This is a genomic window from Borrelia recurrentis A1, from assembly GCF_000019705.1.
GTDB classification, from domain to species: domain Bacteria; phylum Spirochaetota; class Spirochaetia; order Borreliales; family Borreliaceae; genus Borrelia; species Borrelia duttonii.
The window spans coordinates 461,374-576,716 of the sequence record NC_011244.1 but is presented as its reverse complement, the minus strand read 5'-3'; the positions used below and the strand labels follow the sequence as shown (position 1 = coordinate 576,716).

Annotated in this window: 115 protein-coding genes, 9 tRNA genes, 1 rRNA gene, 1 other RNA gene and 1 pseudogene (2 of these 127 only partly in view); 36 read left to right on the top strand and 91 right to left on the bottom strand. The window is 28.2% G+C overall.

The annotated features are described in order from the left end of the window. The 5 genes from BRE_RS02765 to BRE_RS02745 form a co-directional block, all read right to left on the bottom strand. Positions 1-633, bottom strand: the 5' portion of a protein-coding gene (locus tag BRE_RS02765) for a ribose-phosphate pyrophosphokinase (protein ID WP_012538977.1). The gene continues 588 nt to the left of window position 1, outside the view; the window shows 633 of its 1,221 coding nt (coding positions 1-633); the start codon lies at positions 631-633; its stop codon lies off the left edge, out of view. 157 nt (positions 634-790) lie between these two features. Further along, positions 791-1,423 carry a hypothetical protein gene (locus BRE_RS02760; protein ID WP_025400801.1) on the bottom strand — a complete coding sequence of 211 codons (633 nt, stop codon included), beginning with the start codon at positions 1,421-1,423 and terminating at the stop codon, positions 791-793. Between the two features lie 90 nt (positions 1,424-1,513). Then, positions 1,514-2,047 carry a tetratricopeptide repeat protein gene (locus tag BRE_RS02755; RefSeq protein ID WP_041178132.1) on the bottom strand — a complete coding sequence of 178 codons (534 nt, stop codon included), beginning with the start codon at positions 2,045-2,047 and terminating at the stop codon, positions 1,514-1,516. Positions 2,048-2,168: 121 nt separating this feature from the next. Next, a complete protein-coding gene (locus BRE_RS02750; protein WP_012538974.1) occupies positions 2,169-3,254 on the bottom strand; it encodes a hypothetical protein in 1,086 nt (361 codons plus the stop codon). A gap of 202 nt (positions 3,255-3,456) precedes the next feature. Continuing rightward, entirely contained in the window at positions 3,457-3,684 is a 228-nt protein-coding gene (locus tag BRE_RS02745; protein ID WP_041178131.1) for a KTSC domain-containing protein, read from the bottom strand. A 551-nt stretch (positions 3,685-4,235) separates the two neighbouring features. On the opposite strand from BRE_RS02745, the gene fusA reads away from it, so the two are divergent. The 8 genes from fusA to BRE_RS02705 all read left to right on the top strand — a co-directional run bounded on the left by fusA (position 4,236) and on the right by BRE_RS02705 (position 9,969). Then, a complete protein-coding gene (gene fusA, locus BRE_RS02740) occupies positions 4,236-6,317 on the top strand; it encodes an elongation factor G (RefSeq protein WP_012538972.1) in 2,082 nt (693 codons plus the stop codon). A gap of 12 nt (positions 6,318-6,329) precedes the next feature. After that, a complete protein-coding gene (locus tag BRE_RS02735) occupies positions 6,330-7,025 on the top strand; it encodes a Bax inhibitor-1/YccA family protein (protein ID WP_012538287.1) in 696 nt (231 codons plus the stop codon). Between the two features lie 88 nt (positions 7,026-7,113). After that, positions 7,114-7,464: a bactofilin family protein gene (locus BRE_RS02730; protein WP_012538971.1), complete on the top strand. Its 351-nt coding sequence runs from the start codon at positions 7,114-7,116 to the stop codon at positions 7,462-7,464. Further along, positions 7,461-8,108, top strand: coding sequence for a tetratricopeptide repeat protein (locus BRE_RS02725; protein WP_012538970.1), 648 nt, complete (start codon positions 7,461-7,463; stop codon positions 8,106-8,108). Before BRE_RS02730 ends, BRE_RS02725 begins: the two co-directional genes overlap by 4 nt. 48 nt (positions 8,109-8,156) lie before the next feature. Beyond that, positions 8,157-8,230 (top strand) — tRNA-Lys (locus BRE_RS02720). Between the two features lie 91 nt (positions 8,231-8,321). After that, positions 8,322-8,394 (top strand) — tRNA-Lys (locus tag BRE_RS02715). 7 nt (positions 8,395-8,401) lie between these two features. After that, a tRNA-Glu gene (locus BRE_RS02710) sits at positions 8,402-8,474 on the top strand. Positions 8,475-8,532: 58 nt separating this feature from the next. Next, complete coding sequence (locus BRE_RS02705) at positions 8,533-9,969, top strand: hypothetical protein (RefSeq protein ID WP_012538969.1); 1,437 nt, start codon at positions 8,533-8,535, stop codon at positions 9,967-9,969. Between the two features lie 22 nt (positions 9,970-9,991). Here the strand turns inward: BRE_RS02705 and BRE_RS02700 are convergent, their stop codons facing one another. From BRE_RS02700 to BRE_RS02685, 4 genes are read right to left on the bottom strand one after another with little or no spacing between them, the layout of a single operon-like run. Further along, positions 9,992-12,817, bottom strand: a complete 2,826-nt coding sequence (locus BRE_RS02700; RefSeq protein WP_012538968.1) for a M16 family metallopeptidase — start codon at positions 12,815-12,817, stop codon at positions 9,992-9,994. Then, the gene (locus BRE_RS02695; protein WP_012538967.1) at positions 12,814-13,575 is read right to left on the bottom strand and encodes a hypothetical protein; all 762 of its coding nucleotides are present in this window, start codon (positions 13,573-13,575) and stop codon (positions 12,814-12,816) included. Before BRE_RS02695 ends, BRE_RS02700 begins: the two co-directional genes overlap by 4 nt. 23 nt (positions 13,576-13,598) lie before the next feature. Next, positions 13,599-14,360, bottom strand: a complete 762-nt coding sequence (gene xth / locus BRE_RS02690; RefSeq protein WP_041178130.1) for an exodeoxyribonuclease III — start codon at positions 14,358-14,360, stop codon at positions 13,599-13,601. Between the two features lie 14 nt (positions 14,361-14,374). Next, entirely contained in the window at positions 14,375-15,133 is a 759-nt protein-coding gene (locus BRE_RS02685; RefSeq protein WP_012538965.1) for an MBL fold metallo-hydrolase, read from the bottom strand. Between the two features lie 160 nt (positions 15,134-15,293). Here BRE_RS02685 and BRE_RS02680 point away from each other — a divergent pair, with 160 nt between their 5' ends. From BRE_RS02680 to BRE_RS02670, 3 genes are read left to right on the top strand one after another with little or no spacing between them, the layout of a single operon-like run. Further along, complete coding sequence (locus BRE_RS02680; protein ID WP_012538964.1) at positions 15,294-16,583, top strand: hypothetical protein; 1,290 nt, start codon at positions 15,294-15,296, stop codon at positions 16,581-16,583. Positions 16,584-16,585: 2 nt separating this feature from the next. Beyond that, entirely contained in the window at positions 16,586-17,197 is a 612-nt protein-coding gene (locus BRE_RS02675; RefSeq protein ID WP_012538963.1) for a glucosaminidase domain-containing protein, read from the top strand. Further along, positions 17,184-18,008, top strand: coding sequence for a TIGR02757 family protein (locus BRE_RS02670; RefSeq protein ID WP_041178129.1), 825 nt, complete (start codon positions 17,184-17,186; stop codon positions 18,006-18,008). Before BRE_RS02675 ends, BRE_RS02670 begins: the two co-directional genes overlap by 14 nt. On the opposite strand, the gene BRE_RS02665 is transcribed toward BRE_RS02670, so the two are convergent. Together BRE_RS02665 and BRE_RS02660 are read right to left on the bottom strand one after the other, a co-directional pair. Then, complete coding sequence (locus tag BRE_RS02665; protein ID WP_041178128.1) at positions 17,986-18,777, bottom strand: type III pantothenate kinase; 792 nt, start codon at positions 18,775-18,777, stop codon at positions 17,986-17,988. The two genes, BRE_RS02670 and BRE_RS02665, sit on opposite strands and share 23 nt — an antisense overlap. Further along, positions 18,770-20,569, bottom strand: a complete 1,800-nt coding sequence (locus BRE_RS02660) for a hypothetical protein (RefSeq protein ID WP_041178127.1) — start codon at positions 20,567-20,569, stop codon at positions 18,770-18,772. The genes BRE_RS02665 and BRE_RS02660 overlap by 8 nt, the downstream gene beginning before the upstream one ends. A 116-nt stretch (positions 20,570-20,685) precedes the next feature. Between BRE_RS02660 and BRE_RS02655 the strand changes: the two genes are divergently transcribed. Beyond that, on the top strand, positions 20,686-21,141 hold the full coding sequence (locus BRE_RS02655) for a hypothetical protein (protein ID WP_012538959.1): 456 nt from the start codon (positions 20,686-20,688) through the stop codon (positions 21,139-21,141). Between the two features lie 151 nt (positions 21,142-21,292). Here the strand turns inward: BRE_RS02655 and BRE_RS02650 are convergent, their stop codons facing one another. Both BRE_RS02650 and nadE read right to left on the bottom strand, forming a co-directional pair. Further along, positions 21,293-22,876, bottom strand: coding sequence for a PP2C family protein-serine/threonine phosphatase (locus BRE_RS02650; RefSeq protein WP_041178126.1), 1,584 nt, complete (start codon positions 22,874-22,876; stop codon positions 21,293-21,295). Beyond that, positions 22,869-24,419 carry an NAD(+) synthase gene (gene nadE, locus BRE_RS02645; protein ID WP_041178195.1) on the bottom strand — a complete coding sequence of 517 codons (1,551 nt, stop codon included), beginning with the start codon at positions 24,417-24,419 and terminating at the stop codon, positions 22,869-22,871. The genes BRE_RS02650 and nadE overlap by 8 nt, the downstream gene beginning before the upstream one ends. Positions 24,420-24,800: 381 nt before the next feature. Here nadE and grpE point away from each other — a divergent pair, with 381 nt between their 5' ends. The 4 genes from grpE to rlmB are packed head-to-tail and all read left to right on the top strand — an operon-like array spanning position 24,801 to position 29,127. Beyond that, positions 24,801-25,349: a nucleotide exchange factor GrpE gene (grpE, locus tag BRE_RS02640; protein WP_012538956.1), complete on the top strand. Its 549-nt coding sequence runs from the start codon at positions 24,801-24,803 to the stop codon at positions 25,347-25,349. Between the two features lie 43 nt (positions 25,350-25,392). Then, positions 25,393-27,291 (top strand): molecular chaperone DnaK, encoded by a 1,899-nt coding sequence (gene dnaK / locus BRE_RS02635; RefSeq protein ID WP_012538955.1) that lies wholly within the window; start codon positions 25,393-25,395, stop codon positions 27,289-27,291. Further along, a complete protein-coding gene (gene dnaJ / locus BRE_RS02630; protein ID WP_012538954.1) occupies positions 27,291-28,391 on the top strand; it encodes a molecular chaperone DnaJ in 1,101 nt (366 codons plus the stop codon). The genes dnaK and dnaJ overlap by 1 nt, the downstream gene beginning before the upstream one ends. A 1-nt stretch (position 28,392) precedes the next feature. Further along, the gene (rlmB, locus tag BRE_RS02625; RefSeq protein WP_012538953.1) at positions 28,393-29,127 is read left to right on the top strand and encodes a 23S rRNA (guanosine(2251)-2'-O)-methyltransferase RlmB; all 735 of its coding nucleotides are present in this window, start codon (positions 28,393-28,395) and stop codon (positions 29,125-29,127) included. A 28-nt stretch (positions 29,128-29,155) separates the two neighbouring features. Here the strand turns inward: rlmB and trxB are convergent, their stop codons facing one another. The 7 genes from trxB to der form a co-directional block, all read right to left on the bottom strand. Further along, complete coding sequence (trxB, locus tag BRE_RS02620) at positions 29,156-30,133, bottom strand: thioredoxin-disulfide reductase (protein WP_012538952.1); 978 nt, start codon at positions 30,131-30,133, stop codon at positions 29,156-29,158. An 88-nt stretch (positions 30,134-30,221) separates the two neighbouring features. Then, positions 30,222-31,916, bottom strand: coding sequence for a phenylalanine--tRNA ligase subunit beta (pheT, locus tag BRE_RS02615; protein WP_012538951.1), 1,695 nt, complete (start codon positions 31,914-31,916; stop codon positions 30,222-30,224). Further along, entirely contained in the window at positions 31,909-33,456 is a 1,548-nt protein-coding gene (gene pheS, locus BRE_RS02610; protein ID WP_012538950.1) for a phenylalanine--tRNA ligase subunit alpha, read from the bottom strand. The genes pheT and pheS overlap by 8 nt, the downstream gene beginning before the upstream one ends. A gap of 10 nt (positions 33,457-33,466) precedes the next feature. Beyond that, the gene (locus tag BRE_RS02605) at positions 33,467-40,453 is read right to left on the bottom strand and encodes a SpiroCoCo family coiled-coil protein (protein ID WP_012538949.1); all 6,987 of its coding nucleotides are present in this window, start codon (positions 40,451-40,453) and stop codon (positions 33,467-33,469) included. 18 nt (positions 40,454-40,471) lie between these two features. Next, positions 40,472-41,158 carry an HAD family hydrolase gene (locus BRE_RS02600; protein WP_012538948.1) on the bottom strand — a complete coding sequence of 229 codons (687 nt, stop codon included), beginning with the start codon at positions 41,156-41,158 and terminating at the stop codon, positions 40,472-40,474. 5 nt (positions 41,159-41,163) lie between these two features. Next, positions 41,164-42,417, bottom strand: a complete 1,254-nt coding sequence (locus tag BRE_RS02595; RefSeq protein WP_012538947.1) for a hypothetical protein — start codon at positions 42,415-42,417, stop codon at positions 41,164-41,166. Then, positions 42,414-43,715, bottom strand: coding sequence for a ribosome biogenesis GTPase Der (gene der / locus BRE_RS02590; RefSeq protein ID WP_041177783.1), 1,302 nt, complete (start codon positions 43,713-43,715; stop codon positions 42,414-42,416). The genes BRE_RS02595 and der overlap by 4 nt, the downstream gene beginning before the upstream one ends. A gap of 76 nt (positions 43,716-43,791) precedes the next feature. Here der and BRE_RS02585 point away from each other — a divergent pair, with 76 nt between their 5' ends. Continuing rightward, positions 43,792-44,571, top strand: coding sequence for a GerMN domain-containing protein (locus BRE_RS02585; RefSeq protein WP_012538946.1), 780 nt, complete (start codon positions 43,792-43,794; stop codon positions 44,569-44,571). On the opposite strand, the gene BRE_RS02580 is transcribed toward BRE_RS02585, so the two are convergent. The 31 genes from BRE_RS02580 to tuf all read right to left on the bottom strand — a co-directional run bounded on the left by BRE_RS02580 (position 44,568) and on the right by tuf (position 61,898). Next, positions 44,568-45,359, bottom strand: a complete 792-nt coding sequence (locus BRE_RS02580) for a TlyA family RNA methyltransferase (RefSeq protein WP_012538945.1) — start codon at positions 45,357-45,359, stop codon at positions 44,568-44,570. The genes BRE_RS02585 and BRE_RS02580 overlap by 4 nt on opposite strands. Beyond that, positions 45,340-46,131 carry a TIGR00282 family metallophosphoesterase gene (locus BRE_RS02575; protein ID WP_038366789.1) on the bottom strand — a complete coding sequence of 264 codons (792 nt, stop codon included), beginning with the start codon at positions 46,129-46,131 and terminating at the stop codon, positions 45,340-45,342. Before BRE_RS02575 ends, BRE_RS02580 begins: the two co-directional genes overlap by 20 nt. Beyond that, entirely contained in the window at positions 46,121-47,662 is a 1,542-nt protein-coding gene (gene rny / locus BRE_RS02570) for a ribonuclease Y (protein ID WP_012538944.1), read from the bottom strand. Before rny ends, BRE_RS02575 begins: the two co-directional genes overlap by 11 nt. Positions 47,663-47,736: 74 nt before the next feature. Continuing rightward, on the bottom strand, positions 47,737-48,108 hold the full coding sequence (rplQ, locus tag BRE_RS02565) for a 50S ribosomal protein L17 (RefSeq protein ID WP_012538256.1): 372 nt from the start codon (positions 48,106-48,108) through the stop codon (positions 47,737-47,739). An 18-nt stretch (positions 48,109-48,126) separates the two neighbouring features. Then, entirely contained in the window at positions 48,127-49,158 is a 1,032-nt protein-coding gene (locus BRE_RS02560) for a DNA-directed RNA polymerase subunit alpha (RefSeq protein WP_012538943.1), read from the bottom strand. Between the two features lie 15 nt (positions 49,159-49,173). Beyond that, complete coding sequence (gene rpsK, locus BRE_RS02555) at positions 49,174-49,563, bottom strand: 30S ribosomal protein S11 (RefSeq protein WP_012538254.1); 390 nt, start codon at positions 49,561-49,563, stop codon at positions 49,174-49,176. A gap of 30 nt (positions 49,564-49,593) precedes the next feature. Next, entirely contained in the window at positions 49,594-49,971 is a 378-nt protein-coding gene (gene rpsM / locus BRE_RS02550) for a 30S ribosomal protein S13 (RefSeq protein ID WP_012538253.1), read from the bottom strand. Positions 49,972-49,980: 9 nt separating this feature from the next. Beyond that, positions 49,981-50,094 (bottom strand): 50S ribosomal protein L36, encoded by a 114-nt coding sequence (rpmJ, locus tag BRE_RS02545; protein ID WP_002557090.1) that lies wholly within the window; start codon positions 50,092-50,094, stop codon positions 49,981-49,983. 9 nt (positions 50,095-50,103) lie between these two features. Continuing rightward, on the bottom strand, positions 50,104-51,408 hold the full coding sequence (gene secY, locus BRE_RS02540; RefSeq protein WP_012538942.1) for a preprotein translocase subunit SecY: 1,305 nt from the start codon (positions 51,406-51,408) through the stop codon (positions 50,104-50,106). Between the two features lie 12 nt (positions 51,409-51,420). Continuing rightward, complete coding sequence (rplO, locus tag BRE_RS02535) at positions 51,421-51,858, bottom strand: 50S ribosomal protein L15 (RefSeq protein WP_012538941.1); 438 nt, start codon at positions 51,856-51,858, stop codon at positions 51,421-51,423. Next, positions 51,851-52,162 (bottom strand): 50S ribosomal protein L30, encoded by a 312-nt coding sequence (rpmD, locus tag BRE_RS02530; RefSeq protein WP_012538250.1) that lies wholly within the window; start codon positions 52,160-52,162, stop codon positions 51,851-51,853. The genes rplO and rpmD overlap by 8 nt, the downstream gene beginning before the upstream one ends. A gap of 3 nt (positions 52,163-52,165) precedes the next feature. Next, complete coding sequence (gene rpsE, locus BRE_RS02525) at positions 52,166-52,660, bottom strand: 30S ribosomal protein S5 (protein WP_012538249.1); 495 nt, start codon at positions 52,658-52,660, stop codon at positions 52,166-52,168. Between the two features lie 11 nt (positions 52,661-52,671). Further along, on the bottom strand, positions 52,672-53,031 hold the full coding sequence (gene rplR, locus BRE_RS02520; protein ID WP_012538940.1) for a 50S ribosomal protein L18: 360 nt from the start codon (positions 53,029-53,031) through the stop codon (positions 52,672-52,674). A gap of 17 nt (positions 53,032-53,048) precedes the next feature. After that, positions 53,049-53,591 carry a 50S ribosomal protein L6 gene (gene rplF, locus BRE_RS02515; RefSeq protein WP_012538939.1) on the bottom strand — a complete coding sequence of 181 codons (543 nt, stop codon included), beginning with the start codon at positions 53,589-53,591 and terminating at the stop codon, positions 53,049-53,051. Positions 53,592-53,610: 19 nt separating this feature from the next. Continuing rightward, entirely contained in the window at positions 53,611-54,009 is a 399-nt protein-coding gene (gene rpsH, locus BRE_RS02510; protein ID WP_012538246.1) for a 30S ribosomal protein S8, read from the bottom strand. Between the two features lie 9 nt (positions 54,010-54,018). Beyond that, positions 54,019-54,204, bottom strand: coding sequence for a type Z 30S ribosomal protein S14 (locus BRE_RS02505; protein WP_012538245.1), 186 nt, complete (start codon positions 54,202-54,204; stop codon positions 54,019-54,021). Positions 54,205-54,218: 14 nt separating this feature from the next. After that, positions 54,219-54,767, bottom strand: a complete 549-nt coding sequence (gene rplE, locus BRE_RS02500; RefSeq protein ID WP_012538244.1) for a 50S ribosomal protein L5 — start codon at positions 54,765-54,767, stop codon at positions 54,219-54,221. Positions 54,768-54,770: 3 nt separating this feature from the next. Further along, a complete protein-coding gene (gene rplX, locus BRE_RS02495) occupies positions 54,771-55,076 on the bottom strand; it encodes a 50S ribosomal protein L24 (RefSeq protein WP_012538243.1) in 306 nt (101 codons plus the stop codon). Between the two features lie 10 nt (positions 55,077-55,086). Beyond that, positions 55,087-55,455 (bottom strand): 50S ribosomal protein L14, encoded by a 369-nt coding sequence (gene rplN, locus BRE_RS02490; protein WP_012538242.1) that lies wholly within the window; start codon positions 55,453-55,455, stop codon positions 55,087-55,089. 47 nt (positions 55,456-55,502) lie between these two features. Beyond that, complete coding sequence (gene rpsQ, locus BRE_RS02485) at positions 55,503-55,757, bottom strand: 30S ribosomal protein S17 (protein WP_012538938.1); 255 nt, start codon at positions 55,755-55,757, stop codon at positions 55,503-55,505. A gap of 5 nt (positions 55,758-55,762) precedes the next feature. Further along, positions 55,763-55,963, bottom strand: coding sequence for a 50S ribosomal protein L29 (gene rpmC, locus BRE_RS02480; RefSeq protein WP_012538937.1), 201 nt, complete (start codon positions 55,961-55,963; stop codon positions 55,763-55,765). Between the two features lie 3 nt (positions 55,964-55,966). Next, positions 55,967-56,383: a 50S ribosomal protein L16 gene (rplP, locus tag BRE_RS02475; protein WP_012538936.1), complete on the bottom strand. Its 417-nt coding sequence runs from the start codon at positions 56,381-56,383 to the stop codon at positions 55,967-55,969. A gap of 18 nt (positions 56,384-56,401) precedes the next feature. Continuing rightward, positions 56,402-57,232 (bottom strand): 30S ribosomal protein S3, encoded by an 831-nt coding sequence (gene rpsC / locus BRE_RS02470; protein ID WP_012538238.1) that lies wholly within the window; start codon positions 57,230-57,232, stop codon positions 56,402-56,404. Positions 57,233-57,235: 3 nt separating this feature from the next. Continuing rightward, on the bottom strand, positions 57,236-57,598 hold the full coding sequence (gene rplV / locus BRE_RS02465) for a 50S ribosomal protein L22 (RefSeq protein ID WP_012538935.1): 363 nt from the start codon (positions 57,596-57,598) through the stop codon (positions 57,236-57,238). A gap of 6 nt (positions 57,599-57,604) precedes the next feature. Next, positions 57,605-57,883, bottom strand: coding sequence for a 30S ribosomal protein S19 (gene rpsS, locus BRE_RS02460; RefSeq protein ID WP_012538934.1), 279 nt, complete (start codon positions 57,881-57,883; stop codon positions 57,605-57,607). Between the two features lie 9 nt (positions 57,884-57,892). Next, complete coding sequence (gene rplB, locus BRE_RS02455) at positions 57,893-58,726, bottom strand: 50S ribosomal protein L2 (protein WP_012538933.1); 834 nt, start codon at positions 58,724-58,726, stop codon at positions 57,893-57,895. An 18-nt stretch (positions 58,727-58,744) separates the two neighbouring features. Beyond that, a complete protein-coding gene (rplW, locus tag BRE_RS02450; RefSeq protein WP_012538932.1) occupies positions 58,745-59,041 on the bottom strand; it encodes a 50S ribosomal protein L23 in 297 nt (98 codons plus the stop codon). A 21-nt stretch (positions 59,042-59,062) separates the two neighbouring features. After that, complete coding sequence (rplD, locus tag BRE_RS02445; RefSeq protein ID WP_012538233.1) at positions 59,063-59,692, bottom strand: 50S ribosomal protein L4; 630 nt, start codon at positions 59,690-59,692, stop codon at positions 59,063-59,065. Between the two features lies 1 nt (position 59,693). Beyond that, on the bottom strand, positions 59,694-60,323 hold the full coding sequence (gene rplC / locus BRE_RS02440; protein WP_012538232.1) for a 50S ribosomal protein L3: 630 nt from the start codon (positions 60,321-60,323) through the stop codon (positions 59,694-59,696). Between the two features lie 33 nt (positions 60,324-60,356). Then, positions 60,357-60,668, bottom strand: coding sequence for a 30S ribosomal protein S10 (gene rpsJ, locus BRE_RS02435; protein ID WP_012538931.1), 312 nt, complete (start codon positions 60,666-60,668; stop codon positions 60,357-60,359). Between the two features lie 45 nt (positions 60,669-60,713). Next, on the bottom strand, positions 60,714-61,898 hold the full coding sequence (tuf, locus tag BRE_RS02430) for an elongation factor Tu (RefSeq protein ID WP_012538231.1): 1,185 nt from the start codon (positions 61,896-61,898) through the stop codon (positions 60,714-60,716). Between the two features lie 347 nt (positions 61,899-62,245). On the opposite strand from tuf, the gene BRE_RS02425 reads away from it, so the two are divergent. Beyond that, positions 62,246-62,569, top strand: a complete 324-nt coding sequence (locus BRE_RS02425; RefSeq protein WP_012538930.1) for a hypothetical protein — start codon at positions 62,246-62,248, stop codon at positions 62,567-62,569. Positions 62,570-62,715: 146 nt separating this feature from the next. Here BRE_RS02425 and BRE_RS02420 read toward each other — a convergent pair whose 3' ends face one another. The 17 genes from BRE_RS02420 to BRE_RS02340 all read right to left on the bottom strand — a co-directional run bounded on the left by BRE_RS02420 (position 62,716) and on the right by BRE_RS02340 (position 75,511). After that, positions 62,716-64,074, bottom strand: coding sequence for an MATE family efflux transporter (locus tag BRE_RS02420; RefSeq protein WP_012538929.1), 1,359 nt, complete (start codon positions 64,072-64,074; stop codon positions 62,716-62,718). Between the two features lie 236 nt (positions 64,075-64,310). After that, on the bottom strand, positions 64,311-65,591 hold the full coding sequence (gene murA / locus BRE_RS02415) for a UDP-N-acetylglucosamine 1-carboxyvinyltransferase (RefSeq protein WP_012538928.1): 1,281 nt from the start codon (positions 65,589-65,591) through the stop codon (positions 64,311-64,313). Positions 65,592-65,649: 58 nt separating this feature from the next. Beyond that, positions 65,650-66,468, bottom strand: a complete 819-nt coding sequence (locus BRE_RS02410; RefSeq protein ID WP_012538927.1) for a YmdB family metallophosphoesterase — start codon at positions 66,466-66,468, stop codon at positions 65,650-65,652. Between the two features lie 235 nt (positions 66,469-66,703). After that, entirely contained in the window at positions 66,704-67,216 is a 513-nt protein-coding gene (lspA, locus tag BRE_RS02400; RefSeq protein ID WP_012538225.1) for a signal peptidase II, read from the bottom strand. 9 nt (positions 67,217-67,225) lie between these two features. Then, positions 67,226-67,972, bottom strand: coding sequence for a Nif3-like dinuclear metal center hexameric protein (locus BRE_RS02395; protein WP_012538224.1), 747 nt, complete (start codon positions 67,970-67,972; stop codon positions 67,226-67,228). A 1-nt stretch (position 67,973) separates the two neighbouring features. After that, positions 67,974-68,663, bottom strand: a complete 690-nt coding sequence (gene pgeF, locus BRE_RS02390) for a peptidoglycan editing factor PgeF (protein WP_012538223.1) — start codon at positions 68,661-68,663, stop codon at positions 67,974-67,976. Next, on the bottom strand, positions 68,660-69,451 hold the full coding sequence (gene lptB / locus BRE_RS02385; protein WP_041178125.1) for an LPS export ABC transporter ATP-binding protein: 792 nt from the start codon (positions 69,449-69,451) through the stop codon (positions 68,660-68,662). Before lptB ends, pgeF begins: the two co-directional genes overlap by 4 nt. Then, positions 69,429-70,058, bottom strand: coding sequence for an LptA/OstA family protein (locus BRE_RS02380; protein ID WP_376984130.1), 630 nt, complete (start codon positions 70,056-70,058; stop codon positions 69,429-69,431). Before BRE_RS02380 ends, lptB begins: the two co-directional genes overlap by 23 nt. A 62-nt stretch (positions 70,059-70,120) precedes the next feature. Then, positions 70,121-70,657 carry a hypothetical protein gene (locus BRE_RS02375; protein WP_012538924.1) on the bottom strand — a complete coding sequence of 179 codons (537 nt, stop codon included), beginning with the start codon at positions 70,655-70,657 and terminating at the stop codon, positions 70,121-70,123. Between the two features lie 213 nt (positions 70,658-70,870). Next, positions 70,871-71,689: a DNA adenine methylase gene (locus BRE_RS02370; RefSeq protein ID WP_041178124.1), complete on the bottom strand. Its 819-nt coding sequence runs from the start codon at positions 71,687-71,689 to the stop codon at positions 70,871-70,873. A 9-nt stretch (positions 71,690-71,698) separates the two neighbouring features. Beyond that, positions 71,699-72,205 carry a nucleoside-diphosphate kinase gene (locus tag BRE_RS02365; RefSeq protein WP_041178123.1) on the bottom strand — a complete coding sequence of 169 codons (507 nt, stop codon included), beginning with the start codon at positions 72,203-72,205 and terminating at the stop codon, positions 71,699-71,701. A gap of 326 nt (positions 72,206-72,531) precedes the next feature. Beyond that, the gene (gene recR / locus BRE_RS02360; protein ID WP_012538921.1) at positions 72,532-73,116 is read right to left on the bottom strand and encodes a recombination mediator RecR; all 585 of its coding nucleotides are present in this window, start codon (positions 73,114-73,116) and stop codon (positions 72,532-72,534) included. 3 nt (positions 73,117-73,119) lie between these two features. Beyond that, a complete protein-coding gene (locus BRE_RS02355; RefSeq protein ID WP_012538216.1) occupies positions 73,120-73,419 on the bottom strand; it encodes a YbaB/EbfC family nucleoid-associated protein in 300 nt (99 codons plus the stop codon). A 2-nt stretch (positions 73,420-73,421) separates the two neighbouring features. Continuing rightward, a complete protein-coding gene (gene dnaX / locus BRE_RS02350) occupies positions 73,422-75,068 on the bottom strand; it encodes a DNA polymerase III subunit gamma/tau (RefSeq protein ID WP_041178122.1) in 1,647 nt (548 codons plus the stop codon). Between the two features lie 166 nt (positions 75,069-75,234). Next, positions 75,235-75,333: signal recognition particle sRNA small type (gene ffs / locus BRE_RS05985), an RNA gene on the bottom strand. Positions 75,334-75,335: 2 nt separating this feature from the next. Beyond that, positions 75,336-75,422: transfer RNA gene (locus tag BRE_RS02345), tRNA-Ser, on the bottom strand. A gap of 15 nt (positions 75,423-75,437) precedes the next feature. After that, positions 75,438-75,511 (bottom strand) — tRNA-Arg (locus BRE_RS02340). A gap of 122 nt (positions 75,512-75,633) precedes the next feature. On the opposite strand from BRE_RS02340, the gene BRE_RS02335 reads away from it, so the two are divergent. After that, positions 75,634-76,365: an RsiV family protein gene (locus BRE_RS02335; protein ID WP_012538919.1), complete on the top strand. Its 732-nt coding sequence runs from the start codon at positions 75,634-75,636 to the stop codon at positions 76,363-76,365. A 12-nt stretch (positions 76,366-76,377) separates the two neighbouring features. Here the strand turns inward: BRE_RS02335 and BRE_RS02330 are convergent. The 4 genes from BRE_RS02330 to BRE_RS02315 all read right to left on the bottom strand — a co-directional run bounded on the left by BRE_RS02330 (position 76,378) and on the right by BRE_RS02315 (position 79,505). After that, positions 76,378-76,463 (bottom strand) — tRNA-Ser (locus BRE_RS02330). A gap of 65 nt (positions 76,464-76,528) precedes the next feature. After that, positions 76,529-76,618: transfer RNA gene (locus BRE_RS02325), tRNA-Ser, on the bottom strand. Positions 76,619-76,687: 69 nt separating this feature from the next. Further along, positions 76,688-77,995, bottom strand: a complete 1,308-nt coding sequence (locus tag BRE_RS02320) for a tetratricopeptide repeat protein (protein ID WP_041178121.1) — start codon at positions 77,993-77,995, stop codon at positions 76,688-76,690. Further along, positions 77,988-79,505, bottom strand: a complete 1,518-nt coding sequence (locus BRE_RS02315) for a LamG-like jellyroll fold domain-containing protein (protein ID WP_012538212.1) — start codon at positions 79,503-79,505, stop codon at positions 77,988-77,990. The genes BRE_RS02320 and BRE_RS02315 overlap by 8 nt, the downstream gene beginning before the upstream one ends. Before the next feature lie 110 nt (positions 79,506-79,615). On the opposite strand from BRE_RS02315, the gene uvrC reads away from it, so the two are divergent. Next, positions 79,616-81,424, top strand: coding sequence for an excinuclease ABC subunit UvrC (gene uvrC / locus BRE_RS02310; protein WP_012538917.1), 1,809 nt, complete (start codon positions 79,616-79,618; stop codon positions 81,422-81,424). Between the two features lie 3 nt (positions 81,425-81,427). On the opposite strand, the gene holA is transcribed toward uvrC, so the two are convergent. Continuing rightward, positions 81,428-82,411, bottom strand: a complete 984-nt coding sequence (holA, locus tag BRE_RS02305; protein WP_012538916.1) for a DNA polymerase III subunit delta — start codon at positions 82,409-82,411, stop codon at positions 81,428-81,430. Between the two features lie 67 nt (positions 82,412-82,478). Here holA and BRE_RS02300 point away from each other — a divergent pair, with 67 nt between their 5' ends. Further along, positions 82,479-83,645 (top strand): glycosyltransferase, encoded by a 1,167-nt coding sequence (locus tag BRE_RS02300; protein WP_012538915.1) that lies wholly within the window; start codon positions 82,479-82,481, stop codon positions 83,643-83,645. Here BRE_RS02300 and BRE_RS02295 read toward each other — a convergent pair. Beyond that, positions 83,629-84,495 carry a mechanosensitive ion channel family protein gene (locus tag BRE_RS02295; RefSeq protein WP_041178193.1) on the bottom strand — a complete coding sequence of 289 codons (867 nt, stop codon included), beginning with the start codon at positions 84,493-84,495 and terminating at the stop codon, positions 83,629-83,631. The genes BRE_RS02300 and BRE_RS02295 overlap by 17 nt on opposite strands. Before the next feature lie 198 nt (positions 84,496-84,693). On the opposite strand from BRE_RS02295, the gene BRE_RS02290 reads away from it, so the two are divergent. The 7 genes from BRE_RS02290 to aspS are packed head-to-tail and all read left to right on the top strand — an operon-like array spanning position 84,694 to position 91,517. After that, positions 84,694-85,308, top strand: a complete 615-nt coding sequence (locus tag BRE_RS02290) for a chromate transporter (protein WP_012538913.1) — start codon at positions 84,694-84,696, stop codon at positions 85,306-85,308. Further along, positions 85,274-85,807: a chromate transporter gene (locus BRE_RS02285; RefSeq protein ID WP_012538206.1), complete on the top strand. Its 534-nt coding sequence runs from the start codon at positions 85,274-85,276 to the stop codon at positions 85,805-85,807. The genes BRE_RS02290 and BRE_RS02285 overlap by 35 nt, the downstream gene beginning before the upstream one ends. Positions 85,808-85,809: 2 nt before the next feature. After that, positions 85,810-87,066: an RNA polymerase factor sigma-54 gene (rpoN, locus tag BRE_RS02280; RefSeq protein ID WP_012538912.1), complete on the top strand. Its 1,257-nt coding sequence runs from the start codon at positions 85,810-85,812 to the stop codon at positions 87,064-87,066. After that, on the top strand, positions 87,056-87,352 hold the full coding sequence (locus BRE_RS02275; protein ID WP_041178120.1) for an HPF/RaiA family ribosome-associated protein: 297 nt from the start codon (positions 87,056-87,058) through the stop codon (positions 87,350-87,352). The genes rpoN and BRE_RS02275 overlap by 11 nt, the downstream gene beginning before the upstream one ends. Positions 87,353-87,366: 14 nt before the next feature. Further along, on the top strand, positions 87,367-87,645 hold the full coding sequence (locus BRE_RS02270; RefSeq protein WP_012538203.1) for an HPr family phosphocarrier protein: 279 nt from the start codon (positions 87,367-87,369) through the stop codon (positions 87,643-87,645). Positions 87,646-87,701: 56 nt separating this feature from the next. Beyond that, positions 87,702-89,762 carry a cation:proton antiporter domain-containing protein gene (locus tag BRE_RS02265; RefSeq protein WP_376984132.1) on the top strand — a complete coding sequence of 687 codons (2,061 nt, stop codon included), beginning with the start codon at positions 87,702-87,704 and terminating at the stop codon, positions 89,760-89,762. Between the two features lie 3 nt (positions 89,763-89,765). Further along, the gene (gene aspS, locus BRE_RS02260) at positions 89,766-91,517 is read left to right on the top strand and encodes an aspartate--tRNA ligase (RefSeq protein ID WP_012538910.1); all 1,752 of its coding nucleotides are present in this window, start codon (positions 89,766-89,768) and stop codon (positions 91,515-91,517) included. A 44-nt stretch (positions 91,518-91,561) separates the two neighbouring features. Here the strand turns inward: aspS and BRE_RS02255 are convergent, their stop codons facing one another. From BRE_RS02255 to dnaA, 11 genes are all read right to left on the bottom strand, one after another. Beyond that, on the bottom strand, positions 91,562-91,972 hold the full coding sequence (locus BRE_RS02255) for an Hsp20/alpha crystallin family protein (RefSeq protein WP_198004624.1): 411 nt from the start codon (positions 91,970-91,972) through the stop codon (positions 91,562-91,564). A gap of 252 nt (positions 91,973-92,224) precedes the next feature. Beyond that, the gene (gene fbaA / locus BRE_RS02250) at positions 92,225-93,304 is read right to left on the bottom strand and encodes a class II fructose-bisphosphate aldolase (protein WP_012538908.1); all 1,080 of its coding nucleotides are present in this window, start codon (positions 93,302-93,304) and stop codon (positions 92,225-92,227) included. Between the two features lie 138 nt (positions 93,305-93,442). Continuing rightward, positions 93,443-94,501, bottom strand: a complete 1,059-nt coding sequence (locus BRE_RS02245) for a GDP-mannose 4,6-dehydratase (protein WP_012538907.1) — start codon at positions 94,499-94,501, stop codon at positions 93,443-93,445. Positions 94,502-94,557: 56 nt separating this feature from the next. Continuing rightward, positions 94,558-95,280, bottom strand: coding sequence for an RNA-binding cell elongation regulator Jag/EloR (jag, locus tag BRE_RS02240; RefSeq protein ID WP_012538197.1), 723 nt, complete (start codon positions 95,278-95,280; stop codon positions 94,558-94,560). Then, positions 95,277-96,914 (bottom strand): membrane protein insertase YidC, encoded by a 1,638-nt coding sequence (yidC, locus tag BRE_RS02235; RefSeq protein ID WP_012538906.1) that lies wholly within the window; start codon positions 96,912-96,914, stop codon positions 95,277-95,279. Before yidC ends, jag begins: the two co-directional genes overlap by 4 nt. After that, complete coding sequence (gene rnpA / locus BRE_RS02230; RefSeq protein WP_012538195.1) at positions 96,911-97,255, bottom strand: ribonuclease P protein component; 345 nt, start codon at positions 97,253-97,255, stop codon at positions 96,911-96,913. Before rnpA ends, yidC begins: the two co-directional genes overlap by 4 nt. Then, complete coding sequence (gene rpmH, locus BRE_RS02225; RefSeq protein ID WP_012538194.1) at positions 97,236-97,391, bottom strand: 50S ribosomal protein L34; 156 nt, start codon at positions 97,389-97,391, stop codon at positions 97,236-97,238. Before rpmH ends, rnpA begins: the two co-directional genes overlap by 20 nt. Before the next feature lie 94 nt (positions 97,392-97,485). Continuing rightward, complete coding sequence (locus BRE_RS02220) at positions 97,486-97,785, bottom strand: DciA family protein (RefSeq protein WP_012538905.1); 300 nt, start codon at positions 97,783-97,785, stop codon at positions 97,486-97,488. After that, positions 97,766-98,833 carry a DNA replication/repair protein RecF gene (gene recF / locus BRE_RS02215; RefSeq protein WP_012538904.1) on the bottom strand — a complete coding sequence of 356 codons (1,068 nt, stop codon included), beginning with the start codon at positions 98,831-98,833 and terminating at the stop codon, positions 97,766-97,768. Before recF ends, BRE_RS02220 begins: the two co-directional genes overlap by 20 nt. A 20-nt stretch (positions 98,834-98,853) precedes the next feature. Next, a complete protein-coding gene (gene dnaN / locus BRE_RS02210) occupies positions 98,854-100,014 on the bottom strand; it encodes a DNA polymerase III subunit beta (protein ID WP_012538903.1) in 1,161 nt (386 codons plus the stop codon). 263 nt (positions 100,015-100,277) lie between these two features. Next, positions 100,278-101,732, bottom strand: coding sequence for a chromosomal replication initiator protein DnaA (gene dnaA / locus BRE_RS02205; protein WP_012538902.1), 1,455 nt, complete (start codon positions 101,730-101,732; stop codon positions 100,278-100,280). 248 nt (positions 101,733-101,980) lie between these two features. On the opposite strand from dnaA, the gene gyrB reads away from it, so the two are divergent. The 3 genes from gyrB to BRE_RS02190 all read left to right on the top strand — a co-directional run bounded on the left by gyrB (position 101,981) and on the right by BRE_RS02190 (position 107,248). Then, complete coding sequence (gene gyrB / locus BRE_RS02200; RefSeq protein ID WP_041178119.1) at positions 101,981-103,885, top strand: DNA topoisomerase (ATP-hydrolyzing) subunit B; 1,905 nt, start codon at positions 101,981-101,983, stop codon at positions 103,883-103,885. A gap of 11 nt (positions 103,886-103,896) precedes the next feature. Beyond that, positions 103,897-106,329, top strand: coding sequence for a DNA topoisomerase (ATP-hydrolyzing) subunit A (gene gyrA / locus BRE_RS02195; RefSeq protein WP_041178192.1), 2,433 nt, complete (start codon positions 103,897-103,899; stop codon positions 106,327-106,329). 136 nt (positions 106,330-106,465) lie between these two features. Continuing rightward, positions 106,466-107,248 (top strand): ParB/RepB/Spo0J family partition protein, encoded by a 783-nt coding sequence (locus tag BRE_RS02190; protein WP_012538187.1) that lies wholly within the window; start codon positions 106,466-106,468, stop codon positions 107,246-107,248. Here BRE_RS02190 and BRE_RS02185 read toward each other — a convergent pair. Both BRE_RS02185 and BRE_RS02180 read right to left on the bottom strand, forming a co-directional pair. Continuing rightward, positions 107,210-107,681 (bottom strand): annotated as a pseudogene (locus BRE_RS02185) (hypothetical protein); the annotation flags it as partial. The gene BRE_RS02190 and the pseudogene BRE_RS02185 overlap by 39 nt on opposite strands. Before the next feature lie 173 nt (positions 107,682-107,854). Continuing rightward, positions 107,855-108,433, bottom strand: a complete 579-nt coding sequence (locus BRE_RS02180; protein WP_012538899.1) for a YigZ family protein — start codon at positions 108,431-108,433, stop codon at positions 107,855-107,857. A 113-nt stretch (positions 108,434-108,546) separates the two neighbouring features. Between BRE_RS02180 and BRE_RS02175 the strand changes: the two genes are divergently transcribed. Then, positions 108,547-108,936, top strand: coding sequence for a DUF1893 domain-containing protein (locus BRE_RS02175; RefSeq protein WP_012538898.1), 390 nt, complete (start codon positions 108,547-108,549; stop codon positions 108,934-108,936). 6 nt (positions 108,937-108,942) lie between these two features. On the opposite strand, the gene BRE_RS02170 is transcribed toward BRE_RS02175, so the two are convergent. Then, complete coding sequence (locus tag BRE_RS02170; protein WP_012538182.1) at positions 108,943-109,260, bottom strand: hypothetical protein; 318 nt, start codon at positions 109,258-109,260, stop codon at positions 108,943-108,945. A 256-nt stretch (positions 109,261-109,516) separates the two neighbouring features. Here BRE_RS02170 and rsmI point away from each other — a divergent pair, with 256 nt between their 5' ends. From rsmI to BRE_RS02155, 3 genes are all read left to right on the top strand, one after another. After that, the gene (rsmI, locus tag BRE_RS02165) at positions 109,517-110,191 is read left to right on the top strand and encodes a 16S rRNA (cytidine(1402)-2'-O)-methyltransferase (RefSeq protein ID WP_012538897.1); all 675 of its coding nucleotides are present in this window, start codon (positions 109,517-109,519) and stop codon (positions 110,189-110,191) included. 495 nt (positions 110,192-110,686) lie between these two features. Next, a 16S ribosomal RNA gene (locus BRE_RS02160) occupies positions 110,687-112,223 on the top strand. Positions 112,224-112,309: 86 nt separating this feature from the next. After that, a tRNA-Ala gene (locus tag BRE_RS02155) sits at positions 112,310-112,383 on the top strand. Between the two features lie 323 nt (positions 112,384-112,706). On the opposite strand, the gene BRE_RS02150 is transcribed toward BRE_RS02155, so the two are convergent. After that, a tRNA-Ile gene (locus BRE_RS02150) sits at positions 112,707-112,780 on the bottom strand. 166 nt (positions 112,781-112,946) lie between these two features. Between BRE_RS02150 and BRE_RS02145 the strand changes: the two genes are divergently transcribed. Beyond that, entirely contained in the window at positions 112,947-113,501 is a 555-nt protein-coding gene (locus BRE_RS02145) for a DNA-3-methyladenine glycosylase (protein WP_041178118.1), read from the top strand. A gap of 5 nt (positions 113,502-113,506) precedes the next feature. On the opposite strand, the gene purB is transcribed toward BRE_RS02145, so the two are convergent. Both purB and BRE_RS02135 read right to left on the bottom strand, forming a co-directional pair. Next, the gene (gene purB, locus BRE_RS02140; RefSeq protein WP_012538895.1) at positions 113,507-114,901 is read right to left on the bottom strand and encodes an adenylosuccinate lyase; all 1,395 of its coding nucleotides are present in this window, start codon (positions 114,899-114,901) and stop codon (positions 113,507-113,509) included. Continuing rightward, on the bottom strand, positions 114,886-115,343 hold the end of the coding sequence (locus BRE_RS02135; protein ID WP_012538894.1) for an adenylosuccinate synthase. Its footprint extends 826 nt past the window's final position; the window shows 458 of its 1,284 coding nt (coding positions 827-1,284); its start codon lies off the right edge, out of view; it ends in the stop codon at positions 114,886-114,888. Before BRE_RS02135 ends, purB begins: the two co-directional genes overlap by 16 nt.

The following is a 115,343-nucleotide window of genomic DNA, read 5'->3' as shown; positions in this document are numbered from 1 at the left end:
ATTTTCAAAATACGACTTTCTAAAGACATTTTCAATAGCCTTTGAATGAATATCCAATGTTAAAATATGTTTTACTCTCAATTCTTCCAAAAATCTTCCAAAAAGACTTGCTGTTAGCCCTTCTCGTGAATGTTTTTTATCTTGCCTTGAGTAAGGATAAGAAGGAACAATAACACTAACAGAATTGGCCTTAGCCTGCATGCACGCGTCTACTGTAGTCATTAAGTTCATCAAATGATCATTAACTGTCATCACTACTTCTTCATTATTATTTACAGTAACTGGATAAATATTAGAAACATCTTGTACAATAAAAATATCTTTATTTCTGATAGTTTTTAAAATCTCTGACTTAAACTCACCATTAGCAAATTTAATAAAATTTACAGGAATTTCCATAGTCTCATCAAACCTTAAATTAGAAAATTCAAGTCCCTCTAAAAAAGAAGATAAAATTCCTTCAAATTTCAAAACATCTTCCTTTGAACAATTAGAAGTTTGCGAAATTTGTTCAATAACTTTATTCTCAGCATCTAAAAATATTGTATTAAGTTCTGCCATTATTTTCTCTGCAAATACCCGACCTCCAGGACATGCAATAATTCCTATTGACTTTTTCATAAGCAAGCTCAATGTTAAAACTCCATATTCAAACAGAAAATCTTTACTTTATTGTACATTAATATAAATAATTCATACAAGTTTAAAAAAATTTTCAAAAATAACAATCTCCATTACAAATAAAAAATACCCAAATTCTATCAATATTTATTAAAGACTATATAATGCCCTAAACAACGCCAAACTCAAGACCTACACCAAATTTAAAATCAGAAAATTTATTATTCTGAATATTCCAACAATAATATCCTTCAATTGTCAAAAAAGCACATGTAGCTCTTGCTCCCAAATCCCAACCAAAAATTCCAAATTCAGCTAAAATAGAATCTTGGATAGCAGTAGCAATATTAACCCTAGGTCCAGTAAAAAATGTAACAGCTCCTATAAAGAAATCTAATCTTGTATAAAATTTAGGTTCAATAGCTGAAACAAATGAAAGCAGATTATGCAATCGTCCTTTACTATTAATACTTCTAAATACATTAAAATCAAGTCCAAGTTCAAAACCAAGTGAACAAAAATCATCAAATTTTGCTCCCATTTGCACGTATCCTCCATAAGTCAAACCTGATTTAGAAATATTAACCATATCTGCAAAATTTCTAATAATCTTAGCTTTCTTTAAAATAGACATAGTGCTTTCAAGTTCTCTACCCACATCCAAAGCTGTTTTATAAAAATTTGAAATAGTGCTAACTGGAAAATCAAACCCAAAACCTAAGTTAAGTTCAAAATCAACACTTGACAAAACATTTACTGTAACAAATATCCACAAACTTAAAAACAAAAATTTTATTTTCATGACATTAAACCCTCCAAAATATCTAAATGAATTCACACATTAAGATCATGGAATATAGACATCAAAAGTAGTAAAAAAAAATCTCTAACCCTAATCCTTTAAAATAGAAGAAACTATATCACTAGCATTAGAAGGCACAGAATATTTAAATTCTTGATATTTTAAGATATATTTCTTCGCATTTTCCATGTCTTTATTCAAATGATAAATATAAAAAACATTAAATAACGCTTCTTGATTAGCAGGCGCTATTTCTAAAGTCTTTAAATATAATTTTAAAGCCTCTTCCAAATTATCTTTCTTAAAAAATAAATAGGCTTTTAAATTAATTAACAAAATATTATCTTTATCATTCTCCAATAAAGATCCAAGCTTTAATTCGGCCTCTTCATATCTCTTTAAATTAACGTAAGCCAAAATAAAATTGTAACCAAAAGCAGCATTTATATTAGAATCAAATTTAATAGCTTGTTCATAAAGCTCAACAGATGTTTGATTATTACCAAGTTCTTCATTTAACTTTGCAAGCTTATAATACTCATCTGCTATAGTTTGATAATCTTTATCAAAAGTTTTACAAGACAAAACAAAATAGAGTAGACAAAAGAACAACCCCTTATACATTAAAGCAAAACCTAACACTAGCTTAAAAGCTAAATTAACAACATAGATAGCAACTATAGATATACATCATCAATAAAAAATATTTACGTATCTATATACCCATAAACAATGATGCTATTATCTAAATAATTATTGGTATTTCAAACCCAAGCCCAACTCTTAAGTCTCTATATTTAAAATCATTAATAGAAAATAACACTGATGATTCAAAATTAAGAAAAGCTAACCTTAATCTCAGACCCGTTTCAATAAGACTAAAAGGATTGGTTATCTTATTCTTACTTGCTAAATTTCCCACATAAATAGGATCTACAACTAAAGACCTATCACCAAAACCTGAAAACAGAGTAGCTGCCAAATAGTAAATATCATATTTAACAAACAATCTTGGCATAATGCCCATTCCCAACTTAACAGGATAAGAAGATTCTAAAAGTCTTAAATGTGGCACAATAAGCCTTCCAAGATTCATCCCAAATCCAAGTTCGAAACCATAATAAAAATCACTTTGAAAAATAGGAAGTCCAACTTGAAAATAACCTTGAAATCCGCTACTAAACAAAGGTGACAATTTCTGTCTTAAAGCATCATTCAAATTAGTTCCAGGAGTGGAAATTTCATTCCATATCTTCATCAAGTCATCTTGATTATAGACTCCAAATTCATTTAATTGAGCAAACAGAGAATCCTTAAGACTAAGAGCCTGTTTTGCAGTATTTTCTAAATCCACGATAAGCTCTTTCAAATGCGAGCCACTTTCACCTAACTTCCTAAAAGTACCGTTGAGATGTAATTTACGCAATTCAATTAAAAATGATCTCAAATCATGAGTACTATTTAAAAGCGGTCCAAGTCCATCAAGATCAGAATCATTCATATTTTCTACCTGTCCAGTACCGCTTTTCCTGTTTTTATACAATTGAACAAAAAGAGATAAACTTTTTTGAAAAGAATTATGCAACTTATGTGCACTACTTTCAAATTCTTTTATCTGATTAAACAAATTAACCCTAATATTTTTCAATATAGGAAACAATTCAGAACTCATCAATTTATCCAATATTGTACCTGTTTTTTTCCCAAAAAAAGAAAGTGATTCAAGACTAATTTGTGTACTAAATCCTGCTGAAAAATATATAACTTTGGCATAAGATGTACTAAAAAGTGAAACTAATAATAATGTTATAAAAATTAATTTTTTCCTCATCTCTTACAGCCCCCATATAAATAAGTAATAGGCCACCAAATAACTTAAATTACATGATAAACTTTATTACAAAAAAAAGCAAATACAACCTTTCCTTCTTTAAAGAAACTATAAAGTAACATAATTGAAAAAAAAGATTTCTATACTAAGAAGGATTTTCATAACAAATCCTTCTTAGCCAATTAAAAAATAAACTTAAAATCTAAAGCCTTTCTTGATCATACTTGTAAAATATATGTTCGGTTAAATATTTCCCAACTGATTTTTTTTCTTGTACAAGTTTAGATATTATGTTAAAATGTCTTGGCTCAATTTTAAAATACTTATAAGCTCTTCCGTCTTTAAAAAATACAGAAAGTTCAGACAAAGCAGAATCATAATCAACCTGAGATATCTTACTCAATTCATGAGATATTGTTAAAGTATTCAAACTTATATCCTCCAATAGTTATTCTTAGGAGTATAAAATATAAAGTAAAGAAAGAGTAAATTCATTAAATAATGTTAAGTATTTTTAATCAATAAAATCAAAATTTACTAAATGATATATTCCTTATAATTAAATGTATACGTTTAACACAACTTAGTCAAGCAAATCTCAATATAACAAACTTTCTTTACAAACTAACTTTTATAAAAGTATAAAACAGATATAATACCTAACAAAAAAATAAAACAAAATAATTCTTAACATCAAAAATCTTGTAATAACTTAACAAATAACATTAACACTCTCATAGTTTATACATTAGATAATATATGTAAATGTTAATATGAAAACTTTTGTCAAACAAAATCAATTAAGAATAGAAACATACCTAATTTATACTTCAATTAAAGTTATTTACTTATCTTAAAATAAAACTCTCTCAAGTCAAAGGCAACTTGAAGAGTTTAAAATAGACTTTTCTAAAAAAATCATGTAAAATACTAAAGACAATTAATGTTCTAAGTAATACACGCTCAGGAGGAAAATATTCCATGGACTACAAAAAATTGCGCAACATAGGTATTAGTGCCCATATCGACTCAGGGAAAACCACACTTACAGAACGTATTCTATTTTATTGTAACAAAATTTACGCTATTCATGAAGTTAAGGGAAAAGATGGTGTTGGAGCAACAATGGATTCAATGGAACTTGAAAAAGAACGAGGTATCACAATTGCATCAGCCGCAACTCATGTTGAATGGAAAAATCATCCAATCAATATTATTGATACTCCGGGTCACGTTGATTTCACAATTGAAGTTGAACGTTCACTTAGAGTTTTAGATGGAGCAATACTTGTTCTTGATTCCGTTGCAGGTGTCCAATCTCAATCAATTACAGTTGACAGACAATTAAAAAGATATAATGTACCACGACTTGCTTTTGTGAATAAATGTGATAAGACCGGAGCAAATCCTAGTAACGTAAAAGATCAACTTAAAGATAAACTTGGCTTAAATTCAGTTTTAATGCAAATTCCAATTGGACTTGAAGATAAACACATGGGAGTTGTTGATCTTGTTGTTATGAAAGCCTATTACTTTGAAGGTAAAGATGGAACAGAAATTATAGAAAAAGAAATTCCTGCTGAATTGTTAAATGAGGCTGAAGAAAAGCGCAAAATAATGCTTGATGCCTTATCTGATTTTAATGATGAACTTATGGAACTACATATGGAAGGAAAAAATGTGGCTCTTGAGACAATATACAACGCAATTAGGACAGGAACCTTATCTTTAAAACTTTGTCCAGTATTTATGGGTTCTGCATATAAAAACAAAGGAGTACAACTTTTACTTGATGCTGTAAATAAATTTTTACCTTCACCTCATGATATTCAAAACATAGCACTTGACTTAAATGCAAATGAAAAAGAAATTAAACTTAAAACTGACGAAACATTACCAACTGTAGCATTAGCTTTCAAACTAGAAGACGGACAATACGGACAATTAACTTATGTCAGGATATATCAAGGAGTTTTAAAAAAAGGACAAGAATTAATAAATTCAAGAACTTCTAAAAAGTTTAAAGTTGGAAGACTCATTAGAATGCATGCCAATAATACTGAAGACATTGAATTTGGAAACAGTGGAGATATTGTAGCTTTATTTGGGATAGAATGCGCATCAGGAGATACATTCTGTGACCCTTCTATTAATTACTCAATGACATCAATGTATATCCCAGAACCAGTAATATCTCTATCAATCAAACCCAAAGATAAAAAATCAGCTGACAATATGGCAAAAGCTCTTGGACGATTTACTAAAGAAGATCCTACATTTAAAACTTATGTAGATAATGAATCAAAAGAAACAATAATACAAGGAATGGGTGAATTACACTTAGAAGTTTATATTGAGAGAATGAAACGAGAATTTAAAGCCGAAGTTGAAACAGGAATGCCCCAAGTAGCATATAGAGAAACCATTACAGAAAAAGCAGAATTTAATTATACTCATAAAAAACAATCAGGTGGTGCAGGTCAATTTGGAAGAGTTGCCGGATTTATGGAACCACTTGATACAGAAGAACAAACTTACGAATTTGTCAATCTTATAAAAGGTGGAGTAATTCCAACAGAATATATTCCATCATGTGATAAAGGATTTCAAAAGGCTATGGAAAAGGGAACCTTAATTGGATTCCCAATCGTTGGAGTCAAAATTACAATTAATGATGGACAATACCATATTGTTGATTCATCAGATATTGCATTTCAATTAGCAGCAATTGGAGCATTTAGAGAAGCTTATAATAAGGCAAAACCTACAATACTAGAACCAATTATGAAAGTAACTCTTGAAGGACCAACAGAATTCCAAGGAAATATGTTTGGCCTACTCAATCAAAGAAGAGGAATAATTTTAGGTTCTTCTGAAGAAGGCACTTTCTCAAAGGTCGAAGCCGAAGTACCGCTAAGTGAAATGTTTGGATTTTCAACTGTTTTAAGATCATCTACACAAGGAAAAGCTGAATTTTCAATGGAATTTTTAAGATATGGTAAAGTTCCAAATGCAACATTTAATGAACTATGTAAAAAATTTAACGAACAAAACAATAAATAAGGAGGAATAATAATGCTTGAATTAACGCAAGATAAACAAGAAATAAAAATAAAAAATAAATTTTTGGCTCATGTTTTTGGATTAATGTCAGTTGGGCTTTTAATATCTGCAATATTTGCATACACAACATCTGAAAATGCAATAATTAGAGCCATAATATTCACAAATCCAATGTCATATATAGCCATAATACTTATACAATTCGGATTTGTTTATGCAATAAGTGGTGCAATTAATAGAATATCAAGTGGAACAGCAACAGCCCTTTTTCTCATGTACTCAGCTTTAACAGGAGTAACACTATCTTCTATATTTATGATATATACTCAAGGTTCAATATTTTATACATTTGGAATTACTTCTTTAACTTTCCTTGCAATGTCATTTTATGGACACACAACAAGTACAGATCTTACAAAAATGGGTAGCTATTTTATGATGGGATTATGGGGCATCATCATCGCATCTATACTTAACATGTTCTTTAGAAGTTCAGGGCTTAATTTTCTAATCTCAATTTTAGGTGTCATTTTATTTACAGGTTTAACAGCCTATGATGTTCAAAATATTTCTAAAATGGATAATATGTTAGAAGATGGTACTGAAATCAAAAATAGAATGGCAGTAGTAGCTTCTTTAAAACTTTACTTAGATTTCATAAATTTATTTTTATACTTACTAAGATTTTTGGGACAAAGAAGAGATTAAAATCTAAAAATCAATAAATTAAAATTTAAATGTAAAATAAAAAATGAATGCTTAAAATAAAAATAAGCATTCATTTTTAGGAGAAACATTGAGCATAGATACCCTAGAATTTGAAGAAAACAGTACCCAAAATGTCATAAAGAGTAATTTTAACTTTGAAGGATATATAGAAAGTAGTAAGCCTATAATCATTGATGGCATACTCAAAGGATTTATAAATTCTACAAGTTCAATATATCTAAGAGAAAAAGCCCATGTAGAAGCAGAAATTAAATGTAATAATTTTCTCAATCATGGTACAATGAAAGGAAATGTAGAGGCTTTAGAGACAATCAAAATTTATAAAACTGGTAAATTAATTGGCAACATAACAACAAAAGAACTATTCATAGAAGCAGGAGCCTCATTTAATGGAAATTGTGAAATGGAAGAAAAATGACAAATAAACATTTTGACTCAAAATTAAGAATAATCCTTTTCTTGCCACTTTTGTGCCTAACAATCAAAATACAAGCACAAGTGAAAGAAGACTCTCTTTTACTCTACAGGCAAGGCAAATTTCAAGAAGCAATTATAAATACTCAAAATGAAATAAAAAACAATTCAAATAATTTAGATGCAAGAGTAATACTTATATGGAGCTTAATAGCAACAGGAGAATATAAAAAAGCTGAACTAGAATCTATTAAAGGACTTGAAATAAAAAAACATGATTCAAGAATAATTCAAGCATTAGGAGAAGCTTACTTTTTTCAAGGACAATATAAAAATGCTCTAAAACATTTTCAAAAATATATCGGACTTGATGCTAATGGAGCTCGAATAGCTAAAGTATATATCCTAACTGCAGATTCTTTTTATAAACTTGAGAGATATAATGAAGCTGATTTTGCATATGAAAACGCTTTAAGATTTTTCCCAAACAATCAAAATATACTATTAAAACTTGCAAAGTCAAGAATTAATGCAAAGAATAAAATTCTAGCAAAAGAAACTTTAACAAAACTGTTGACATTAAATCCTAATCATTTAGAAGCAAAAAATTTACTACAAAAAATAGAAAAAAATAATCACAATTCTTGACATTATGTCTTGAAGTATTTATTCTATTTAGTAGTTCATATAAACTACGGGCTGCTAGCTCAGGTGGTCAGAGCAGCGGATTCTTAACCCGCTGGTCACAGGTTCGAGTCCTGTGCAGCTCATTAAAATAATGATAGTGTTGCCCATCCTAAGGTGTTGACATTATTTAATATAAATGGTATAATTAGTTTTGATAAACTTGATTTTGTTTTTGGGCTCATAGCTCAGTTGGTAGAGCATCGCCCTTTTAAGGCGAGAGTCGTAGGTTCGAGTCCTACTGAGCTCAATTTTTTGTCCTCTTCGTCTAGTGGCCTAGGACTCCAGGTTTTCATCCTGGCAACAGGGGTTCGATTCCCCTAGAGGATGTAAAAAATTTGCTTAAATTTTCATTTATCACATTTTTTTCATTATAATATAGTATGTAATGAAAAGAATTTTAATGATGTTAATCTTCTTGACAAGACTTTATGCAATCAATGAAACTAATAATCAAAAAAAATGCATAATAATCAACAATAATAAAAAAATAGTATACTGTCATAACGAAAAAATAGATCATCTCATATTAAATCTAAAGAACAACAAAAATGCAAATATAAAAATTAACACCCAATACAAAAGTCACTCATACAATATCCCAACAATCATTAATCAAGATCAAACAATGATATTAGAAATCAAAATAAATAATATCAAATCTATCAATTTCAATAACATTGAAATACAAAAATCCAGTATACAAACAACAAAAACAGATCTCCAAAAATTTAAAATATTCATTGATAAGGATGGATATTCTATCAATTTTAATCTCAATAAAAACATGTTTCCAATAATAGGCTTTAAATCAAAAGAAACAATATTAAATCCCATAATAACAAATTTATATTCAAAAAAAGAATCACAAAAAATAGTACTATCAAATCTCATCAAGTATACATCACTAGAAAATCACAATGATGAAATAAAATCTACCAAAAACGACAATATGATTCAAATTAATGAAATTGGATACATTAATATGAATGATTATTATGAAATCAATAAACCAATAAATGCTGACTTAAAACTTATTTTCAATTATACAAAAAAAAATTACAGAAGAGATTCTTTTGAATTCTTTAATTTCATAGCAAATCCTAATGTATACATAATAAAATTTAAAACATTGCACGATCAAGCCTTAATGTTAAAAAGAATGGCATTCTTTCTCGAAAAAAAAGAATTTAGAGGAAGATTATTATCAAATACTGAACTAGAAAATAAAGTAGGATGGGGTGGTCATGATTATAGACTCCAAGATATAATTACATTTTTTAATGAAGCACAAAAATCAAATATTAAATTAAATAAAGAAGAAATAACTTTAAAAAACTTAATTATAGCCAACAAATTAGCATATATTGAAAATAACATAATAAAAATTAAAAACAAATCAAAAAACATTACATTTGCAACTTACTCCGAAGATGAAATTATGTCAAAAACAGACCAAATGAGAATCTTTATGCATGAAATGCTACACATGTATTTTTTTATAGACAATAATTTCAATAAAGAAATTGTTAATTTTTGGAATAAAAATATTTCACCAAATAACAAAAAATCTTGGATTAATTTTTTAGATAACATAGGTTATGATGTCACATTTAATTATTTAGTAATGAATGAATTTTATGCATATACAACCGCGCTCCCAAAAGAAAATATAGCAAATTATTTAATTAACACCAATTACTTCTCCAAAACTGAATTTAAAGAATATGAACAATGGGCCATAAAATTAGAAAAATTATTATGGCAAACAAAAGGATTAATACCAGGAGAACTATTAATCCTTTTTAAAGACAACAACAATTAAAAACAAAACAATATAATGAAAATTAATTATCATTACTTGGAATTAATACAATCTCTGTTCCTTGCTTAAAATCGATCTTCTTAAATAACATATTTATTGTATCTTTATTTAAATTATCATCAACAAATTTATTACTAAAAGTATCTATAATAGAATCATGCCACAAAACCGAATTTAATATCACTGAACTCCAATAACCATTGGACTCAGAAGCAATATTATTATTTTTAATAATATTTTTCTTAATATAATCAAAATCAGTATCTACAAAATCTATTTTTTGTCTCTCCAAAATATATTCATTAACAGATTTTAAAACACTATCTAAAGCCTTAGGCTCAACTGTAAAAGACACAACAATAAAACCATCTGAATCAGAATGCTTTCTAAAATAGTGATCAAAAGACGCATCTATTCCATAAACACTAGACTGTTCTCTTCTAATAGCTTTAACAAGACCTTCACTCAAAAGAGATGCCAACGCACTATAATTTAGGACTTCTTCAGGTGTATAATTAAACGTGAAAGGATATACAACATATACAGTACTACTTGCAGCATCCTCTTTTTTACCAACAACTATTCTTTTCGTATTTTTTTTATAAGAATAATCTAAATCTCTAAATTCATTTAGCTTTTTAGAATTTAAATTACCTAAATATTTACTTGAAAATTTTTTTATTGTATCTAAGTCAATATCTCCCACAAAAATAAATTTGAAATTGTCTGCATAAGTAAATCTCTTTTTATAAAAATCCAAAAGAATATCTTTTGATATATTTTGCAAATCAGATTCTTGAATATCTCTTAAACGATAATCATCATTATTATAAAATTTTTTAATAGCATTAGAAAAAAGATAATTAGAACTATTTTTCCTAGCCTTAATTGTTGCACTCATATCATCAATAGTAGTCTGCAAAACAACATCATCTATCTTGGCTTCATTAAATGTAAAATATATAAGCTTAAATAAAGTTTCAAGATCTTTAGCCTCAGCACCACCATTAATACGTGAAGTTCTCTCAGAAACCGATGGCATCAATGTTACCAATTTATTTGATAAATATTTTTCAATTTGAAGCTTAGAATAATCCCCATATCCTGATTTAGAAACTATACTTGGAGCCAAAGATAAAACAGGAATCAATTCAGGATCCTCACTTAATAAACCACCCCAAGAAATTGCAGTAAAGTCAACTATATTTTTCTTATTTTCATTATGTTTAAAATAAACTTCAACGCCATTCTCCAAAGTAAAAGATGAAATTTCATTTATAAATTCTTTTTCATCAACAATATTTTTACTTTGCAAAGATTTTTTGAAGAATTCGCCCTGAATTGACACATCATCATAAGGTTTAATTTCTTTATTTAAAGCAATATCACGAAATTTTTGCAACTCTTCAAAAGTTAAATTAGAATGTAATTTTTTAGAATACTTATAAATAACAGTCATATTATCTATAAAGGCCTCACTACTAGCAAGAGCTGATATTGTATCTGGGCTAATATTATTCAAACATTTAATAGCAACGTCAAAAACTTCATTACCATCAAGCAAGTGAAAATTCGATGAAGCAACACCCACCAAATGATCTGCAATGATGGAAGACTTTTGTTTCTTAAGATTCTCTTTATCAACAGTATAAGAAGTTATCATTTCGGACTTAATTTTATCAATCTCTCCTTTCGTAAAACCAAACTTCCTGATTCTCTCAATTTCATAAAAAAACCCTTCAAAAGCTTCCTTAAAATGCTCTGGATCGATAGTTAAAGAAATATTTTTAATCAAAATATAATTATTATCTGATTTATAATTCGAACCAAATTTATTAAATGAGCTAAAATAATTTGTTCCAATAACCTTTAATTCATAAAATCTATTTATAAAAAGACTATTTAATAAATTTTTCTCGATATATCTCTTAAGATCCTCAACAGTAACAATACCTCCTTTGGTCTCTTCTTTACAAATAAACTCAATACTAGGAAATAAGGTTTCATCATCATCTATACTTACAAATTTTTTATCAATTACAGTATCTAAATTTATTACAACTTTTTCAGGCTCATCTAATGGTTTCTTAAAAGATGCAAACAATTTTTTTATCTTCTCTTCAATGTCTTTTGGATCAATATCTCCAACAATAATGAGACTGGTCAAATCTGGTCTATACCACTTATTATAAAATTTTTTAAAGTCCTCTGATTTAAAAGATAAAATCCTCTCTTCAATACCAATAGGAGATCGAATAAAATATCTACTATTACCTCCAACAACCTCAAACATTTTTTTGGACATTCTAGAAGAATAATTATCTCTATATTTTTTTTCTTCAATAATAACATTACGTTCTTTATCTATTTCTAAGTCATCAAACTTAATTTGAAAAGCCCAATTTTTCAATACATTTAAAGCTTCATCAACTTCACTCTCCTGACCACCATCTGACAAATCAAGATAATAGTAAGTCTTATCAAAAGTAGTATAAGCATTAAGATCAGCTCCAAATTTCATTCCAAATTTTTTGAGAATTTCCAAAATATCTTCACTACCAGGATAATCCTCTGTACCTTTAAAAGCCATATGTTCAAGATAATGGGCTAAACCCCTTTCATTTTCCTCTTCGTTTAAAGAACCAACATTAAACAAAATTCCCATATGAACAAATTTACTTGGAATTTGATTTTTATAAATATAATATTTAAGTCCATTTTTAAGTTGACCATTTACTAAGTTTTTATCCAAACTTAACTTAGAAGATGAACAAGATAAAATAATAAAACTCAAAACAAAAAAAACAACTTTTAATATAGTAATATTATTAATGCGTTTACATCTCATTTTAATTTCCTTGAATTAATTCTTGTATTATAAACTTTTTTAATTTCTCTAATAATAGACGTAAATCCAAAATCATACCAATCCTTTATACCCTTTAATCTAGAAATAGGAAACAATTCATAAAATAAAAATAAAAGTTCCCCTTTAGACAATTTTACAATATCATTAAAATAAATTTTTTTATTTAATTCCCCAATATAAACAAAAAATCCCAATTTGTCTAAAATAAGTTTATTAAAATCAGGATTTAGAATACTTTTCTCATAAATTTCAATAGTAGAATGTTCACTTGCAACATTATTATAACCTTTAAAAGAAACCTGATCTAAGATAACAAAATTACCATCACTAAAACTTACTCTACGACCATCTAATGTTTTTAAAAACCCATCAATATCATCAAAAAACACAAAAATATTTAACGCCTTAGATGCTTGCAAGACAAACTTTGAACTATTATAATTATCCAGATTATCTCGTTGCAAAGAATTAATAAGTTGCATATCATCCAATTTATCATTGCCACCCAAAACCTGTGTACCTTTCTCAATCAAAGCCTGATTGGCTAAATCAATATATGTAAAGAGTTCATCCTTTTGATTTAAATATTTTTCACGTTCTAATAAATGAATTATAAATAATAAATCCTGCTTCTCAAGACTGCGATAAAAATCAATACTTTCTAAATTAATCAACTTTATTCCAAAAATCAGATTATGAATACACAAAAACAAAACCATTACAAAATACCGACTCATACATAACTCCCATACATATTAATCTATTGCTTTAATTTTAAAAAAACAGGACAATGATCACTACCCATTACCTTATTTAAAATTAAAGCATCTTTTACTTTAAATTGAAAAGCCTTATTTATAACAAAATAGTCAATTCTCCATCCTACATTACGTTCCCTAGCTCTCGTCTTATAATCCCACCAAGTATAATTACCTGGCTCCTTATTAAACATTCTAAATGTATCCACATAACCTCTATTTAAAAAATTATCCATCCAATTGGTTTCTTCAACATAAAAGCCAGCAGATTCTCTGCTAGTCTTAGGATTGGACAAATCAATTTCCGTATGTGCAATATTAAAATCCCCACAAACAATAAGATTTTTTCCAGAAGTTACAAATGAATTTGCAATAGATTCAAAACTCATCAAAAATTCAAGCTTATAATTAAGTCTTTTTCTTAAAGACTGTGAATTAGGAAAATATGCATTAATCAGAATAAAATCATGATAATGAGCAATAATGCATCTCCCTTCTCTATCAAATATTTCAATATTCATATTTTCCAATTTAATAGGTTCAATTTTTGAATAAATAGCAACACCACTATAACCTTTGATTATGGATTTTGAAAAATATGAATAATATCCCTCAATATCAATAAGTTCCCTAGGTAACTGTTCTTTTAAAGCCTTGGTTTCCTGCAAACACAAAATATCAGGACTATATTCTGCAATAAAATTAAGAAAACCCTTATTAGAAACAGCTCTTATTCCATTAACATTCCAAGAAATCAAATTCATCATTATATACCAATCTAAATATATATTTGTAAGCCATCATAAGCTAAATAAATATTATCCCTCCTCAAATAATCAAATTCATCATGCATAATATCATGTGCAATATGAGTGAAATAAGCAATTTTAGGATTGATCTTTTTAACTTCAAGAATAGCATCATCAAAATTTAAATGACCTGGATGAGGTTTAATTCTCAAAGCATCTATCACCAATACATCTAATCCCTCTAAATAACTATAAGAAATCTCGGGAATAGACTTAACATCAGTAAGATATGCTAAATTATTTATTCTATACCCCAAACTAATTATATCTCCATGCAGTAAAGGAATTGGAATTATCTTTATTCCTTTAAAAAAAATTTGCTCAAAATCAACTGCTAATCTAGGAAGAATATTGGCTTTTCCACTGATAGACATTCTTGATGAAAAATTATGTGGAAATGCATTTTTAATATGATGCATAGTAGTCTCTCGGGCATAAATAGGTAAAGGAACACACCTTGTATAAAATTTAATATCATCAAGTCCCATAATATGATCATAATGTTCATGAGTATACAATACCAAATCCAATTTCAAAATATTTTCCCTTAAAAGCTGTGTTCTAATATCAGGTCCCATATCAATCAATAAATTAAGACCACACAAACTTAACAAAAATGCACTTCTAAGTCTTTTATTTTTACAAAAATCTGAATTACATACTCTACAATTACAATTCAACATAGGAACACCACTTGATGCACCAGTTCCTAAAAATATTCCTAACATGTATTACCATTACCCCTTAAGAACCCCAATTATATCATAATAAAATTAAACGATAAAAGAAAAAATCTGGCTATATCATTAAAAGCTCAATGCAACTCAATAAATTATTTTGTAAATAAAGTTTTTATGCTTATAATTAGTTAAGGAAAAAATATTTTTTATGTACGAACAATCTTATGAAACAATATTTTTATTAAGTTTTGGTATATTTTTAATAATAAATTTGTTTAATTTTAAAAAAGAATTTTCTTATGAAGATTATTTCATCATATTCCCAGGAACCTTTTTCATAATTACGCTATATCTTATAGAAGCAAGACCATTAATGTTATATACCGGCTCCATATTCCTATTTTTCTTAATAATAACTACTATTAAAACCCTAAAAACAATCATTCTTAGAAGACAAAAACAAAGGAAACAAAACAACAAACTTAAAAGAATAATTTTCACTATTCCTTTTAAAATAATGATAGTAATACCATCAATAATAATAGTATTTATTGCAACAATATTTTCATATCTCAGTTTCTTTATCAATTATCCAAAAGACATAAATGCAAACTATAAAATAGGATTTACAAAAATCAAAGATCACAAAAATAACTTAAATCTATCGGTTTGGTATCCAATTAATCTCACATTAGGACTAAAACGTCAAAACCCTTTTTTTTATTATGATTTTAATCCTTTTTTTATAAATGAAATGAATTATCTTCCAACATATGAAAATGTATATAAAGACGCACCAATTAGCACCAATCAAAAACTATATGACAGTATCCTAATTATTCTACCTTCTTATTCGCATGACTCAATGTTTAAATCACTTGTAAACAGACTAGTTAAAAAAGGAAATATTGTATATCTATATTCTCCAATATACAAACATATAAACATCCATAACTTTATTAAAAATAACAATACAACTTTACTAACACATATTTCAAACTCAATGATTAAATATTTGGTAGAACCAATCAAAATTTTCAGTCAAAGAAAAGACAAAACATCCGATATTACAGAAATTCAAAATGTAATAGAACTTGTAAAATCAAGTCAAAAATTAAAATTTTTAGATTCAAGAATGAATATAAATCAATTGGTCTTAATTACAATGGGAAATCAAATAAACATTGCAAATGAAATCATAAATCAAAATCAACAAATAAAAAAATATATAAATATTGGGGGTAAACCTCAAAAATTTAAAATCAAAACGTTACAATTATTAATAAAACAAGATGAAAATGAATGGCAACAAACAGAATCGGATATATCTTCTATAAAAATAATCAACATGAATCATATTGGTGAGATTTCTGATTTCATTTTTAGTAGAAGTTATTTATCAAGTTTCAACTTATTTAAAAATCAAGAATTAACATTACCAAGATTTGATTTCATGATAAATGAAATTGATCAATTTATTGAAGATAAAGGACATTAAAAATGCACAAGAAGTTTATACTGTTATTAATATCACAAATATTATTAACAGTAAAGAGTTACTGCATTGAAGAAATAATTGAAATAAACACCTCAACACAAAAAGAAAAATATATTCCCTTTTTACTAAGTAAAGGAAAAAGTCAAGTAGAGGATATTGTAAAATATACATTAAAAATGAATCCTTATCTTGAAGCAGAATATGTCAAAACAATTGCACAAATTTACATAGAAGAAGCTATAATTGAAGGAATAAATTATGATATTGCCTATGCCCAAATGTTACTTGAAACAGGCATTTTAAAATTTAATGGGATAGTATCAAAAGAACAACATAATTTTTCAGGATTAGGAGCCACTGACAATTTTACAAAGGGAAATTCTTTTTCTAATATGCAAGAAGGAATAAGAGCACACATTCAACATTTAAAAGCCTATGCCTCAAGCCAAGATATAAACTCAAATATGGTTGATCCTAGATTTTATTTCGTCAAAAGAGGATCTGCCCCAACAATATATGATCTCACTGGAAAATGGGCAACAGACAAACTTTATGATAAAAAATTAAAAAAAATATTGTTAGGGTTGTTAGAATTTGAGAATGCAAAAAAATAAGGATAAAATATCAGAAATATTAGAATTTATATACAGTAAATATAATAAACGAGAATTTGTTCATCCAGACCCATTAGAATTTTTATATAAATATACAGAAAAAGAAGACATTGAACTTGTAGGTTTAATTAGCTCATCACTAGCATTAGGAAGAGTTGAGAGAATATTATCAGCAATTGAGTACATTTTAAAACCACTTGGAAAACAACCTTCAAAAACACTCAAAACATTTACAAGAAAAGATTTAAATGAAATATATAAAGACTTTACATACAGGTTTTTTACAACAGAAGACATTGTTAAATTATTAATGTCTATTAAAACAATAAAAGAAAAATATCTATCAATTGAAAATTTATTTCATAACATCTACAAAAAAAACAAAAACTTTATAGCAAGTTTAGACGAGCTTATAACACAAATGGAAAATGTTAATAAAAAGCCATTTGGAATGATACTCCCCAAACCATCAAAAGGAAGCGCTTGTAAAAGACTATTTTTATTCTTAAGATGGATGATAAGAAAAGACAATGTTGATTTGGGAATTTGGAATAAAATTAATCCATCAAATTTAATAATTCCAATGGATACTCATATGAGAGATATTTCAGCAAAACTATTTAATCTTCAAAATACAAAGAATGTAAGTCTCAAAAGAGCAATAGAAGTTACAAAATATTTTTTAGAACAAAACAAAGATGATCCTGTAAAATATGATTTTTCATTAACTAGATTTGGAATAAACAAAAGCTTCAACAAAAAAGAACTATTTACAAACATTTTTAATTTTAAGACAAATGATTTTCTTTAAAAGCATTTCCCAAAATTCTAATGCCTTCAAGCGTCAAATATAAATTAAATATAAAATCTACACTTATTAAAGGTAAAATCAAATTAGAATTTCCCCCCGTAATTATTAATTTAAATTCTCTATCATAATTACGAATAAGATCATGATAAACACCTTCTATTAAATACTTATACTGATAAATTACACCGCTATTGACACTATCAATAGTTGACAAACCCAATAAATTTTGAGGCACTACAAGATTAAAATCCTTTAAAAGATATGCATTTTCAACTAATGCAGTCAAACTTGTGAAAGGTCCACCATTAATTAAACCTCCAAGTATGCCATCTTTTCTACTAACTGCAAAAATAGTACAAGCTGTACCAATATCTGCAATCAAAGCATCATTAATATTATAATATTCAATAGCTCCAATAAGATTTGCAAAAACATCTGATCCTAAAATAAACTTACGACCATTATAAAATTCAAAACTTAAATCATAACTTAAATCATAACCAATAAATAAAGGAGTCACATTATAAAGAAAAATAATTGCATCAATAAGCACTTTATCGATAACTGGTACAACACTACTTACAAATACTTTACTAACTTTAAAGTTAAATTTGAGTTTAAGAAAGTTACAAAGCTCTCTAAAACTTAAATCAAGTTTTGTTTTAAGTTTACAAAATATTTGCATGCCTCCAACATCATATAACGCAAAAGATATACTTGTATTTCCAATATCAACAATTAACTGAGTTGAATCAACAATTTTACTCATCAATATCCCTAAATCCCATTATATTATCAAATCTTAAAAAAATTTTTGTATCATCGAGTTTTTTAGGTGTTATTTTTAAAACCAATGTTTTATCTCCAGCATAATATCTCCACCCATCAGAATATATATAAAATTGAATATCTGTAAACCAATTAATATTTCTAAATCTAACTAAAGTAGGACGTTCAACACCTTTAAAAAAGAAATATCCAGGAGAATTTAAATCACGATCAAATTCAATAGAATAAAAAGACTGAGAAAAATTAAAATTTACAATCTTTGACGAACTATATATCCAATGTCCAATTCCAAGATTGGGAAATAAATTAAATTTTGGAATATAATCATTATCAACAATATCAGCATAATAATTCTCATATGGAATACTATTACCATCAGAGTTCATCAAAGAATAGTAAATAGCATTACAAGCAAACTCCAATATTAAATTAGAATTTAACTTAGAAGCAAGTCTTTTAAGTAATCCAGCAATTTTAAGTGTATACTCAATATCCCAAGACAAATCCTTTTTATTCTCAGAAACATAAGCCTCTCCATTATTAGTTACAAAAAACAATGTAGAAATAAATTTTATTAACTCTTCTCTCAACTTATCCAATATAAAACTATCATTATCAAACTGCAAGAATATAATATAATTAGAGAGAATATTATAGGCTTGTGTTAAATCAAACCCAGAGCTTAATATTACTTCTGGAGTCCTTAAAATATTTAACGATTCATTTAAAATAGAAACATTTTCAGATAAAAAAATCTTTTCTAAAAGATACGCATCTTCCTTTAAATATTTCAAAATTTTATCTGGTTCAAGAGAATTAATAAAAGTTTTATTTACAGAGAGATAATGAAAAAACATATCTATTTTTTCAGCATCAACATAATAACTTGAACTTAAATAAGTTAAACTATCTTCATTAAGACTGATTAAAGGTTTAAGTTTTGGAAATATATCCTCATAGTTATGCCTTGTTAAAGATTCTGCCAAATAATAAATAAATATATCCTCATCAAAAGAATATACATTACCCTTACGCCATCCACCCTTTTTAATGCTAAAATTTGAACTGCTACTCCATGCATCATAAACTTTATCTCTAAATTTCATTAAGACTGAATCAAAATTTTTTTTACTTATCTTCTTAATTAATGAATAAACAGCAGAAAAATTCATATTCAAAGGAATATCTCTAGATACTACTTCATTTGCGATTTGAGGTTTTGCAACTAAATTTCCAATTTGAAAAACTTCTTGAGGACTAATTAAAATTTCCCTCTCTTTTAGTTTACTATGTTTGCCTAAAGAAACATCGAAATAGTTATTTGTAGAATCATTCACAATAATATTTTTGTCAAATAAAATTTTATAATCGCTCTCAATTTCATAACTTATTAAAAATTTTTTAGAAAGATTGGAACTAATCTGAAAATTATTATTTAAATCAAATACAAATAATAAAAAAATATTATTTTCAAAATAAACATAAATTGAATTATCTTGTACTTTATAAGAAATTGGATATAGCTTAAGACTATTTTCAGGAATAATAATAGGATAAGTTTTAGATAAATTTATCTTAATACCTCTTATATTAAGAACAAGATTATCTAAAACATAATGACTATCTTCAACTTTATTATTAACGAAAAATTTTAAATCATTTAATAAAAATATATTTAAACTCAAGTTTCTAAATTGAATCAATATGATTATAAATAAAAATAAAATACCAATTAACAAGTAAAAAAAACTCAAACTCAAATATCTCTTCATATCATTCAATATTAATAATAAAGAATTAAAATATCAATATTGGTTGTATAAAAGCAAAAAACTTAATAAAATTAATAAAAGCACACAGCAAATATAAAATAGGAGTAACAAGATAGATGAAAATTCCAAAAAATTATATTCCAGGAACAAACCCTTACAAATCTCTTCCTAAAAAGCCTATTATAGAATCAACAAAAAAAATATCAAAAAAACAAGAACAAATTAATGCAGAAATAATGAATTCACAAGAAAAAATACTAAAATTATACATGAGAAGACTACAAAAGAAAGAACAAATGATGCTTCAAACCTTCATTGTAGAAGGACATAAAGTTGGGTCTAAAATTTTTAACAATTTGCCAAAAACCTTAAAAGAAATAATAACTATAATGAATATAGAATCTTTCAAGATATTACTTAAAAATACAAAAAACCCTATAAAAAAACTTTATATTAAATTTTCAAGCTGGACATTAAATAAACTTTTAAAATCTATCGACAATTCAAGCATCAAACAAGACAAAAAAACATCTATAAAAAATACACAAAAACAGAAAACCAAAAACAAATAATAAATCTTTTTATAAATAACTTAAAGAAAAATACACATAATTTCTATAAAAATAGAAATTATATCATCCCATTTAATGATTAAAGTTTAATACAAAACAACAATCAAAAACATGTGCTATATTTAATTATATAAGAAGACCAAAACAGCTACTAATAAATAATAAACTCTAAAATAGAAAAATCATCTCTAAATACATTATATTTTGACAAATTTAACATTTTATTATACAAACGCTCTAAAACAAAGCTATCTAGATTTAATGTATTTTTTTTTAATATTTTATAAAAATCATCAATAGACATTATTATATCCTGATTATTTTCAATCTCATAAACACCATCACTAAAAAGTAACAGATGTGAAAATTTATTCAAATAACATTCACTCTCCTTGCAAGGATACATTTCTTCAATTCCAAGAATGGCACCTTTAGTCTTAAGATAAACATTACCTTTTTCACTCAAAACAACAGCAGGAGGTGCCCCTGCTGATGCAAATCTTAAATGTTTAGTCTTTACATTTAAAACACCATACCATAGCGTAATAAACATATCACTTCTGAATTTTACAAAATAAGTATTAACATAATTTAATACCTTATAAGGACTAATGTCATTATTATTCATAACATAAGAATTAATAACACTTGAAACATTAAGGGATAAGAGTGCAGAATCCACTCCATGCCCAGAAATATCTATTAAATAAATTATTAAATTATCATCATTAACAAAATAATAATTAAAAAAATCACCCCCTATTCTTTTTGATGGAACAAAGATCCAATTAGAATGAAAAAATTCGTTTCGGATCTTCTTGGGTAATAAATTTTCAATATAATTTCCAGCCTCAATAAGCTCACTCTCAACACATTCTCTACCATGCAAAACAAGATCTAAATATTTTTGTCCCTGTTCTATCACCTTTTTCTTTTTAAGAAAACTAGTTATTCTAATATCCAATACCAATAAATCCAAACTTTTAAAGAAATAATCATCAACTTGTTCTTCAATAAAAGTTTGAATAATATCTTTTCTGGTTATCTGAGAAATAACAATAACAGGAACCATTTCATAAAGACTATTACTCTTAATATTTCTAAGTAAATCTAAAATCATCTGAATATTTTCATCCGAATTTAAATCAAGAATAATCAAATCATAAAAATTATCACAGAGTAACTGACTAAACAAATCTACAGTATTTGCAGATATAACAATATAGTCTTTTAAAATCAAATAATTGACAAGTTTTGTACTATAAGCACTCTCACAAGAAAAAATCAATAACTGATTACCACCCTTATTTGCATCTTTTCTATTCTTAAGAGCAGAAGAGAAAACCATATTCTCAAACTCAATCTCTATATAAGATACTACCGATAAAATTTTACACGAAATGGCCTTAAAAAAGGCAATACCAGCATCTCCAATTCCACTATAATGCATAGAATTATCTATTAATTCCAAAGACAAATATAAATAAGACATTAAATCGCACTTCATGCTTCTAAGCATAAATTTACCCAACTTCAAATCTTTAGAATCTGCAAACTCTCCCTGAAATTTATTAGCAATATCTAAAGTTAATTCAAGGTAATTAGTAATATCATCATAAAAATATCTAGGAGTTTCTTTATAGAGTGCATAAGAATAAGTATTGATAAGTAAAAAAATCTCTTCTATTTTTAAACCAAATTCATTTAATACATTAATAACATTATTACTATTCATCCTCAATCAACGCAACTCTTGAAATAGGAAGAAAAATATCGCTACCAAACGCCTTTTTGGAAACTTTAACTATCATAGGACCTTTCCTTCTCTTATACTCACTCCCAGAATAAAGATCTAACACTCTTACAACCACTTCTTTCCCAAAAGATTTGTAAAGCAATTCCAAAGGCTCATTTTCAAGTAGATACCTATTTAATATACCATCAAGAACTTCATACGTAGGAAGAGAATCACTATCTTTTTGATCAGCTCTAAGTTCTGCAGAAGGTTCTTTTAAAAGGATATTACTAAAAATAACTTCCCTACCTTCTTTTTTATTTACATATCTTGCAAGATTATAAACATCTAGCTTAAATAAATCTCCAATCAAAGAAATTCCACCACAAGAATCACCATAAAGCGTACAATAACCAACAGCAATTTCACTCTTATTACCAGTATTCAAAAGTAAAGATCTATTTGCATTACTATAAGACATTAAAAACAATCCTCTAAGTCTAGCTTGAAGATTCTCTTCAGTAACTCCCTTTGTATTTAAATACCCATCAAGATAATCCAAAGAAAATTGAAACATGCTCTCAATTGGCATATGAATCAATTCAAATCCCAATTCATTAGCAAGTCTTTCTGCATCCAAAACAGAACCTTTTGATGAAAATCTACTAGGCATAAAAATACCTATAACTCTATTAGCACCTAAAGCTGTACATGCAATATAAGCAACAAGAGCAGAATCAATACCACCAGAAACACCCAAATGAACTTTTTCAAAGCCTGCAAGAGCAACATACTCTCTCAAGCTAATAACCAATGCTCCAAGAAGTTTATCAAAAATTTTGGATTCACAATCAAACTCTAAATCATAAAATTCTTCATTAAATAAAATATCATATTCAAATTCTTTGGCTTGTTTTATTTTTCCATATTTATTAATAAAAAAACTCAAACCATCAAATACGATAGAATCATAAATGCCATATAAATTGGCATAAGCAATTTCCAAATTATTTTTTATAGCTACATCTTTAAAAAACTCAAGTCTTAAATTATTTTTTTCACAAGTAAAATAAGATTTTGATGGAATTACAAGATAATCAATTTTACTAAAAGAATCATGAAATTTGTACTGAGACTTATGAAACAAGAGTTCATCATCTAAATTTAAAACAGCAATACTTTGACCTTTATAACTAAATAATACTGGGACATTAACTTCTCTAGTTGTCAAAATATACTGATGATCACTTACCACAGATATACAATCAAATAATTTGCCATCATAAAAATTATAATGTCCAAATACAACACAAAGTCCAGCATCAACTTGTCCTTTTATAAAATCAATACAATACAAAATCTTTTTAACGTATTCGGGCCTATAAAACAAATTTTCATATTCAATACCCTCAATAAAAATAAAAGGAAAAACTAAAATATCAACCTTATTTTGAATAGCATACTCACAATTTACCTTAAATTCATTTAAAATTTCATTAAACCTAAAAATTCGACACTTTATCTGAGCTACACATATTTTCACAAAGTAAATAATAAGCAATAACAGAAAAAATTACAAGAAAACCCCAAAACACATGAAATAAATTATATAAAAATTAATCTTTAATATAGAAAAACTAAATTAAAATTATAATAATCCATTAAACAATACATATTTCCTAGTATTAACGTCAATTGCATTTTTAAGAAAAAATTAAAACATTTTTTTATTTTGACAAAAAAATACACATAAGAATTTATTAAGCTTAAAATATGTGTCAATATTATACTAGTATAGTTTTATAGTCAACATAAACCCTTTTAAAGATAATTAAAATGAATCAAATTTAAAAAAATTTTCATAAAGAAAAAATTTGTAAAATATTTTTTTTATAGATAAAATGCTTTATAAAAGGAGGCTAAAGTGGACGAAAAGGAAAAATGTAAAGACCCCGAAAAAATTAAAGAAAATGAAAATGAAACATTCCAAAACGAAGATAACCCTAACATGGAGAAAAAGATTATTGAACTTGAAAATGAAATTTCCAATCTAAAAGATTTATATTTAAGAAAACAAGCAGAATTTGAAAATTTTAGAAAAAGACTTGAAAAAGATAAAGAAAACTTTATTAAATTTGCAAATGAAAACATAATGAAAGATATAATTACTTTCCTTGACAATTTAGAGAGAGCAATAGATTCATCAAAGCAGTCAAAAGATTTTGATACCCTATTATCAGGAATTAGTATGATTGAAAATGAAATACTCTCAAGCTTTGACAAAAAATATAATCTAAAAAAATTTGGAAAACTAGGAGATGAATTTGATCCAAGTCAACATGAAGCAATAAGTATAGAAGAAAAAGAACAAATTATAAATCCTCAAATTGTAGAAGTATATCAAAAAGGATACTGCTACAATAATCGAGTATTAAGAACTGCAAAAGTTAAAGTTGCACAAAGTAAAAATTAATTAGAATAATTAGAAATCAAAAAATAACAAAAGGAGGCCTTATATGGGAAAGATTATAGGAATTGATCTTGGAACAACAAATTCATGTGTAGCCATAATGGAACATGGAAAACCTGTTGTTATACAAAATTCAGAAGGAGGAAGAACTACTCCATCAATTGTAGCTTATACAAACAAAGGTGAGCGACTTGTAGGACAAGTAGCAAAAAACCAAATGGTTACAAACCCTGAAAATACCATATATTCAATAAAAAGATTTATGGGAAGAAGATTTGAAGAAGTTGCAAGCGAAATCAAAATGGTTCCTTATAAAGTCGAAAAAGGACAAAATGGTGATGCACGTGTAAATATCTCCAATATCAAAAAACAAATGTCACCACCAGAAATATCAGCAGCAACTCTCACAAAAATGAAAGAAACAGCCGAGGCCTATTTGGGAGAAAAAGTTACTGAAGCTGTAATTACTGTACCAGCATATTTCAATGATGCACAAAGACAAGCAACAAAAGATGCTGGAAAAATTGCAGGACTTGATGTTAAGAGAATTGTCAATGAACCAACAGCTGCAGCTCTTGCTTATGGAATTGAAAAAAAACACGAAGAAATCGTTGCTGTTTATGACCTAGGTGGTGGAACATTTGATATCTCAATTCTTGAGCTTGGAGATGGCGTTTTTGAAGTTAAATCAACAAATGGAGATACCCATCTTGGAGGAGATAACTTTGATGATGAAATCATTAAATATCTAATTACTGAATTTAAAAAAGATAGTGCTATTGATTTATCAAACGATAAAATGGCACTTCAAAGACTTAAAGAAGCAGCAGAAAAAGCAAAAATAGAACTCTCAGGTGCCCAAGAAGCATCAATAAATCTTCCATTTATCACAGCCGATGCAAATGGTCCTAAACATTTACAATATACTCTTACAAGAGCAAAATTTGAACAAATGGTAGATCACTTGGTTCAAAAAACAAAAGAACCATGCCTAAAAGCCATTAAAGACGCTGGGCTTAAAGCTTCTGATATTAATGAGGTAATACTTGTTGGAGGTTCTACAAGAATACCAGCTATTCAAAAAATCGTAAAAGAAATATTTGGACAAGAACCAAATAAAGGTGTAAATCCTGATGAAGCTGTGGCAATAGGTGCTGCTATTCAAGGTGGAATACTTACAGGAGAAGCCAAAGATATGGTACTTCTTGATGTTACACCTCTATCACTAGGAATTGAAACACTTGGTGGTGTCATGACAAAATTAATCGAAAGAAACACCACAATTCCTACAAAAAAAAGTCAAGTATTCTCAACAGCAGCAGATAATCAAACTTCTGTAGATATCAAAGTTTTACAAGGTGAACGAGAAATGGCATCACAAAACAGAGTACTGGGCAACTTTATTCTTGATGGAATACCAGCAGCTCCAAGAGGTGTTCCACAAATAGAAGTTAGCTTTGACATTGATGCTAATGGAATAGTTCATGTTTCTGCTAAAGATATGGGAACTGGTAAAGAACAAAAAATTAGAATTGAATCATCATCAGGACTATCTGAAGAAGAAATTGAAAGAATGGTCAAAGATGCTGAAAGTCATGCTGAGGAAGATAAAAAATTAAAAGAAGGCATAGAAGCAAAAAACATAGCTAACTCATTAATCTATCAAACAGAAAAATCTTTAAAAGAATATGGAGAGAAAATAACAAATCAAGATAAAGAAGCTATTGAAAACAAAATAAAGGAACTTAAAGATACATTAGAAGGTTCAGACATATCTTTACTAAAATCAAAAACAGAAGAACTACAACAAGCTTCTTATAAAATAGCTGAAATGATGTACAAGGATGCTCAAGCAAGTTCACCAGCTCAAAACAATGCTCAAAACAATGCAGGTAGTGAAAGCAAAGAAGCTGATTACGAAGTTGTTGATGAGGATAAAAAATAGTGAAAAGAGATTACTATGAAATTTTGGGGCTCTCAAAAGGAGCCTCAAAAGATGAAATAAAAAAAGCATATAGAAAAATAGCAATTAAATATCATCCTGATAAAAATAAAGATAATAAAGAAGCTGAATCCATATTTAAAGAAGCAACAGAAGCTTATGAGGTTTTAAGCGATGACAATAAGCGTGCACAATATGATCGATTTGGACATACAGCATTTGAAGGAGGAGCATCAGGATTTAGTGGATTTTCTAGTGGATTTAGTGGATTTTCTGACATTTTTGAAGATTTTGGAGATATTTTTGATTCATTTTTTACTGGAAAACGTGGACAAGACAAAAATAGATATCAAGAGAGAGGTCAAGACTTAACATATCAAATTGAAATATCTCTTGAGGATGCTTACTTAGGATATAAAAATAACATTAACATATCAAGAAACATATTATGTGAATCATGTTTAGGTAAGAAATCTGAAAAAGGAACATCTCCTTCGGTATGTAACATGTGTAATGGTAATGGCCGAGTAATGCAAGGAGGAGGATTTTTTAGAGTAACAACCACATGTCCAAAATGTTATGGAAATGGAAAAATAATATCAAATCCTTGCAAATCATGCAAAGGAGCTGGAGGGGTTAAACATAAAGAAACGCTTGAACTCAAAATTCCAGCAGGAATTGATGACGCCCAACAAATTAAAATGAGAGCAAAAGGAAGCATAAATCCTGATAGTCAACAATACGGAGACCTCTATATAAAAATATTAATAAAACCTCATAAAATTTTTAAAAGAAATGGAAAAGACCTATACGCAACTCTACCAATAAGCTTTACTCAAGCAGCACTTGGAAAAGAAATTAAAATACAAACAATAGCAAATAAAAAAATTTCAATAAAAATTCCAAAAGGAACAGAAAATGATGAACAAATCATTGTCAAAAACGAAGGAATGCCAATATTACATACAGAAAAATTTGGAAATCTTATTTTAATCATTAAGGTCAAAACTCCTAAAAATCTAAATAATAATGCTATCAAACTACTAGAAACTCTAAGCAAGGAAATCAAAGACATTGATGAAGTTACCTTAAATAAAATTTAATATGTACATTACACACGCTAATTCAATAATTGAAAGCATCAAAAATAATAAAGGACTTGAACTATATATTTCAAAAACAAGTCCAAAAGCCATAAGTATTGAACAATTAGCAAGACAACATAACATTAAGATTATCAAAATAAATGATCTCACAAAAATACTTGGCAATAACAATCATAGGGGTTTTGCATTAAAATTACAAAATTTAAAAGATTATAATACAATAAATAAAAATAAAAACTTAGAAGAATACTTAAAAGAATTTCAACATAAAAATAATATACTTATTTTAATACTTGATAGTATAGAAGATCCTCAAAATTTTGGAGCAATTCTTAGAACAGCAGAACAATTCAATATTGATCTTGTAATTACTAACCAGAGAAAAAGCGTAAAAGACAATGCAACTGTCTTACGCACAAGCTCTGGAGCAAGTCAATATGTAAACAAATTAACAGTTCCAAATATAAACAATGTAATTAGATATTTAAAAAAACAGGGATTTTGGATATATGCCAGTGATATAAAAGGACAAGCAATAAATAACACTAAAATAACTGACAACAAAATTGCATTAATTATGGGCAATGAAGGCAAAGGAATACATAACCTACTAAAAAATAATTCTGATTTTTTAATTAAAATACCAACTAAGGGAAAAATAGATTCTCTTAACGTATCAGTCTCAACAGGAATTTTAATATTTGAAATAAAAAGGCAACTTAACTTGCTTTAGTTTATTCTATCCAATTAAATAAACTCACTTATCCCAAAAAATTTCTAACTTCCACAGAAGCCAAAAACCCTTCAGCAGCAGCCGTAATGGCTTGTGCATAAAGCTTATTGCTAACATCACCGCATGAGAATACTCCATTAACACTAGTTTTCACAATATCTTGAGTAGAAATATATCCATCATCATCTAATTCCAAAAATCCTTTTACAAACTCTGTATTTGGTTTATAACCAATAGCTATAAATATTCCATCTACATTTAATTCAAAAGCAGAATTATGCTTATTATCCATAATATGAATTTTGGAGACAATATTCTCCCCACTAACCTCTCTAGCCTCACAGTTATATAAAATATTAACATTAGATAATGTTTTAATACTTTTTTGTAACATATCAATAGCTTTCATATAATTCTTTCTTACAATAACATACACCTTTTCTGCTAGTTTACTTAAATAAATAGCCTCTGAAATCGCCGTATTACCTCCACCAATTACAGCAACAGTTTTTCCCTTAAACAGATGACCATCACAAATCGCACAAACAGAAATACCTCTATTCCAAAATAAATCTAAATTCTTAAGAGTATCTAATTTTTTAGGTATAGAGCCTGATGCAATAACAATAGATTTGCTCTTATAGATATAATTATCCGTATAAAGACAAAAAATATCACCTCTTTTTTTTATAGATCTCACAGTTTCAAAATAAGTAGTAGCACCTAAATTGATAGCTTGCTCCTTCATATTTAACATCAACTCTCTTCCATTTATACCATTTTTAAATCCCGGATAATTATAAACTTCTGTGGTTGTTGTAAGCTGTCCTCCAGGTTCAGGTCCTTCCAAAATACTTGTCTTATATCCACTCATAACAGTATAAATTCCAGCAGTAAGTCCTGCAGGGCCTGATCCAACAATAATCACATCTTCAACAAAATCTACCTCTGTTCTTATAATCTCTCTATTACATTTCTTTATATCTAATACCTCAAAATTTAACATAAAACCTCTTAACTCAATTTAACTTTAAACGATATAAAAAAATTCTTAAATATACTAACTAATTCACTCACATCAAAATATGCTGACACTAATTTAAAAGACCATTAATATTAATCTCTAAGACACAACATGGGACCATAATTCCAAAATTGTTTAATATGTAAGGTGACACTTCTCCAAAACAGCCTAAAACAATATCATTTACTAAAATATCAGCGCCTCTGCCATCTATATAAAGATTTTTACTTGACTCTTTTACTTTAAATCCAATATTTAAATAATAAAAAAGAGATGAAACTAAAGAATTAATTTCATTAAATGAAAATTCCTTATCAGCCATTAAAAAAGCCAAATTATCATAAGTAACAGTACCCTCATCACTAACTAAATCTTTTAAAGCTACCTTACCAATCTCAAAAATTTTATGGGGATAAGGGAAATTTGAACTAATGCTTTCAGATTTAAGCAAATCAGGTATTATTGAACCTCTAATATACTCATAACTTTCAGTCATTGGATTAGAGACACTTAAAAGTTCAGAACCTTTAATATTCATCTTTTCAATAAAATCTACCTTAGAACCCAGATAATTATAAATCATCTCCTGAAATCCCATTCCTATCATCAAATTTCTAACACTTCTTGAAAATTCTTCTATTGGACTTAATTTTCCTATAGTAAAATCTTTGGGAAGCTCTGACTTAAAATTATCCAATCCTTTTCCTATCATTACCTCTTCGATAACATCTACTTCATGCAGAAAATCATTCCTATAAACAGGAGGCATAATATAAAATGTATCTGATTCTTCAAAATAAGCTGAAATTCCTAATTTTTTTAAATCAAGGCACATATCATTTGCCGTAAAATTACTTCCAAGTAGTTTATTAACACTATCAACATTAATTTTTAAACTATTTTGAAAATAATAAGGACAAATTATCTCCTTCCCAAATAAAGTTTCCCTAGGAAAAACAGTCTTTACTGGCAAAATTTTAAAACCCATATCATACAAATCACAAGCAACAATTGATAAAGACAACAAAGTAGCTTCAAGATCAGTTCCTGTAACCTCAATAAATAAATTAGTATCACCTACTTTTAAAGTTCCAATATCACGTGAATTAATTATAGGAGGATAAGAGAGTACATTGTTCTTATAATCTAACAATAAAGAATATTGATCAACATTTTCAAAAATTGACGAATATTCTATTCCTTTTGGATGTCTTTCATTTATTTCTTTAATGGACATCTCAATATCCATACCTAAAGGAACAAACTTATAATCAGAACTACATGTAACATAATTTATAGGAAAATGAATCAAATTTGATGAATACATTCCCATTGCAATTCTTTTTCGTTTTTGCCCATAATTATGAGAAAGCTTTTCTTGTAACTGAATTAAACTCTCAAGCATACGCTCATCACAAATCATCCCTTTTGCTAAAAATCCAAAAATAAAAGGTCTAATCCCAAACACTTCAGGACTGACAAAAATTTCACCATAAAATTTTTGCAAATTATCTGTCATTGAAAAAAAATCAAATGAAGGTACGTTACCAGAAAGATATGTCTTAATATGACGTGCAAGTCCTGCAGAAGACCACAAATCAGGTCTATTTGTATCATTAAATTCAATTTTGATCTTATCATTAACTATATCAATTTCACAAATCTCAGCTTTAGCAGTCTCAATAATAGATTCAAGCTCATAATTCGTCAAATTTTTTCCTATTTTTTCTAATAAAATACTTTTATAAATTTCAACCTTAGGCATTGCTCTTTCCTCGCCTTAACGCAACATCACCAATACTATGAGTAAAAAGTTCCCTTAAATCACTTAATCCTAAATGCATCAACGCCATTCTATCAATTCCAATACCCCAAGCAATAACAGGAACATCAATTCCAAAAGGTTTTGTAACCTCTGGTCTAAAAATACCACTTCCACCCAGTTCAAACCAACCAAGAATAGGATGCTTAACATGAACTTCAATTGAAGGTTCTGTAAATGGAAAATACGCAGGAACATATTTAAAATCAGTAGCTCCAGCCAACTCCTTAGCAAAAATTTCAAGAAGACCTAGTAAAGTTTTAATATTAACATCTCCAATAACAATTCCTTCTGTTTGATAAAAATCAGCTCCATGAGTAGCATCAACTTGATCATATCTAAAACATCTAACAATGCCAAAATATTTACCAGGATTTTTTGCATTAATTAATTGTTTTGCCGAGAGAACTGTACCTTGTGTTCTTAAAACTAATCTTTTTGAAATACTCTCACTAAAATTATATTTCCAACCTCTTGAGCCTGCAATATACCCATTTTCATGAACAGCTTTCACATTAGAAAAATAAGGCTCAGGCAAAGACTTTAACGAATTTGGTTCCTTAATATAATAAACATCTCTTATATCACGTGCAGGATGAAATTGTGGCATAAAAAGAGCATCATTATTAAAAAATTCACTCTCAACCAAAGGACCATCAAACTCTTCAAAACCAAGACTTACAAGCTTATCCTTAACTTTAGATATATACTCTGAATAAGGATTTGCACGTCCAATAAAAGTTTTATTTGATGACACATGAATGTTATAAGCCCGAAAATTTTTATTCTCATAAGACTTATTTTTGAGCATTTCAGGTGTTAATTTTACAATTTCATTACCCTTTAAATCATTTTTTTCAAGATAAGATTTTATTTCTAATCCAAACTTAGTAAATTCAAATCTTAAGTCCAATTTTTCTATGATTTTAAAGAGCACGTCACTAGCGCCTTTCTTTTTTGAGTAATTGGAAATAATTAATAATTCATCCTGCGATAAAGCATCTTCCAATAAATCTTGATCTCTAGCTCTCTCAACCAATATCTTAACCATTTTATAACTAGCACACTCTAAATTTTTAATAATAATTTCTTTATTTGATCCTAAAGATAAAACACCCTCTCTAGATAAATTACCAAATGCCTTACCCACATCCCTAAAATCAATTTTTAACTCTGATGCCAAATTGGAAACCAAAACCATTTTTTGAGATACAAGAGTAACTATTCTCTCTTCGATCAAACCATTATTGAAAGCATCAACACCTTTCTCAGTTAAACGATAAAAAACATTAAGTTTTCTAAAAGTTTCCTTAAGGATGCCTTTAGACAAGAGCCATTCAACCACTTTATTTGACTGCCCTTCATTATAATTTAAATCCTTAGAAAGTCTCAATGCAAAAACCGAATCTTCCTCTTTATAATTCAAAATCACTCTCACTTCAAGAGGATGCAATGTTTTAGCTATATCAAATATATTCCCCACAAACTATTCCTTAATCATCACTTTTGCTAACAATCCCAAGTTCTAAAATAAGCTCAACTTCTCCAACAGATAATTTAGTAGCTCTTGAAATTTCTAATGCACTCCATCCCTGTCGCATAAGTTTAATAACAGAATCCCTAACTGTTGCATTATTAAGACCAATATTATCTTTATACTTAGATTCTGTTTTAACAAGAATACCAAGAGTCTTAATTCTCTCTTCAGCAGCAACATTTAAATTTTCTAATCTAGTTTCAGATTTTGCAACTTTTTCTCTTACATTTTGAATGTATCCTAATTTATCCTCAATCTCCAACAACATCTCTTTAAGATTTTGAACATTATTTAACGCTTCCTGTGATAAATCTTTATTGGCTAATAATTCTGACACAATGTCTTTTAATTCTCCAATATTATGTGTAAGTCCAGAACTTTCCTTAAATAACACATTCATTTTGCTTTCTATTTCACTTATTAAATCAAAATTTCTATCAACAGATTCTAGCGTAGACTTTAATATAGTATCCTTATTACCAATCCTATCATAATTATCAAGAATAGTATTTTGATCGTCCTTTATTTCCTTCAGTTTAGTTTTATAAATCTGAATCTCATCATAAGATTCTGTAAATTTCTTATACCTTTCTTTAAAAGAAGAATAAAAATCAAGGAATTCAACAAAATCCTTTTTAATTCCTTTAATATCCATTTGATGCGTCTTTAAATCATTAAATACTTCAATAATATCTGATGTTCTAATTTTAACATCTTCAATTTCTCTAGTAACACTTTCAAAATCACCCTTATATTTTTTTACAAGATCTATTTCATCTATTAAAGTTTTTCGTAAATCTTCTAATTTATTCTTAAAATGATAGACTTCCTTAATTAATTCATAATTTTTTTCAAGCTCTGCTTCAAGTCTTTCAAAATTTTCAATCTTAGTATTAATAACATTGTAACGATCATCAAGTTCTTTCATCAAATTAGTTTTATATGCAATTAAATTATTCTTAATTTCACTTACAAAATTATTAAATTCATTATCATAGTTTAGAGCTTTAAGTTTAAGTTCTGATATATTTTCATCAACACTTTTAGTTATCAAATTATATCTATCCTTAAATTCAGTTTCTATATTACTAACTTGAATCTGCAAATTATTTTTCAAAGTTCTTATTTCTTCTTCTGAATAGTTTAAATTATCCTTAATTTCATTTTCAAAAACACTATATTCTTCTTTCATAATACTAGAAAAAGAATCATAACTCTCTTTAATAGTACCCTCAATGTCAGATCTATACGTATTCACTTGCTCAGAAAGCTTTGAAACATCATTCTGTATCAATTTAATTTGAGATTCAAAGCTATCTTTACCATTCAAAAAATTATCCACAACACTTTGTTTTTCTCTCTCAATTTTAGAAGTTACTAAATCGTACTCATATTTCAATTTTTCATTAATCTCAAAAATTTTATCTTCAAGATCTTTTTGTTGACTTAAAAACTTAATCTCAATTTGTGTTGCAAGCTCTTCGGTACTCAAATTTATCTTTTCATTGATAGAACTAATCTTAAAATTCATGTTATTTTCAATATTTAAAACTTTACCTTGAACCTCATTTGAAATATTTTTTAAATTAAAATAAGTTCGATCTTCAAAATCCTTAATATCGGTATGCAAATTTTCAAAAGTTTCTTTAGTTTGTTGAGTTACATTACTTTTAACAATTGCTAAATCATTCTCAATAATATCAATATCATTCTTAATCTGATTTAAACTTTCTTTTGTAATACCCGATCTCTCTTCAAATTCTTTATAAGCATTCTTTTGCCAATTTAACATATCATCCTTAACTTTTACAAACCAAGAATCAACATTACTTTGACGATTATCTATAAATCCAATAAATTCATCTACCCTATTTGTAAAATTGGTTTCCATCAAAACTATTTTACTCTCTATATCTCTTTTTTTAACATCAAACTCTTTACTAAATTCTAAATAAAAATTTTCCTTATTCAAAATAAATTTTTGTTCAATTTCTCTTCTAAAATCCTTTATAAGATTTTCTTTATCTTCCAGGTTTTTAATTATTTCCCTTTCTAAGTTTTCAATCCTTTGATCTGAAGATGTCACAAAATTCTCTAAAGAACTTCTTAAGTTATCACCTCTCTCCTTTAAGTCTCTAAAAAAATCTTCCTCCAGAAGTTTAAGATGAGATGAAACATTATGATATGAATCTTCTTTAAGTTTTAACACATCCCCTTCAATATTACTTAAATTTAATTTAAGTTTAGTAAGATTATCTAACTGTTCCTTAATATCTCTATCCATCTTTTCACTTGAATTTGCAAGTTTTAAATTTAACTCAGAAATAAACGTATTTAATTTATTTTCTACATCAAAATGCATACTTGAATATTTATTATCAATCTCAACATACTTATTTGATATTAACTCCTCAACCACATTAGTCTTATCATCTATCTTCCTCTCTATAAGTGAATGTTTCTCATTATATTTGTCTTCAAGTTCAGTATATTTATTTGATATTAACTCTTCAACCACATTAGTCTTATCATCTATCTTCCTCTCTATAAGTGAATATTTCTCATTATATTTGTCTTCAAGTTCAGCATATTTATTTGACATTAACTCCTCAACCACATCAGTCTTATCATCTATCTTCCTCTCTATAAGTGAATGTTTCTTATTATATTTGTCTTCAAGTTCAACATATTTATTTGATATTAACTCTTCAACCACATTAGTCTTATCATCTATCTTCCTCTCTATAAGTGAATATTTCTCATTATATTTGTCTTCAAGTTCAGCATATTTATTTGATATTAGCTCCTCAACCACATTAGTCTTATCATCTATCTTCCTCTCTATAAGTGAATGTTTCTCATTATATTTGCCTTCAAGCTCAGCATATTTATTTGATATTAACTCTTCAACCACATTAGTCTTATCATCTATCTTCCTCTCTATAAGTGAATGTTTCTCATTATATTTGTCTTCAAGTTCAGCATACTTCAAATCAAAAACTTTGTCGCAATCATTATTATATTTCTCCATTTTTTCTTTTAAATTTTGTTCTATAATTTCACAGTTATTTTCAATAGATTTAAGAACATCTATTTTTTTATTAATTCCATACTCATACTTTTCAATTTCATCATTAATTGCAGAGGTAACCTTCATCATATATGCATTAAATTGAATTTTCATTTCTTTTTCAATATCAAATTTCACAATATCAAATTGCTCATAAATGCTATTATTATTCTCTTCTATTTTTTTTCTTAAACCTTCTTCAAACTCTAAAATTTCTTTTGATCTTGCATCTACTATTTCAAAATTACGATCCATTTCAGCAATTTTTGCTCTTAAACGATCATCATTATCTGTAAGGATCTTATATATCTCATCTCTAATTCTTGAAATAGCCCCTTCACTCTCAACAAAAAACGTTGAATATCTCTCATCAAAATTATTCTCAACAATTTTAAATCTCTCTTTATAAAGCTCATTTAAAAATTCAGACTTATCCTCAATATTATTCTTAAGCTCATTTATCACTCCTATAAACCTTTCTTTTAATTGAATAACATCATTATCCATAACTTTTCTATAATCAATTGCCTCTTCACGTCTCATTTTATATTGATATTCAATTTCTCTAAGAAGTTCACCAATCCTTACCTCTTCTTTTTCTACTATATCCTTAATTCTAATTTCAAAGTTTTCAACTTGATATCTAGATATATCAAAAGATTCTTTAAATTTTTCTATATTTTCATCCATATTTTTACTAAGAACATCTATTTTATCTGTTAACCTTCTATTTACATTTTCTATTTCATATCCTATTTCATTTTCCAATTTATTAGCAAGAGTCTCTGAATACTCTCTAGAATCAGATATGACTTTACTATATTTTTCATTAATCTCTCTATTTAGATCATTAAATCTTGAATTAAGAGAATCAATAGTAATATCAATATTTGCTTGGAATGAAGCAATGTCTGTCCTTTTATCCTTAAGCAAACTATCAACTTCCTTAACAAATTCTTCTGATTTATCTAAAACAATAGCAAATTTTTTAGACAAACTCTCTTCAAGTTCTTTAGTATTCGTATCAAAATGACTCATAATATTTTGTAAAAGCTCATCTGCATATACATTTCCTTGATTTCTAAATTCATCTATTTTTTCAAGATAATAACTCTCAAGTCCCTTAAAAGTAGTCTTTAGATCATTAATTTTTAATGCCATTTCTGAATCAATAGAATTTATATCCATCTTTCCTGAAGAGAGCACATTTTCAATATTAACTGATATCTCACCCAATTTATCTTGCCAAGTATTAAGTTTGCTATCTATTTCATTATCAAGCATATCTTTTTTACTCAAGATATCCTCCGAGATTTGAGTTAAAAAATCATCTATTTGTTTTTGATTATCCATCTTAATTGCAGAAATCTTTTGAACTCTTGTTTCAATAAATGCATCAAGATCTGATCTTAAATTGTTTAAAACATCTTCACATTCAATCTTAAAGTCCTTAAGACTATAATTAAGTTCCTCTATCTTGTTTTTAATCACTTCCTCTCTATTAGAAAAGTCATCATTAAAACCATTAAGCATCATAATAACCTTGTCATGAATTATTTCGGCTTGATTATCAATAAATTCTTTAATTCCCAATAAAACTTCTTCACTATTCTTACTTGACATATCCTTTAATTCTCTATATCTATCTAATACTGAACCTTCAAAAGTCTCTGTTTTAGATACAACATATTCAAGTCTCTCATTAACATCTTTTTCAAAAGAGTCGATTTTAGAAGAAGTTGACGATAATAATTCTTCACTCGAAATCTTAATATCAAGCAAAGATTTATTTAAAATAATAAGTTCATCTTTCCAGTTAGTATGCATATCCATTGCTTTTTTATGAATATGTTCTGAGAGTTCATTAAAAATATTCTCACTAAGCTCTGTTCCCTTAATTCTTTGAGTTTCAATTAAATTTAAAAATTCTTCATTAGCTGAATTTAAATTAGATTTCACCTCTTTTAAATTAAGTTCAACTTCTTTTTGCCAATTTTCATATTGCAATTTATTAGCTTCCATTGCCCTTACAAAGTTGCCTATCTCTTCTCCATAGTGATTTTTTAAATTTAAAACCTCATTATCAATATCAGAATTGATACCATGTAATTTAGATTCAAAATTTCTTTTTAAAGTCTCAAAGTTTTGCTCTAACAAAACATTCAGCGAATTTATACCTTCATTTACCCTTTTACTAATAGTTTCAAAATTTTGATAATCATAATCTGATTTTTCAGCAATATTACTAAATCTTTCATCACATTCAACAGTAAAATCATTAATACTACGCTCAAATTTATCTGCAATACCTTTATATTTACTCCCTAACTGAATTTCCAATTCATTACTTTTTAAATTTAAAGATTCCAAAAGCATTACATACTTCGAATTAACATTTTCATATAAATCTGAATATTCATTAACAAATTTTTCATTAAGCTCTTTAAGTTTTAAATATAAAACATTATCTAACTTGGAAACTTCATCTTGAATATTTGTATTAATATTTAAAAGTTTTAAATCTAAATCATTTCCAATATTATTCATTCTTGAAAATACATCTTCATTAAAACTATCAATATCCCCTTTAACTTTTTTCTTAAATTCAAGATATATATTATTCGAACCATCTTCAAGATCATCAAGTAAGCTCTTAACTCCACTCTGAACACTTTCTATTTTAGAATTGGCATCCTCCAAGCTATAATCTATTCTCTCTCTTATCTCTTTGTCAAATTGATTTATTTTACTATCATACTCCCTATAAATATCACCCACATTAGACTCAATTTGCACCCTAAATTGCTCTAAAATATCTGCAAATTGCTCCTCATATTGCCTCATTTCTTGTCTGATAGTTTCTTCAAGAGAATTCAATCTAGAATAAGTATTGTCCTTAAAAACAGAACTTAAAGACAATACCTCATTGTCTACTAATACCAATTTACCTTCAAGTTCATTTTTTATCCGATTAGAACGATCATCAACATATATAAAAACTTCATTAAACTTTCGCTGCAACTCTTCATTTAACTTAGTTAAAATAAAATCTTCCTTATCATTAATTTTAATTTTAGCCTGCTCTACAATAAGATCAAGAGAATTTTCAATCGATTTAGACTTAGACTCGTAAATATCAAAAGATTTTTCCATTCCTCTATTATAATTATCTATATTAGATTCAATTTTAAGCAAAAAGTCCTTAAACTCATTTTCAAGTTTTTCATTACCTTTATCCAAAAGGTCTCTCTTTTTTTCCTCAACCATTAATAAAGACTCTTGATAAGACATAAGATTTTTATCAAGATTATCCATTCTAACACTAAAATCTCTAATAGTATTATCAAATTTTTCCCAACTCTCAATCTTGATAGATTCAAGATTTTCCTTATTTGTTTTAGCAAATTTTTCAAAAATAGTATTTAATTTAGAATCAACAGAATCAATCTGAGTATTAAAATTTTTTAAAGTCTTTGCAAGTTTATCTACTACTTTGCCATCTACTTGAAGTCGTTGTATATTATCCTGCACTTTAAGAGCCATATCATCTAAATCTTTAAGCATAGAATCATGGTAAGCAATTTTTTTTTCAACTTCTGCAAAATCATCACTCTTATTTTTAATCTTTTGTTGAACTTCATCTATCTTTTTTATAATTTCTATACTAGAACGTTGATATGCTTCCATATCAACAGCAAGATTATTGATCTCTTTTGTCTTCTCATCAATAAAATCTTCAAGATTATCTTTAGCAAGATCAACAAATTTTTTAATCTTATCTAAAGCTCTTGAACGTCTATCATACTGTCTATAAATAAATAAAATTAAAAAAACCGTTAAAAGATTAACCAAAATGGTTACAAAATCTATCATAAAATCTTTTACCCATACTTATATATTTAAAAGTATATATCTTTGCAAGTCTTTATAATCACTAAAAATAAAATCACAATTCATATCTTTAAGTAATTTTTTCTTAGAAAGATAAGCTGTTTGCATATACAAGCTATTAGCTCCTAAAATATCATACTCATAAGAATTTCCAACATATAAAACATGCTTATTATCTAAACCTAGTTCATCTAAAATTCTTAAAAAAGCTACTTTATTTGGTTTTAAATAACCAGTATCTTCTGATGAATAGAGAATATCCCAAAAACTATCATCAATATTTAATAAATTACTTACACGGGTTGCAATCGGAAAATCTGACATTACTCCTAATTTTATTCCATTAGATTTAAGAGAATAAATCAAATCATGAACACCAGAATATGGTTTAATCTTCCTAAATTTATCACTAAAAGATGTACCATAATATATTTTATTCAATAAAAATTCACATTTATTTTCATTAAAACCTAAACGGTTGGCAAGCATATTAACTTGTCTAGAAATCAATTCATCTCTACTTGAAGGAACACTTTTCCCTCTCTGTAAAATTCTTATTTCTTTTCTTACCTTCTTAAAAGCCAAAAAAAATCTAATATTCTTTAAAAATTCAGGAAACATTATTAAATTAATACTTCTCTCAGGATAAAGAGTTCCGTCAAGATCAAATACTACAGCTTTTATCATAATATTTAATTCTTGATCCTTCTTGGTATTGAAACTACAGATATATGCTTAGGAACTTTGACTTTAACTAAATGAATATACGAATTTGGATATCTATCCTTCAATGACTTAATTGAAGTTTCATCATTAATCTCCATTAAAGATACTCTAAAGATAGAATTTTGATCAATAAAAGGAAACAACACCACAATATGTTTATGAAAAATCTTACCTGGAAATCCATCAATTGTCGTGTTAAGAGATCCTAAATATATATGACCGGGATCTTTTACAGCTAAATAATATAAAATAAACTCTAAATTATCAATCTCATATCCACGATTTTCAATATACTTTAAAAATCCAATATTATTTACATCAAACTCCTTAATCTTAGATAAATCCAAATTAACATTAACATTATGAAGCTTATATGCAATATTACGCGTCCAATCAAGCCCAAAAAAAGGATCCCTACTAAATTCATGATATTTTGTAAAAGCATTACCTCTAACCCCAATATGCCTCACTTTCAGATCCTTTATTTTCAACAGTTTTTCTGTTTTTACCTTATAAATTGAATCTGCAACCCACTTACTAAATCCAGAACAATTAAACCCTATAGGCTCTCTTTGAGGTTCACCCGTTTTAATATATACCATCTCTCCAAACTCATTCATCGCCCCATCATGTACTTCAAACATTAAAGGAGAAATTTTTAAAAATGACTTCAGACTATCAACCATATTAGAAACATTATCATAAACTTCAAGATATTTAGGATTAAAAAGCTCAAAATCAATAAAATTATCAATATATCTAACTACTTCTATAAAAGAACCAGTAGCAATATCACTAATTTTAAAAGGCAATTTAATATCTTTATGAATCAAAGTATTAATTAAATAAAAATCAGCATTGGAATGCACATCACCTGCTTTTATTCTAATAAAAGTATCTGATCTATTTAGAAAAAATATTTTCACTTGTTCAATGCCATGTTTTCCAACTTTAATTACATAAGAACCTGGAAAAATATAAGATACGCCATTTTTTCGATTAAAAAAAGAATAGTAAACATAATCTCCCACTATTGAATTTGATACTTCAATATAATAATTATCTAAAATATGATATTTTGTTGTCTCTATCTTAATAGCATCATCACTTGAACTAAAATAGTTTGAATAACTTGATCTAACACTAAAATCATAGAAAAAATTTTCAAATGCAAAAAGACCTAGATTCCCAACTATTAAAAATAAAAATATATATCTCACTTTAATTCTCTTGTTTTCTCTCTAAGTTCTATTAAAATTGGAACATTATAGTAACCAATTTTACGAATATTATTTACTAAATAATTATAATAAGAATTCGGAAAATTGGTTATCTTATTTGCAAATAAAATAAACTTAATAGGATTAACACTAATCTGAGTTATATATTTAACTTTATATGAAGAATTCAAATGATAATCCTTAACCCACAAATTTAACATCTTATTTAAATCAGAAGTATTTATTTTAAGATCAAGTTGCTCTTTTAATTTAATTGTCTCCTTAAACAGATTATCTAACCCCATTCTATTATGAACAGATATTTTTAATATAGGAGAAAAATTTAAAACTGGAAAGAAAAATTTAACACGATTCTTTACAGCCTCAAAATAACCGCTTCTATATTTTACAAGATCCCATTTTGTAAATACAATAATAATTCCTTTACCCCGCTTAGCTGCATAATGAGCAATTTTTTTATCTTGAGATGTTAAATCTTCATTAACATCAACTAATAAAAAGACAACATCCACCATATCAATTACTCTTAAAGCCCTACTTACAGAATAATGTTCAATAATTTCATTTATTCTTGCACGTCTTCTTATTCCAGCCGTGTCAATAAGTTCAAATGTCTTAGAATTCCTCTGAAATTTTGCTTTAATAAAATCTCTTGTGGTACCAGCCATAGAAGACACAATAGAAACTTCATCTCCTGACAAAAAATTAACAAGAGTAGACTTTCCTGAATTTGGCTTACCTATAATACCAATTTTAACATCAATATGCTCATCATCTGATAATTTACCTACTGAATCTCTTAAAAAAATCCTTAAATCATTAATTCCCTTTCCATGAGTTGCACTAACTAAAAAACTCTTTCTAAAACCCAATTTTTGAAATTCATAAGCTAAAACTTCCTTATGACTACTATCCACTTTATTTAATATTAAAACTACTTTATCACTATATTTCCTCAATCTATCAATAAGTTCATAATCTTCTAACAATATCTCATTCACATCTAAAACAAGTAAAATTAAATCCACACTATCAAGCAATCCTATAACTTTATTAACCACAACCTGACTAAGTTCATCCTTTAAAAGGGTAAATCCACCAGCATCAATCAAATAAAACTTATAAGAATTTATTTTACAGATTTCTCTTACTAAATCTCTAGTAACTCCATAAACTTCATTCGTAATACTTCTATTTGAACTTAAAAGTTTATTAAACAAAGTAGACTTGCCAACATTTGGTCTGCCAACAATAAGAACACTGCTATAATTTTGAATTTTAGAACCAATCAAAGTCAATCTACCTCTTCCTTTATGTGGACATTTATATTATAATAGCAAATATTATAGTTTTATGCCAATTACAAGCGGATATTCAATTGATAAGAAAAAAAAAAACAGCAGGCGCAAAACAAGCAGCTTTAATCAAGTAGATATATTTTTAATATTATTTGCCATATTTTTAACAGCAATATGCTTGTTGCTAATAATTAAAAGTTCGCTACTTAACAATATATTCAACAATGAACAAATTAACAACAATTTTGAACTTCTCAAAGCAAAACCTAAGGAAATAGAAGTAAAGATAGACAATACAAAAAGCGAAACTATAAAAATGCTTAATAATGAAAAATTTTTAATAAAACCACCCGAAATAAAAAAAATCAAAGAAGAGCTTCAAGAGCAAGAACACAAACATTTACAAAATCAAAAAGAAGTTAAACTACACTTTATTAAAGTCACTTCTGAAGGACATTTCTTAAAACAAGGTGTCAAAAGAAATATTCATTACGATAAAAATATTCTTGAGAAAACATTAAAAGCACTATTTAATGGACCAAATGAATATGAACTTAAAAATAATTTTCTAAGCCTAATTCCTATTAACACTCAAATATTAAATTTGAGTGTTAATGAGGGTATTGCTCATATTAATTTATCAAAGGAATTTTATGAAAATAGTTTTGGAATAGAAGGAATAATTAACCAAGTAAAACAAATTATTTCAACATGTCTTGAAATTCAAGGTATCAAAGGAATAACTTTAAACATTGAAAACAATCCAATAATACTTGAAGATCTAAATTTAAACTTCTCAGGAGTACTAGATAATACAAAACTTGCTAAATATTAAAAATCAATATCATCAAGAAATGCCAATGATTGCATCAAATTCACTCCACTATTTTTAGAAACTAAAAACATAAATTCTTGATTTCCTTTGTGACCTTTGGTTGTAAGTTTTAATATGCCCTTAATTTGTAAATAATTATCATAAAACTTTTTAATAACCTTATTTAGTATTTCATTTAAATATTTATGTTCAACTATACCATTAAAATCCTTAATATTTAAATCTAAATCTTTAAGCTCAAATTGAGGCTTAACAAGCGCAATAATAAGTTTATCAGAAAGCTTATCAATTAAATTTGCACATATGCTAATCACAGATCTAAAAGACACATCAATAACGGCTAAATTAGGTTGAATGTCAAATTTTTTAATATTAAAAATATTAGTTTTCTCAAAAACTTTAACTCTTGGATCAATTCTTAATTTATAAGAAAGTTGATTCAATCCAACATCAACTGCATAAATTAATTTTGCACCTTCCTGCAAAAGACAATCCGTAAAACCACCGGTTGAAGCACCAACATCAACACAAATTTTATCTTTAACCACAATTTTAAATATCTCTAAAGCTTCAAAAAGTTTATCTCCCCCCCTTGAAACAAACTGTTTAGATTTGCTCTCAACCAGCTCTATCTTACTATTTTTTAATACTAAAACTTTAGGATTTTTTTCCTTGTGAGAATTAACATAGACTCTACCTGTTACAATTAAGATTCTCAATTCATCTCTTGTTAAACTTGGATAATTCCTACAAAGAACATTAAGCAAGCTATTTTTGTATTCTCTCAATTTTCAAAGCACGTCCTGTGTATAAATGAGAAGTAATAACAACTCCCTGTATAATCACATCTTCCTCAACAGTTTCTGTTCGCAAAGAAATATATTCAAGTAACCCTTTAAGAGAAATTTCAGGGTTAAAGCCTATTACAGAGTTTAAACTACCAGTCATACCAAGATCAGTAATATAAGCAGTACCCTTATCCAAGATTCTCTCATCGCAAGTCATTATATGTGTATGAGTACCAACAACTCCCGTTACCAATCCATTTAAAAAATATCCAAAACTTTCCTTTTCATAATTACTCTCAGCATGAAAATCAACAAAAATCGTCTTAACCTTATTCTTAATCATATTTATAACTTTTTTTACATTTTCAAAAGGATTTTTCACAATAAAAGTCATTCCCAAAAATCCTTGAATATTTATAACAGCAACTTTTTCACCCTTGACATTTAAAATGCAATGACCATGTCCTTCAAGTAAATCTGAAAAATTATTTGGCCTTAATATATATTCCTGTTTATTTAAATACTCCCTTATACTCGGATCAGCATAAATGTGATTACCCGTAGTAATCACATTCACACCTGTTTTAAAAAGATTTTCAGCTATCTCTGGAGTAATCCCAAAACCACCAGAAGAATTTTCTCCATTAACAATTGTCAAATCTATATTATACTTATCCTTAAGACTCTTAAGATGGAAGAAAATCTTCTTAAGTCCTCCATTGCCTACAATATCTCCAACTATTAAAGTCCTAATAACATCACTATCTTGCATATTCAATAACCCGGGTCTCACGAATAATAGTAACTTTTATCTTTCCAGGATATCGCATTTCAACTTCTATCTTCTTTGCAATATCTCTTGCAAGCATAGTAGCTTTCTCATCATTAACCAACAAATTGTCAACAATGATTCTAACTTCACGACCCGCCTGAATTGCATAACATTTTTGAACACCTGCAAATCCATAAGCAATCTCTTCAAGTCTCTTAAGTCTTGTTATATAATTATTTAAACTCTCACGTCTTGCACCAGGACGCGATGCAGAAATAGCATCGGCTATTTGAACAACTATAGCCTCAAAGCTCTCAGGTTTTATTTCATTATGATGTGCAGCAATAGCATTAACAACAATATCACTCTCACCACAGCTCTGAGCAAGTTCAGCACCTGTAATAGCATGTCCCTCACTATTCTCAGAAATACTTTCCATTCCTTTTCCAATATCATGCAAAAGACATGCCCTTTTGACAACAACAGGATCCAACTTCATCTCTTTAGCTAAAATTTCTCCAATTATAGCTGTTTCTTTTGAATGACTTAAAACATTCTGACCATAACTGCTTCTAAAATAAAGTCTTCCAAGACCCCTAATCAGTCTTTTATCAAATCCATGTATATTTAAATCAAATACTGCCCTTTCACCTTCCTCAAGAATAATATTGTTAATCTCATTAGTAACACTATAAACAATCTCCTCAATTCTTGCAGGGTGAATTCTCCCATCTGAAATCAGCCTCTCAAGAGTTCTTTTTGCTACTTCTTTTCTTACTGGATCAAAACAAGATATCACAACAGCCTCTGGAGTATCATCAATAATAATATCTGCACCTATTAATGTTTCAAGAACCCTAATATTACGCCCTTCTTTACCAATGATTCTACCTTTCATCTCATCATTAGGAAGTTCAACAGAAGTTACTGTAAACTCAGAACTAACTTCTGTTACTATGCGTTGCATAGTAGACACTAATATATCTTTAGCCACTTTATCTGCTAAGAGCTGAGCCTCTTGTTCAGACTTATTAATAATAATTTGAGCATCCCTTTTAGATTCATTTTCAACCTTTTCAATTACAATCTTTCTTGCTTCATCTTTTGTAAGACCAGCAATATTTTCAATTTTTTTAACAAGAGATAATTCTTTCTCACGTATTATTTTTTCTTTCTGTTCAAATTCTTTAAGTTTAAAATCAATTCTACTTTGCTGTTTATCAAGGGCTGCTATTCTTTTATCTAAGGTTTCTTCCCTCTGTAATAACCTTTTTTCTAAATTAAAAACCTCATTTTTTCTCTCTCTTATTTCCCTATCTTGCTGGTTTTTATCTTTAAGCATCTGAGATTTTGCATGTGAAATAACTCGTTTTCTTTCATTTTCTATTTCTAAGATTGCTTCTTCTTGTACCTTCTTTAGTTTTTTATCTAAATTTAATAAAGAAAATCTACCTAAAATAATTCTTATTATAAAACCTAATATAACACCTAGGACACCAGCAAGAATAGAAGAAAAAGTAATATATGACATACAATTACCCCCCTATTCCAACAAACAAATAAGTATAAACCCTTTAAAAGGATTAACTTAATATGTAAAGAATATTACTTTTCTCCTAAGGTTTTATCCACTAGTTCCAGAATTGCCATTTCAGCTGCATCTCCATACCTTTGTCCTAGCTTAATAACCCTAGTATAACCACCCTTTCTTTCTTTAAAGATAGGGGAAATTTTAGTAAATAATTTATTAAGGATATACTTATCATGTATAAATTTTGATATTTCTCTCCTATTATGCACGCTATCAACTTTGGCTCTCGTAATTAACTTTTCAGCAAATCTTCTAACTTCACTTAATTTTGCCTTAGTAGAAGTTATTCTCTCATGCCTAAAAAGAGAAATTACCATATTTTTTAAAAGCGCCTTTCTATGACTTGATTTTCTATCTAATCTATTAAATCCTACCTTAGTCTTCATATAAAAATGATCTCCCTTTTAATGAGATATTTTATCGTGTTTACTTAATACTTTAAGAGCTTCTACCTTAGACATTCCCAAAAATAACCCATAAGCATTAAGCTTTTCAACTATCTCTTCTAAACTCTTTTTCCCAAAATTTCTTGCCTTTGAAAGCTCTACAGGACTTTTGCTAATAAGTTCCCCTAAAGTCTTAACATTTTCCTTAATTAAACAGTTAAGAGATCTAACAGACAAATTTAATTTTTCAACATTCATACTAAGTATGTCAGAATCTCTAAATTCAGCATAATCAACAGAATGAATAACTTTATCTTCAAAATTAACTAATGGAAGTAAAAACTCTCTTACTACAGAAGCTGCCTTTTTAATTGCATCCTTAGCACTAATTACACCTGTTGTCCAAATTTCCATAACAAGTTTATCATAATCAGATCTCTGTCCAACTCTAGTATCCTCAACAGAATATGTTACTTTTTCTATTGGAGAGAATATAGAATCAAGAGCAATAGTATTAACTTCTTCTAAATATTTTGCATTTTGTTCAGAAGAAACATATCCTCTTCCATAATTAACTTGAAATTCAAAATCTAAATTTGCATCACTTGAAAGTGTGGCAATAACTAAATCTTTATTAAAAACTTCAACACCTTCTCTCTCAAGATGACCTGCTTTTAAAACATTATTATCCTTCCCATTAACAGAAAGATTTATTGTTGTATTTGTAACTCCTTCATCCAACTTTAAATGAACATTTTTAATATTAGCAATTACTTCAAGAGTATCTTCCATAACTCCAGGGATTAAATCAAATTCACTTGAAACAATCTTTAAAGACTCTTCTTGATTAGATTGAATTCTCATAGCCGAAATAGCATATCCTTCAATAGAAGACAATAATACACGTCTTAAAGTATTTCCAATAGTAACACCAAAACCTTTCTCAAAAGGATATATTACAAATTTTCCATAAGAGCCATCATCCTCTCCCCTCACAAATTCAATCCTATCAGGTATAGTAAAATCTTTTAAAAGCTTTCCTAAAGACATTAATAGCTCCTCTAACTAAACTCGTCTGGTTTTTTTTGGTCTACACCCATTATGTGGTATTGGAGTAACATCTGAGATTGACTTAACAATGATACCTGATGATCCAACAGCTCGTATGGCAGATTCTCTACCAATTCCTGGACCTTTAACAAAAACATGAACATAATTAATACCAAAATCCTTTACCTTTCCTAAAGCTGCCTCTGCTGTCATTTGAGCAGCATAAGGGGTTGACTTTTTAGCACCTTTAAAGCCCATTCCACCTGCACTTGCCCAAGCTAAAGTATTTCCTCTTATGTCTGACACAGTTACAATTGTATTATTAAAAGTAGCCTGTATATAAACATTACCCTCACCAATACTTCTTTTTACCTTTCTTTTATTAGTTGATACTTTCGCACTCAAATTTCTCCCTCCTCCATCAATAAAACAACCTTATTTAGCAGCTATCTTTTTATTAGCCACAGTTTTTCTCTTTCCTTTCCTAGTTCTTGCATTAGTTTTGGTTCTCTGACCTCTTAAGGGCAACCCTTTTCTATGCCGAAGTCCTCTATAACATGCAATATCCATAAGCCTTTTAATAGACATAGCTAATTCACTTCTAAGCTTTCCTTCAACAACATAGTCACTCTCAATTATCTTTCTAAGCTTATTAACTTCTTCATTGTCTAAATCTTTAGCTCTCTTTTCTGGCAAAATACCTGTTTTTTTGCAAATTTCTAAAGCTCTAGATCTTCCTATTCCATAGATAGAAGTAAGAGCAATTTGAAGTTGCTTATTATTTGGCAAATCTATTCCTGCTATTCTAGCCATTTTTTCCCCTTATTTTTGTCTTTGCTTATGTTTAAGATTATCACAAATAATTCTTAAAACACCTTTTCTCTTTATTACTTTACATTTTTCACAAATTGGCTTGACACTAACCCTAACTTTCATAAATCACTCCTAAATTTTCTGTAAAAATGCATATTTCTTACCAGGCCCACGTGACAATCCTTGAGTCTTTAAATATGCATCAATCTGAATTAATGTATCAAGCGCTACTCCTACCATGATAAGCAACGAAGAACTACCCATAATCCTTGAGACATCATAAGGAAATCTAAAAATATTTTGCACTAAAAAAGGAATAATTGCAATCATGGATAAAAAAATAGAGCCTGAAAATAATGTTCTATTCATAATTTTATCCAAATAAGTTTCCATTTCATCTGCCTTGATACCCGGAATAGTACCACCATTCTTTAGAATATTATTACTTATATCTTTTGGACTTAATTGTATTTTAGAATAAAAATATGTAAATCCTATTATTAAACATACGTTCAACAACGTATAATAAAGCCCATTAGGTCTTAAATAAGATAAAATTTGTCTTGATAGAACAGAAGTACCAGCAAATCCACTTAAAATTTGCAAAGGTAAAGTAATAAGTACAGATGCAAAAATAACAGGCAAAACACCTGAAGGATTAAGCTTAATTGGCAAATATGAACTAACAGTATTTTTTGAATTTGCCCTCGCATAATGAATAGAAATACGTCTTTGTGCTTTGTATTCATATATAATTAATATAACAACCAAAATAAAAATACTTAACACTAATATTACAAAAACAGGATTGATATTTTGAGATGGATCTCTCATACTTTGAAATAAATTAAACAAAGCTGCCTGCAATCTCACTACTATCCCTGAGAATATTATTAAAGACACACCATTTCCAATTCCTCTCTGATTAATTTGTTCTCCAAGCCATAAAAGAACAAAAGTACCAGTAGTAACTGTTAAAATAGCAACAAAAATATATCTATAAAAAGGTATATTCAATGCCCCTGGAATACTCTTAGCATAAAGACTAGTAGCATATCCTTGAGCCATTGCTGCAACAATAGTTAAATATTTCGTATATTTTTTTATTTTCTTCCGTCCATTATCCCCTTCTTGCATTTTTTTTAAAGAAGGGAAAGAATAAACAAGAAGTTGGATAATAATTGATGCTGAAATATAAGGACCTATGCTAAGCATAAATATGGAAAAATTACTAAAAGCACCACCTGAGAAAAAATCAAAATAATTAGTAATTGAAAAATCCGATTGAAATTTAAAATAACTTCTAAGAGCCACAGGATCTATTCCTGGAATTGGCAAATATGAACCCACTCTAAAAATAAAAAGAATAAATAGAGTAAATAAAAATTTGCTCCTTAAATCTTTAATCGTCAATAAATTTAAAAACAAACCTTTCATTTTATTACCATTCTAGATCAATTTTATACTGCAGCCAATTTTTGTTGCCAACTCTTCAGCAGATTTTGAAATACGAGAAATTTCAAAATTTACCTTTTTAGTAAGTTCACCATTAGCTAAAATCTTAATATTTTTTTTATTTTTATTTACAAGCCCTTTTTGAAATAAAGTATCATAATTTACTAAATCACCGGTTTCAAACTTTCTATCTATATCACCAAGTCCTACAATCTCATATCTTATCTTATAATCATGATTAGAAAAGCCTCGCCTTGGCAGTCTTCTATAAAGAGGAGTTTGACCTCCTTCAAAGCCAACTCTTGGTGAACTATTTCTAGCTTTTTGTCCTTTCTGTCCTCTACCAGAAGTTTTACCAAGACCAGATCCTTGACCTCTACCAACAATTTTTTTAGATTTATTAGCCCCTAAAGGTCTCTTTAGCTTAATCATCTGTCACCTCACTTATAAAAACCATGCTAATTACACTATTAAGCATTCCCTGAAGAGATTTATTTAAAATATGAATTCTTTTATCTCCTATTCTCTTTAGACCTAAAGCCTTTAATGTCTTCACTTTACTATCCGATTTTCCAATAAGACTTCTCCTAAGTTCAACTTCAACCTTAATATCACTTTTAGCAATAACTTCTCTATTATATTCCATTCTTTTAATAAAAGCCTTATTTTTAAATCTAGACCTTGCAGCTTTAAATCTAATTTTCTTAAGCTGAAGTCGCAATTTTCTCTTAATCATATATTAACTCCATAACGTTCTTAAAGTCTTACCTCTTATATGAGCTATTTTCCTAGCATCTAACACTAACTCAAATGCTTTAAAAGTTGCTTTTACTACATTCATAGAATTATTTGAACCAAGAGATTTACTTAAAATATCATGTACTCCCAAAGCTTCCATGACAGCACGAACAGGCCCACCCGCAATAATACCAGTACCTTGAGTTGCAGGCTTAATTAAAACCTTAGCCTTCTTAAAATTTCCAATGACCATATTAGGAAGAGTACCTTTTTTAATAGGAACGGTTTTTAAATTCTTCCTAGCATTCGTTAAACTTTTCTTTATTGCATCACTAGCATCATTAGCCTTTCCAAAACCCCAGCCAACCTTACCCTCACCATCACCAACAACCATAAATGCAGAAAAAGAAAATCTTCTCCCACCCTTTACAACTTTAGTAACTCTATTTAGTGATATTAATTTTTCTATTTGCTTTTTATGAACTTGAGATTCCACTATAATTCCCCCTAAACATCAATACCAGCTTCACGCAAAGCAGTTGCAAAACCTGCAATAAGCCCATGATATTTATAACCATTTCTATCGAATATAAGCTTACTGATATTTTTATCTTTTAGTCTTTTTGCAAGAACTTCACCTAGTTTCTTTACATCACTAATATTTTTGTTCAAACTAAGCTCCTTTTCAATAGTAGAAACACTTGCAAGAGTACGACCTACTATATCATCAATGACTTGAGCATAAAAATATTTATTAGATTTGAAAATTGTAACTCTAGGTCTCTCTGCGACACCAAATCCAATTCTATCTCTTATTCTTTTTTTACGCTTTATATTTTTTTTTTCAGCTTCTTTCACTTTTTTCATAAAAATTCACCTAAAACCTACTTCTTTACTCCTGATTTTCCTACTTTTCGTCTGATTACTTCATTATCATATTTAATTCCCTTACCTTTATAAGGCTCTGGAACTTTTAAGCTTCTAATCTCTGCAGCAACCTGGCCAACCCTACATTTATCTATACCTTCAACAGCAATTTTAGTATTACCATCAAGGCGAATATTAATTCCTTCAGGAATTACATATTCAAACTGAGTTGAGTATCCCAAATTAAAAAATAGACTATTACCTTGTTGTTCAACCCTATATCCTATACCATTAATAGTAAGAGATTTTGAAAACCCATCTGATACTCCCTTAACCATATTAAAAATCAAGCTTCTATAAAGTCCATGAAAAGCTCTTGTCTGTTTATTATTAAAAGCTCTCTCAACAATAATATTGTTGTCTTCAATTTTAACCCGAATGCTACTATTTATCTCTTGACTTAATTTACCCCTTTTACCTTCAACTGTTATAAAATTATCCTTAATATCAACTTTAACAGAATCAGCGATCTTTATAGGGAGTTTACCAATACGTGACATATTTACCTACCTCTTAACCTTACCAAACTGAGCAGATTAGCTCACCACCTACTTTATTATCTTTGGCTTGCTTGCCAGTAATAACACCTTTTGAAGACGACACTATTAATATGCCATATCCATTTTTGATTCTTGGCATATTTTTATATGAAGAATAAACTTTTCTCCCAGGAGTTGAAATAGCATCTATTCTATTTATAGCCGGATTTCTCTTACCATCATAATTCAACATTGCCTTAATAAAAGGAATACCTTTTTTATCAAAAATATTATAATTTTTAATATATCCTTCTTCCTTAAGAATATCTAATATAGACCTATTTATTTTAGACATCTTTAAATCTACAGACTCATGTTTCACCCTGCTCGCATTTCTTATCTTAGTTAACATATCTCCCACTGAATGTGTAACAGCCATAAATTCTCCTTACCAACTTGACTTTGAGACACCAGGAATCAATCCTGCAGATGCATGATTCCTAAAACATATACGACACATACTAAAATCTCTCATATAACCCTTAGGACGTCCACATAACTTACACCTATTTTTTTGTCTCGTTTTATACTTTGGCTTTCGTAAGGCCTTAACTATCATTGATTTTTTAGCCATAAATAAAAACTCCTTTAATTACTAAATGGCATACCAAACTTAGCAAGCAAAGCTTTACCTTCCTTATCGTTTAAAGCCGTGGTTACTATTGTAACATTCAACCCAGATATCCTCTCTATTTTATCATAATCTATCTCAGAAAATATTATTTGCTCTGCTATTCCAAAAGAACAATTGCCATTCCCATCAAAAGCATTGCCATTTATACCTCTAAAATCTTTAACACGAGGCAATGCTAAATTAACAAGCTTATATAAAAATTCATACATCATGTTACCACGAAGTGTAACTTTAGCACCTATTTCTTGACCTTGTCTAATCTTAAATCCAGAAATAGCTTTTTTAGCCTTTGTCTTTACAGCTTTCTGTCCAGTAATCTGACTAAGTTCCATAACAGCTGAATCTAAAAGCTTTTTATTCTTAACAGCATCACCTACACCCATAGAAACAACAATTTTTTCTATTTTTGGAGCTTGCATAATAGATTTATATTGAAATTCACTAACAAGTTCTTTTACAATATTATCTCTATAACGCCTCTTCAACTCAGGAATATAACTCATAATCTAAACATTCTCTCCACTTTTTTTAAGATATCTCTTTTTCTCATTATTCTCAAATTTAATTCCTACTCTTGAAATCACACCATTAGAAAATAACATCACATTTGAAATATCCATAGGTGCTTCCTTATCAATTATTTTTCCTTTCTCTTGAGGAGTTCTTGCCTTTATAACCTTCTTAATCATATTACAAGATTTAACAGTAACTTTAAACTTTTTTCTATCTATGCTAGCAATTTCACCAACTTTACCTCTATCTTTACCACAAAGGATCTTTACTTTATCACCAACTCTCAACTTTGTTTTCATAAATAGCCCCTTATATCACCTCTGACGCCAAAGAGACAACTTTCATAAAATTAGCATCCCTTAGCTCTCTTGCAACGGGTCCAAAAACTCTCTTACCCCTTGGATTTAAATTAGCATCAAGTATAACACATGCATTGTCATCAAATCGAACATAAGTGCCATTCTTGCGTCTTATCTCTTTAGACGTTCTAATAATTACGGCTTTATGCACATCTCCTTTCTTAACAGGAGAGTTAGGAATTGCTTGCTTTACAGCAATAACTATTATGTCTCCAACCTTAGCATATCGCCTCTTGCTTCCACCAAGAACTTTTATGCATTGTGCTATTTTGCCACCTGTATTATCAGCAACAGTTAAATATGTCTGCATCTGTACCATAATTAATCTCCTCTATCTCTGTATTTCTAATATAAAAATAATCGAAATTATTTTGATCTCTCTAAAATTTCAACAAGTCTCCATCTTTTCTCTTTACTAATAGGTCGGGATTCAACAATTTTCACCTTATCACCAAGTTTCGATTCCTCTCTCTCATCATGAGCCTTAACTCTTCTACTAACTTTTAAGTACTTATGATAGATAGGATGCATTTTTCTTTGAACAATCTCAACAACTACTGTTTTGCTCATTTTATCACTAACAACCTTTCCAATCAGTTCTTTCTTATTTTCCCTTGCCATAACACTTAAACCTTCCTAATACCTATTGCATACTCATGAATTATCGTATTAAGCCTTGCAATATCTCGCCTCAGCTCTCTTTTTTTTAAAGGATTCTCAACATGCCCAACCACAGTCTTAAATCTTAAATCCATATATTCTTTCTTTAAAGTTAATCTTTTTACTTTCATATCTTCAAGAGTAAGATCTTTTAAATTTTTTAACATAACTCACCTCAAATCTCGTCTTACCACAAATGTAGTCTTAACTGGAAGTTTAGAACTAGCAAGCATCATAGCTGATTCAGCAAGTTCTCTAGGTACACCAGAGATTTCAAACATAACAGTACCAAGTTTTACAGGAGCATTCCAATGATCAACTCCTCCCTTACCTTTCCCCATCCTAGTTTCAGCTGGCTTTTTAGTATAAGGTATATCTGGAAATATTCTAATCCAAACCTTACCTCCCCTCTTAACCCTACGAGTCATAGCAACACGAGCTGCTTCAATTTGTCTTGCAGTAATAAAATCTGCCTCAAGAGAAACTAGCCCATATTCCCCAAAAGATATTTTATTACCCTTCTGAGCCTCTCCAGAAAGTCTTCCCCTTTGTTTTTTCCTATATTTAACCTTTCTAGGACTTAACATCTAACGCTCCTTAAAATTCTAGATATCAGAATCATTTTTATTTTTAAAATCATTCTTAGATCTAGATCCAATTTCTAATTTCTCTCTAGAAAATTTATCGTCATTTACAACCTTTCTACCCTTATCATCGATTTTACCCTTATCAAAACGCTCAACCTTATCTTTTGAAGGTTTCCTATTAATTACTTGTCCCGCATCTGAATTGATTTGCTTTCCTAAAATTTCGCCCTTAAATAACCAAACTTTAACACCAATAACACCATAAGTTGTATAAGCTTCGGCAAAACCATAATCTATATTTGCTCTAAGAGTATGCAAAGGAATTCGTCCTTCTTTAACTTCAAAACTTCTAGCAATCTCAGCCCCACCAAGTCTACCTGAAACTTTAATTTTTATACCTTGAATACCTTTAGAAATAGAAGACAAGAGTGAAGATTTTAAAAGTTTCCTATAAGAAGCTCTATTTTCCAACTGTTTTGCTATGCCATTAGCAACAATTTGTGCATCAAACTCTGGCTTCTTAATCTCTTTTATTTTAATATTAATTTTTTTAGATACTTTTCTAGTTAACAATTGACCAATTTTTTCAAGATTAGCACCTTTAACACCAATAACAGAACCGGGTCTTGGAGTAGAAATTACTACAGTCACTCTTTGAAGATTATTTCTAATGATTTCTATATCAGAAATATCAAATTTAATTCCTTTAAGAAATTTCATAGTTTCTCGTCTTATTAAGAAATCCTCGTGAAGAATTTCAGAATATAATTTCTTATCAAAATACCACTTTGATTTCCAATCCCTATTAATTTTAATTCTTAAACTGTAAGGATGTACTTTTTGACCCATATCCTATTCTCCACCATACATCTTTTCATAAACTTCAACAAAAATATGACAACTTCTATTAATAAGCCTATCTGCTCTACCTCTAGCTCTAGGCCAAATGCTTCTACGCTTTCTCCCATCATCTACCATAACTGTCTTTACAAATATCATATCTTCAGAAAGATTTCTATTATGATACATAGCATTTGACGCTGCCGATTTAACTACTTTTCCCAAAAGTTTAGCTCCTTTATTAGGCATAGAGCACAATATTGCAATAGCTTCGTTATAAGGCTTGCCTCGTATATTATTAGCTATAGGTCTCACCTTTTTTGGAGAAGATGGCAAATTTTTGCCCTTAGCAGTATATTTTTTATTCACAAACATAAACCTCTATTTCCTCCCCTTCTTATCTGATTTAGCATGCCCTCTAAAAATTCTTGTAGGTGAAAATTCTCCAAGCTTATGCCCAACAAGATCCTCAGTAATATACACAGGAATAAAAGATTTCCCATTGTAAACAGATATAGTAAGACTTACCATTTCAGGAATTATTGTTGAGGCCCTAGAATAGGTTTTAATTACAACCCTTTTCTCCTTACCAGAAGAAGCTAAAACTTTCTGATAAAGACTCTTTTCTATAAAAGGTCCTTTTTTAATAGATCTTGCCACTACACACTCCTAATTATTTCTTCTTTTGACGATAAATTTATCTGAATACTTATTCTTTTTTCGAGTCTTATATCCCTTAGCTGGCTGCCCCCAAGGAGATACAGGATGTCGACCACCAGAAGTTTTACCTTCTCCACCTCCATGTGGATGATCTATAGGATTCATGGCAACACCTCTAACTTTAGGTCTTCTACCAAGCCACCTACTCTTACCAGCTTTACCAATAGAAACATTCATATAATCTTCATTACCAACTTCTCCAAGAGTCGCTATGCACTTCTTAAAAATCATTCTCATTTCACCTGATGGAAGCTTAACTGTTACATAATCTCCATCAGAAGCAATAATCATAGCATATCCACCAGCACCTCTTACAAGCTGTCCACCCTTTCCAATATTAAGTTCAATGTTGTGAACCATCTTACCAACAGGAATATTTTCAAGCGGCAATGCATTACCAATCTTTATTGGGGCATTTGGACCACTCTCCAAAATATCACCAACCTTAACTCCTTTTGGAGCAATAATATACCTTTTATCTCCATCTCTATATACAAGCAAAGCTATATTAGGGCTTCTATTTGGGTCGTACTCAATAGCTGCAACTCTAGCAGGTATACCAAATTTATCCCTTCTGGCAAAATCAATTTCCCTATAACGTCTCTTATGTCCTCCACCTCTTCTCCTAACACTAATTCTTCCAGAAGAATCTCTCCCAGCCCTAGATACCTTCCCTTTAGTTAAAGACTTCAAAGGGTCATTACCCTTACTTAACTCATCAAAAGATAAAGTTGTCTTATAACGTAAAGACGAAGTTTTTGGCCTATAAATCTTAATCCCCATATTTTTTCTCCAAAACCACTAAAAAATATCTATCTTATCTTCTTTTTTAAGATAAACATACGCTTTTTTCCATGAAGAAGTTTTCCCTCTGCCAATAGGATAACCTTTTCTTGAGACAACTGTTTTAACCTTGCTCTTAACATTAAGCAAATTACATGATATTGGAGTAACATTAAAAAGCTCTTTAATTGCAGCACCAATTTCCTTCTTATTTGCCTGTTTTTTAACTTTAAAAGCATAAACATTCATATTTTCTCTTTGAATATTAGTCTTCTCAGTAAGCATAGGCGAAATTATTATATCATAAACTTTCATAAATCATCCTTACTATCCATTTTATTTAACATAAAGCTCATTAAGCCCATTAATAGCAGATTCAAGAGCTATTAAATTTTTAGTATAAAATAAATCAACAACCCTAAGTCTATTAAAAGATAAAATCTTCAAATCCCTTATATTCTTTCCTGCTCTCTTGATCATCTGATCGTCATTACCCAATAAAATAACTGTTCTTCCATTATGTTTTATAAAATTCTTTATTATTAAAGCAAGCTCTTTTGTCTTTCCTGAGTCAATAGTAAAATTTTCAACAACTTTAAGTCTATCATCCACAGATGCACATAGACTTAAAACAGATTTAAAAGCAAGTCGTTTAACTTTTTTTGGAAGCTTATAACTATAATCCCTTGGCTTTGGACCCAAAGCTATACCTCCACCAACCCAAACTGGATTCCTTCTAGTTCCAACTCTAGCACGTCCCGTACCTTTTTGTTTCCAAGGCTTTTTTGAACTACCTCTAACCTCAGCTCTAGTCTTAGTTGAAGCTGTACCAACTCTAAGATTAGCTAGCTCATTATTAATAGCATTATATATAGAACCATAACTAACATCTATATTGAAAACTCCATCATCCAAATCTATAGTTCTAAGTTCTTGTCCATCTTTAGAAAAAACTTTTCTTTCCATACTAAATACCTACTTTTTTTGCCTTTTTAACAATAACAAAAGAACCCTTAACTCCTGGTACAGCTCCTTTAACCAAAATGGCTCTTTTTTCCTCATCAATAAAAACAATTTCAAGATTTTGAATAGTTTGTTGTTCACCACCCATTCTGCCAGCCATTTTAGTTCCCTTAAAAGTTCTAGCAGGTGTAGTAGCTTGACCTGTACCACCAAGATGCCTATGAAATTTAGAACCATGAGAAGATGGACCACCACTAAAATTATGTCTTTTCATAGCTCCCTGAAAACCTTTACCCTTGGTAGTACCAGTAATATCTACATATTTAATCTCTCTAAAAGCATCAAGTCCAACCTCATCACCAGCATCATAACCTTTAAGACCTTTAAATTCTATCACATATCTTTTAGGTTCAATATTTTCTAATTTTTTATATTGACCTTTTATAGGTCTTGAAACTTTAGAACCCTTAAGATCGACAGAACCCATTATAAGGGCATCATACCCATCTCTCTCCATTGTTTTTTTGCCTATAACATAATTGGGTTCAAACTCTATCACCGTCACAGGTACCACAATTCCATTGCTTTGAAAGACCTGCGTCATGCCAACTTTTTTTCCAATCAATCCGAACATTAAAACACCTCAAATTCATAACTTAAAAATCTATTACTGTTTAATATCAACCTCCACTCCTGCAGGAAGCTCCAATTTCATCAAAGAGTCCATCAAAGCAGAAGTAGGCTCTAAAATATCAATAAGCCTCTTATGGGTTCTCATTTCAAACTGTTCTCTTGATTTTTTATTAACATGAGGAGAACGCAAAACAGTATACTTCTTTATTTTTGTCGGCAAAGGAATTGGACCTTTAATCTGTGTTTTAGACTTTTGAACAGCCCTAACAATAGACTCAGCACTCTGATCTAATATCTTAACATCAAAACTAAAAAGCCTTACCCGTATCTTATCTTTAGTAATCAATTTATTCTCCTAAACTTTAGAGACAAAAAATCTCTAAACCCTACACTATTCCAATATTTCCAGAATTCTTCCTGAAGCAACTGTTCTACCGCCCTCTCTAACAGCAAATTCAACATTTTTATCCATCGCTATTGAAGATATAAGCTCAACAACAATATCAACATTATCTCCAGGCATAACCATCTCTTTACCCTCAAGACTAACCATACCTGTAACATCTGTTGTTCTAAAGAAAAATTGAGGTCTATATCCTGAAAAGAACGGTTTATGTCTTCCACCTTCTTCTTTAGTTAAACAATATATAGAAGCCTTAAATTTTTTGTGAGGAGTAATTGTACCAAGAGCAGCAATAACCTGACCTCTCTCAATATCTTTTTTATCAACACCTCTTAATAAAAGACCAACATTATCCCCTGCTTCACCTTGTTCAAGAATCTTTTGAAACATTTCAACACCAGTAACGGTTGTCTTTCTGGTTTCTCTAATTCCAACAATCTCAACTTCTTGTCCAACCTTAATAACACCTCTCTCAATACGACCAGTAGCAACTGTACCACGTCCAGAAATAGAGAAAACATCTTCAATAGCAAGCAAAAATGGTTTATCAATATCTCTTTCTGGAAGATCAAAATAATTATCCATAGTTTCAAGAAGTTCTTTTATGCATTTTGTAGCTTCTGGATCATCAGGATTTGACATAGCTCCAAAAGCTGAACCTTTTACTATTGGTGTATCACTAGGAAATCCATATTTCTCAACAAGTTCCAAAACCTCAACTTCAACAAGCTCCACAAGTTCAGGATCTGCCAAATCTAGTTTGTTTAGAAACACTATTATTTTCTTTATTCCCATTCTTTGTGCAAGGAGCAAATGCTCTTTTGTTTGAGGTTCTGCACCACTATCAGCAGCAACCAATAATATTGCAGCATCCATCTGAGCTGCACCTGTAATCATGTTTTTAATATAGTCAGCATGCCCAGGACAATCAACATGGGCATAATGTCGATTTGCAGTTTCATATTCAATATGTCTAGCATTAATTGTTATTCCTCTTGCCTTCTCTTCAGGCGCATTATCAATATCTTCATACTTAAGAGCTTTAGCATCTTTATTTACCTTTGAACAATAAATACTAATAGCCGCTGTTAATGTTGTCTTACCATGGTCAACATGCCCTATTGTACCAACATTCATATGTGGCTTTGTTCTTTGAAAAATTTCCTTAGCCATGAATCACCTCCCAAAAATTTGCACTCTAAATCTTCATCTATTCTTCAAAATTCTTAACTTAAGAATTCCAATTTGTTCCTTTACTAAAGGATAATAACATTATATAAAATAAAACCATTATTAAAAAAACACATTTTCTTAGAAATTGACCCGATTACCGTGTTTTTCTAAAAGAATTCTTAACAACTCCATTAGTATACACATTATTCAAAATATAGTCAATATATAATATATTAATATTAAATATTAGTCAATAAAAAAGAATTGAGCAATCAATGCTATAACTAAATTATTAAAATTCAAAATATATCTAAGATTAATATTAAAGGCTAAGATAATATAACACTATGTCACAATTTAAGTTAAAATACAAACTATTAAAGAATAGCATCATACTTATTATTTTCATAAATATCTCATGCATCAAAAATAATGATGTCAAATCAAAAGAAACAGGCAGAGAAATTACTTATATTGTTAATATAAAGAAAAATACAGAAAAAATTGAAATTATAAGATTTAAGACTAATAAAAAAAACAAATTAATTATCACTCTTAAAAACAACAAAAAAATAGATATAAAGCAAAACTCACTAGCAATCTTTAAAAAAGGAAATAAAACCGGGCATATAATTCAAGAAGGCATTAAAGCAGGAGAAAAAAACATTTAACTTAAATATCAATGTCAATAAGCAACAAAAAAACATATTTTATATCTTTCTAAAAGAAGATTAATATTCAAAAGATCACTTTTATGAATATTCAATTAAATAAAAGTATGTATAAAATACTGCCTCACAAAAACAACGATACAACTTCACATATTACTCTTATTGCATATCTGTCCATATCTAGTTAAAGTTACAAATAATAAAATAATTAAAGCCAAATAGTTTGAAATTATAAAAGCATAACCTAATGAATCTTCCACAATCCCAAAATATTGCAATATAAAAACAGTTGGTAAACGAATAATCCAGAGACGAATACAAACAACAATCATAACCAGCTTTGTCAGCCCTGAACCTACTAATACACCTAAAAAAACTTGTTGCAAACCAAATCCAACAGTTCCAATAACTGCCAATGATAAATAACCATTAGCATACTTAATAACTTCTAAATCAAATGTAAAAAGAGCTATTATAACATCTTTAAAAGACATGATAAAAGATGCAACGGTAAGCATTATTACTAGAGTAACAAAAAACCCTTTTTTTAAAATATCTCTTACTCTCATTATATTTTTTGCACCAAGATTTTGTCCAACAATTGAAATAATTCCAGTACCAATACTCATTCCAGGAAGAAGTAAAAAAGAAATAATATTATTTACCATGCCATAAGCAGCTAAAAATTTGGAACTAATTTGAATTACAATATGATTAAAAATCAAAAAAGATAAAGAGGCCATAACTTGACCAAAAGCTGCCGGCAATCCCAAACTAATAATTTTTCTTATTACATTAATATCTGGAATAATATCTTTAAAATGCACTTTAAGTCCACAATTTAATCTATATGTAAAAAAAAGATAGGACAAAACTGTAATTAATTTAGATAAAAGCGTAGACCAAGCAGCACCAGCAATACCTAAACCCAAAGTAAACATTAAGATTGGGTTAAGAAAAAAATTAATAATATTTGCGACTAAAATCAAAAACATCGCAACAACAGTTTCTCCTTGAGAATTCAATATATACACAACGGAAATACTGAGAAACATAACGGGTATTCCATAAACTATAACATAAAAATACGACCTTGTAAGTTCTTTAAGCTCACCCCTTACACCCACAAGTTCTAAAATAGAATCTATAAATATAAAAATTAAAATTGCAACAAATAAAGAAAATATAAAATTTAAAAAAATTAACTGCCCAGCATATTTTGAAAATTTAGAAAAGGTCTTCTCTCCAATAGATCTAGACATTAATGACACACTTCCTGTAGCCATCCCCATGGCAAAAACCATAATAAGGAAATTAATAGGACCAGTAAGAGACAATGCTGCAAGAGGCATAGCACCAAGTTTCCCAACATAAAACATATCTACAAGTTCATAACAAGACTGAAGAAGATTGGTTACCATAATAGGAAAACTTATAAACAAAAATACTAAGTACAAATTACCTTCTAATATTAATTTTCTAATTTTTGTTTTACTTGTTGACATAAAAAATACCTTTTATCCTATTATACTGGCAAATTATTAATTTTATGAAGTTAAATATCTATATCTTACCTTATAAAATTAATAAAATAAATTATACAACCCACAAAAAATTTTTTCATACAAAAGCAACACATCATAATTGTTAAAAATAATTTAATATTATAATGATAACTAAAAATTATTTAAAAGATAAAAACCAATTTATAAGCAAAATTTAAATATATAAAATGAAGTCTTTATTCATCTCTCACTCTTTTAATTCTTGCACCAAGAAAGCTCAACTTAGAAACAACATCTTCATATCCCCTCTCAATTTGATAAATATTATGAATACGACTCTTACCCTCAGCACAAAGAGCTGCAATAAGTAAAGACATACCTGCTCTAACATCAGGAGAAGATACATCATTTCCCTTAAGAATAGTTTTCCCTGTAACTACCACACGATGAGGATCACAAAGAACAATTTGAGCTCCCATTTTAATAAGTTTATCTACAAAAAACATCCTTGATTCAAACATTTTTTCAAAAATAAGCACAGTACCTTGAACTTGAGTCGCAGTTACTATCATAATACTCATAAGATCTGTTGGAAAAGATGGCCAAGGACCATCATCAATTTTAGGAATATGTCCTCCAAAATCCAACCTTACTTTTAAATACTGTTTTTCTTTAACATATATATTTTCATTATCATATTCAAAATCAATACCAAATTTTGAATATACATGCTTTATTAAAATAAAATTACCAGGATCAGCCTTATTAATTTCAAGCTCACCTCCCGTTAATGCAGCAAGGCTAATTAATGAACCTATCTGCATAAAATCAGCACCTATCCTAAATTTAGCCCCTCTTAATTTCTTAACACCTCTTATTTTAAGCAAATTAGAACCAATTCCAGAAATGTCAGCTCCCATCAAATTCAACATATTACACAAATCTTGCACATGTGGTTCACATGCAGCATTCATTATCACAGTTTCTCCAAAAGCAAGAACAGAAGCCATAATAATATTCTCAGTAGCCGTAACTGATGCCTCATCCAAAAACATCTCAGCACCAATTAAATTATCTACCTCTAAAACAATACGTTCATTCTCTATCAACTTAGCACCAAGCTTACCAAGACCATAAAAATGAGTATCAAGACGCCTTTTACCAATAACATCTCCACCCGGAGGAGCAATATCAATTCGCCCACACCTAGCAAGCATAGGTCCTACAAATAAAATTGAAGCTCGAATTAAATCCGTTAAAGAAGAATCTATTTCTGTTTTCGCAATATTTAAGGCCTTAATTTTAAGGATATTACCATCCCTTACAACATCAACGCCTATGTCTTCTAAAATTTTTAAAATAACCTCTACATCTCTAATATTTGGAACATTTTCCAAAATCACTTCTTCATCTGTAAGCAATGCTGCTATCATGCAAGGTAAAGCCGCATTTTTATTTCCACTCGCCGTTATTTTTCCACCTATTTTAAAACCACCTTCCACAAGATAGCTATACATTATTACCTCCCAACCAAATAAAATTTATGTAAAAAACACTTAAAAATTAAAGTAACACCTAAATATCAGTACTATTTGCAATACTACTGTCAAAATCAATATATTCCCTTATAGCCTCAACAAACACAGCCTTACCATCATCAATATCAACTATAATGCCATTAAAACCAAGCCCATCCCACGATTCAGTAAATTTATTATTTAAAAAACCTTTTAAAAATTTATCTATTTCAAATACAGTAGAATATCCAACAACACTATCTAAACTTCCAACTCTACCAAGATCGGTAATAACTGCAGTATTATCAAAAATTCTAAGATCTGCTGTTAATATTCTCTTACCAATACCCAAACAAGCACTAACTCTAGATTTGAGATAAAAAAACATAGCATTAACTTCAGCTGTGGTATTAGAATCAAAAAGTACGATTATATTATTGGTAATTGACTTAATTCTTTCATAAAAATAATCAAAAGTAAGAAAAGGATTATTAAAATTATATTTCGTAATTCCTGTCTGTCCCACAAGTCTTAGCACAGCAAGTTTAATTCCATTTATACTATAAATAAAATAAGAATAACCTTTTAACCTAGCAGGGCAATTTAAAGGTTTTAAAATAAAATTATACCTATCAAGTTCGTCACTAAGCCCAGCCCTTACAAATGCATTTTCTCCTAAAGTTAAAACATCAACACCATATTTCTTTAACAAAAATGCATGTCTCTTACATAATCCTCTAAATCCTGTAGTAAAATTATTGCCAGATATAACAAAATCAATTTTATTTTTTTCTTTAAAAGAATGTAAAAAATTTTTTACCACAAAAACGCCAGGCTTACCTACAATCTCTCCAGAAACCAAAATCCGCAAACTCACAAAATCTTCTCCTATTAATCCAGATCAAAAAACTTAGAAATAATATTCCTAAAAATAACACTTGACAAAAAATAGCTTATTGCAATTGAAATAAAAATCATCACAATAATTAAAACATACTGAAAAATAGGAGAAACTATAATATTCAATCTTGAAACAAAAAGAAATTCAAGAAAAAAAATAAAAAACATTAAAGATAAATTAATTAATGAACATAAAACAAAATATAAAAAATTCATAAATTAGTACTTTTATCTTTAGTAAATAAATCATAAATTATAAACACGATCATTCCAACAACAACATAACTGTCTGCAAAATTAAAGGTTGGCCATCTCTGAAGTCCAAAAATACCAAAAAACTTCACATCCAAAAAATCCACAACACCCAAAGGCCTAAAAAGTCTATCAATAATATTCCCAATACCACCAGATAAAATCAAAATAAGAGCAAACCTCGATACTTTGTTATTTTCTTTTAATGAAAAAGAAAAAACAAAAACTAAAATAATAATAGGAATTATAAGAAAAAATAAATTTTTCAAGCTAGAATCAATATTCGAACCTAATGAAAATAAAACACCAGTATTTCTTACATGTATTATCTTAAAAAGATCCCCAAAAAAAGATAGATATTCGGTTCCAAGCCTAACATAAGTAACAACTAAATATTTAGACCATTGATCAAAAAAAACTAAAATAGAGATAAAGATCAAATTACTAACTAATCTGTTTCTATTTATATTCATATTAAATCCTTATAAATTAGTATCTTGTAAAATAAAATCAACTTCTAATCCTCGTTGATTTTTTAAATATTCCATTAATTTTAACAAACCAAACGTTTCGGTAAAATAATGACCAGCAAATATCAAATTTACACCCCTCTCTTCAGCCAAAGAATATATCTGATGAGAAGTATCTCCAGTTATAAACAAATCAATATCATATTCTAATGCTTCTTCAAAAAAAGAATATCCAGAACCACTAACAATAGCCACTCTTGATACGTACTCTTTAAATTTCTTATAAAAAAGAATATGTTTATTATGGGCTTCAATCCTTTTTAAAATTTCAGAAAAACCAAATTCAGCAATAGAAATAATACCCAAATTAATACCTTTATAATTTGCAAAGGGAATAGGATTATGAAATCCAAGAAAATCAGACAACACTCTGCTGTGAGAATAAATAGTATGAGCATCCATTGGTAAATGAACACAATAAAGCGACAAATCATTATTAATAAGCCATTTCACTTTATCATACATACCAGCAATAATTTTATCTGATTTTGACCAAAAAATACCATGATGAGTTATTAAAAAATCATAACCCTTTACTTCTCTTAAAGTTGCCATACTTGCATCAACAGCCAAAGCAACCTTTTTAACCTCAAGCTCCAAATTACCAACTTGAAGTCCATTAAGACTTTTATCAATATCCTTATGATCATTGACTTTAAATATTTCATCCAAATGCAATGATAATTCTTTAACAGTCAAACTAAGTTCTCCAAATTACAGCATAACTCCTTTTGCCTTTAAATTTTCTATGAGAATAAAGATTACAATTGCAATAAGTACAAAGACCTGAATCCTCAACTTTTAAATTAAAATTAGAAATTAAACCTAAATTAAAATTAGCATTATCAAAATATATTTTATCATCCTTTTTACAAAAAGACATATCCAACAATTTTTTACTAAATTGTAAATTTATTTTTGACACAAATTCTGATGAAACTTCATAACAACATCCTCTGTTATAAGGTCCAAATATAATTCTCAAATCTTCAAAATTTGAACCCATATCTTGAAATTTAAATAACATTTTTAAAAGAATAAGCTGAAAACTACCCTTATACCCACTATGAGCAAGTCCTATATATTTTTTTGATTTGTCAAATATATATATAGGAAGACAATCTGCATAATAAGCAAGAAGAGCAACATTAAAAGAAGAGGACACAAGCCCATCTCCCCTTTGAAAATTAACAAAATCATCAGCAACTTCATAAACAATATTTGTATGTAATTGCTTTAAATATTTTATTTCTTTATTTTTTGGAATAAAACTTAAATTATCATTACTAATATTTTTTATTTCTAAATCAAAAGGTTTTTTAGTATAAATCAACTTAACACTAGAATCTACTTCAAATTCATAATAAAGTTCTCTCTCCAATACCTTCATAATCTAAACTCTTCACCAAGATAAAGTTTTTTAGCCTTCTCACTATTTATAATATAATCAACATTCCCCGAATCAAGCACTTGTCCTTGATAAATAATATAAGCTCTATCTATTATATCAAAAGCATCTCTTACATTATGATCCGTAATTAAAACACCAATATTCTTACTCTTTAAAATCCTGATTATATCTTTTATATCTCCAATAGCAATAGGATCAATACCTGCAAAAGGTTCATCAAGCAACAAAAAATATGGACTTACAGCTAAAGCTCTAGCTATCTCAGTTCGTCTTCTCTCTCCACCAGAGAGTGTATAAGCCTTTTGATATTGTATTCGTTTAATTTCAAAATCTTTAAGAAGATTTACAAGTTCAATTTTACGTTCGGCTTGAGATAAATCTTCTCGTCTCTCAAGAGCAACTAAAATATTATCTTCAACTGTAAGTTCCCTAAAAATAGATGGCTCTTGGGGCAAATAAACAATTCCCAATCGTGCTCGCTCATACATATTAAGTTTAGAGACATCATGATTATTGATTAAAACACGCCCACTATTGGCTTTGATAAAACCTACAATAGTATAAAATGTAGTGGTTTTCCCTGCACCATTTGGACCAAGCAAACCTACAACCTCACCTCGATGAACATCAATAGTCACACCATTAACAACTACTTTCTCTCCATACTTCTTAACAATACTATCTGCCTTAAGAACAATATCAGTAACAGCATTAAGACTAAGTTTTTCTTTAATTGATTCTATTCTATTTTTCTTGTTGAGGAACATTTTCCTCCACTTGAGTAAATTTACCTTCAACATCACCCTCAAGATTATATTTTTTTGTTTCCGTATTTAAAACTATCCTTGAAGCAGAATAATAATTATCATCTTGATAAATAACGGGAACACCCTCAAGAACAATTTCTTTTTCTTCCTTATTATAAATTCCATTTTCAGCTCGTGCAAAAATGTCACCTTTATATATCTTAACAGAATACTGCATAATATAAACACTTGTCTTACGACTACCTTCAATCCTTTCAGCCTTAACAACAAGTTTATTTTCTAAATCTTCAAGTTCAACACCTTTTTGAAGATAAAAATTATCTAATTTTCTATTAACAAATAAAAATTGTGATTTCACATTCATTTTATTAGTATAATCTTCATAATAAACATTACCACGTGCCTCAATATAAGAACTCCCTTCCCCATAAATTTCAATCTCATCAGCCCTAAGCTTAAAATCAGAAGAAATCACCTCAGGATTTCCCTTTAAAATAATCCTTCTATAAAGAGGAGACAAAATACCATGAGAAAAATCAGCTCTAAAAGTAAACTCACTCTTTTTTTTTGAATTGTCTTTTTCTTTTAATTTTGAAGGGTCATCCAAACCGTTTTTACTCTGTGCATAACCAAATAAAGAAATACAAATTAAACAAAGAATTAAACTTTTCACTTCACAAGCCCTTCAATACCAGAATAAAAATAAAAATTATTACTCTTGAAAAAATACGAAAAACCCTTTCCTGTTATATTACTCTCATCAAATCTAATAAATACTAACTCATTTGGAGGAGAAAATAACTTTTTCTCATTATCTCGCCATAAAAGTCTATTGGTATTAATGAGATAATAATTATTCATATCTTCTATCTTCAATTCCACAGAATCTTTCATATCTAAATCTTTAGTAACATGAGAACCTTCTAAATTACTAAACTTACCCGAAATTCGATTTTCTAAGGCATGATACAAAAATCTCCCATTTTCAACTTTATAAAGTTTATAATAATTAAAATAATTAAAACTTAAAGCTTCCAATATGGTTTGTTTCTTACCGCCCACAATATTATGATAGCTAATTTTTAATATTTGTATTGTAGGAGCTTCTTTAGCAGCACCTGTCCTATTAGAATATTCCTCATAATCAAAGGTACAATTAAATAACAGAAAAAGTGGTAACAAATAAAACAAAGCATATCCTATCATACAAGTCCCTAAATAATTTATACAAAAATATCTCTAAACTATCTCAAATTCCAAACACTCAATATATTTCTTATTCATTAATTGAGATAATCACCATAAATAAAACTTACACCTAAGAATTTCACAATACAGACACAACATATAAAATCCTTATTTTTTTTGTTAAAGGACCTTATGGCTATTAACAAGCACTACAATAATTATGCAATACTACTAAAAATTTTTCACTAAAATTTCTCTTATATTGCCACGTCCAATTGGATTTGCATTAATCAACCTTTTAGAATCAACAAAAATAATATTGTAATTTTTATAAAGCTCAAGACTAGATGTGGTATTAGAATTTGAAAGCAAAAATTTAGCTCCTTTCTTATCTATCTTGTCACAAAAACGTAATAGTCTCTCATGCATTGAAAAATCAAATCCATATTTATTATAACTTGTAAAATTACTTGTTTTTGAATAGGGTATATAAGGTGGATCAAGATAAACAAAATCATCTTTTTTAATAACATTAAGTAAACAAAAAAAATCTAAACTTAAAACCCTAACTTCTCGCAAAAGTTTAGAAGCTAATCGCAAATTTTCAATTTCAAAAAGATTAATCTTTTTATATTTACCAAAAGGAGTATTAAATTGTCCACTACCATTTTCTCTGTAAAGACCATTATAACAAGTTTTATTTAAATAAAGAAAAATACATGCCTTTTCCAAATTAGTTAAATTTGCATTATTAAAACTATTCCTTATATCAATATAATACTCCTTAGTTAAAGGAACATTATTATACTTTTCTATTCTTAATAAAAAATTATTTAAATTATGGGCAACTTCCATATAAAAATTAATCAAATGAAAATTTATATCATTAATAATTGAATTTTTTAAATTTAATGCAAAAAACAATGCCCCTCCACCTATAAAAGGCTCAATATAATTATTAAAAGAAAGAGGAATATTATTTAAAATAGAGTTCAATAAATTTTTCTTACCACCAGCCCATTTCAATATAGGCCGTATCACAACACTCATAATCAATAACTAATAATAATGTTCAAACTCATCATCTCTTTTATAAGTAAAAATTTCATCTTTTGTAAACCAGATAGGTATTTCACGATTTGCATCAATAAGACTTGCAGAAGAATGAATCACATTATAAACTGCAAAATTTTTTGCATTTGCATAATTAAAACTATGATAAGAAAAATCACCTCTTATTGTCCCAGGTGCAGACATCTTAGGCTCTGTAGAGCCACAAAATTTTCTAACAACCTCAACAGATTCAACACCTTCAATAACAAATGCAAAAACCGGAGAACTCATTAAAAAATTAACTAAAGACTTCCAAACAGACTCACCATGCCTTGCAGCAATATCATCATACAAATAATGTTCTTCGGCCATCTTGCGATCAACCAAAACCATTTTAGCAGCCACAATTTTTAATCCTACCCTCTCAAACCTAGAAACAACATTACCAATTAAACCTCTTCTAACCCCATCAGGTTTAACAATACATAAAGTTTTTTGTATTAATGTAGACATAAACAACCTCCCAATGTTTTTAATACAATGCAAACTAATAATAAGACATAATTTATTTAATTCATGAATATGCATTTAAAAACAACTTATTTTAAAATGCTAATTTTTTGCAATTAAAATTAAAACTCAATGTATCTCTTAAGCACTTTATTATAAGTTCAAGTAATTTAAAAACACACTATTTATATTACCTTATATAAATAATTTTAACTATTGGTTATAAATTAAAATTCTAAACTAAATACAAATACAAAAAAGCATTCAACAAAATTCCTTAAAAAGCTATAAAAACAAACTATTTTGCAAAAAATGACTTAAGAATAAAATCACATTTTAAGTCTCAAACGTAATGCCCTAAGAGTAGTCACTTTATCTGCATTACTAATACTACCCCCAGCAGGAAGACCAGATGCTATTCTTGTAACATTAATATCTAAGTCCTTTAAAAGATTACTGATATAATTTGCAGTTACATCTCCCTCAATACTAAATTCAGTAGCAATAATTACTTCTTCTGCTTTTAACAGTTTAATATAATTCTCTAATTTATCAAGATTTAACTCATCTGGTCCAATATTTCTTAAAGGATCAAGATGACCATGAAGAACAAAATAAAATCCATCATATTCCTTAGTAGCCTCAATAACTTCCAGATCTTGAGGCATTTCTACAACGCAAATTATACCTTTATTTCTATTTAAATTCGTACAAATATCACAAAGTTCTTCTTCAGCAAAATTGTAACAATTTTTACATTTTTGTATCTCTAAATGAAGTCTAATTAAAATTTGTCCCAATGCTCTTGAAAAATTTTTACCGGTATACAAAATATCATAAACCATTCGTGCTGCTGTTTTTTTTCCTATACCTGGAAGTTTAGAAACTAATTCAATTAAATCTTGTATAATCAAACTTTAAATCCCAAATGGAATAGAACCCATTGTTTTTGATTTTATTTCTTCTTTCACTTTAAAAACAGCATCATTAAAAGCAGATTTTATCATATGTTCAAGTGCTTCATTATCCAAATCATTAAAAAAATCTTCTTTAATTAAAATTTTTTTCACAACAAATTCCCCATTCATTTCAACAACAACAACATCACTTCCTGCCCTACCACAAACAACAATTTGAGATATTTCTTTTTTAATATTATCAATATTATCTTTAAAATTTGACATATTTTTCAAAAAATCTAATGGATTTACTGCCATATTTACTCCTTTACTTCACTTGCTCCAAAAATGTTTTTGACTCTCAGCACCTCATTATCAAACTCATCATCATTATCCTTAAATTGCTTTTGAAATATAACATTTAATCTAGGAAACTCTTTACAAAATTCCGTCCTTATCTCATTTTGATAAGCCTGTAGTTGATTATATTCAAATCCACTAAAAATTTTATAATAAAGCACCCCACCATCAATTAAAACCTCTCCTGAATACACTAAAGTTTGAACATACTTAGACACTAAGTAAATAAAAGTTTCTTTAATTCTATCATTATCATCGATCTTATCAAAATTATCCTTTGTTTCTATAAAAATTTTATCAATATCATCATCCTCAGAATCACAATGCACATCAGGCTCTTGAATCTTAACTTTCAATGGTATCTCTTCTTCAGTAGCATTATCTGGTTCCATCAAAGGCACATCACTTAGCTCTGATTTTAAATTGACATCACAATTTATTTTATCTATATCACAATTTATTTCATTTAGTGCTTTAGTCTCAATATCCTGAATTTGTTTAATTAAAAGATGATTAGGGATATAATTTTTAAGTCTAAGTATCTTAATAAAATTAATCTCAATTTCATATTTAGGATTTATCGAAAATTGCAAATCCCTATAAGTTTCAAGCAATACACTAATACTTCTCTCAACATGTTGTAAATCAAAATTTAATAAAGATTCTTTTAAACTTTCAAATTTAATACCAATAAACATAATATTTTTAATGTCTAATTTCAAAAATAATATTTCTCTAAAAAATTCAATTGCATCAAGAAGAAATTGTTCACATGAAATACCTGTTAAAAATACAGTATCTAAAACACTAAGTAACTCTTTTAAATCATCATTAAGAATGCTCAATACTAATTTTTCCAAGAATTCGTCACTGGTTAATCCCATCTTAGATCTGATTTGATCAAATTTTATATCAGAATTACTCAATGACACAATTTGATCAAAGAGAGTATAGGCATCCCTTACGCTACCTCCACTCTTATAAGCAATCCACTTTAAAGCTTCATCCTCGTACTTAATGTCATCTTCTAAACAAACACATTTTAACATCTCATAAATTTTATCTAAAGGCAAAAGCCTAAAATTAAAATGTTGACATCTACTTTTTATCGTGTCTGGTAGTTTGTGTACCTCTGTTGTGGCAAAAATAAAAACAATATAATTTGGGGGTTCTTCTACGGTTTTCAAAAGAGCATTAAAAGCAGAATTTGAAAGCATATGAACTTCATCAATAATATAAACCCTATACCTAGAATTGGCAGGAGGAAACATTATTTCTTCTTTAATTTGCCTAACATCTTGAACAGACGTATTTGAAGCACCATCAATCTCAATAACATCAAGACTATTATCGTTATCAATAGATTTACAATTAAAACATGTACCACAAGGCATAATTGTTGGACCTGTTTGACAATTTAAACATCGTGAAAAAGCTCTTGCAGAAGAAGTTTTGCCAACTCCTCGTGGTCCTGAAAATATATAAGCATTTGCTATCTTATTACTTTCTATTGAATGTTTTAAGGTTTCAACTACAAAATCTTGTCCTTCAAGAGAAGTAAAATCTCTGGGACGCCTCTTAATGGCAGTACCCCTTGCAGATATCATCCCATCCCCCATAAATAACAATAATTTTACTTAAACCTTAAATTAAATCTAAATTTAAAAAACAAAAAATTTATTTTATATTAATGACAATATACATAATATAACAATAATACCTATTTAAGTATTATTTTATAAAAACGTACTTACCTATCTAAACAAAATAAATTTATCCTAAGATTACACGCACTCATTGAGTAATCACTTACCGCTGCTACCTTCCAGTCCTGACGGGATTAGGCAACACTCAATAGTGCGGATCCTAGGAACCGGAGAAAATGGGATTCGAACCCATGATACATTCTCATGTATACACGCTTTCCAAGCGTGCGCCTTCAGCCACTCGGCCATCTCTCCAAAACTACATACTTTCGTGCCCAAGGGGACTTGAACCTCTGACCTTCAGAACCGCAATCTGATGCTCTATCCAGCTGAGCTATGGGCACAAACATTTAACTTCAATTGTAATAAAAATTATTATTTATTACAATAAAAATAAATTTATAACAAATAATCAAAAATACTCTTAAAAGTTAATAGTAATTCATTTATAAGAAAGGAGCAATAAATGACATCTAAATTTTCAATAAGCATAATAATAATTTTTTTAATAACAATAGCATGCACCAAACACGACAAAAAAACAGAAAGTGCTGAAATCAATATCGAAACAAAAATTATCAAAGAAGATACCACCAATGAAGACAACATTATGTTTCACATTGATGCTCAAATTCCTACTATAGAAGGAATAGAATTTGGTTTTGAAGAACTCATAAAAAAATGGAAAAATGATACAATCGAACTTTTTAAAACAATAAAAGAAAAAAAAGAGCCCCATGAATCTTTCTATTATTCTGATTTTGAAATATTTAAAAATCTAAACCTTAACATAACATCCATTCTATATAATCAATTTCAAATAGATAAATACGCTGCAAATGGCCTTACAACATATCATTCCATTAATTTAAGAGGAAAAGAAAAAATAGAACTTGCAGACATCATTTCAAAAGACCAATTGGATTCTTTGATACAAGTATTAAGAGAAGAAGTAAAAACAAAATTTGAAAAAATTGCAACTCATTATGACAATAAATCCACATTTGAAATAGAATTTGAAAAAATTTTTAAACAATATCAATACTATTTTAAAAACAATGAAGTTGTAATTTTCTATAATCCATTAATAATAGGTCCACACTCAGATGAAAAAATTGAATTTACATTTCCAATAAACAATAATTCTGAAGGTGATATTACTAAAAAGAAAAAAACCGACTGTCCAATTTGTTCATAATAAAAAATACAACGGAGAGGGTGAGATTCGAACTCACGGTAGGCTACACCTACGACGGTTTTCAAGACCGTAGCATTAAACCACTCTGCCACCTCTCCTAGAGATTATTATATTCATAAAGTAAAGAAATCCTTATAAAGACAAGCTTTAATAAAAATCTCTACGGAGAGAATGGGATTCGAACCCATGGTCCCCTTTTTAAAAGGACAACTTCTTAGCAGGAAGCCCCATTCGACCACTCTGGCATCTCTCCTTAATCCACATTAATACATAGTATATTAGAGACATTGCAATTGTCAACAAAAGAAACTACTTATTAAGTCTAATAATTGATCTTAAAATCTTTATAAGCCTCAATTAAATCCTTAATCTCCTTAATTGTAACACTCAACTGCACTTGAGTAAATTCATCTGATAAAATTTCTTTAGTAATCTCAAACTCACTATTACTAGCTCTAAGTTCAATATGTTCATCTTTAACTTTCCAAATATATGGACAAATTCTAGTATAATAATCAAATACAAAGACAGGCTCTCTTAAATCTAAAGAATTGTCAACAAAAAACAAATATTCCAATATCCACTCACCCTTTAAAATCAGGGCACATTCATCCAATAACTCTTCAATGAAAATATCTTCGCTAGATTCAAGTAAGTTTAAAAATCTAGAATAAGTATCAATATTCATTACACAAAGTTTTTTTATGTAAAAATAAGCATCTTCAAGTTCACGATTTCTTAAAAAAAATAAAAATGCATAGAAATAAACCAATTCCATATCAGGATAATCTAACAACATTCTATCAATAGCTTTTTTAGAATCAAAATTTAAAAGTTTTATTGTCGCAATATGCATATTATATATAGTATAAACATTAGGAAAACTTAAAATAGATTTTACATAAGACTTGGTAGCCTGTGTCATATTACCTATTTTATGCAAAATAGTTGCTCTATTATGCCAAATATATTTTGAATAATTCGAATCTGTTAAAAATTTCTCAGAAAGCTTAATTGCACCATCAATCTCTCCCATAAAATATAAATAATACATTAAATAATTTATAATAAGAGAAAGATTAACATTTAAAAAACTACCATCTAGTTTAAATGGACGAACACTCTTGAATGCACAAGTATTATTTAAAAACCAAGTATTCAATTTAATAAGGGCATTGTCTTTATCTATACCTGTAGCTTTAACAAGCATCTCTAAAGCATCATCTCTATTACCTAACATTTCAAACAAAACAGCAGCATTATTAAATGCTTGAATTAAATTAGGATATTGCTTAATAGATGTTAAAAAACAATTTAAAGATTTCTCATAATTTTTAAGGCCAAAATAAAAAACACCAAGATTATAATTTTGAAAATAACTTAAATTACCTTCATCGCTTTTAAACTCACCATCATACAAAAGCTTAATTAAAAAACTATATTCACTTAAAACAGGGTAAGTATCCAATACATATAAAAGTGCTTTATAATCCTTTAACCTAAAATAAAGTAAAGATTTAAGAGACAAAGAATCAAAACTATCATCAAAAACATCCAAATTCAAAAGTGCATTCTTAAAATCACCCTTTTTATAAAGCTCCAAAGCTTTTTCAAAATTAATACTATTCATATTGCTTAAAAAACTCCATAGGTCTAACAGAAATTTCTTTTGAAAAAGACTCTTCATTCACACTTTTATCTAGATTATAAGAAGCAACACTAATATAATAAAGCCTCCCATTTTCAAGTCCTGTAATTTTAAAAGAAGTTTGATTACCAACATCAATTGGAGATTTTAAAATATTTCCTGCATTGCCATGATAATTTCCAGGACTAACACCAATATAAATATAATAGCCACCAATATTACTGCTAATTACAGGAAACCATTCAATCAATATTTCACTCGATCCTGGCACAGCTTTTGTAATTAAAGGGGGAAAAGGTGCAGATTCAGGTATATAAGTCACAACCATGCTATAAAGAGATGGACTTTCTATAGGATTGCCACTTGGATAAAATTCAACCTTAAATTGAATATATTTTGATATATCAAATTTAGGTAATCCATTCTTAGAATCAAAATGAATCCAATCTCCTGTTAAATTCCTTTTTATCTCTCCATTTTTATCTATTTCATAAAAAACCTTATTATCTAACCTATAATAATAAAAAATATCTGTATCTTTTGGTTTTAAACTATCAAATTCAATAGACAAAATTTGAGAATAATCTTTAGATAATTCAATTGGTTTTGTAATGATATATCCTTTATCTCTTGAGAAGAAAGCACTACGTACTTCCTCAAAACTTTTGTAAATTTCAAAATTTTCAATAGCTCCTGTAAAATACTGTCCCAATGCAAAATCAATAAAATTACCAATATTTAATAAATATCCAGAACCTTCTCTTTTATCAAAAGTAACATATTCTATAGCTTGAGGTTTGGAATCTATCAAATATTCCAACAACCCATCTTTTTGCCTATATCTAACTGTATGCAAATGCCACTCTTTAGGAACAAAATCATCATCACTCTTAAGCTTAATTTTAACAGGATCACCATTATCATTTAAAAACACATTATTAAAATTCCAAACAAAAGTGCCACCCTCACTTTCTAATCGAATTGCTTGATCTACCCAAACACCTTTAATATTTTTATATCCATTCCAACTTACAATAACTTCTCCAGTAACAGAAGTAGAACGATATACCCAAAACTGAATAGTAAAATCAGCAATCACATTACCTGAATAAAAAAAAGCCTTCCTTGTTAATGGTTTAAGTTTAACAGTATTGCGACTTGAATAAAAAATTAAAGAATTTCCTGAAATATTGTGAAAAGAATTTGAAATTTTTGCATTATTTGAATCAACAAAATAATTTAAAGCAGCATCTTTTAATAAATTATCCTTTTCTATCTCCAATCGAAAATCAATATTGTTATAATCCAAAATGCCCTTATACCTATCCAAATAAATTCCAAGAATACCTCTATTGTCTCTTGCAAAATTAACATTATGAGCTTCCTGAATAAACTTAAATCCATCCTTATAATCAAGAATCAACTTAAGCTCTTGAGAAAAAGCACTAAAGACATACAAGCAAAATAGAGAAAATATAAAAATCAATCTCATTACAGACCTTTATCAATAAAAAAATCAAAAATACATAATGTTTAAATATGATATAATATTATATCACAAAAACAATAATGATTATTTAAAAGCAATAATAGACAATAAAAATGAGAAAACACTTAAACGATTTATATAAACAAATAGAAAAATTTCCAAAAACAAGTGGTTGCTATAAAATGTACTCGAAAGACAACAAAATATTATATATTGGAAAAGCTAAAAATTTAAGGTCAAGGGTAAAAAACTATTTTTCAAAACGAACTAGCCATAAAACCAAGATATTAATGAATAACGTAACAAATATAGAAATAATTACTACAAACAGCGAATATGAAGCGCTACTATTAGAGTGTAACTTAATCAAAAAATACAAACCAACTTATAATATCAAATTAAAAGATGATAAAGGATATCCTATGATAAGAATAACTTGTGAAAAATATCCAAGAATTTTTAAAACTAGAAAGATAATAAATGATGGAAGTGAATATTTTGGACCATATGTTAATGTTAAAAATTTAGATTTAGTATTAGATCTTATTAACAAAACATTTAAAACAAAAAAATGCAAAAAAAAATCAAAAAATCCTTGTCTTTATTTCCATATGGGTCAGTGTCTAGGAGTATGTTATAGAGAAGATCTTGAAGACGAATATAGAAAAGAAATAGAGCAAATCAAACATATTTTAAATGGAAACATATCGAAACTTTTAAATGACATTGAAATCAAAATGAAAGAAGTCATTATGAAGGAAAATTTTGAAGCAGCAATAAAACTAAAAGAAACTAAAAAATCATTAATTGAAATAAGTCAAACTCAAATAATTACAAAGATAGATAAACTTAGTGAAGACTATCTATACATTCACAAAACTAATAGCTTAAATACAATAGTAATACTTAAATACAAAGACGGTAAATTAACAGAAAAAGACATTCATTTTGATGAAAGCATATATGAAGAGGATGAACTAATAGAAAAATTTATAACACAATATTATACATCTCCAAACATGATAGTACCAGATAAAATACACATTTTTAAAAAAATTGACACTTCAAACATTACAAAATTAATAAATGAACTTAAAAATATAAAAACTGAAATCATATATAAAGAAACTAAAGATAACATTAAAATAATTGAAATGGCAACTTCTAATGCAAAACTTGCATTAATAACATATAATCATGAAAAAAATAAGGCTATTGAAAATCTAAAAACCATTCTTGAAATGAAAAAATTACCAAAAACAATTGAAGGCTTTGATATTGCTCATATAAATGGATATAAAACAGTAGCATCACTTGTTACGTTTAAAATGGGAAAACCTTTTAAAGACGGATATAGGGTTTATAAAATTAACTCACTAAGTAATGGAGAGATTGATGATTGTAAGGCAATAAAAGAAGTCATATCAAGAAGATATTCAAAATTAATCAATGAACAATTAAAATTACCGGATTTAATACTAATTGACGGTGGCAAAGGTCAGCTTAACTCTGCTTATTCCATTTTAAAAGGACTAAGGATTGAAGAGAAAATAGCCATTTGTGCATTGGCAAAAAAGGAAGAAATAATATTTTTACCAAATAAAAACCAAGGCATAAAATTACAAAAAAGAAACTCTGCTCTTCAAGTATTACAAAATGTTCGAGATGAAGCTCACAGAAGAGCAAATAATTTCAACAACAAACTACACAACAATATCAAATTAAATTACACCAAAATAAAAGGCATTGGAGAACAAAAAGCAAAAAAGATCTTAAAAGTTCTTGGAACATATAAAGACATATTACTTCTAAATGAAGATGAAATAGCTACAAAAATGAAAATTAATATTACAATGGCAAATAAAATCAAAAAATTTGCAGAAGAACAAAATTTAAATAATAAACAAAACAATCATATCTAACTATTAAAAATCACACTTAAATTTTAAAGAAAAATTCTCCAAAATAGTATCATCTTGATTTAACAAGATTACTACCATAAAATATGACAAATTTAAATGCATATTTTTGCCATAAACCCTCGCATACAAATCAAACTTATGTAATATTTTAAAAATAAATTTAATATCCAAGACTGAATAATTACAAAGCCCTATTTTATAAGTTTTCTCTAGTGAAAAAAATATCTTATGCTTTTTCAAAATAGATGAAATGTTATTTGTATTTTCACAATCTATTTTAATTTTTAAAAATTTTTTAAACTTCCATCCAAGGCTCATAATAATACCAACAAGCTCTTCCCCCTGTTCCAAAATGGCCTTCACTTTCACTAAAGCACGTTCCATATCTTTCTTTAAGATTGACTCAAATAAAGAAAAAACATTCTCAAGACGCACAAAACTAAGCCAAGCAGTGACATCATCCTCATCAATAGTTTTATCTTTAATCACAAGAGCAAAAGAATTTACATAAGATTGTAAAATCTTAGTATCTGCATCTAACATAAAAAGCATTAAATTTATTGCTTTATCTGTAATTTTAATTCCAAGTTGAAAAAAACTTTTCTTTACAAATGAAAACTTATCATTATCAGACAATTCATAAAAAGTTTTTTTAATTACATTTACAGAAACTTTAGGTTCAAAACTGATTGAATTTTCATCAGAAATAAAAATAATAATCTTATTTAAAGGTTTCAAAAGTGTATTATAAATTAATTCTAAATCTTTTTTATTTTTTAAATTTTCAATCTCATAAATAATAAAAACTTCTCTTTTGGCAAAAAAAGAACTACTCAAAAATCGCTCAGAAAGTTCTATTGATGATAATTCTGACATAAAAAGCTTAGTAATATGTATATCATCAGCATTCAACTTGCTAAAAATATCATTTAAATAAGCTTCCTTTAACCCTTGTTCTTTTCCTAATAATAGATAAACTTCTTGCATTCAAAGATATTATAATCTAAAAAAATAAATATACCCCTATGTTATACTTTAATTATTAGGACAAAATATGAAAATAGCAATATTTACAGATACATATCTTCCAGATAAAAATGGAGTAGCAACATGTATCAAACAAATTAAAGAAGGATTTGAACAAAAAGGTCATACCGTTTATATCTTTTGCCCACAATATTATAAATCAGACTTAAGTAAAAAAAATATTTACAGATGCTTTTCAATTAAATTGAATCGCACAGTAGATGCTAAAATATCATTTCCCAATAAAGCAAAAATAAAAAAAATAATAGCTGAATATCAACCTGACATAATTCATACACATTCAGAATTCACTATGGGAAACATAGGGAAAAATTTAGCATTAGAATATGATATACCAATTGTCCACACAAACCATACAATGTGGAATTACTATTTACATTACTTAGGAGCTATAAAATATTTCATTAATCCAGACAAAATGATGAAAAAATTTTATAATCAAATTCATCATTTTATTTATCCATCAATTAAAGCACATGATAAATATTTTCATCTTGCCAAAGATGCTGATTATAAACTAATTCCAAATGGAATAGATAGAAAACTATTCATCAAAGAGTTAACTCAAAAAAAAAAACAAGAAATTCTGAGTAAATATGACATAAAAAAAAATGATAAAATCATAATCTTCGTTGGAAGAATTAATAAAGAAAAAAATATATACGAATTAATACAAAATTTAAAAAAACTTCTCATTGAAAACAAACACTGCAAACTTATTCTCATAGGAAAAGGAAAAGAAGAGAGAAATGTAAAACAATTTAGAAAAAAATATGGACTTGAAAATCAAATAATACTTGTTGGAACAATTCCATGGGAAGAAATGTACTATTATTATAAGATATCCGATGTATTTGCAAGTTTATCCAAAAGTGAAGTATATCCAATGACAATTATTGAGGCCTTAACTGCCGGAATACCAGCAATACTTAGTAATGACATTATATACAAAGACGTAATTCATCAAGGAAAAAATGGATTTTTAATAGATAATGATGAAGACATGTACAAATACATGAAAGAAATAATAGAAAACGATGAAAAATTACAAACTGCAAAAAAATATACAGAAAAAACATCCATCATACACTCAAGCACATCCTTTGTAGAAAGGATTGAAGAATACTATGTTCAAATTATTCAAAATCACAAAAATCTTAGCAAAGTTTACTAAGATTCACAACATGAATGGGAAATTCTACTCCCATATCAATTAAAACATCTTTAATCTTTTCTCCCATAAAATATTGAAAATCCCAAAAAAACTCAGTTCGAATGAAACATCTAATTTCCACAATTATGTAATAAGGTGTATATTCTTTTAAAATCAGACTGGGTTGCCTAACATTATATGTTTCCCTATTAAAAGAAAAAGCCAAATTTTCCATTTCGGTTTTAAGCAAAGCAAAATTTATACCATAAGGCACTTGAAAAGTAAATGCAATTCTTCTCTCAAAATTTGCAGAAAAATTAACAACTAATGTACTTGTAAATTTACTATTTGGAATCTTAATAATCTTACCATCCACAGTTTTGAGTGTAGTAAAAAATATTTGAATATCCGTTACTTCCCCTTCAGCATCATCACAATTAACATAATCACCTATTTTAAAAAAATTAGAATTTAATATAACAAATCCACTAACAAAATTAGATAACATACCCTGAGCAGCAAAACCAACTGCAAGACCCAGAGATCCAAATACAGCAAAAATAGAGGCTGTAGAAACTCCAAGATAAGGCAAAATCATTAAAATTAATACTAAATTAATTACAACTTTAAAAAACGATTTAAAAAAGTTTAAGACAGTAGAATCTAATTTTGTTTCCAATTTAGATCTCTCATAAGCCTTTAAAAAAATAGTTCCCAATCTCTTAACAATAAATCTTAAAATACACCATGCAAATAAAGCAACAACAATTCTCAATCCATAATCTATTATCATTTGAAAAATTTCATGAACATAATCCGGCAAAATAAATACCCTTTTCAATACATTTGATATTTTTAGTTGTTTATCCATAAGCAAATGTAGTATAGTACAAAAATAACAAAAAAATAAGACCCTTATTACAATCAAAAAATAAAAAATTAACAAACAAAATACCTATACCAATAGGTATCATACAATCATCATGATAAAATATAATTTAATAAGCCATTATGATAAAATGTAATTTAATAAACCCTAAACATCATTTAGTTTGGAACATAAAGATTAATGAACGAAAAAAAAGAAACATCATATGAATTATTAAAGCTATTTTATCTTGTATTTAAAATAACAACAATTACAATTGGTGGAGGATTACTCATAATATCTGAACTTAAAAAAGCAATTGTAAATAAAAGAAAATTAATATCTGAACAAGAATTTAAAGAAATATTAACAACATCAAGTATAATCCCTGGAGTAACAGCTATCAATTTTGCCTTTTTAATTGGGAAAAAAATTAAAGGGTTTAAAGGTGCATTTGTATTAACTATTGCGGGAATACTACCATCCATATTCGTAATTACAATAATAGCTCTTTATATAAATTTAAATTCAAATAACATTTATTTTCAAAAATTTATTGAAGGTGCAAAAATATCATCAACAATAGTAATGTCAATGATCATTATTGAATTTTCAAAAAAAATGTTAAATCGATCAATAATAAAATGGGGAACATGTGTATTGATAACATATGTACTTTATAAATTTCATATAGACCTATCATACATACTACTAATATTTTTACTCATATGCTCTATAACATACACAATGAAAAAAAAATTTTTAAAAGCAAGGTATAAATTTGATTTTACTAAATTTATTCATCACATTTTTTAAAATAGGAATTTTAAATTTTGGGGGAGGAAACGGAATTACTGCCACAATTCATAAAGAAATCATTGAACGTAAAGAATGGATAACGCAAGAAGAGTTTATTAATATCATTACAATATCTAGAATTACTCCTGGCCCCATAGCCACCAATATAGCAACATATGTAGGAGCAAAGATAGCTGGCATTACAGGCGCAATAATTGCAACAATGGCATTAATTAGTGCACCAATATTAATTATTATCTTTATAATATCAACAATACATAAAATAAACTTTTTAAAATATTATCTTGAACAGCTTAAGCCCGTAATTATAGCACTATGGATAATAACTATTATAATCTTATTTGAAAACATATTTTTCAAAATAGATTATAATAATATCAAACTTTCAAAAAGTTTTGCACTTGCAGGATTAAACTTACTTATTTTATTATTCTACAAAAATGTTTCCCCTGCAATATTAATTATATCTAGTGGAGTACTATATATTTTTATGTAAAGATGCTAAAACAAAACTTAAAATTAACACACAAATTACAATTAACACAAATTAACACAATTAAAATGTTAAGTCTTGATAAGCAAGAATTAATACAAATTATATCAGACGAACTTGACAATAATGAATATATTAAAGTGGATTCAAATAAAATCTTTTTTGAATCACTAAAAACCTATAAGTTTAAAAAAATTTTTTATAAAGAAAATGAAAATAACAAAACACAATATGAAATTGCACTGGCTAAAACATCACCTAAAATTTCACTTAAAGAACATCTTTTATTACAACTTAGAATCCAAAGACTTAATGAAGAAGAAATTAATATAGGAGAAATCATAATAAACAATCTAAATCGAAAAGGACTATACATAATCAATCCTTATGATTTCTTTAATAAAGAAGAGTGGCCACAGGTCACTAAAATGATCAAATTGATTCAACAATTTGATCCAATAGGAATTTGCGTACCCAATATCATAGAATCATTAATATTACAAGCAAAATACCATAACTTAGATACAAATATAATTAAAATTCTTCAAAAAGCAGATTTACTTACAAATACTAAAGAAAAATTAAAAAAAGAATTAAACATTAGCACACAAGATTTAAATGACGCCATTAACACAATGAAACTTAAACTTAATCCCAATCCAACATTTGAATTTAAAGACAAAGATGATACTAATGACTATATTGAACCAGATATTATTGTTATCAATAAAGGCAATAAACTCAAAATCAAAATTAAAGAAGTCAGTATTTTTAAAACAGAAATTAATAAACAAGAAGTTAAAGACTTGTGCAAATACAAACAAGCAAAATGGCTCATTGAAGCTTTAAGATATAGAGATGAAACACTAGCTAAAATAGGAATAGCAATATACACATTACAAAAAGAATTCTTAAAAAGAGGATTTAAGAGATTAAGACCAATGAACTTAGATGATATATCTACAAGAATCAATCTATCAAAATCAACTATATCAAGAGCAATAAAAAATAAATATTTAAAATTTGACTGGGGCACAATAGCAATTAGAAAATTATTTAATTCAATAGGTGGTACTAAAACAAATGAATTTTCCAAATTAAGCATTAAAATAATAATAAAAGGAATACTAGAACAGAATAAAAATATGGTAGATAGTCAAATTTCTGATATACTAAAATCTAAAGGAATCACTATTTCAAGAAGAACTGTAAACAAATATAGGAATGAATTAAAATGTGAAGGAGAAATTTATGGAACCTAAAATACAAGCCATCAACTATCATTTAAATGATGATATGAAAGATTTTATTTTAAAAAAACTAGATAAAATTGGAACACACATTAAACAACATGCAAAAAGTCTTAAAATCACAATAAAAAAAGAAAATGATATTTTTGATATAGATGCTCACCTCCACTTTAACTGGGGCAAAATAATACATATTACAGAAGAAGGAAAGGAATTACATGCCTTAACAGAAAGATTAATAGAAAGATTACAAAACACAGCAAATAAAGAAAAAAGTAAAAAAGATACAATAAAATAAACAAGTAAAATTAAATGCAAACAACAATTGAAATAACAAACAAAGAGGGACTACATGCAAGACCATCAAGCATGATTTCAGAACTTGCAAACAAATATTCCTGTTGCAATATAAAACTAATTACAGAGGATGGAAGAGAAGCTGATGCAAAATCTACAGTTGAAATTATGATACTTGGCATTTTGTATAAAGAAAAAATAACAATTGTTGCAAATGGTAAAGACGAAATTGAAATAATTGATGAGCTAAAAAAATTAATACAATCAAACTTTAAAAAAGAGATTCAAAAATGAGAAAGAAACTTTTATATACAATATTGTTTAACATAAATCCTATTCTTTCATTTGGAATGGTAGACTATATGAAAGACACGGGACATAACATTGATGCCAAAATCTCTTCTTTTATAATGAGTCTAGCAATCATTGTAATATCAGCCAGTCTTCTTGGCAATTTGGTAAATAGATTTGGAATTCCAAAAGTAATAGGACAAATAACAGCAGGAATACTTTTAAGTCCAACATGTCTTGGTAAAATTAAAGTACCTTTATTATTTCCATTAGGAATCATTAATAGCGGAGAAAATTACCTAATAAATGAAGACATATTTGCAATATCAACAATAGCTTCAATAATACTACTATTTATGGCAGGTCTTGAGACAGATCTAAAATTATTTCTTAAGTTTTTACCACGTGGAGGATTAATAGGTATAACAGAAGTAATTGGTACTTTTACAAGTTTTGCACTAATATCCACCATTTTATTTGATGTACAATTAATAAATCCCACATCTCTTTTTATAGGAATTATTGCAACACCTTCTTCTGCAGGCATTGCTGCAAGCATACTCTCAGCAAAGAAAAAAATGAGTACATCAGAAGGAGTTACAATAATATCAACATCAATAATTGATGATGTCCTCTCAATGATTATGCTCACAAGTGTAATTACAATATCGAGATCTCTATCTGATCTTGACATTACAATCTCAATTAGATCTACAATTCAAAACATATTAATTTGGTTTTGTTTAACATTCATACTGATCTTACTATCAAAACCAATTTCACAATTACTAAAAAGCTTTAATAGTGTAACCTTAGCAACTGTAATAACTCTTACATTTACCTTTATTATTTCAAGTATTTTTCAAAATTTAGGAATGTCATTTGTAATTGGAGCTTACATATTTGGGCTTGCAATGTCAAAAACAGATATTGTATATGTAATTCAGGATAAATTAACACTATTTGAAAGATTTTTTATACCAATATTCTTCACATCAATAGGAATGATGGCCGATATTAACGTAATATTATCAAAAGAAGTTTTAATAATTGGCACTTTGCTTAGTTTGATAGCAATAGCAACAAAAGTAGTATATTGCTTTATCCCATCATACTTTTTAGGATTTAACAAACTAGGTGCACTAAGAATAGCTTTTGGAATGGTTCCAAGAGGTGAAATATCACTAATTATTGCAAATGTAGCTCTCTCTTCCGAATTTATAAGCCAAAAAATATTTGGAATAATAATAATTATAGTTTTTCTTCCAACAATTATCGCAACACCAATAATAAATATCTTATTTCAAATAAATAAAAATGGATTAAAGAAAGAAATGAAAATAGAACAAAATACTCAAATTACAATAGCACTGAAATATGATAATCTAACAAAAATATTTGTATGGGACTTAAAAAACGAGTTAAGAAACGAAGGATTTTTTACACAACAAATAAAAAATGATTTCTCACAATACATAAATGCAAGACGAAATGATATATCACTTTCAATTAAAAGAGAAGGAAGCAAAATCACATTTGAATGTCCAAAAAAACATTTAATAATCATACAAGATCTACTAAGAGAAACTATTTTAAATTTAGAAAAAATCACAGAAGAAGTAAAAATAGTTTCTGTAAAAGCACAAAAATTAAATTACTCAATAAACTACGATAAAATACGCAGTAATATTGCTTTAGATAAAAGAATCAAAAAAGAAAATATAATATTAAATTTAAAAGCAACAAATAAAATTGAAGTACTAAGAGAATTACTTAGTATAATAAAAGTTGACATTGACAAAGAAACAATATTACAAGACCTCATGGAGAGAGAAAAACTTATAACCACAGCTCTCAAAGAAGGATTTGCAATACCTCACTTAAAAACTAATTTAATAAAAAAAATGCACATCGCAATCGGAATCAGCCACGATGGAATTGACTTTAATGCTATTGATAAAAATTTAAGTTATATCTTTATATTAATATTATACCCAGCAAAAGAACATGTTAATTATCCACGCATTTTATCATCTATTGTAGGTAAAGTAGATTCTAATAAAAAAGCAATGCTTAAAGCTAAAACTGACAAAGAAATTTATAACATATTAATAGGATAGGTTATGTTTAAAATCATTAAATGCAATCAAATAAATAATAAACTTATAAATAAAAAGATAGAAATAAATGGATGGGTAAAAAAAATAAGAAATCATGGAAAAGTCACATTCATCAATATTAGAGACAGATATGATGAAGCACAAATACTTGTAAGTGATGAAAAACTTTTAAAAATAACATCTCAAATAAAAATGGAATACTGCATTAAAATTCAAGGAAAATTAAATTTAAGACCCTTAGAACTTGTAAACAGAGAAATGAAAACCGGAGAACTTGAAATAATTGCAGAAAATATAGATATAATTTCAAAATGCAATGAATTACCCTTTATGATTGAAAACAATAATAATGCCAGTGATAACTCCAAACTTGAATATAGGTATTTAGATTTAAGACGAGAAGAACAAAAACAAAAAATAATATTAAGAAGTAAAGTAATACATATCATTAGAAATCATCTAACAAAACAAGATTTCTTAGAATTAGAAACACCGACATTTGTTAAGTCAACTCCAGAAGGTGCCAGAGATTTTCTTGTTCCATCAAGAATACATAAGGGTCATTTTTATGCACTACCACAATCACCACAAATTTATAAACAACTTGCAATGATAGCCGGACTTGATAAATATTTTCAAATAGCTAGATGCTACAGAGATGAAGATTCAAGAGGCGATAGACAACCAGAATTCACACAACTTGACCTTGAAATGAGTTTTATAAAAAAAGAAAATATATTTAAACTAATAGAAAATCTTATTTTTACTATTTTTAAAAACTCATTAAATATCACATTACCAAAAAAATTCAAAAAAATTACCTACAAAGATGCAATGAATATATATGGAAGTGACAAACCAGATACTAGATATGAATTATTAATACAAGATATGAGTAAAGCTTTAAAGCAATCTCCATTTGACGTCTTTAAAGACACATTACAAAACAAAGGAACAATAAAAGCACTTATTATAAAAAATCAAGCACATAATTTCTCAAGAAGTAAAATCAATTCATTAGAAGAACATGCCAAACTTTATAAAGCACGTACTCTTTACTTTACAAAAATAGAAAATAATGAATTTACAGGTGGCATTGCAAAATTTATAAATCCAATTAAAAAAACTCTAATTGAAACTTATTCACTTAAAAATAATGACATAATATTTTTTATAGCAGACCTGTGGGAAACCGCTTGTAAAGCCATAGGGCAAATTAGAATTAAAATTGCAACCGAACTTAATCTTATCAACAAAAATATATTTGAGTTCCTATGGATTTATGATTTTCCTTTATTTGAATATGATGAGGATACACAAAGTTATAAAGCAGCTCATCATATGTTTTCAATGCCGCAAGCAAAATATATAAATACTCTAGAGAGTAATCCAAGTAAAGTCTTAGGAGAAGTTTATGATATTGTATTAAATGGAACAGAACTTGGTTCAGGCTCAATCAGAGTACATACCAAAGAACTGCAACAAAGAATTTTTAATATAGTAGGATTTAACGATAAAATAGCTGAAGAGAGATTTGATTTTTTTCTAAAAGCATTAGAATATGGGGCTCCCATTCATGGAGGAATAGCAATTGGAATTGACAGGCTTTTAATGTTAATGACAAATTCAAATTCAATAAAAGATGTAATACTTTTTCCAAAAAATTCATTTGCTGCAAGCCCACTTGATAAATCTCCTTCTAAAATTTCAGATGAACAGCTCAAAGAACTAAATTTAACAATTGAAAATAAATAAAAATTAAGGATGCAAAAGCATCCTTAATTAAGGGAGCAGAAAATTTATTCAATTACAATTTTTTTCTCCTTAGATTTTTCAATAACTTCTGAGTTTTTTGGAAGTTTAATAAGCAAAACACCATTTTTTAATTCCGATTTGATCTTATTTTGTTCAATATTTCCCGATAATCTAAAACTCCTTGAAAAAGAAATATCTCTTCTCTCTACCCTTAAATAATTATCATCCCTCTCTTCTCTCTCATCTTTATTTTCATAACTGATTGTCAAATAATCATTTTTAATTGAAATTGATATATCTTCCTTCTTTATTCCTGGAAGATAAGCCTCAAGAACAAATGAATCACCCTCATCCTTAATATTAACTGGAACATCTTGAATACCTCTAGAATTAACAAAATCAAAGTCATCATTCAAAAAATCCAAAAAATTTTTATTATAATTTGTTAACCACATATAAATCTCCTTTTTTATCAATTTACAAAAAACCTATGCAAAAAACGTACCAAAGATCTAACTTAGATATTAAATAAATAGCAAAACAAAAAAACAAAAAACACAAATATGACTATATATGATGATACGAGATGGAACACTATATATAATAAGAAGTTAATTTATGTATAATAAATACACAAAAATAAAAAGTCGCCTACAAAGGCGACAAAACTTAAATTTTTCAATAATTCTTACTTGTCTTAATTTCTATTAATTTCTATTAATATTATTAAGATTCTTGCAAGCAATTTTTACACGTTCCTTTATACTAATCTCAGATTCTCTAAGCCATACTCTTGGATCATAAAATTTTTTATTTGGAACATCAGCATCCTTCCCATCACCAAGCTGTCCTTGAAGTCTATTTTCATTCTTTTTGTAATAATTTAATACACCTTCCCAAGCAGCCCATTGAGTATCTGTGTCAATATTCATCTTAACAATACCATAAGAGAGTGCTTCATGAATCTCTTCTAATGTTGATCCAGAACCTCCATGAAACACATAAGACACAGGCTTTGGATTAGTTGAATTAATCTTTGATATCACATAATTCTGCCCATCTCGTAATACTTTAGGAGTAAGTTGCACATTACCAGGCTTATAAACACCATGAACATTTCCAAAAGCCGCTGCAATTTGGAAATTAGGGCTAATCTTAATAAGTTCAGAATAACCATAATAAATATCTTCAGGGGTTGAAAATAACTCATGATGTGCTCTTTCTGAATTATCAACACCATCTTCTTCACCACCAGTAATTCCAAGTTCAATTTCTAAAAACATCTCTATCTTAGACATTCTCTCTAAAAATTTCTTAGACATTTCAATATTTTCTTTAATTGGCTCTTCAGATAAATCTAACATATGTGAAGAAAACAAAGGTCTATTATGCTCTTTATAATATTTCTCTCCATATTCCAAAAGTCCCTCAACCCAAGGAATTAAATTTTTTGCACAATGATCTGTATGTAAAACAACAGGTATCCCATAATGCTCTGCTAACAAATGAACATGCATAGCACCAGAAATAGCTCCAAGTATAGAAGTCCCTTGAGACTTTTCAACTTTTAATCCCTTACCAGCAACAAAAGAAGAACCACTATTTGAAAACTGTATCATAATAGGAGAATTAATTTCTTTAGCTGCTTCTAAGACAGCATTAATTGAATTAGTCCCTACACAATTAATTGCAGGAATTGCAAATCCTTCACTTTTACATATCTCATATAAAGTATGTAGATCCTTGCCATAAACCACTCCGGGTTTAATTTTATTTAAAACACCCACCTATAAACCTCCTTACTAAAACTAAATATATATTTCCATTATATCTGTAAAAATTTAAAATTAAATCTACATTTAAAAAACAAAATTATAAAAATCAAATAAAGACAAACAATGTCATAAAAACAAAGCAAAAATAAATTACTTAGATATCTTCGATTTATACCAAATTGCAAATTTTCGAATCCCGTCCTTAATAGAAGTTAAAGCTTCATAAGCAAAATCATTTTTAAGTTTTGAAATATCACAACAACTCTCTACAACATCTGCTTTTTGCATAGGCAAAAAATTTTTACAAGCTTTATTCTCAAGATTTATTTCAAGCTCATTAATAAATTCCATAAGCTTAACAGCCTGTCCAGTACCCACATTATATATTCTATATGGAGCAAATGAACTTGAAGAATTGGGATTTTGCTTATCAAAATTACTATCACTCCTAGCCGGTTTTTTGAGTACATTACAAACACCATTTACAACATCATCAACATATGTAAAATCTCTAGCCATATCTCCATTATTAAAGACATTAATTGTAGATTGTCTCATAACACCATCTGCAAATAAATACAATGCCATATCAGGTCTCCCATAAGGTCCATAAACTGTAAAAAATCTTAATCCTGTTGTTGGAATATTAAAAGATGAACTGTAAGCATGAGCTATTACTTCATTAGACTTTTTGCTAGCCGCATACAAATTTAAAGGATGATCTGTAATGCTATCTTCACTTGATGGCATTTTTTCATTCAAGCCATAAACTGCAGAAGTAGATGCATAAACAAAATGTTCAATAGAATCTTTATATATCCTACATGCATCTAAAATATTAAAAAATCCAACAATATTAATAGCAATATAACTATCTGGATTTTCAATACTATCTCTAATACCTGCCTGAGCTGCTAAATGACAAATATGAGTAAATTTATAATTATTAAAAAGAGACAAAACTTGCTCTTTATTCAAAATATCAAGATTAACAAAACTTAAATTATTATATTTATGACTATTCACAACCTTTTTACTATCTATATTTTCACTATTAAATCCTAAAATTTCCAATCTCTCATATTTCAAACTAGGATCATAATAATTATTTAAAATGTCTATACCTAAAACTTCATGTCCATCATCAGCAAGTTTCTTAGCAACATGAAAACCAATAAACCCTGCAATTCCTGTTAATAATACTCTCATACATACCTCAAAAATTATAAACTCCCGACTTTATACAACCAAGAGAATAAAATTTCCTATTTTTTAGAATTAGCATCCTTTTTATGATAAGTTCGAAAATTATTATTATATTTACTATTTCTAACATAAGAAATTCTAACCCTTTTCAAGTTTCCATCTCCCTCACTTTCCGTTTTAATATCACTATAACGATTTAAGGTAGTATGAATAATCCTTCTCTCAAAAGGATTCATTGTTGGTAACAAAATAGAACGTCTACTCCTTTTTACCTTATGTAGAGAATTTATTGCTAAATTAATAAACCTTGATTTAAATCTCTCCCTATAATCTTCAATATCTAATATTACTCTATTAAAATTACCAGTATCTCCAATAAGTCTAGATATATAAATATTTGCTAAAAGTTGCAAAGCATCTAAATTTCGACCTTCTCTTCCAATCAAAATATTTGGACTGTCTGTTTCAATAACAATCTTAACATAATTACCCTCTCTAGATTCAACCTTTAAATTAACAGAATAACCCATTTTATTGATGATTTCCTTAACAAAATCCAATACTTGATTATAAATATCCTCATCAAACTGAATGTCAGACTTTACTTCTTCCTCTTTAGCATGGGGAGACACTTTTATCCTAATCATCTCTTTTTTAAATAAAAATCCAACCTTCTCTTTATCTAAAATCTCCACATCAAATTCACCTTCTCTTAAATCAAGATCTCTCATAGCTTTTTTAATTGCTTCTTGTTCTGTCTTTCCATAAAATTCATAACTCATTTGTTCCTCCTTTCAGATAAATTCATCTTTATATAGTATTGTTGTAAAATGGTAAAAATATTGGTTGTAATCCAATATATTAAAAGTCCTGATGGCATATCATATAATATGAAAAAAAACATAATAGGCATACCAAAATATAAAAACTTCTGTTGTGATCCAAGACTTTTAAAACTAACATTAGAACTCACTATCGTAGATAATAATTGAGTAATCATCATAATAAAAGGCAAAATCCTAATATCAGTCCATGCAAAAACTTTATATCCAAAATAATATATGCTATCACCAATTGACAAATCATCAATCCAACCAGGAATAAAACTAGCTCCTCTTAACACAAAGAAATTATTCACAAGACCATAAAGAGCAAAAAATACAGGTAGTTGTAAAAGAATAGGAAAACATCCTCCAATAGGATTAACACCTTCCTCTCTATAAAGTTTACCCATCTCTTCATTTAATCTCTTAGGATCACTTTTAAACTTCACTTGTATTTCCTTCATTTTTGGCTGTAATTTAGAAAGCTCTGCTGTAGCCCTAAAACTTTTAAAAGTCAAAGGAAATATCAGTATCCTTACAACAATTGTCAAAAACATTATTGAAAGACCCCAATTGGGAATAACATTATAAAAAATTTGCATTATCAATTGCATAGGAACTTGAAGAAAATACAATAAACTTTTCTCTACAGACATTCCAAATTCAACATTAGATAAACCAAAACTATTTAGCTCTCTCTGATTAAAAATATCTAAATATTTATTGTCTCTAGGCCCCGCATAGATATAAAAAACATCACTAACATTTTTGTTATCCAATTTGTTTAAAATAAAAGCATTTAAAACCTTATTTTCATGCTTAAATTCAACCTTCATATTCTCTTTTGAAACCAAAACTTCAAAATATTTAGTTCCAGCACCAACCCATTTAGGATTTGCAATATTTAAACCATCCTTACCATATCTCAGCTTAGTGTCATAATAAATAGCATGGGATAAATAATTATTATATTGCAACTTACCCTTAGCACTTAATTCTTCAATACCAGAATTTAATACAAATTTATAAAAATCAATACCAATATCATCATTAACATCAATGTTATTTAAAAAAATTTCAAGCTTAATTAAATATTCATTGCTTTTAGAAAATGTATATCTTTTTATATATTCATAATATTTACCATTAACTTCAACATTGGTCTTAAAATCATGTACATGACTATCTATTTGCTCATATAAAAACAGACTTTTGCTTAATTTATCTAAGGTAATATAAAAAAGACTTTGATTTTGTGGATGCACCTTAACTATTTCTGTTGGCTTCTTATCTAAATTCAAATGATTCTTAAGTTTTAGAGAAATCAAATTTCCACCAAATGTTGCAAAAGTTGCATGATATATATCTGTATCAACATTAATATCTTCAGAATTATCACTTAAATTAAAAGTAAAATCTTCATCGATTAAAGAATTATCAATATCAAAATCCTTATTTAAATCAAATTTAATCTCCTCATTCATAAAAGAAGAAGCTTTTCGAGAAAAAAGAAAATCATCAAGAAGCATAAAAATACCTATAAAAAATAAAGATAAATAAACAGCTCGTAAAATTCTTTTATTTGGGCTCACACTTTCCTCTTTATAACATAAACAATCATATTTTTTAGTATTGTCTTAACTTCATGGTAATTGATATTTGCTTTTTGAGGATAAACTACGAAAATAAAATCAGCACACCCATCCTTTAACAAAGTAAAATATTCTCTAAAGCATTCTTTAAAAACCCTTCGAACACGATTTCTCTTAACAGCACCTTTAAAGACCCTAGGAAAAGTAATAAGTATTCTAGAGATTGCTAAACTTGTAAATCTATAAAATATATTAATCCCTTCTATCTTAACAAATTGACCTTTTTTAAAAAGTTCTTGTATTTCTAATCTGGATTTTATATTAATATTTCTTTTTTTCATCAGAAACAGTTAATTTTGATCTTCCCTTAGCTCTTCTTCTAGCAAGAATAAGTCTTCCACTTTTAGTTTTCATTCTAGCTCTAAATCCAAATTTTCTGTTTCTCTTAACCCGACTCGGCTGATAAGTTCGTTTCAATCAAGTCCTCCAACTAAAAACATTCTACACTCATAAGATATAACTTAAACAATACAATGTTATATTATACAATTATAATTGTCAATAAAATCAATCACCTTATTAAAACCTTTATATCTAATATCTCAAGACCTGCAGACTCCTTTATTGATTGTATTATCTTTGCTTTATTACAAGAAATATTATATAAAATACTTGAATTTTTAACAGCAACAAATAATATTTTATTATCTTTCAAATTTAATAATTTTACTTTATCTGCAAGCTCTTTAAATATAACTTGCCAGTTCTGAGAGAGTAATAAATTTGCACTTAGCTTTTTATTAGAACATATATTGGTATTTAAATAATTTTTTAACACATCAGCTACTTTTTTAAAGCTCAAATCTTCCATTATTCATCCTATATACTATAAAATTACTCTCCCTATTAACATCATAACAATCATCTAAAAATGTAAAAAAACACTGAGAATCTTTTGGCAAAATTTCAAACACTTTTTTCCTTTTTATACTATCTAACTCCAAAAATACATCATCAAATAATAAAATAGGTGACATATTAAACTTATCATTAAAAATAATTACTTGAACAAGCCTATAAATCAAAGCAAGTACCCTAATTTGTCCTGTTGAGGCATGATCAGTAAAAACTCTATGCTCACTCAAGATTTCATACAAATCTCTATGAGGACCTATTAAAGTAGTCTCACTATAAAGTTCATCCTTTTCCCTTAAACACAAAATCTCGAAAAATTTATCTTTGCTACAACATGTAACAGAAGGAAAGTATTTAATCTCTAAATTACACGAAACATCAAAAATTAATGAACAATAATATTGAAAAAATCTACAAAAATGTTCAACAAAATTTTTTCTCATTTCTGTTATTTCCAAAGCACAATCAACAAAAGTTTCATTGTAAATTTTAAGCAAATCTTTATCACGCTGTTTTAGAATCAAATTTCTTTGTTTTAAAATTTTTCGATACTTCCTAAGTGAATCCAAATAACTTAAAGAAATAAAACTCATTGCCTGATCAAAAAACCATCTCCTTTTCATTGGAGTACCAATGATAAAATCAATATCATGATTTGAAAAAATAATTGCTGGAATATTTAATATTAAATCCCTTCTATCTCTTACAATGCTATTGTTAACCTTTATTTCTTTTTTATCATTTCTAACTGATAAATTAATCTCTCCATTTTTTTCTTTAGTCTGATAAAAACATTTCAAATAAAATTCTCTCTCGCCATATGTAATAAGCTCTTTATCGGTATTAACTAAAAATGAAGACGCAAAAGCAAGACAATAAATAGCATCAAGAATATTGGTCTTTCCAGAACCATTTTCTCCACAAAAGTAGATGTTATCAAAATCGAAATTAATAACCTGATTTTCTATATTTTTAAAATTAAAAAATTCAATCTTTTTTACCATCTTGCTAATAAAAAATAATTTTAGTTAAACATCAGAGGCATTATCAAATGAATAAAGTCACACTTATCCTCTTCATTTAATTTTAACAAACCCCCAGAACTAAATTTTATCTCTAATTTTGGAGTATCAAACACACCCATTGCCTCGGTTATATAAACACTATTAATCGCTAACATTTCTTCAGTTCCTGCATAATCATAATTGGAACCTTGCATAAAAAATTCACCTTTCCGTCCTGTAATTGGATCTTCTGCCATAAGTTTTAACTGATTAACGGAAAAATTTAAAATCACTTTTTTAGACCTTTTGTCAGTATAAGAGTTTACTCTTGAAAGTCTGTCTTTAAACATAAAAACATCTATTAATGCTCTATTTGTATATTCATTAGGTATTATGCTCTCATAATCAGGATAGTTTCCACTAATCAAGCTACAAGCTATTTTATAATTATTAAACTCAACATAAAATTTCTTATCAGAAACTTTAAATTTTATTATCCCTTCTCCTGTTATCATCTGTTTTAAAAGATTAAACATTTTAACGGGAACAATAAAGTTGACATCTTCTTCAAATATCAAATCTGTTTTATATATAGACATTCTGTATGAATTAGTAGAAACAAGTGTTAATACAGAATTACTATCTTTTGTAAAATAAATGCCGTTTAAAGCATTTTTAGACTCATCATGTGATGCAGAAAATGCCACTTTGTTTATGATCCTCTTTAAATCTTTTTGATTTAGTTCGAATGCAAAATTATAAACCTCATCGTTTATATCATAATTGTAATTTTCGATCTCTTCAGTAGAAAAAGTAGGTTCACTTAAATGGTCATTTATATAATTCTCGTTATTGTTATCTGATTCTCCAATTATATCCAGTTTATTTTCATCTTCTTTAAATTTCATTTTTAGTTCATCGTATAAATTGAGCGCTTTCACGGCATCTGCAAGGTTGGAAGCGTTTATTAGCACATTGAAATTGTCTGTAGAGACAATTGGTATTGTACTTTCAAAAAAGATGTTTCTGTCTGTTGCTTTGATTGTAAGATTAGAACTTTTTATCTCAAGCAATATTGCACTCCAAATATCGTTTATGTTTCTATTTAGGATTATGCTTTTTGCTTTGTCAATTTCATCTGAAATTTGTTCCGTATCGCATAGTATAAATTTTTCATTCAACTTTTTACCCTCCCTTTTATTATATTATTATCTTTTAACTTTTATAAAGATAAAAGATTTCTTTTTATTTGACATGCTTTTTATTTCGTATTTTTATTATATTTAATAGTTATGTTAGTAGGAAGGTGTCTAATTGTTCAATTCTATTTATATTATTATATTATAAGCAATAATATATGTTCAATTCTTTCTATTTTTTGATGAATTTTTTGTTCAATTTGTTAAACATTGTTCAAAAATATTTTTGATTTTGAACAATGTTACTAATTTTTGTTTATTTTGTTCATAAGTTCTATGATTAAATTGTTAATTTCTAGATTTTTATTCCTATCCTTATCTATCTTATTTATTGAATAAAGTACTGTTGAATGGGTTTTTCCTCCAATTATTTTACCTATTTCAATTGTTGAAAGTTCTGTAAAATTTCTTAAAAGATAAGCATAAATATGTCTTGCTTTTGTGATTTCAGGTTTTTTGCTATTTCCTTCAATATCTTTATTTGTAAGTTTTAATTCCCTTAATATAACTTTTTTGATATTTTCGATATTTATTTTATTAGGTGTGTTTGTATGATCGTTTTCATAAGCTATTATTTCCTTAATTATTTTGTCTACTATGTTAGTGTCAATTTCTATGTCTTCAAGGTCTATGTGTGCTTTTAATTTTGTTACAGCAGCTTCGAGATCCCTTATATTGGTTGTAACTTTCTTTGCAACTAAATTGAGAATGTTTTTAGGAACTTTAATGCCATCTTCCTCTGCCTTTTTTTCTATAATAGCTACTCTTAATTCAAAATTTGGTTTTGATATATCGACATTTAATCCTCTTGTAAATCTACTCTTAAGTCTGTCTGTAAAATTTACAAGTTCTGAAGGCTGTCTGTCGCAGGTAAATACCATTTGTTTATTATCTTCATAAAGGGCATTAAAAGTATGAAAAAGCTCTTCTTGTATACCTTCTTTTTTCTGTAAATCATGAATATCATCTAGTAATAACATGTCTAGATGCCGGTATTTTTTTTTGAATCTTTTTGTTTCATTTGTTTTGATGCTTTCTACAAATTCGTTTAAAAAATTTTCTGCAGTTACGTAAAGTATTTTGAATTCTTTGTGTAATTCTTCTGTTTTATTTCCTATACTTTGAAGCAAATGTGTTTTTCCAAGTCCAACTCCACCATAAATTAAGCATGGGTTATATTTTTTCCCAGGGTTTTTTGCGATTGATAAGCTTGCATTATATGCAAGCTTATTGTTTGTTCCTATAATAAAGTTTTCAAATGTATATTTTTTTTTGAGAAAAGGATTTCTATATTTTATGTGAATTTCTTCTTTAATACTGTATTGTTTTGTGTTATTTATTATATTTTTTGCATGGGTTTTAATGTCTTTGTTTTTTGTTTGTAAGTCTTGTTGATGTGTAATTGCTTTTAATGGAATATCTTTTGATTCTGTATTATGATCTTTTAATTCATTTTGAGAATGTATAAATTCGACATTAATTGTACTATGTCCTTTTTCTATAAGAATTTCTTTTATTCTTTTTGAAAATCTTTTCTCTACTTGATTTTTGTGAAAAGAATTTGGTGTAGCTATCTTTATGTTTTCACCAATTGCATCTATGAAATATAAATTTTCAAACCATATATAAAATTCTTCTTCAGAGAGTTCTTTTCTTATTGCTGCTAAAATTAAGCTCCATATGTTTTTTCCTTCTTGCATATCTTATTCCTCATTGTTTTTGGCTTTTTTTTATAGCTTTTTGATTTATTAGCATATGTATGTATAAGTATTATATAGTATAATAATGAACTGGAATATGATCTTAACAATTTATAGGTATTGAAATTTTATTATTTTTAGGTCAAGCTAGATGTGTTTTGTAGTTTGTGTCATTTAATGGATATTATATTGTTTTTAATGTAGAATTTGCTTATGTCGTATATTATGATTAATTGTGTGGAAGGTTTATGAGTTATGTTGCTAGTAATATTCAAGTTTTAAAGGGTCTTGAAGCTGTTAGAAAACGTCCTGGTATGTATATTGGTTCTGTTTCAATTAATGGATTACATCATTTAGTTTATGAAATTGTTGACAACAGTATTGATGAAGCCTTGGCAGGATTTTGTGATAGGATAGAGGTTGTTATAAATTCAGATAATTCTATAATGGTGAATGATAATGGTAGGGGAATTCCTACAGATATTCATGAAGAGGAAGGAATTAGTGCACTTGAACTTGTTTTGACAAAATTACATTCTGGAGGGAAATTTAATAAGGGTACTTATAAAGTTTCTGGTGGGCTTCATGGAGTTGGAGTTTCGGTTGTTAATGCTTTATCATCTTTCTTAGAAGTAGTTGTTAGCAGAGAAGGAAAGCTTTTTAAACAAACGTATTCAAGAGGTATTCCGACGTCTGAGGTTGAAGTTGTTGGAGTAAGTTTTACTACTGGTACGAAAGTTACTTTTTTTGCTGATTCTGAAATTTTTGAAACTTTAAAATATGATTTTGAGACTTTATCAAGGAGGCTTAGAGAACTTGCATTTTTAAATGATAAAATACGGATTTCGATTGAAGATAGGAGATTAGGCGAAGAAAAATTTTTAGAATTTTATTTTGAAGGTGGGATAAAAGCTTTTGTAGATTATATAACTAATAATAATAAAAACATTCAAAGTAGTCCTTATTTTATTGAAGGAGTTTGTAATGATGTTATTGTTAGTGTTGGTCTTAAATGGACTGAAGGATATTCTGATAATACTTTATCTTTTGTAAATAATATTAATACTAAGGAGGGAGGAACTCATGTTGCTGGCTTTAAGAGTGGACTTTTAAAAGCAATGAGTGAGACTTTTAGAGATTCAAAAATAAGCAAAAAAGATATTCCCAATCTTACATTAGATGATTTTAAAGAAGGACTAACAGCTGTAATTTCTATTAAAGTGCCAGAACCTCAGTTTGAGGGTCAAACCAAAGGAAAATTAGGAAATTCTTATATAAAAAAAATTGTTGAAACCATTGTATATGATGGACTTTTAAGGATTATTAATGAAAATTTTGTAGAAATAGATATTATTCTTAATAAGGCAATAAGAGCTGCTCGTGCTCGTGAAGCTGCAAGAAAAGCAAGGGAATCTGAGAGAAAGAAAAGTGCATTTGAAAGTTTGGCATTGCCTGGTAAATTAGCGGATTGTACATCTAAAAATCCAGCAGAGAGAGAAATCTACATTGTAGAAGGTGATTCTGCAGGAGGAAGTGCAAAAATGGGAAGAGATAGGTTTTTTCAAGCTATTTTGCCATTATGGGGTAAAATGCTTAATGTTGAGAAAACCAGAGAAGATAAAGTTATTACAAATGATAAGCTGATTCCAATAATTGCATCTCTTGGAGCTGGTGTTGGTAAAGCTTTTTATATTGAAAAGCTTCGATATCATAAAATTATTATTATGGCTGATGCTGATGTTGATGGATCTCATATTCGGACATTACTTCTTACATTTTTCTTTCGTTATATGAGAGAATTGATTGATAATAAGCATGTATATATAGCTATGCCACCTCTTTATAAGATTAAACATGAAAATAAGGTGCATTATTTTTATGATGATTTTGAAAAGGAAACTTTTTTAGGGTCGATTGATGTTGGGAAAAGGAATAAAGTAAGTTTACAAAGATATAAAGGATTAGGAGAGATGAATCCTACACAACTTTGGGAAACTACTATGAATCCTGCTACTAGAAAAATGAAGTTAATAGAAATAGATGATGCTATACAAGCTGAGAAAATTTTTGTTACTCTTATGGGGGATGATGTTGAACCTAGAAGAGAATTTATTGAGCAGAATGCACTTGATGTAGTAAATCTAGATGTGTGATTGGAGCACTAATGGCAATTGAAAATAATAAAGAGCAAGTATTAAATATAAAGATAGAAGATGAGGTTAGGACTTCGTATTTAAATTATGCAATGTCTGTTATTGTTTCAAGGGCTCTTCCTGATGTTAGAGATGGTCTTAAACCTGTTCACAGAAGAATTTTATATTCAATGCATGAAATGGGTCTTAAGTCTGATAAGTCGTTTAAGAAGGCTGGGCGAATTGTTGGAGATGTTCTTGGTAAGTATCATCCTCATGGTGATCAGTCAATTTATGAGGCTCTTGTAAGGCTTGCACAGGATTTTTCGTTAAGATATCCTATAGTTAGTGGACAGGGAAATTTTGGTTCTATTGATGGCGATCCTCCTGCTGCTATGCGATATACTGAAGCTCGAATGGCAAAAATAGCAGAAGAACTCGTTATAGATATAGATAAACAAACTGTTAATTTTAAGCCCAATTATGATGATTCTTTGCTTGAACCTGAGGTTTTACCAGCAGCTTTTCCATTTCTTTTAGTTAATGGTTCTAGTGGTATTGCTGTTGGGATGGCTACAAATATGGCTCCTCATAATTTGAGAGAGGTTTGTGATGCCATAATTTATATGTTGGAGCATGATGATGTTTCTATTTACGATTTAATAGCAATAATTAAAGGTCCAGATTTTCCAACTTATGCTGAGATCATTTATAATGAAAATTTAATTAAGGCTTATACTACGGGAAAAGGTAGCGTTGTTATTCGAGCACGTTATCATATTGAAGAAAAGTCGGAAGATAATATTTCTATTATAATTACACAAATACCTTATGCTGTTAACAAATCTTCTTTACTTATGAAGATTGCATTGTTAATAAAAGAAGAAAAATTGGAAGGTGTATCTGATATAAGGGATGAGTCGGATCGTGAAGGTATTAGAATTGTTCTTGAAATAAAAAAAGGTTTTGATCCTCATGTTGTGATGAATTTACTTTATGAATATACCGAACTTAGGAGGAATTTTAGTATAAATAATTTAGCTCTTGTTAATGGTATTCCTAAACAATTAAATTTAAGAGAGCTTATATCTGAATTTATCGAGCATAGAAAGAATATTCTTAGACGGCGTGTAGAGTTTGACTTAAAGAGAGCACAAGAGAAGGCCCATATTCTTGAAGGGTTGAATATTGCACTAAGAAATATTGATAGAGTAATAGAAATAATACGATTTTCTAGACTTGTAAAAGATGCTAGAGAGTGTATTATGAGAGAATTTCAACTATCGGAAATACAGGCTAATTCTATACTAGATATGAAGTTACAAAAGTTGACATCTCTTGAGGTGGCAAAAATAGAAGAAGATTTTCAAGTTGTATTAGCTTTAATAAAAGATTATGAAGATATTTTAATAAGTCCGTCAAGAATTGTTAATATGATAAGAGAAGAGATTATTAATTTAAGTTTAAAATTTGGCGATGATCGCCGAACAAAAATAATTTATGATGAGGAGGTTTTAAAAACTAGTATGTCAGATTTAATGCAGAGGGAAAATGTTATTGTTATTCTTACAAAGCAAGGTTTCATTAAAAGGGTCTTACAAGATGAATATAAACTTCAAGGTATAGGTGGTAAGGGCCTTGGTTCTTTTGATTTACAAGATAGCGATCAAGTTAATGTTGCTTTATGTGTAAATACTCATGACTTTTTATTGATGATTTCGAATGAAGGTAAGCTTTATGTAATTAATGCTTATGGGATTAAAGATTCTTCTAGAATTTCAAGAGGACAAAATATTCGTGAACTTATTAATTTAGGAGAAAAAGAAGAAATATTAGCTATTAAAAATTGCAGTGAATTGTCTGTAGATAATTATTTGTTAATAACAACCGCAAATGGAAAAATAGCACGTATTGAGACTGAAGGGTTTAAAACTGTTAAATCAAGGGGCGTTATTATTATGAAACTTGATGATAAAGATTTTGTTACAAGTGCGGAGATTGTATCTAGAGATGATAAAATTATTTGTATTTCCAAGAAAGGTAATGCTTTTGCATTTAGTTCTAATGACATTAGATTGACACATAGAGGAACTCAAGGGGTGTCTGGAATGAAAGTAAGAGAGGGAGATATGCTTATTAAGGCTTTAGCCATAAAACAAGGATCTCATCTTTTAATTATGTCTGAGAATGGATATGGAAAGCGATTAGAAGTGTCTAAAGTAACTGGGCTTAAGAGAGGTTCTACTGGGTATACTTGCTATAAGAAGTCTGATGAAAAGGCAGGTGAAGTTGTTGATGCTATTACAGTTTCTCAAGATGATGAAATATTGCTTATAAGTAAAAGTTCAAAAGTGTTACGAACATTAGTTGACAAAATATCTGAACAAGGTAAGGATGCTAGAGGAATGCAGGTATTATCTCTTGATGAAGATAAATTAGTAGCTGTTTCAAAATTTATTAAATAATAAATCGATATTAATGATATTGTTAGAATGTTCCACGTGGAACATTCTTTTTTTTTGTGATTGTTTAAATTGAAAGTTAAATTAACATGGAACAACTTTATAAAATTTTGTATTATTACAGGAGGGCTTTGATAAAATGGATGAATCTTTAAAAATGGTAGATATAAATCTTTTAGATATAGATAAATCACAGCCTAGAAAGTCTATCAATCTTGCTGAACTTGAAGAATTAAGTATTTCTATAAAAGAAAATGGAATATTACAGCCTATTATTGTTTATCCTAATAATGGTAGGTATAACATAATAATAGGGGAGAGGAGATTTAGAGCTGCTAAACTTTCAGGTATGAGTCAGATTCCTGTTATAGAGATAGAGGCTAGTACAAAAGATAAAGATTTTATGTCATTAATTGAAAATATTCAACGTGAAAACTTAACTCCTGTTGAAGAAGCGTATGCTTATAAAAATCTTATGGACAAACATGCTTTAACCCAAAAAGCTTTATCTGAAAAAATAGGTAAAAATAGATCTCATGTTGCCAATTTAGTTAGGATTTTAGAACTTGAACAAGAAATATTAAATTCTTTGCATAAAAAAGAAATATCATTGGGGCATGCTAAAGTTTTATTGTCGTTAAAGGATAATCAAGATAGATATGCCCTTTATCTTTTAATAATTAAAAAGAAATTGTCTGTGAGAGATGCGGAAAATTATGTTAAAAATCTTTATAAAACTATCAATGATAAATCAGAAATTTCTAGAGATCCTTTTTTAAATAGTATTAAAGAATTTTTAATAAGCAGAATACAAACTAAAATAAGTATTAAAGGAAGTAAGGAAAAGGGAAAAATAGAAATAAGTTATTTTACATCTTCTGATTTAAAGAGAATCATCTCTATTTTTGAAAATATTAAGTAATTTTTTTATATTTTTTATTTTTTGTTTTATTTCTTGTAAAATAATCAAAAATTTTTTTTTGTTATTTATTTGATCTAAATCAATCTTTTTGATATTTTCTAATTTTTGTAAAAGTGATTCTATTAATTTTATAATATCTTCTTTTTTAAGTTGTATTTTTGTATTGTTTTTATTGTTGTTGTTTTGTTGATGACGTGATTTAAATTCTTTTAAAGTTTTTATCTTTCCATTAAGAACTTCCATTTTTAAATTAGTAGGACATGATTTTTTAGAAATTTCATATGATAATGATAGTGGTAAATTTTTTATTATGGATTGCTTATCGGAATTTTCGACAAGCAATTCATATCGTGATATTAATGAATAGACTTTGTCTTTTTTTAAATCCCATACTAGTAAACCATTTATAAAAAAGTCCGTCATATTGGTTGCTTTTGATAATATTCTATTTTAAAACATAAATAATAAAAATTATACTATGTGAAAAATTATTTCTAAATAGTTAATTAGTAAATTAAACAATATCTACAATATAAACATTTAATTTGATTAAATGTTTATATTGGGATAAAGTTATATAGTTAAATTAATTAAACGTAAATAAAATTATAGAAGTGAATTTCCTTGTAAAAATTTAAGGATATTGTTTTTGTTTTTTATGTTAAATTGTATTTTAGTATGTATCTTATCTAAAAAGCTTGCATCTATAATTTTAATTTCAATTTTGTTTTGCATTCGTATTAGTAAATTGTATTGATTGTAGTTTAGATTAAGAGATAATATTTCATTTTCTTCTTTTTCTATTAAATTTGTTTTATTTATTACTTCGTATGCTGATTTAGAATATGCTTTGTTTAAGCCTTGTTTTCCAAGTAGAGTGCCACCGAAATATCGTACTGTAATAATAAGAGTATCTGTTAAATTTTTGTTTAATATGGCCTCTAAAGTGGGTTTTCCAGCTGTATGTTTAGGTTCTTTATCATCACTCATTCCATTTGTGAATGAATTTAAGTTTCCAATTCTAAATCCATGGACAACATAAGTTGCAGTTTTAAATTTCAATTTATATTTTTTTAATATTTTGTTTATTTCTTCTCTTGTAGTTACATGGAAAATGTATGATAAGAAAATTGATTTTTTTACTTCAATTTTTGAATAAATATTTTCTTTAGGAATTAACATCATTTAATTTAATAATATATCATCTTTTTTGTGTTGAAGTATTTTTAATTTATGTATATTATTAATAAAGATTATTTTTATTAATTTTGGGTACAAGTGTTTAAGAGGGTTTTGAAATGATATCAGGTTTAAATCCTACATTGAGGTTATTTAAAGAACATAGAATACTTTACTCTAATATGGAGAGAGGTTTAAAGCCCCTTTTAGAGGTTGATAATTTTATTAATAAGTATATTCAAAATAAAGAAGGTTTAGAGATTTATGATAAAATTGTAGGCAAGGCGGCTGCTGTTATTATTTATAATATTGGGCTTCAAAATGTCCAAGCAGGTGTTATTTCACAACCAGCTAAAGACTTTTTAGAAAGTAGAGGAATAAGGGTAAGCTTTAAAAAGCTGGTAGAAAAGATAAATGATAAGACTGAAAATTTAATTGAGAGTTTGGAAAATCCAGAAGAAGTTTATAAATATCTTATTAAAAGAGGAATTATTGTGAGTAATTTTTGAATTTATTTATTCCTTTGTTTTGGAATATATAGAAATTATTAATCCTATGTTATATATTAATATTAATAAGCTTCCCCAGCTTAAGTAAAAGTTATCTTTTTCATAATTAAAAAGCCATACTCCAGAATAAGTTCCTAAAAAGCCTCCAACTGCAGAAGTAAGCATAATTAAATTTGGACTTATTGTGTGCTTGATAATTTGACTCTTGCCATCTTGAATTGTTTCTTTTTCAGAAAATTTGCTGTCAATGAAAACCATAGCAATTCCAGCAAGTGTGATGCATAAAAAATAAATTACAAATATCTTTCTAATAAGTTTTAACATGAAACTTTACCGCCTTTTAGTTTTCAGTTGTGAAAATTAAGTAACAATATAAATATAACATAAAAATAAATATTTTCTTATATGAGTATATAAAAACTAAATATTTTTATTGCAGTGTCAAGTGCTTTACGGATGATTTAAGTTGTATGCAATTTTTTTGCATTAAATCCCATTGAGTATTAAATATTATTATTAGACAATATTAAGGTAATTTGTTTTTTTTGTAGATTGATATTTAAACTTTTAAGGAGAACATGTGTTATATATTGTGGGAACGCCTATAGGTAATTTAGGTGATATTACATATCGTGCAATTGATATTTTAAAGTTGGTTGATGTTATATTTGCTGAGGATACAAGAATTGCTAAGAGACTTTTATCTCATTATGGTATTGTTAAAAAATTAATTTCTTGTAATGCTATAACAGAATATAAGCGAATTGATTTATTGTTAAGTTATTTGTCTAGTGGAAGCAATGTGGCTTTTGTTAGTGATGCGGGAACTCCTTGTCTTAGTGATCCTGGTAGTTTGCTTGTTGATGCAGCATTTAAAAATGGATATAAAATTTGTCCTATTCCAGGTATTAGCTCTTTTAATACAGTAATTAGTGTTAATCCTTTTAGAGATAAAGTCATAGTATTTGAAGGATTTTTGCCAAATAAAGGAGTTAAAAGGGTAAAGCGCATTGAAGAACTTTATCATAGAGGAGATGCGTTTATTTTGCTTGAGTCTAGTCATAGAATTTTAAAATTATTGTCTGAAATTTCTTTGGTAGATTTAAATGCCAATGTTCTTGTTGGTCGTGAAATGACTAAGTTATATGAAGAATATAAAATTGGCAAACCTTTGGAATTGAAAAAATATTTTGAAGAACATAATAAGGATAAAGGAGAATTTACGATTTTGGTTAGTAGAAAGTCTAAAAATTAATATTAGTGGTTTTTTATAAAAAAATGCGTTATATGATGTTATGTATTGATTGTTGTTATGACAAAGAGTAAATTATGAATAAAAAAAATTGTAAATGTTTGAATTGTTAGTATGAATCATTCAAGATTATTATGTAATTGATTTGGCTGTTTTAGTTGCGTTATTTTTTACTAAAATAGATATTATTTTAAACTAAGGTTTGATTTTAATTATGAAATTTTCCTTTTTTGAAAATTTAAACATCTTTTAATATTGAAAATATTGGATATAGTTAATAGATTAACCAAATATAGAAAAATTATATAGTATGATGATATTTCCTTTGAAATAATGATATAAAAAATAAAGATTAAGTATTGACAAAGAATAGAGTATATTATAAAGTAGTAAGAGTTGATATTATAAATTGGAAGAAGAGAGAAGGGAAGAGTTAAGTAAGGTTTAATAAGCCAAATAAAATACATAACCTGTTAATTTTTTAAATTAGAAATAAAAATAACGAAGAGTTTGATCCTGGCTTAGAACTAACGCTGGCAGTGCGTCTTAAGCATGCAAGTCAAACGGGATGTAGCAATACATTCAGTGGCGAACGGGTGAGTAACGCGTGGATAATCTACCTATGAGATGGGGATAACTATTAGAAATAGTAGCTAATACCGAATAAGGTCAGTTGAGATGTCAATTGATGAAAGGAAGCCTTTAAAGCTTTGCTTGTAGATGAGTCTGCGTCTTATTAGCTAGTTGGTAGGGTAAGAGCCTACCAAGGCTATGATAAGTAACCGGCCTGAGAGGGTGAACGGTCACACTGGAACTGAGATACGGTCCAGACTCCTACGGGAGGCAGCAGCTAAGAATCTTCCGCAATGGGCGAAAGCCTGACGGAGCGACACTGCGTGAACGAAGAAGGTCGAAAGATTGTAAAGTTCTTTTATAAATGAGGAATAAGCTTTGTAGGAAATGACAAGGTGATGACGTTAATTTATGAATAAGTCCCGGCTAATTACGTGCCAGCAGCCGCGGTAATACGTAAGGGGCGAGCGTTGTTCGGGATTATTGGGCGTAAAGGGTGAGTAGGCGGATATGCAAGTCTGTGCGTAAAATACCACAGCTCAACTGTGGAGCTATGCTAGAAACTGCATGACTAGAGTCTGATAGGGGAAGTTAGAATTCCTGGTGTAAGGGTGGAATCTGTTGATATCAGGAAGAATACCAGAGGCGAAGGCGAACTTCTAGGTCAAGACTGACGCTGAGTCACGAAAGCGTAGGGAGCAAACAGGATTAGATACCCTGGTAGTCTACGCTGTAAACGATGCACACTTGGTGTTAATCGAGAGGTTAGTACCGAAGCTAACGTGTTAAGTGTGCCGCCTGGGGAGTATGCTCGCAAGAGTGAAACTCAAAGGAATTGACGGGGGCCCGTACAAGCGGTGGAGCATGTGGTTTAATTCGATGATACGCGAGGAACCTTACCAGGGCTTGACATATACAGGATGTAGTTAGAGATAACTATTCCCCGTTTGGGGTCTGTATACAGGTGCTGCATGGTTGTCGTCAGCTCGTGCTGTGAGGTGTTGGGTTAAGTCCCGCAACGAGCGCAACCCTTATTGTCTGTTACCAGCATGTAAAGATGGGGACTCAGACGAGACTGCCGGTGATAAGCCGGAGGAAGGTGAGGATGACGTCAAATCATCATGGCCCTTATGTCCTGGGCTACACACGTGCTACAATGGCCTGTACAAAGCGATGCGAAACAGTGATGTGAAGCAAAACGCATAAAGCAGGTCTCAGTCCAGATTGAAGTCTGAAACTCGACTTCATGAAGTTGGAATCGCTAGTAATCGTATATCAGAATGATACGGTGAATACGTTCTCGGGCCTTGTACACACCGCCCGTCACACCACCCGAGTTGAGGATACCCGAAGCTATTATTTTAACCCGCAAGGGAGGAAGGTATCTAAGGTATGTTTAGTGAGGGGGGTGAAGTCGTAACAAGGTAGCCGTACTGGAAAGTGTGGCTGGATCACCTCCTTTCTAAGAGAAAGGTATTACTTAAAGGTAAATTATGAAATGTAAATTATATTTTAACTCTTCCTTTGTCTTTTCTAAGACTATTTTTAGGGGGTTTAGCTCAGTTGGCTAGAGCATCGGCTTTGCAAGTCGGGGGTCGAGGGTTCGAGTCCCTCAACCTCCATTTATTTTAGGCTGAATAAATGGAGGTTATAATTAGCAGTAATGCTATGTTGATTGTAGCTAAATTTAAAATTGTTAAGGATCTGTTCTAATTTTATTGTCTAGGTAATGTGTTTTTTATTATGTCTTTAATTAAGTACGGTTGTTTACGTATGGCAATTCATGATAAGTGATCTTAATTTAGATTTTGTTTTTTCATTTTTTGTTTGCATTCGTTATAAGTAATTTTTGATTTTTAAGATGTGGGTTTAGGAATTGCAAATCACTAAGCGTAAGGCATTTCTTTAAATATTTGGATGTTTCTTGAAATGACTCTTAGTAAATTGGGACCAGGAGGACTTGAACCTCCGACCTCAGGTTTATCAGACCTGCGCTCTCACCACCTGAGCTATGATCCCCTAAAATATTCTTATCCTTTAAGATTTTATTGAACTTTATTAGGTTTGTCAATATACGGTTTATTTTTCTATTATGATTTATGCTATTTTTTTGATTGTTGTTTAATATATATTTTCATTACGATAAATTTTGAATTTGGTTTTTGTTTTGTTTAGAATTGTATTAATGAATAGAGAGTTTTTTATGCAAGATGCTGTTATTGTGGCTCAATCTTTGCTTGGACATTTATTAGTTAGAAAAATAAATGAGATAGAGATTATTTCAAGAATTGTTGAAACAGAAGCCTATATGGGTGTTATTGATAAGGCTTGTCATGCTTATGGTGGTAAAATAACGAATCGTACTAGTGCTATGTATAATGTTGGAGGATATGCTTATATTTATATGATTTATGGTATGCATTATATGTTAAATGTTGTGGCATCTGATAAACATGCTCCCCATGCAGTTTTAATAAGAGGAATTGAGCCTATTTTTCCAAAAATTGATAGAATATTTACTAATGGACCTGGTAAACTTACTAAATTTTTAAATATAGATTTAAAATTTAACAAAATAGATTTGCTTAATGATAGTAAGCTTTTTTTAAGGAAGAGTTTATCTTTAAATTTTGAAATTGTATGTGCAAAGAGAATAAATGTTCATTATGCAGGTGAAGAGTATGCAAATAAACTTTGGAGATTTTATATAAAGGGTAATAAATTTGTTTCTAAATATTAGTTTGGTTATTGATTTTTGATAATGGGATCAATTATTTCTTTTATAAAATCTTCAACTTGGGATGATGCAAATCCTATATTTTTATTTGGATTTAAGATTTCATTTATATCTTTGGATGTTAATTTAAAACTTTTATCATTGAGAATTAATTGAATTAAATTGTTTTCATTTTTTCCTGAGTATAAATTTTCCTTTACTTGCATTGCATAAGTTCTTATCTTTTCATGTAAGATTTGTCTATCACCGCCATTTTTGGTTGCTTTCATTAGTATATCTTCTGTTAATATAAATGGCATTTCTGTTTGAACATGTTTTTCAATTATGCGTTCATTTACCTTAATATTGCTAAATATTTGATTAAGTAATATCAAAATAGCATCAGTGGCCAAAAATGCTTGAGGAATATTGAGTCTTTTGCAGGCCGAATCATCTAGGGTTCTCTCAAGCCATTGAGTTGTTGCTATAAGTCCACCACTTGATTGTAGACTTATTATGAATTTAGCAAGTGAAGCTACTCTTTCACTGTAAATGGGATTTCTTTTATAAGGCATTGCTGATGAGCCTATTTGATGTTTTTCAAAATTTTCTTCAATTTCTCTAAGATGTTGCATAAATCTAATGTCATTTGTAATTTTGTGGGCACTTTGAGCTAGGTTGCTTAAAAAGTTCAGGATTGATGAATCAAATTTTCGATCATAGGTTTGACCAGTTATTTTGTAAACCTTTTCAAATCCCATTTTTTTTGCGAGATTAATATCTAGATCTTTTACTTTGTCAAAATTAGAGAGAAATAATTCTTTAAAGCTGTTTTGATTACCAACTGTTCCCTTTACTCCTCTAAAACACATATTTGAAAGTATGAATTTCAGTTCTCTAAAATCAAAAATTAGACTTTGAAGCCATAAACTACTTCTTTTCCCAAGAGTTGTTAGTTGTGCTTCTTGTAAATGTGTATATGCAAGTGTTGCTAGATCTTTATATTTTATTGAAAATTGTTTTAATATTATAATAATTTCTGTTAATTTTTTTTCAATTAATAATAAAGCTTCTTTGATTTGGATTAAGTCTGTATTATCCATCAAATATGCACTTGTGACACCAAGATGTAAAATTTTTTTAGCATCTTCTCCAACTAAATCAGCATAAGCATAAAGATGTGCCATAACTTCATGTTGGAATTTTTTCTCGTATTTTGCTACGAGTTTAAAGTCAATGTTTTCAATTTGTTTAGATAGTTCATTAAGTTGATCATTATTGATGTTTATGCCTAATTCTTGTTGTACCAAAGCCAAGTTATACCATAATTTTCTCCATGTGGTATATTTAAATTTAGGTGAGAAAATATAGAGCATTTCTTTGCTTGCATATCTTGATTTTAATGGGTTTAAATATTGCTCCACTCTTGATTCCTAAAAATTGTTTTTTCTCTTTCTGATCCAACAGATAAAATTGAAATTTGAATACCTACTTCTTTTTCTATAAATTCAATATATTCTCTAGCTTCAATAGGTAAATCATCATAATTTTTGATATTGCTAATATCTTCTTTAAATCCTTTAAAAACTTTATATATAGGTTTAACTTTTTCAATTGTTTCGCAAGAAGTAGGTATATAATCGTATATTTTACCTTGAAATTCATAGGCTATGCAAATTTTAAGGGATTCGATATTATTTAATATGTCTAATTTTGTTAGTGCTAGATGATTTAGTTCATTAAGAGCTATTGCTTTTTTTATTGTCAAGAGATCAAGCCAGCCAATTCTTCTTGGTCTTTTTGTTGTTGATCCGTATTCTTGTCCTTTTTCTCGAATTATATCTCCAATAGAGTTTGATATTTCTG

Bases quoted from the DNA above. Each gene is read 5' to 3' on its own strand.
- dnaX (WP_041178122.1), bottom strand. From the start codon at position 75,068: ATGATATCTGCAAGGGGTACTGCCATTAAGAGGCGTCCCAGAGATTTT.
- BRE_RS02180 (WP_012538899.1), bottom strand. From the start codon at position 108,433: ATGATGTTAATTCCTAAAGAAAATATTTATTCAAAAATTGAAGTAAAA.
- rplF (WP_012538939.1), bottom strand. From the start codon at position 53,591: ATGTCACGTATTGGTAAACTCCCTATAAAGATCGCTGATTCTGTTAAA.
- rpsM (WP_012538253.1), bottom strand. From the start codon at position 49,971: ATGGCTAGAATAGCAGGAATAGATTTGCCAAATAATAAGCAACTTCAA.
- recF (WP_012538904.1), bottom strand. From the start codon at position 98,833: ATGGTAAAAAAGATTGAATTTTTTAATTTTAAAAATATAGAAAATCAG.
- rplP (WP_012538936.1), bottom strand. From the start codon at position 56,383: ATGTTAAGTCCTAGAAAGGTTAAATATAGGAAAAAACAAAGGGGAAGA.
- BRE_RS02245 (WP_012538907.1), bottom strand. From the start codon at position 94,501: ATGAGAGTATTATTAACAGGAATTGCAGGGTTTATTGGTTTTCATGTT.
- BRE_RS02665 (WP_041178128.1), bottom strand. From the start codon at position 18,777: ATGAGTAAAATTGTTGATTCAACTCAGTTAATTGTTGATATTGGAAAT.
- BRE_RS02750 (WP_012538974.1), bottom strand. From the start codon at position 3,254: ATGAGGAAAAAATTAATTTTTATAACATTATTATTAGTTTCACTTTTT.
- BRE_RS02275 (WP_041178120.1), top strand. From the start codon at position 87,056: ATGGAACCTAAAATACAAGCCATCAACTATCATTTAAATGATGATATG.
- BRE_RS02650 (WP_041178126.1), bottom strand. From the start codon at position 22,876: ATGAATAGTAATAATGTTATTAATGTATTAAATGAATTTGGTTTAAAA.
- BRE_RS02670 (WP_041178129.1), top strand. From the start codon at position 17,184: ATGCAAAAAAATAAGGATAAAATATCAGAAATATTAGAATTTATATAC.
- BRE_RS02760 (WP_025400801.1), bottom strand. From the start codon at position 1,423: ATGAAAATAAAATTTTTGTTTTTAAGTTTGTGGATATTTGTTACAGTA.
- BRE_RS02420 (WP_012538929.1), bottom strand. From the start codon at position 64,074: ATGTCAACAAGTAAAACAAAAATTAGAAAATTAATATTAGAAGGTAAT.
- BRE_RS02695 (WP_012538967.1), bottom strand. From the start codon at position 13,575: ATGAGTCGGTATTTTGTAATGGTTTTGTTTTTGTGTATTCATAATCTG.
- BRE_RS02575 (WP_038366789.1), bottom strand. From the start codon at position 46,131: ATGCAAGATAGTGATGTTATTAGGACTTTAATAGTTGGAGATATTGTA.
- BRE_RS02685 (WP_012538965.1), bottom strand. From the start codon at position 15,133: ATGTTAGGAATATTTTTAGGAACTGGTGCATCAAGTGGTGTTCCTATG.
- BRE_RS02505 (WP_012538245.1), bottom strand. From the start codon at position 54,204: ATGGCTAAAAAATCAATGATAGTTAAGGCCTTACGAAAGCCAAAGTAT.
- dnaK (WP_012538955.1), top strand. From the start codon at position 25,393: ATGGGAAAGATTATAGGAATTGATCTTGGAACAACAAATTCATGTGTA.
- BRE_RS02175 (WP_012538898.1), top strand. From the start codon at position 108,547: ATGATATCAGGTTTAAATCCTACATTGAGGTTATTTAAAGAACATAGA.
- rplO (WP_012538941.1), bottom strand. From the start codon at position 51,858: ATGATTAAGCTAAAGAGACCTTTAGGGGCTAATAAATCTAAAAAAATT.
- BRE_RS02335 (WP_012538919.1), top strand. From the start codon at position 75,634: ATGACATCTAAATTTTCAATAAGCATAATAATAATTTTTTTAATAACA.
- rpsQ (WP_012538938.1), bottom strand. From the start codon at position 55,757: ATGGCAAGGGAAAATAAGAAAGAACTGATTGGAAAGGTTGTTAGTGAT.
- gyrA (WP_041178192.1), top strand. From the start codon at position 103,897: ATGGCAATTGAAAATAATAAAGAGCAAGTATTAAATATAAAGATAGAA.
- BRE_RS02705 (WP_012538969.1), top strand. From the start codon at position 8,533: ATGAAAAGAATTTTAATGATGTTAATCTTCTTGACAAGACTTTATGCA.
- aspS (WP_012538910.1), top strand. From the start codon at position 89,766: ATGTTTAAAATCATTAAATGCAATCAAATAAATAATAAACTTATAAAT.
- BRE_RS02290 (WP_012538913.1), top strand. From the start codon at position 84,694: ATGAACGAAAAAAAAGAAACATCATATGAATTATTAAAGCTATTTTAT.
- rpmJ (WP_002557090.1), bottom strand. From the start codon at position 50,094: ATGAAAGTTAGGGTTAGTGTCAAGCCAATTTGTGAAAAATGTAAAGTA.
- gyrB (WP_041178119.1), top strand. From the start codon at position 101,981: ATGAGTTATGTTGCTAGTAATATTCAAGTTTTAAAGGGTCTTGAAGCT.
- jag (WP_012538197.1), bottom strand. From the start codon at position 95,280: ATGAGTTATGAATTTTATGGAAAGACAGAACAAGAAGCAATTAAAAAA.
- xth (WP_041178130.1), bottom strand. From the start codon at position 14,360: ATGAATTTGATTTCTTGGAATGTTAATGGAATAAGAGCTGTTTCTAAT.
- rplV (WP_012538935.1), bottom strand. From the start codon at position 57,598: ATGTTTGTGAATAAAAAATATACTGCTAAGGGCAAAAATTTGCCATCT.
- BRE_RS02320 (WP_041178121.1), bottom strand. From the start codon at position 77,995: ATGAATAGTATTAATTTTGAAAAAGCTTTGGAGCTTTATAAAAAGGGT.
- uvrC (WP_012538917.1), top strand. From the start codon at position 79,616: ATGAGAAAACACTTAAACGATTTATATAAACAAATAGAAAAATTTCCA.
- rplW (WP_012538932.1), bottom strand. From the start codon at position 59,041: ATGAAAGTTTATGATATAATAATTTCGCCTATGCTTACTGAGAAGACT.
- BRE_RS02365 (WP_041178123.1), bottom strand. From the start codon at position 72,205: ATGTCTACATTAATACAAAAAACTTTATGTATTGTTAAACCTGATGGG.
- BRE_RS02585 (WP_012538946.1), top strand. From the start codon at position 43,792: ATGCCAATTACAAGCGGATATTCAATTGATAAGAAAAAAAAAAACAGC.
- BRE_RS02255 (WP_198004624.1), bottom strand. From the start codon at position 91,972: ATGTGGTTAACAAATTATAATAAAAATTTTTTGGATTTTTTGAATGAT.
- BRE_RS02220 (WP_012538905.1), bottom strand. From the start codon at position 97,785: ATGGAAGATTTGAGCTTTAAAAAAGTAGCTGATGTGTTAAAAAATTAT.
- rpoN (WP_012538912.1), top strand. From the start codon at position 85,810: ATGCTAAAACAAAACTTAAAATTAACACACAAATTACAATTAACACAA.
- BRE_RS02425 (WP_012538930.1), top strand. From the start codon at position 62,246: ATGTCACAATTTAAGTTAAAATACAAACTATTAAAGAATAGCATCATA.
- BRE_RS02355 (WP_012538216.1), bottom strand. From the start codon at position 73,419: ATGGCAGTAAATCCATTAGATTTTTTGAAAAATATGTCAAATTTTAAA.
- rplE (WP_012538244.1), bottom strand. From the start codon at position 54,767: ATGAGTTATATTCCTGAGTTGAAGAGGCGTTATAGAGATAATATTGTA.
- BRE_RS02600 (WP_012538948.1), bottom strand. From the start codon at position 41,158: ATGATAAAAGCTGTAGTATTTGATCTTGACGGAACTCTTTATCCTGAG.
- BRE_RS02315 (WP_012538212.1), bottom strand. From the start codon at position 79,505: ATGAGATTGATTTTTATATTTTCTCTATTTTGCTTGTATGTCTTTAGT.
- BRE_RS02755 (WP_041178132.1), bottom strand. From the start codon at position 2,047: ATGTATAAGGGGTTGTTCTTTTGTCTACTCTATTTTGTTTTGTCTTGT.
- BRE_RS02370 (WP_041178124.1), bottom strand. From the start codon at position 71,689: ATGAGTGTTGTGATACGGCCTATATTGAAATGGGCTGGTGGTAAGAAA.
- BRE_RS02725 (WP_012538970.1), top strand. From the start codon at position 7,461: ATGACAAATAAACATTTTGACTCAAAATTAAGAATAATCCTTTTCTTG.
- holA (WP_012538916.1), bottom strand. From the start codon at position 82,411: ATGCAAGAAGTTTATCTATTATTAGGAAAAGAACAAGGGTTAAAGGAA.
- BRE_RS02675 (WP_012538963.1), top strand. From the start codon at position 16,586: ATGCACAAGAAGTTTATACTGTTATTAATATCACAAATATTATTAACA.
- rlmB (WP_012538953.1), top strand. From the start codon at position 28,393: ATGTACATTACACACGCTAATTCAATAATTGAAAGCATCAAAAATAAT.
- BRE_RS02265 (WP_376984132.1), top strand. From the start codon at position 87,702: ATGGTAGACTATATGAAAGACACGGGACATAACATTGATGCCAAAATC.
- BRE_RS02170 (WP_012538182.1), bottom strand. From the start codon at position 109,260: ATGTTAAAACTTATTAGAAAGATATTTGTAATTTATTTTTTATGCATC.
- BRE_RS02680 (WP_012538964.1), top strand. From the start codon at position 15,294: ATGTACGAACAATCTTATGAAACAATATTTTTATTAAGTTTTGGTATA.
- dnaA (WP_012538902.1), bottom strand. From the start codon at position 101,732: ATGCAAGAAGGAAAAAACATATGGAGCTTAATTTTAGCAGCAATAAGA.
- BRE_RS02300 (WP_012538915.1), top strand. From the start codon at position 82,479: ATGAAAATAGCAATATTTACAGATACATATCTTCCAGATAAAAATGGA.
- BRE_RS02375 (WP_012538924.1), bottom strand. From the start codon at position 70,657: ATGATAGGATATGCTTTGTTTTATTTGTTACCACTTTTTCTGTTATTT.
- rpmD (WP_012538250.1), bottom strand. From the start codon at position 52,162: ATGATTAAGAGAAAATTGCGACTTCAGCTTAAGAAAATTAGATTTAAA.
- BRE_RS02145 (WP_041178118.1), top strand. From the start codon at position 112,947: ATGAATAGAGAGTTTTTTATGCAAGATGCTGTTATTGTGGCTCAATCT.
- rplX (WP_012538243.1), bottom strand. From the start codon at position 55,076: ATGAAAACAAAGTTGAGAGTTGGTGATAAAGTAAAGATCCTTTGTGGT.
- lspA (WP_012538225.1), bottom strand. From the start codon at position 67,216: ATGAATATAAATAGAAACAGATTAGTTAGTAATTTGATCTTTATCTCT.
- rplN (WP_012538242.1), bottom strand. From the start codon at position 55,455: ATGGTACAGATGCAGACATATTTAACTGTTGCTGATAATACAGGTGGC.
- BRE_RS02270 (WP_012538203.1), top strand. From the start codon at position 87,367: ATGCAAACAACAATTGAAATAACAAACAAAGAGGGACTACATGCAAGA.
- rpsC (WP_012538238.1), bottom strand. From the start codon at position 57,232: ATGGGTCAAAAAGTACATCCTTACAGTTTAAGAATTAAAATTAATAGG.
- pheT (WP_012538951.1), bottom strand. From the start codon at position 31,916: ATGCCTAAGGTTGAAATTTATAAAAGTATTTTATTAGAAAAAATAGGA.
- rplC (WP_012538232.1), bottom strand. From the start codon at position 60,323: ATGTTCGGATTGATTGGAAAAAAAGTTGGCATGACGCAGGTCTTTCAA.
- fusA (WP_012538972.1), top strand. From the start codon at position 4,236: ATGGACTACAAAAAATTGCGCAACATAGGTATTAGTGCCCATATCGAC.
- BRE_RS02655 (WP_012538959.1), top strand. From the start codon at position 20,686: ATGAAAATTCCAAAAAATTATATTCCAGGAACAAACCCTTACAAATCT.
- rnpA (WP_012538195.1), bottom strand. From the start codon at position 97,255: ATGAAAAAAAGAAATATTAATATAAAATCCAGATTAGAAATACAAGAA.
- lptB (WP_041178125.1), bottom strand. From the start codon at position 69,451: ATGTTCCTCAACAAGAAAAATAGAATAGAATCAATTAAAGAAAAACTT.
- murA (WP_012538928.1), bottom strand. From the start codon at position 65,591: ATGTATAGCTATCTTGTGGAAGGTGGTTTTAAAATAGGTGGAAAAATA.
- BRE_RS02560 (WP_012538943.1), bottom strand. From the start codon at position 49,158: ATGTCTTTAGGAAAGCTTTTAAAAGATTTTACTATACCTGATAGGATT.
- BRE_RS02190 (WP_012538187.1), top strand. From the start codon at position 106,466: ATGGATGAATCTTTAAAAATGGTAGATATAAATCTTTTAGATATAGAT.
- rplR (WP_012538940.1), bottom strand. From the start codon at position 53,031: ATGAAAAAAGTGAAAGAAGCTGAAAAAAAAAATATAAAGCGTAAAAAA.
- rny (WP_012538944.1), bottom strand. From the start codon at position 47,662: ATGTCATATATTACTTTTTCTTCTATTCTTGCTGGTGTCCTAGGTGTT.
- rplQ (WP_012538256.1), bottom strand. From the start codon at position 48,108: ATGAAGACTAAGGTAGGATTTAATAGATTAGATAGAAAATCAAGTCAT.
- BRE_RS02295 (WP_041178193.1), bottom strand. From the start codon at position 84,495: ATGGATAAACAACTAAAAATATCAAATGTATTGAAAAGGGTATTTATT.
- rplD (WP_012538233.1), bottom strand. From the start codon at position 59,692: ATGGAAAGAAAAGTTTTTTCTAAAGATGGACAAGAACTTAGAACTATA.
- rpsH (WP_012538246.1), bottom strand. From the start codon at position 54,009: ATGGCTGTTACACATTCAGTGGGAGATATGTTAACTAAGATAAGAAAT.
- BRE_RS02735 (WP_012538287.1), top strand. From the start codon at position 6,330: ATGCTTGAATTAACGCAAGATAAACAAGAAATAAAAATAAAAAATAAA.
- pgeF (WP_012538223.1), bottom strand. From the start codon at position 68,663: ATGAAGGTATTGGAGAGAGAACTTTATTATGAATTTGAAGTAGATTCT.
- rplB (WP_012538933.1), bottom strand. From the start codon at position 58,726: ATGGGGATTAAGATTTATAGGCCAAAAACTTCGTCTTTACGTTATAAG.
- BRE_RS02605 (WP_012538949.1), bottom strand. From the start codon at position 40,453: ATGATAGATTTTGTAACCATTTTGGTTAATCTTTTAACGGTTTTTTTA.
- tuf (WP_012538231.1), bottom strand. From the start codon at position 61,898: ATGGCTAAGGAAATTTTTCAAAGAACAAAGCCACATATGAATGTTGGT.
- rpmC (WP_012538937.1), bottom strand. From the start codon at position 55,963: ATGTTAAAAAATTTAAAAGATCTTACTCTTGAAGATATGAAAGTAAAA.
- secY (WP_012538942.1), bottom strand. From the start codon at position 51,408: ATGAAAGGTTTGTTTTTAAATTTATTGACGATTAAAGATTTAAGGAGC.
- BRE_RS02700 (WP_012538968.1), bottom strand. From the start codon at position 12,817: ATGAGATGTAAACGCATTAATAATATTACTATATTAAAAGTTGTTTTT.
- BRE_RS02660 (WP_041178127.1), bottom strand. From the start codon at position 20,569: ATGAAGAGATATTTGAGTTTGAGTTTTTTTTACTTGTTAATTGGTATT.
- trxB (WP_012538952.1), bottom strand. From the start codon at position 30,133: ATGTTAAATTTTGAGGTATTAGATATAAAGAAATGTAATAGAGAGATT.